The 115,343-nt window shown below is 35.2% G+C and carries 111 protein-coding genes, 1 other RNA gene and 2 other annotated features (1 of these 114 running past the window's edge); of the genes, 18 read left to right on the top strand and 94 right to left on the bottom strand.

The window, feature by feature from the left end:
* From pstC to ACFVR1_RS11245, 6 genes are all read right to left on the bottom strand, one after another.
* Positions 1 to 84, bottom strand: the beginning of a protein-coding gene (pstC, locus tag ACFVR1_RS11270) for a phosphate ABC transporter permease subunit PstC (RefSeq protein ID WP_387584077.1). It extends 864 nt beyond the left edge of the window; 84 of the gene's 948 nt are visible here — the first part of the coding sequence; its start codon is at positions 82 to 84; the stop codon falls past the left edge of the window.
* A gap of 79 nt (positions 85 to 163) precedes the next feature.
* Positions 164 to 1,126 (bottom strand): PstS family phosphate ABC transporter substrate-binding protein, encoded by a 963-nt coding sequence (locus tag ACFVR1_RS11265; protein WP_387584075.1) that lies wholly within the window; start codon positions 1,124 to 1,126, stop codon positions 164 to 166.
* A gap of 934 nt (positions 1,127 to 2,060) precedes the next feature.
* Positions 2,061 to 4,304 carry a peptidoglycan D,D-transpeptidase FtsI family protein gene (locus tag ACFVR1_RS11260; RefSeq protein ID WP_387584074.1) on the bottom strand — a complete coding sequence of 748 codons (2,244 nt, stop codon included), beginning with the start codon at positions 4,302 to 4,304 and terminating at the stop codon, positions 2,061 to 2,063.
* 260 nt (positions 4,305 to 4,564) lie between these two features.
* Entirely contained in the window at positions 4,565 to 5,173 is a 609-nt protein-coding gene (locus tag ACFVR1_RS11255) for a superoxide dismutase (RefSeq protein ID WP_387584072.1), read from the bottom strand.
* Between the two features lie 119 nt (positions 5,174 to 5,292).
* Positions 5,293 to 5,772 (bottom strand): DUF456 domain-containing protein, encoded by a 480-nt coding sequence (locus ACFVR1_RS11250; RefSeq protein ID WP_387584314.1) that lies wholly within the window; start codon positions 5,770 to 5,772, stop codon positions 5,293 to 5,295.
* Positions 5,772 to 7,403 carry a Na/Pi cotransporter family protein gene (locus ACFVR1_RS11245; protein WP_387584071.1) on the bottom strand — a complete coding sequence of 544 codons (1,632 nt, stop codon included), beginning with the start codon at positions 7,401 to 7,403 and terminating at the stop codon, positions 5,772 to 5,774. The genes ACFVR1_RS11250 and ACFVR1_RS11245 overlap by 1 nt, the downstream gene beginning before the upstream one ends.
* Before the next feature lie 172 nt (positions 7,404 to 7,575).
* On the opposite strand from ACFVR1_RS11245, the gene ACFVR1_RS11240 reads away from it, so the two are divergent.
* The 5 genes from ACFVR1_RS11240 to ACFVR1_RS11220 all read left to right on the top strand — a co-directional run bounded on the left by ACFVR1_RS11240 (position 7,576) and on the right by ACFVR1_RS11220 (position 10,791).
* Entirely contained in the window at positions 7,576 to 8,076 is a 501-nt protein-coding gene (locus ACFVR1_RS11240; protein WP_387584312.1) for a DUF1189 family protein, read from the top strand.
* Between the two features lie 47 nt (positions 8,077 to 8,123).
* Positions 8,124 to 8,450 carry a hypothetical protein gene (locus tag ACFVR1_RS11235; RefSeq protein ID WP_387584069.1) on the top strand — a complete coding sequence of 109 codons (327 nt, stop codon included), beginning with the start codon at positions 8,124 to 8,126 and terminating at the stop codon, positions 8,448 to 8,450.
* Positions 8,451 to 8,534: 84 nt separating this feature from the next.
* Positions 8,535 to 9,656, top strand: coding sequence for a flavodoxin-dependent (E)-4-hydroxy-3-methylbut-2-enyl-diphosphate synthase (ispG, locus tag ACFVR1_RS11230; RefSeq protein WP_387584068.1), 1,122 nt, complete (start codon positions 8,535 to 8,537; stop codon positions 9,654 to 9,656).
* A gap of 12 nt (positions 9,657 to 9,668) precedes the next feature.
* Positions 9,669 to 10,247: a hypothetical protein gene (locus ACFVR1_RS11225; RefSeq protein WP_387584066.1), complete on the top strand. Its 579-nt coding sequence runs from the start codon at positions 9,669 to 9,671 to the stop codon at positions 10,245 to 10,247.
* A gap of 280 nt (positions 10,248 to 10,527) precedes the next feature.
* On the top strand, positions 10,528 to 10,791 hold the full coding sequence (locus ACFVR1_RS11220) for an excalibur calcium-binding domain-containing protein (RefSeq protein WP_387584064.1): 264 nt from the start codon (positions 10,528 to 10,530) through the stop codon (positions 10,789 to 10,791).
* Between the two features lie 72 nt (positions 10,792 to 10,863).
* Here ACFVR1_RS11220 and ACFVR1_RS11215 read toward each other — a convergent pair whose 3' ends face one another.
* From ACFVR1_RS11215 to ACFVR1_RS11205, 3 genes are read right to left on the bottom strand one after another with little or no spacing between them, the layout of a single operon-like run.
* Positions 10,864 to 11,274 (bottom strand): Fur family transcriptional regulator, encoded by a 411-nt coding sequence (locus ACFVR1_RS11215; protein WP_387584062.1) that lies wholly within the window; start codon positions 11,272 to 11,274, stop codon positions 10,864 to 10,866.
* Positions 11,271 to 12,119: a metal ABC transporter permease gene (locus tag ACFVR1_RS11210; protein WP_387584061.1), complete on the bottom strand. Its 849-nt coding sequence runs from the start codon at positions 12,117 to 12,119 to the stop codon at positions 11,271 to 11,273. Before ACFVR1_RS11210 ends, ACFVR1_RS11215 begins: the two co-directional genes overlap by 4 nt.
* A complete protein-coding gene (locus ACFVR1_RS11205) occupies positions 12,116 to 12,883 on the bottom strand; it encodes a metal ABC transporter ATP-binding protein (protein WP_387584059.1) in 768 nt (255 codons plus the stop codon). The genes ACFVR1_RS11210 and ACFVR1_RS11205 overlap by 4 nt, the downstream gene beginning before the upstream one ends.
* 104 nt (positions 12,884 to 12,987) lie before the next feature.
* Here ACFVR1_RS11205 and ACFVR1_RS11200 point away from each other — a divergent pair, with 104 nt between their 5' ends.
* Complete coding sequence (locus ACFVR1_RS11200; protein ID WP_387584058.1) at positions 12,988 to 13,254, top strand: hypothetical protein; 267 nt, start codon at positions 12,988 to 12,990, stop codon at positions 13,252 to 13,254.
* Between the two features lie 11 nt (positions 13,255 to 13,265).
* Here ACFVR1_RS11200 and ACFVR1_RS11195 read toward each other — a convergent pair whose 3' ends face one another.
* Positions 13,266 to 14,153, bottom strand: a complete 888-nt coding sequence (locus ACFVR1_RS11195) for a deoxyribonuclease IV (RefSeq protein WP_387584057.1) — start codon at positions 14,151 to 14,153, stop codon at positions 13,266 to 13,268.
* Between the two features lie 11 nt (positions 14,154 to 14,164).
* Positions 14,165 to 15,463 (bottom strand): DEAD/DEAH box helicase, encoded by a 1,299-nt coding sequence (locus ACFVR1_RS11190; protein WP_387584055.1) that lies wholly within the window; start codon positions 15,461 to 15,463, stop codon positions 14,165 to 14,167.
* Between the two features lie 103 nt (positions 15,464 to 15,566).
* On the opposite strand from ACFVR1_RS11190, the gene vrrA reads away from it, so the two are divergent.
* Together vrrA and ACFVR1_RS11180 are read left to right on the top strand one after the other, a co-directional pair.
* Positions 15,567 to 16,217: a VrrA/YqfQ family protein gene (gene vrrA / locus ACFVR1_RS11185; RefSeq protein WP_387584054.1), complete on the top strand. Its 651-nt coding sequence runs from the start codon at positions 15,567 to 15,569 to the stop codon at positions 16,215 to 16,217.
* A gap of 66 nt (positions 16,218 to 16,283) precedes the next feature.
* Positions 16,284 to 17,264 carry a 4-hydroxy-3-methylbut-2-enyl diphosphate reductase gene (locus ACFVR1_RS11180; protein ID WP_387584052.1) on the top strand — a complete coding sequence of 327 codons (981 nt, stop codon included), beginning with the start codon at positions 16,284 to 16,286 and terminating at the stop codon, positions 17,262 to 17,264.
* A gap of 253 nt (positions 17,265 to 17,517) precedes the next feature.
* Here the strand turns inward: ACFVR1_RS11180 and ACFVR1_RS11175 are convergent, their stop codons facing one another.
* The 9 genes from ACFVR1_RS11175 to ccpN form a co-directional block, all read right to left on the bottom strand.
* A complete protein-coding gene (locus ACFVR1_RS11175) occupies positions 17,518 to 18,636 on the bottom strand; it encodes a Nif3-like dinuclear metal center hexameric protein (protein WP_387584050.1) in 1,119 nt (372 codons plus the stop codon).
* Between the two features lie 4 nt (positions 18,637 to 18,640).
* Positions 18,641 to 19,333, bottom strand: coding sequence for a tRNA (adenine(22)-N(1))-methyltransferase (locus ACFVR1_RS11170; RefSeq protein WP_387584048.1), 693 nt, complete (start codon positions 19,331 to 19,333; stop codon positions 18,641 to 18,643).
* An 82-nt stretch (positions 19,334 to 19,415) separates the two neighbouring features.
* Positions 19,416 to 19,790 (bottom strand): cytochrome c550, encoded by a 375-nt coding sequence (gene cccA / locus ACFVR1_RS11165; protein WP_387584047.1) that lies wholly within the window; start codon positions 19,788 to 19,790, stop codon positions 19,416 to 19,418.
* Positions 19,791 to 19,924: 134 nt separating this feature from the next.
* Positions 19,925 to 21,064 (bottom strand): acyl-CoA dehydrogenase family protein, encoded by a 1,140-nt coding sequence (locus ACFVR1_RS11160; RefSeq protein WP_387584046.1) that lies wholly within the window; start codon positions 21,062 to 21,064, stop codon positions 19,925 to 19,927.
* Between the two features lie 142 nt (positions 21,065 to 21,206).
* Positions 21,207 to 21,770, bottom strand: coding sequence for a hypothetical protein (locus ACFVR1_RS11155; protein ID WP_387584044.1), 564 nt, complete (start codon positions 21,768 to 21,770; stop codon positions 21,207 to 21,209).
* Between the two features lie 369 nt (positions 21,771 to 22,139).
* Positions 22,140 to 23,264, bottom strand: coding sequence for an RNA polymerase sigma factor RpoD (rpoD, locus tag ACFVR1_RS11150; RefSeq protein WP_387584043.1), 1,125 nt, complete (start codon positions 23,262 to 23,264; stop codon positions 22,140 to 22,142).
* 25 nt (positions 23,265 to 23,289) lie between these two features.
* Entirely contained in the window at positions 23,290 to 25,122 is a 1,833-nt protein-coding gene (gene dnaG, locus ACFVR1_RS11145) for a DNA primase (RefSeq protein WP_387584042.1), read from the bottom strand.
* 222 nt (positions 25,123 to 25,344) lie between these two features.
* Positions 25,345 to 26,154 (bottom strand): pyruvate, water dikinase regulatory protein, encoded by an 810-nt coding sequence (locus ACFVR1_RS11140; protein WP_387584041.1) that lies wholly within the window; start codon positions 26,152 to 26,154, stop codon positions 25,345 to 25,347.
* A gap of 11 nt (positions 26,155 to 26,165) precedes the next feature.
* On the bottom strand, positions 26,166 to 26,804 hold the full coding sequence (gene ccpN / locus ACFVR1_RS11135) for a transcriptional regulator CcpN (RefSeq protein WP_387584039.1): 639 nt from the start codon (positions 26,802 to 26,804) through the stop codon (positions 26,166 to 26,168).
* A 512-nt stretch (positions 26,805 to 27,316) separates the two neighbouring features.
* On the opposite strand from ccpN, the gene ACFVR1_RS11130 reads away from it, so the two are divergent.
* On the top strand, positions 27,317 to 28,699 hold the full coding sequence (locus ACFVR1_RS11130) for a glycine--tRNA ligase (protein WP_387584037.1): 1,383 nt from the start codon (positions 27,317 to 27,319) through the stop codon (positions 28,697 to 28,699).
* Between the two features lie 584 nt (positions 28,700 to 29,283).
* On the opposite strand, the gene recO is transcribed toward ACFVR1_RS11130, so the two are convergent.
* The 23 genes from recO to ACFVR1_RS11015 form a co-directional block, all read right to left on the bottom strand.
* The gene (gene recO / locus ACFVR1_RS11125) at positions 29,284 to 30,066 is read right to left on the bottom strand and encodes a DNA repair protein RecO (protein WP_387584035.1); all 783 of its coding nucleotides are present in this window, start codon (positions 30,064 to 30,066) and stop codon (positions 29,284 to 29,286) included.
* Positions 30,067 to 30,120: 54 nt separating this feature from the next.
* Complete coding sequence (gene era, locus ACFVR1_RS11120; RefSeq protein ID WP_387584033.1) at positions 30,121 to 31,041, bottom strand: GTPase Era; 921 nt, start codon at positions 31,039 to 31,041, stop codon at positions 30,121 to 30,123.
* Entirely contained in the window at positions 31,028 to 31,435 is a 408-nt protein-coding gene (locus ACFVR1_RS11115) for a cytidine deaminase (protein WP_387584031.1), read from the bottom strand. The genes era and ACFVR1_RS11115 overlap by 14 nt, the downstream gene beginning before the upstream one ends.
* An 11-nt stretch (positions 31,436 to 31,446) precedes the next feature.
* Positions 31,447 to 31,812, bottom strand: coding sequence for a diacylglycerol kinase family protein (locus tag ACFVR1_RS11110; protein WP_387584030.1), 366 nt, complete (start codon positions 31,810 to 31,812; stop codon positions 31,447 to 31,449).
* Positions 31,799 to 32,284 (bottom strand): rRNA maturation RNase YbeY, encoded by a 486-nt coding sequence (ybeY, locus tag ACFVR1_RS11105; RefSeq protein ID WP_387584029.1) that lies wholly within the window; start codon positions 32,282 to 32,284, stop codon positions 31,799 to 31,801. Before ybeY ends, ACFVR1_RS11110 begins: the two co-directional genes overlap by 14 nt.
* 19 nt (positions 32,285 to 32,303) lie before the next feature.
* Complete coding sequence (locus ACFVR1_RS11100; RefSeq protein WP_387584027.1) at positions 32,304 to 34,415, bottom strand: HD family phosphohydrolase; 2,112 nt, start codon at positions 34,413 to 34,415, stop codon at positions 32,304 to 32,306.
* A gap of 255 nt (positions 34,416 to 34,670) precedes the next feature.
* The gene (locus tag ACFVR1_RS11095) at positions 34,671 to 35,630 is read right to left on the bottom strand and encodes a PhoH family protein (protein WP_387584026.1); all 960 of its coding nucleotides are present in this window, start codon (positions 35,628 to 35,630) and stop codon (positions 34,671 to 34,673) included.
* Positions 35,627 to 36,733 carry a sporulation protein YqfD gene (locus tag ACFVR1_RS11090; RefSeq protein ID WP_387584025.1) on the bottom strand — a complete coding sequence of 369 codons (1,107 nt, stop codon included), beginning with the start codon at positions 36,731 to 36,733 and terminating at the stop codon, positions 35,627 to 35,629. The genes ACFVR1_RS11095 and ACFVR1_RS11090 overlap by 4 nt, the downstream gene beginning before the upstream one ends.
* Before the next feature lie 2 nt (positions 36,734 to 36,735).
* Positions 36,736 to 36,972: a hypothetical protein gene (locus ACFVR1_RS11085; protein ID WP_387584023.1), complete on the bottom strand. Its 237-nt coding sequence runs from the start codon at positions 36,970 to 36,972 to the stop codon at positions 36,736 to 36,738.
* A gap of 49 nt (positions 36,973 to 37,021) precedes the next feature.
* Positions 37,022 to 37,441, bottom strand: a complete 420-nt coding sequence (locus ACFVR1_RS11080; protein WP_387584022.1) for a hypothetical protein — start codon at positions 37,439 to 37,441, stop codon at positions 37,022 to 37,024.
* 25 nt (positions 37,442 to 37,466) lie between these two features.
* The gene (gene floA, locus ACFVR1_RS11075) at positions 37,467 to 38,471 is read right to left on the bottom strand and encodes a flotillin-like protein FloA (protein WP_387584020.1); all 1,005 of its coding nucleotides are present in this window, start codon (positions 38,469 to 38,471) and stop codon (positions 37,467 to 37,469) included.
* Positions 38,468 to 39,799, bottom strand: coding sequence for an NfeD family protein (locus ACFVR1_RS11070; RefSeq protein ID WP_387584019.1), 1,332 nt, complete (start codon positions 39,797 to 39,799; stop codon positions 38,468 to 38,470). Before ACFVR1_RS11070 ends, floA begins: the two co-directional genes overlap by 4 nt.
* A gap of 156 nt (positions 39,800 to 39,955) precedes the next feature.
* Positions 39,956 to 40,129 carry a 30S ribosomal protein S21 gene (gene rpsU / locus ACFVR1_RS11065; RefSeq protein ID WP_004227078.1) on the bottom strand — a complete coding sequence of 58 codons (174 nt, stop codon included), beginning with the start codon at positions 40,127 to 40,129 and terminating at the stop codon, positions 39,956 to 39,958.
* Between the two features lie 103 nt (positions 40,130 to 40,232).
* Positions 40,233 to 40,904, bottom strand: coding sequence for a deoxyribose-phosphate aldolase (deoC, locus tag ACFVR1_RS11060; protein ID WP_387584018.1), 672 nt, complete (start codon positions 40,902 to 40,904; stop codon positions 40,233 to 40,235).
* Between the two features lie 96 nt (positions 40,905 to 41,000).
* Positions 41,001 to 42,341, bottom strand: coding sequence for a tRNA (N(6)-L-threonylcarbamoyladenosine(37)-C(2))-methylthiotransferase MtaB (gene mtaB, locus ACFVR1_RS11055; protein WP_387584017.1), 1,341 nt, complete (start codon positions 42,339 to 42,341; stop codon positions 41,001 to 41,003).
* A 15-nt stretch (positions 42,342 to 42,356) separates the two neighbouring features.
* Entirely contained in the window at positions 42,357 to 43,097 is a 741-nt protein-coding gene (locus ACFVR1_RS11050; protein ID WP_387584016.1) for a 16S rRNA (uracil(1498)-N(3))-methyltransferase, read from the bottom strand.
* A 10-nt stretch (positions 43,098 to 43,107) separates the two neighbouring features.
* Complete coding sequence (gene prmA, locus ACFVR1_RS11045) at positions 43,108 to 44,052, bottom strand: 50S ribosomal protein L11 methyltransferase (protein WP_387584015.1); 945 nt, start codon at positions 44,050 to 44,052, stop codon at positions 43,108 to 43,110.
* Positions 44,053 to 44,067: 15 nt separating this feature from the next.
* Positions 44,068 to 45,186, bottom strand: coding sequence for a molecular chaperone DnaJ (gene dnaJ / locus ACFVR1_RS11040; protein ID WP_387584013.1), 1,119 nt, complete (start codon positions 45,184 to 45,186; stop codon positions 44,068 to 44,070).
* Between the two features lie 121 nt (positions 45,187 to 45,307).
* Entirely contained in the window at positions 45,308 to 47,134 is a 1,827-nt protein-coding gene (gene dnaK, locus ACFVR1_RS11035; protein ID WP_387584012.1) for a molecular chaperone DnaK, read from the bottom strand.
* A gap of 155 nt (positions 47,135 to 47,289) precedes the next feature.
* On the bottom strand, positions 47,290 to 47,856 hold the full coding sequence (grpE, locus tag ACFVR1_RS11030; RefSeq protein WP_387584011.1) for a nucleotide exchange factor GrpE: 567 nt from the start codon (positions 47,854 to 47,856) through the stop codon (positions 47,290 to 47,292).
* A 13-nt stretch (positions 47,857 to 47,869) separates the two neighbouring features.
* Positions 47,870 to 48,907, bottom strand: coding sequence for a heat-inducible transcriptional repressor HrcA (gene hrcA / locus ACFVR1_RS11025; protein WP_387584009.1), 1,038 nt, complete (start codon positions 48,905 to 48,907; stop codon positions 47,870 to 47,872).
* Positions 48,908 to 49,003: 96 nt separating this feature from the next.
* Complete coding sequence (gene hemW / locus ACFVR1_RS11020) at positions 49,004 to 50,137, bottom strand: radical SAM family heme chaperone HemW (RefSeq protein ID WP_387584007.1); 1,134 nt, start codon at positions 50,135 to 50,137, stop codon at positions 49,004 to 49,006.
* Between the two features lie 317 nt (positions 50,138 to 50,454).
* Positions 50,455 to 51,210, bottom strand: coding sequence for a polysaccharide deacetylase family protein (locus tag ACFVR1_RS11015; protein ID WP_387584005.1), 756 nt, complete (start codon positions 51,208 to 51,210; stop codon positions 50,455 to 50,457).
* 562 nt (positions 51,211 to 51,772) lie between these two features.
* On the opposite strand from ACFVR1_RS11015, the gene ACFVR1_RS11010 reads away from it, so the two are divergent.
* Positions 51,773 to 52,063 carry a hypothetical protein gene (locus tag ACFVR1_RS11010; RefSeq protein ID WP_387584003.1) on the top strand — a complete coding sequence of 97 codons (291 nt, stop codon included), beginning with the start codon at positions 51,773 to 51,775 and terminating at the stop codon, positions 52,061 to 52,063.
* A 704-nt stretch (positions 52,064 to 52,767) separates the two neighbouring features.
* Here ACFVR1_RS11010 and lepA read toward each other — a convergent pair.
* From lepA to gpr, 3 genes are all read right to left on the bottom strand, one after another.
* Positions 52,768 to 54,597: a translation elongation factor 4 gene (lepA, locus tag ACFVR1_RS11005; RefSeq protein ID WP_387584002.1), complete on the bottom strand. Its 1,830-nt coding sequence runs from the start codon at positions 54,595 to 54,597 to the stop codon at positions 52,768 to 52,770.
* Positions 54,598 to 55,109: 512 nt separating this feature from the next.
* Entirely contained in the window at positions 55,110 to 55,904 is a 795-nt protein-coding gene (gene spoIIP, locus ACFVR1_RS11000) for a stage II sporulation protein P (protein WP_387584001.1), read from the bottom strand.
* 158 nt (positions 55,905 to 56,062) lie between these two features.
* On the bottom strand, positions 56,063 to 57,079 hold the full coding sequence (gene gpr / locus ACFVR1_RS10995) for a GPR endopeptidase (RefSeq protein WP_387584000.1): 1,017 nt from the start codon (positions 57,077 to 57,079) through the stop codon (positions 56,063 to 56,065).
* A 160-nt stretch (positions 57,080 to 57,239) separates the two neighbouring features.
* Between gpr and rpsT the strand changes: the two genes are divergently transcribed.
* Entirely contained in the window at positions 57,240 to 57,488 is a 249-nt protein-coding gene (gene rpsT, locus ACFVR1_RS10990; protein ID WP_387583999.1) for a 30S ribosomal protein S20, read from the top strand.
* 152 nt (positions 57,489 to 57,640) lie between these two features.
* On the opposite strand, the gene holA is transcribed toward rpsT, so the two are convergent.
* Entirely contained in the window at positions 57,641 to 58,645 is a 1,005-nt protein-coding gene (holA, locus tag ACFVR1_RS10985) for a DNA polymerase III subunit delta (protein WP_387583997.1), read from the bottom strand.
* 156 nt (positions 58,646 to 58,801) lie between these two features.
* Between holA and ACFVR1_RS10980 the strand changes: the two genes are divergently transcribed.
* Complete coding sequence (locus ACFVR1_RS10980) at positions 58,802 to 58,936, top strand: YqzM family protein (protein ID WP_151700408.1); 135 nt, start codon at positions 58,802 to 58,804, stop codon at positions 58,934 to 58,936.
* Between the two features lie 47 nt (positions 58,937 to 58,983).
* Here the strand turns inward: ACFVR1_RS10980 and ACFVR1_RS10975 are convergent, their stop codons facing one another.
* The 12 genes from ACFVR1_RS10975 to ACFVR1_RS10920 all read right to left on the bottom strand — a co-directional run bounded on the left by ACFVR1_RS10975 (position 58,984) and on the right by ACFVR1_RS10920 (position 68,454).
* Positions 58,984 to 61,185: a DNA internalization-related competence protein ComEC/Rec2 gene (locus ACFVR1_RS10975; protein WP_387583995.1), complete on the bottom strand. Its 2,202-nt coding sequence runs from the start codon at positions 61,183 to 61,185 to the stop codon at positions 58,984 to 58,986.
* An 86-nt stretch (positions 61,186 to 61,271) separates the two neighbouring features.
* On the bottom strand, positions 61,272 to 61,835 hold the full coding sequence (locus ACFVR1_RS10970; protein ID WP_387583994.1) for a ComE operon protein 2: 564 nt from the start codon (positions 61,833 to 61,835) through the stop codon (positions 61,272 to 61,274).
* Between the two features lie 69 nt (positions 61,836 to 61,904).
* Positions 61,905 to 62,477, bottom strand: coding sequence for a helix-hairpin-helix domain-containing protein (locus ACFVR1_RS10965; protein ID WP_387583993.1), 573 nt, complete (start codon positions 62,475 to 62,477; stop codon positions 61,905 to 61,907).
* A gap of 119 nt (positions 62,478 to 62,596) precedes the next feature.
* Positions 62,597 to 63,334 (bottom strand): class I SAM-dependent DNA methyltransferase, encoded by a 738-nt coding sequence (locus ACFVR1_RS10960; RefSeq protein WP_387583992.1) that lies wholly within the window; start codon positions 63,332 to 63,334, stop codon positions 62,597 to 62,599.
* Positions 63,334 to 63,684 (bottom strand): ribosome silencing factor, encoded by a 351-nt coding sequence (gene rsfS / locus ACFVR1_RS10955; protein ID WP_387583991.1) that lies wholly within the window; start codon positions 63,682 to 63,684, stop codon positions 63,334 to 63,336. Before rsfS ends, ACFVR1_RS10960 begins: the two co-directional genes overlap by 1 nt.
* Complete coding sequence (gene yqeK, locus ACFVR1_RS10950; RefSeq protein ID WP_387583989.1) at positions 63,681 to 64,256, bottom strand: bis(5'-nucleosyl)-tetraphosphatase (symmetrical) YqeK; 576 nt, start codon at positions 64,254 to 64,256, stop codon at positions 63,681 to 63,683. The genes rsfS and yqeK overlap by 4 nt, the downstream gene beginning before the upstream one ends.
* Positions 64,243 to 64,818: a nicotinate-nucleotide adenylyltransferase gene (locus ACFVR1_RS10945; RefSeq protein WP_387583988.1), complete on the bottom strand. Its 576-nt coding sequence runs from the start codon at positions 64,816 to 64,818 to the stop codon at positions 64,243 to 64,245. Before ACFVR1_RS10945 ends, yqeK begins: the two co-directional genes overlap by 14 nt.
* The gene (yhbY, locus tag ACFVR1_RS10940) at positions 64,815 to 65,120 is read right to left on the bottom strand and encodes a ribosome assembly RNA-binding protein YhbY (RefSeq protein WP_387583986.1); all 306 of its coding nucleotides are present in this window, start codon (positions 65,118 to 65,120) and stop codon (positions 64,815 to 64,817) included. Before yhbY ends, ACFVR1_RS10945 begins: the two co-directional genes overlap by 4 nt.
* Positions 65,107 to 65,937 carry a shikimate dehydrogenase gene (gene aroE, locus ACFVR1_RS10935; protein ID WP_387583985.1) on the bottom strand — a complete coding sequence of 277 codons (831 nt, stop codon included), beginning with the start codon at positions 65,935 to 65,937 and terminating at the stop codon, positions 65,107 to 65,109. The genes yhbY and aroE overlap by 14 nt, the downstream gene beginning before the upstream one ends.
* Positions 65,938 to 65,949: 12 nt before the next feature.
* Complete coding sequence (yqeH, locus tag ACFVR1_RS10930; RefSeq protein WP_387583983.1) at positions 65,950 to 67,053, bottom strand: ribosome biogenesis GTPase YqeH; 1,104 nt, start codon at positions 67,051 to 67,053, stop codon at positions 65,950 to 65,952.
* Positions 67,050 to 67,571 carry a YqeG family HAD IIIA-type phosphatase gene (locus tag ACFVR1_RS10925; protein WP_387583982.1) on the bottom strand — a complete coding sequence of 174 codons (522 nt, stop codon included), beginning with the start codon at positions 67,569 to 67,571 and terminating at the stop codon, positions 67,050 to 67,052. The genes yqeH and ACFVR1_RS10925 overlap by 4 nt, the downstream gene beginning before the upstream one ends.
* Before the next feature lie 100 nt (positions 67,572 to 67,671).
* Positions 67,672 to 68,454, bottom strand: coding sequence for a phosphatidylserine decarboxylase (locus ACFVR1_RS10920; RefSeq protein ID WP_387583981.1), 783 nt, complete (start codon positions 68,452 to 68,454; stop codon positions 67,672 to 67,674).
* An 88-nt stretch (positions 68,455 to 68,542) separates the two neighbouring features.
* Here ACFVR1_RS10920 and pssA point away from each other — a divergent pair, with 88 nt between their 5' ends.
* Together pssA and sigK are read left to right on the top strand one after the other, a co-directional pair.
* The gene (pssA, locus tag ACFVR1_RS10915) at positions 68,543 to 69,082 is read left to right on the top strand and encodes a CDP-diacylglycerol--serine O-phosphatidyltransferase (protein ID WP_387583980.1); all 540 of its coding nucleotides are present in this window, start codon (positions 68,543 to 68,545) and stop codon (positions 69,080 to 69,082) included.
* A 168-nt stretch (positions 69,083 to 69,250) separates the two neighbouring features.
* Positions 69,251 to 69,976, top strand: a complete 726-nt coding sequence (gene sigK / locus ACFVR1_RS10910; protein ID WP_387584310.1) for an RNA polymerase sporulation sigma factor SigK — start codon at positions 69,251 to 69,253, stop codon at positions 69,974 to 69,976.
* A 207-nt stretch (positions 69,977 to 70,183) separates the two neighbouring features.
* Here the strand turns inward: sigK and mtnN are convergent, their stop codons facing one another.
* The 17 genes from mtnN to cymR all read right to left on the bottom strand — a co-directional run bounded on the left by mtnN (position 70,184) and on the right by cymR (position 87,829).
* Positions 70,184 to 70,876, bottom strand: coding sequence for a 5'-methylthioadenosine/S-adenosylhomocysteine nucleosidase (gene mtnN / locus ACFVR1_RS10905; RefSeq protein WP_387583978.1), 693 nt, complete (start codon positions 70,874 to 70,876; stop codon positions 70,184 to 70,186).
* Between the two features lie 252 nt (positions 70,877 to 71,128).
* Positions 71,129 to 71,812, bottom strand: coding sequence for a YrrS family protein (locus ACFVR1_RS10900; protein ID WP_387583977.1), 684 nt, complete (start codon positions 71,810 to 71,812; stop codon positions 71,129 to 71,131).
* Positions 71,813 to 72,224: 412 nt separating this feature from the next.
* Positions 72,225 to 72,698, bottom strand: a complete 474-nt coding sequence (gene greA / locus ACFVR1_RS10895) for a transcription elongation factor GreA (protein ID WP_387583976.1) — start codon at positions 72,696 to 72,698, stop codon at positions 72,225 to 72,227.
* 112 nt (positions 72,699 to 72,810) lie between these two features.
* On the bottom strand, positions 72,811 to 73,449 hold the full coding sequence (gene udk / locus ACFVR1_RS10890; protein WP_387583974.1) for a uridine kinase: 639 nt from the start codon (positions 73,447 to 73,449) through the stop codon (positions 72,811 to 72,813).
* Positions 73,449 to 74,720 (bottom strand): peptidase U32 family protein, encoded by a 1,272-nt coding sequence (locus tag ACFVR1_RS10885; protein ID WP_387583972.1) that lies wholly within the window; start codon positions 74,718 to 74,720, stop codon positions 73,449 to 73,451. The genes udk and ACFVR1_RS10885 overlap by 1 nt, the downstream gene beginning before the upstream one ends.
* 83 nt (positions 74,721 to 74,803) lie before the next feature.
* Positions 74,804 to 75,733 carry a peptidase U32 family protein gene (locus tag ACFVR1_RS10880; protein WP_387583970.1) on the bottom strand — a complete coding sequence of 310 codons (930 nt, stop codon included), beginning with the start codon at positions 75,731 to 75,733 and terminating at the stop codon, positions 74,804 to 74,806.
* A gap of 5 nt (positions 75,734 to 75,738) precedes the next feature.
* Positions 75,739 to 76,374, bottom strand: a complete 636-nt coding sequence (locus tag ACFVR1_RS10875) for an O-methyltransferase (protein WP_387583968.1) — start codon at positions 76,372 to 76,374, stop codon at positions 75,739 to 75,741.
* Between the two features lie 135 nt (positions 76,375 to 76,509).
* Positions 76,510 to 77,628 (bottom strand): endolytic transglycosylase MltG, encoded by a 1,119-nt coding sequence (gene mltG, locus ACFVR1_RS10870; protein ID WP_387583967.1) that lies wholly within the window; start codon positions 77,626 to 77,628, stop codon positions 76,510 to 76,512.
* 131 nt (positions 77,629 to 77,759) lie between these two features.
* Entirely contained in the window at positions 77,760 to 78,056 is a 297-nt protein-coding gene (locus ACFVR1_RS10865; protein WP_387583965.1) for a DUF1292 domain-containing protein, read from the bottom strand.
* A gap of 11 nt (positions 78,057 to 78,067) precedes the next feature.
* Positions 78,068 to 78,487 (bottom strand): Holliday junction resolvase RuvX, encoded by a 420-nt coding sequence (gene ruvX, locus ACFVR1_RS10860; RefSeq protein ID WP_387583963.1) that lies wholly within the window; start codon positions 78,485 to 78,487, stop codon positions 78,068 to 78,070.
* A gap of 2 nt (positions 78,488 to 78,489) precedes the next feature.
* Entirely contained in the window at positions 78,490 to 78,756 is a 267-nt protein-coding gene (locus ACFVR1_RS10855) for an IreB family regulatory phosphoprotein (protein ID WP_053588802.1), read from the bottom strand.
* A gap of 161 nt (positions 78,757 to 78,917) precedes the next feature.
* Entirely contained in the window at positions 78,918 to 81,551 is a 2,634-nt protein-coding gene (gene alaS, locus ACFVR1_RS10850; RefSeq protein WP_387583961.1) for an alanine--tRNA ligase, read from the bottom strand.
* Positions 81,552 to 81,601: 50 nt separating this feature from the next.
* Positions 81,602 to 81,812, bottom strand: a binding site (T-box leader).
* Between the two features lie 36 nt (positions 81,813 to 81,848).
* Positions 81,849 to 84,266: an SF1B family DNA helicase RecD2 gene (gene recD2, locus ACFVR1_RS10845; protein ID WP_387583959.1), complete on the bottom strand. Its 2,418-nt coding sequence runs from the start codon at positions 84,264 to 84,266 to the stop codon at positions 81,849 to 81,851.
* Positions 84,267 to 84,447: 181 nt separating this feature from the next.
* Positions 84,448 to 85,104 (bottom strand): tetratricopeptide repeat protein, encoded by a 657-nt coding sequence (locus ACFVR1_RS10840; RefSeq protein ID WP_387583958.1) that lies wholly within the window; start codon positions 85,102 to 85,104, stop codon positions 84,448 to 84,450.
* A 14-nt stretch (positions 85,105 to 85,118) separates the two neighbouring features.
* Positions 85,119 to 86,231, bottom strand: coding sequence for a tRNA 2-thiouridine(34) synthase MnmA (mnmA, locus tag ACFVR1_RS10835; protein ID WP_387583956.1), 1,113 nt, complete (start codon positions 86,229 to 86,231; stop codon positions 85,119 to 85,121).
* Positions 86,232 to 86,256: 25 nt separating this feature from the next.
* Positions 86,257 to 87,393, bottom strand: a complete 1,137-nt coding sequence (locus tag ACFVR1_RS10830) for a cysteine desulfurase family protein (protein WP_387583955.1) — start codon at positions 87,391 to 87,393, stop codon at positions 86,257 to 86,259.
* A gap of 13 nt (positions 87,394 to 87,406) precedes the next feature.
* Positions 87,407 to 87,829, bottom strand: a complete 423-nt coding sequence (gene cymR, locus ACFVR1_RS10825; RefSeq protein WP_387583953.1) for a cysteine metabolism transcriptional regulator CymR — start codon at positions 87,827 to 87,829, stop codon at positions 87,407 to 87,409.
* A 181-nt stretch (positions 87,830 to 88,010) separates the two neighbouring features.
* Here cymR and ACFVR1_RS10820 point away from each other — a divergent pair, with 181 nt between their 5' ends.
* Positions 88,011 to 89,297: a replication-associated recombination protein A gene (locus ACFVR1_RS10820; protein ID WP_387584308.1), complete on the top strand. Its 1,287-nt coding sequence runs from the start codon at positions 88,011 to 88,013 to the stop codon at positions 89,295 to 89,297.
* Positions 89,298 to 89,762: 465 nt separating this feature from the next.
* Here the strand turns inward: ACFVR1_RS10820 and ACFVR1_RS10815 are convergent, their stop codons facing one another.
* The 5 genes from ACFVR1_RS10815 to hisS all read right to left on the bottom strand — a co-directional run bounded on the left by ACFVR1_RS10815 (position 89,763) and on the right by hisS (position 94,301).
* The gene (locus ACFVR1_RS10815) at positions 89,763 to 89,957 is read right to left on the bottom strand and encodes a hypothetical protein (RefSeq protein ID WP_387583951.1); all 195 of its coding nucleotides are present in this window, start codon (positions 89,955 to 89,957) and stop codon (positions 89,763 to 89,765) included.
* 78 nt (positions 89,958 to 90,035) lie between these two features.
* Complete coding sequence (locus ACFVR1_RS10810; protein WP_387583950.1) at positions 90,036 to 90,797, bottom strand: tRNA threonylcarbamoyladenosine dehydratase; 762 nt, start codon at positions 90,795 to 90,797, stop codon at positions 90,036 to 90,038.
* 200 nt (positions 90,798 to 90,997) lie between these two features.
* Positions 90,998 to 91,183, bottom strand: a non-coding RNA gene (ssrS, locus tag ACFVR1_RS10805) — 6S RNA.
* A 59-nt stretch (positions 91,184 to 91,242) separates the two neighbouring features.
* Positions 91,243 to 93,012, bottom strand: coding sequence for an aspartate--tRNA ligase (gene aspS, locus ACFVR1_RS10800; protein ID WP_387583948.1), 1,770 nt, complete (start codon positions 93,010 to 93,012; stop codon positions 91,243 to 91,245).
* 14 nt (positions 93,013 to 93,026) lie between these two features.
* Positions 93,027 to 94,301 carry a histidine--tRNA ligase gene (gene hisS, locus ACFVR1_RS10795; protein WP_387583946.1) on the bottom strand — a complete coding sequence of 425 codons (1,275 nt, stop codon included), beginning with the start codon at positions 94,299 to 94,301 and terminating at the stop codon, positions 93,027 to 93,029.
* 51 nt (positions 94,302 to 94,352) lie between these two features.
* Positions 94,353 to 94,590: a binding site (T-box leader), on the bottom strand.
* 114 nt (positions 94,591 to 94,704) lie between these two features.
* Here hisS and ACFVR1_RS10790 point away from each other — a divergent pair.
* On the top strand, positions 94,705 to 96,237 hold the full coding sequence (locus tag ACFVR1_RS10790) for an N-acetylmuramoyl-L-alanine amidase family protein (protein WP_387583944.1): 1,533 nt from the start codon (positions 94,705 to 94,707) through the stop codon (positions 96,235 to 96,237).
* Between the two features lie 293 nt (positions 96,238 to 96,530).
* Here ACFVR1_RS10790 and ACFVR1_RS10785 read toward each other — a convergent pair whose 3' ends face one another.
* Positions 96,531 to 97,097 carry a hypothetical protein gene (locus tag ACFVR1_RS10785; RefSeq protein WP_387583943.1) on the bottom strand — a complete coding sequence of 189 codons (567 nt, stop codon included), beginning with the start codon at positions 97,095 to 97,097 and terminating at the stop codon, positions 96,531 to 96,533.
* A gap of 514 nt (positions 97,098 to 97,611) precedes the next feature.
* On the opposite strand from ACFVR1_RS10785, the gene ACFVR1_RS10780 reads away from it, so the two are divergent.
* Positions 97,612 to 99,042 carry a PQQ-dependent sugar dehydrogenase gene (locus ACFVR1_RS10780; RefSeq protein WP_387583941.1) on the top strand — a complete coding sequence of 477 codons (1,431 nt, stop codon included), beginning with the start codon at positions 97,612 to 97,614 and terminating at the stop codon, positions 99,040 to 99,042.
* Between the two features lie 237 nt (positions 99,043 to 99,279).
* Here the strand turns inward: ACFVR1_RS10780 and dtd are convergent, their stop codons facing one another.
* The 7 genes from dtd to ACFVR1_RS10745 all read right to left on the bottom strand — a co-directional run bounded on the left by dtd (position 99,280) and on the right by ACFVR1_RS10745 (position 109,120).
* A complete protein-coding gene (dtd, locus tag ACFVR1_RS10775) occupies positions 99,280 to 99,717 on the bottom strand; it encodes a D-aminoacyl-tRNA deacylase (protein WP_387583940.1) in 438 nt (145 codons plus the stop codon).
* A gap of 15 nt (positions 99,718 to 99,732) precedes the next feature.
* Positions 99,733 to 101,925: a RelA/SpoT family protein gene (locus ACFVR1_RS10770; RefSeq protein ID WP_387583938.1), complete on the bottom strand. Its 2,193-nt coding sequence runs from the start codon at positions 101,923 to 101,925 to the stop codon at positions 99,733 to 99,735.
* Between the two features lie 246 nt (positions 101,926 to 102,171).
* The gene (locus tag ACFVR1_RS10765; RefSeq protein WP_387583936.1) at positions 102,172 to 102,684 is read right to left on the bottom strand and encodes an adenine phosphoribosyltransferase; all 513 of its coding nucleotides are present in this window, start codon (positions 102,682 to 102,684) and stop codon (positions 102,172 to 102,174) included.
* Positions 102,685 to 102,696: 12 nt separating this feature from the next.
* Positions 102,697 to 105,027, bottom strand: a complete 2,331-nt coding sequence (recJ, locus tag ACFVR1_RS10760; RefSeq protein WP_387583934.1) for a single-stranded-DNA-specific exonuclease RecJ — start codon at positions 105,025 to 105,027, stop codon at positions 102,697 to 102,699.
* A gap of 841 nt (positions 105,028 to 105,868) precedes the next feature.
* Entirely contained in the window at positions 105,869 to 106,219 is a 351-nt protein-coding gene (locus ACFVR1_RS10755) for a LapA family protein (protein WP_387583932.1), read from the bottom strand.
* An 82-nt stretch (positions 106,220 to 106,301) separates the two neighbouring features.
* Positions 106,302 to 108,575, bottom strand: coding sequence for a protein translocase subunit SecDF (gene secDF, locus ACFVR1_RS10750; protein ID WP_387583931.1), 2,274 nt, complete (start codon positions 108,573 to 108,575; stop codon positions 106,302 to 106,304).
* Positions 108,576 to 108,805: 230 nt separating this feature from the next.
* Positions 108,806 to 109,120: a post-transcriptional regulator gene (locus ACFVR1_RS10745; protein WP_387583930.1), complete on the bottom strand. Its 315-nt coding sequence runs from the start codon at positions 109,118 to 109,120 to the stop codon at positions 108,806 to 108,808.
* 91 nt (positions 109,121 to 109,211) lie between these two features.
* Here ACFVR1_RS10745 and ACFVR1_RS10740 point away from each other — a divergent pair, with 91 nt between their 5' ends.
* Complete coding sequence (locus ACFVR1_RS10740) at positions 109,212 to 110,738, top strand: putative polysaccharide biosynthesis protein (RefSeq protein WP_387583928.1); 1,527 nt, start codon at positions 109,212 to 109,214, stop codon at positions 110,736 to 110,738.
* Here ACFVR1_RS10740 and ACFVR1_RS10735 read toward each other — a convergent pair.
* From ACFVR1_RS10735 to ruvB, 5 genes are all read right to left on the bottom strand, one after another.
* On the bottom strand, positions 110,722 to 111,360 hold the full coding sequence (locus ACFVR1_RS10735; protein ID WP_387583926.1) for a DUF421 domain-containing protein: 639 nt from the start codon (positions 111,358 to 111,360) through the stop codon (positions 110,722 to 110,724). The two genes, ACFVR1_RS10740 and ACFVR1_RS10735, sit on opposite strands and share 17 nt — an antisense overlap.
* Positions 111,361 to 111,431: 71 nt before the next feature.
* Positions 111,432 to 111,695: a preprotein translocase subunit YajC gene (gene yajC, locus ACFVR1_RS10730; protein WP_387583925.1), complete on the bottom strand. Its 264-nt coding sequence runs from the start codon at positions 111,693 to 111,695 to the stop codon at positions 111,432 to 111,434.
* A gap of 43 nt (positions 111,696 to 111,738) precedes the next feature.
* Entirely contained in the window at positions 111,739 to 112,878 is a 1,140-nt protein-coding gene (gene tgt, locus ACFVR1_RS10725) for a tRNA guanosine(34) transglycosylase Tgt (protein ID WP_387583924.1), read from the bottom strand.
* A complete protein-coding gene (queA, locus tag ACFVR1_RS10720) occupies positions 112,879 to 113,919 on the bottom strand; it encodes a tRNA preQ1(34) S-adenosylmethionine ribosyltransferase-isomerase QueA (RefSeq protein WP_387583922.1) in 1,041 nt (346 codons plus the stop codon).
* Positions 113,920 to 113,933: 14 nt separating this feature from the next.
* Complete coding sequence (gene ruvB / locus ACFVR1_RS10715) at positions 113,934 to 114,947, bottom strand: Holliday junction branch migration DNA helicase RuvB (protein WP_387583921.1); 1,014 nt, start codon at positions 114,945 to 114,947, stop codon at positions 113,934 to 113,936.
* Between the last annotated feature and the right edge of the window lie 396 nt (positions 114,948 to 115,343).

The following is a 115,343-nucleotide window of genomic DNA, read 5'->3' as shown; positions in this document are numbered from 1 at the left end:
AATTATTTTTTTTTGTTTCTTACCGCTTGATTTTGCAATTAGCTCTTGAACTGATGATTGACCAGTCAACTTCTTCTGAGCCATGGTGAATCCCCCTTTTACCAAACGAAAGAAAAGAGTAGCAAACTTGCTACTCATCTCTTTACTTTTTTAGATTTACCAATTATTTTAAAGCTTCTAAATCAGCTAATCCTTTTGTATAATCAGCTTCTGGAAGTTTTACGTATCCAACTGCTTCAGACATTTCACCGGCATTTTCAAGTGTGTACTTCATGAAATCATAAGCTGCTGCATTGTCTTTAATTGCGCTATTTTTTGCATAAACAAATAGTGGGCGAGATAGTGGTGCATATTCACCAGATTCAATTGTTGCGTTTGAAGGTTCAACCCCACCAACTTTTACTACTTTTAGATTGTCTTTGTTAGCTAAATAGTAAGCATATCCGAAGTAACCAATAGCATTTTTATCACCTTGAACACCTTGTACTAATACGTTATCGTCTTCAGAAAGTGTCGCTGCCTTTACCAAATCAGCTTTTTTAAGTACTACTTCATCGAAGTAATCATATGTTCCTGAATCTGTTCCTGGTGAGTAAAATACGATTTCTTCGTTTGGCCATTTTGGATTAATATCAGACCATTTTTTCTTTGTGCCGTCTTCAGTCCACATTTTTTGTAGGTCTTCCATTGTTAAAGAGTCAACCCAGTCATTATCTTTATTTACAACTAATGAAATACCATCATAAGCAATTTTAAATTCCGTGAAGTCGATACCTGCCGCTGCAAGTTTTTCTTTTTCTTCATCTTTAACCGGGCGTGATGCATTCGAGAAGTCTGTTGATCCAGCGATGAATTTTTCGAATCCTCCACCTGTACCTGATACTCCAACTGTAACTTGAACTTTATTTTGTACTCCTGCATATTCTTCAACAATTGCTTCCATAATAGGTGCTACTGTACTTGATCCATCTCCAGCAACTTTACCTTCTATAGGAACTACTTTATCTGTTGATTGTTCTTCCGTTAAAGGTTTTTCAGTAGTTGTGTTTGAATCATTTCCACATGCTCCAAGCGCCAACGCTGATCCTACCATTGTTGTCATTAATAAGTACTTCCAGTTCTTCATCAGGTAAATCCCCCTAAAGTTTGTTTTCTATTTGTCTTACATGCTTTACTATAAGGGGTATTTGTTGAGTCGATATGAACGTATTGTAAAGGTTTTGTAAATCGAATAGTTTGTTAATAGAAAAAAAGAAAAACACCCGGTCCTTTTAAGAAGACTAGCATATGAATGTCGGTGCTTTTCGCGGGCATCGCTACAATTTCCTAGGCCAACTGGATGTTGGTCATGAAGGCGTTTCCTACGCTCCTATCAACTAGTATGTATGGGATGATTTATAATTGATTAGTAAGATAGATTACATGATCACTATGTTTACTTAACTAATTCTATCCTCTTAGCGATAGTTGGGCTAAATCTTCTTGTTAGGTACTAATCACTTAATGGATTGTAGTGAAAGATGGCGGCTCCAGTCGGAGGCCAACAGGATGTTGGTCACGAAGGCGTTGCCACACGATGTGGCGCTCTTAGCCTTTGTTCCTCTGTGAGACAGACGAGCCATCACAACGAACGCGTAGCAGCGCCCCTGCGGAACGCGTCCACCTGAAATGGAAATCCTCGGTATTATTTAATTCTTTAAAGTACTATCAATATTAGTAACTACGTTTACTTTGACTAAATTCTATCCTCATAGCTATAGCAGGGCTAAATCTTCTTGCTAGGTATTAATCACTTAATGGATTGTAGTGAAAGGTGGCGACTCCAGTCGGAGTCCAACAGGATGTTGGTCACGAAGGCGTTGCCACACGATGTGGCGCTCTTAGACTTTGTTCCTCTGTGAGACAGATCAGCGATCACAACGAACGCGTCCACCTGAAACGGAAATCCGAACTGTGAAGTAAAAATGCCATGAATACTGGATTTCTAGCAGCCAATTTCAATTTAATTTCAAATCTTATACAAAAAAACTGACCACCCTAAAGGATGGTCAGTTAAATTATTATTTCGTTTGTGTGTCTTCTTCATCTATTTTATCGTTTGTAAAAGCAGGTTTAATAGTAGGAGTCGTTGTAGATTCATTTTCTTTTTTTACTTCATTTTTTTTCTGAATATCAAAATACTTATCTACTAGTTCACGTGCAATAGGTGTGGCAAAACTAGACTTGTAGTTAGATTCAAGCGAAGCCCAAGGAATAACTAGTGCATATGATATCTCAGGGTTATCAAATGGCGCAAAACCAATATGTGTTAAATTAACAGTTCTAAAACTTCTACCTTGCGCGGCATCAAAAAAGAAAGATTGTGCAGTTCCTGTTTTCCCAGCTCCATTAAATTGAGAGTTTCCAAACGCAGAGTGCGCAGAACCTTTACTTCCGTAATACACTAATTGCATAGCTGAACGAATATGATCAATTTCCGCCTTTGAATTATCAATAGTATTTAATATATTCGGAGTAAACTCTTTTAAAACACTACCAAGTTGTTCACCATCAGTTGATGGTTCTCGTATTTCCTTTACTACATGTGGCTGAATACGATTTCCACCATTTGCAAGAGTGGCAGCATATTGAGCAAGCTGTAATGGAGTGTACGTATCATATTGACCAATTGCAAGGTCAAGTAATTTCCCCATCTCGAGTCCACCCTCTACCCCAGCAACCTCGCCCGGTAAATCAATCCCTGTTCGAACGCCTAAGCCAAGTTGAGCATATCCATTTCTCATCTTTTGAAAGGCTTCTGGACCAAAACTTATTCCTTGATTTGGTTGATAAGTCCGACCAGCAATACTATATGCAGTTTTAAACATATATACATTGGAAGAACGTTCAATTGCTTCTGAATCACTAAGTTGAATTCGACCAGACCTATTAAATACCGAACTCTTCGGAGCTGAACCTTTTATACGGATAGGTTCATCTATCTTCTTTTCCCCAATAGTCAAAGCATTTTCTCGATATCCGGTTAATAATGTTCCTGGTTTAACAGTTGATCCCACTTCATAGGATGTTGTAAACGAACCGAATGCATAATCCCGAACCTTTAGCTTGCCTGTCTCAGGATCATTCACGACTTGCTTGCCAACTAATGATAGAACTTCACCAGTATGAGGATTCATCATAATAAAAAATGCTCTATCAAGATACTTTGTTCCTGGAATTTGTTTCAATCTCAAAAGTTCTTTTTCTAAAATTTCTTCTTGGGCAATCTGTACTTCACTATCCATTGTTAATACTAAGTCTTCTCCCGGTTTACCTTCATCAATTGTTTGAGTATCTATTACTCTCCCTTTTCCATCTGTAATATTCTTAACGATACTTTTTTGTCCTTGGAGCACGTCTTCGTACTGTTGTTCAATATAACTTTTTCCGACACGGTCATTTCTAGAATAACCTCTTGATAAGAAATAATCGAGCCGCTCTTTTGGTATACCTTCTTTTGGTAAAGTAGCAGTTCCTAATATCGCAAGCGGAGATGTGTATACTCTTCGCCAATCGGTAGTTGTATTAACACCTTTTAAATCTTCATCACCCAGTCTTTCAGAAACACGCGCAAATTCTTCCACTGAAACTTCTTCCGAAATCTCACCAGGTTTAAGTTTCTTATTAGAAACTTCTCCCCCTTTAATAATTTGAGGTGATAATGCATATCCCGCAACCATTTCACGGTAGATTGCAATAACTTCCATTTCTTCTGGTGTAAATGATTGTAATTGGGCTTCTGGAATTCTACTTCGTGTTAATCGGTTAATTTCGATATTTTTTTCTTTTGCCGATAAATTTTCATCTGATTCAATTTTTTTACGTTCCTCATCAGACACCAGCATTAATGCTTCTTCCTTGTTTTTCCTTAGCCAAAAATCTTGTAAGTCACTTTTAGTAATTGAAGATATATTTTTATCAATTAGTAAACTCAGTTTTTCAGCTGTTTTATACATCTCTTCTGATTTAGTTGTTTGCATTTTAGTATATGTAATAGCGCGTTGTGGCTCATTATCTACTAGAATTCGTCCTTCACTATCAAAAATACGCCCTCTCGGTACACTTGTATTAACAGAAACTTCCTCTGTCCGTTCTAGATTTCTTTTATAGTCTTCCCCTTTTACAATTTGTAAGTAACCTAAACGTAAGATTAATAATGTAAACAACAGGAATATAGAAAAGAAAAGTATATTCATGCGAAAGGTAATATTAGCTCTTTGTTTGGCTTTTACACTTTGTGCACGTTTATTTGGAGTTTTTCTCATGGGGATCACCTACTTCTATCAAATTCACCTTGGCATATTTTGGCCAAGACTTTGTAACCGCTTGGTGGATAAATTTCTAGATGACACCTGCAACATCCACCGGAGGCATTAACTTTAATTGAATAAAATTAATAGATCTCACTATATGTTAGTGTAACATAAAAAGCACACACTTTTAGACGAAAAAGTGTGTGCAAAGTTTCTTTTTTATAAAATTATTTTATTCCTGCGCGAAGCTCGTCGCAGAATTTAATATTATTTTATTTTGCAGCAGCGTATCTTTTTGAAACTTCATCCCAATTTACTACATTCCAGAAAGAAGAGATGTAGTCAGGACGACGGTTTTGGTAGTTTAAGTAGTATGCGTGTTCCCAAACATCTAATCCTAGAATAGGAGTTTTACCTTCCATAATTGGTGAATCTTGGTTAGCTGTAGATGAAAGTTCTAGGTCTCCATTAGCTACAGATAGCCATGCCCAGCCTGATCCAAAACGAGTAGTAGCTGCTTTAGCGAACTCTTCTTTAAAAGCATCAAAACTACCGAATTTAACATCGATTGCTTCTGCTAATTCTCCTGTTGGATTTCCACCACCGTTTGGTGATAGGATTTGCCAGAAAAATGAGTGGTTAGCATGCCCGCCACCATTGTTACGTACCACAGTTTTAATATCTTCAGGTACTGCATTTAAGTTAGCGATTAACTCTTCTACAGATTTGTTTTCTAAGTCTGCTTTCCCTGCAACCGCGTTGTTTAAATTAGTAACATAAGTATTATGATGTTTTGTGTGATGAATATTCATCGTTTCTTTGTCAATATGTGGTTCAAGTGCATCGTACGCATAAGGTAATTCTGGTAATTCATATGCCATTTTTGTTTCCTCCTAAAGAATATTTTAGAAAATTCTTTCCGTGTATTAGCGTATCAAATTAAAGGAAAACGTTCAATTAAAAAAGACTAAAATTATAATTCTCATACTTTTGACTGAAGTTATACGAAGATAATAAAGAGTACTAACATTACAGTCAATATAATTATTTTTGCTACGGAAGATGTAAGAAAACCTACTAAGGAGCCGATTCCCGATTTTATCGCTTGTTTCAGCCCTTTTCTTGTAATGACTAGCTCGGCTATTATAGCTCCTAGAAAAGGTCCAATTAAGATTCCTGCCACAGGAATAACAAAAGGACCTAATATTAAGCCGATTGAACTTCCCCACATACCAGCTTTTGTCCCACCAAATTTTTTCACACCGAATGCATTGGCTGCCATATCTGCACTAAATAAAAGAACAACAAATAATAACTGAATGATCCAAAATAGCCAATTCAATTCTGCAAAAGAGAAAAATAAGCCATAAATAATATAACCTAATATCATAAAGACTACTGAAGGTATAATTGGATAAAACGTTCCAATAAATGCAATAATGAAACAAGCAATTATAAGTATCCATCCAACGATTTCAATCATATGCGTTTACCTAAAATAGCATCTGCAATATTTACTGCATGATCACCTATTCTTTCTAAGTTACTCAACATATCTACAAAAATTACACCTGCATGACCAGAACATAACCCTTCATTCAATCGGAAAAAATGATTTTTTCTAAATTGACGCTCCATACGATCAATCACGTTCTCTTGTTCTGCAACCTCTCTTGCAAGTTGATCACTATTCAAATCCAAAGCTTCTATGCTTTTTTTTACAGTATTGATCGTTAAAGTAAACATTTCTGTAATGTCCTCCATTGCGTCCTCAGTAAGTTGAAAACGATGCTCGTCGTGATAATCAATTAGTTCAATAATATTTTCAAAATGATCGCCTATTCTTTCAATATCCCTTACTGTAGTCATTAACATAAAATGTCTACTGGAATCTTGCTTTGATAAAGGTTGGGAAGAAATCCTTACTAAATAGTTTATTATTTTTGTGTCCAAATGATTAATTGCTTCTTCTATTTGAAAAGCTTCTTGTGCTTCCTGTTTATTTCTAAATTTAAGGTAATCAAATGTCTTCTCTAATCCCTGAACACTAAAATTGCCCATACGTAGAATTTCTTCTTTAGCTTGCCCAATTGCAATAGTTGGAGATTCTTCTATGAAATCCTCTTCTAAATGTTTTGTTTTGTATTTGGTCGAGTAATCTTCCCCAGGTAAAAACTTCGTCAATAAAACTACCCATGCACCGATTAAAGGAAATTGAAGAATTACGTTCACCAGATTAAATGTTCCGTGGGCTAAAGCTATTTGCATCTTATTTTCCAGTGCAAATACCCCAGATATCCATTCCATAAACATTGAAAATGGTGTTAAAAAGATTAAAAATACAATCGTACCGACAATATTAAATAGTACATGGGAAGTAGCTGCTCTTTTAGCGCTAGCCGTTGCTCCCAATGAAGCTAAAATGGCAGTAATAGTCGTTCCGATATTATCTCCAAATAAAATTGGTAAAGCGCCTCTTAGAGAAATTAAGTGCTCCGCATAGAAACCTTGTAATATAGCTACCGAAGCACTAGAACTTTGTATGAACACTGTCATAATCACTCCAGCTACTACTCCTAGAATTGGATGATTACTTACACTTAAAGTCATCTCCGTAAACGATGATAAATGTTGTAAGGGACTCATGCCTTTCATCATTAATTCGAGTCCTAAAAACAAACCACCTAAGCCGAATAGTACCTCTCCGACATTATGCGCCATTTTTCTTTTGAAAAAAAAGATTAAAAACGCCCCAATTGCCATAATTGGAAGTGCGTAATCCCCAATTTCAAAACCAATAATAAAAGCCTTTATAGTTGTTCCTATATTTGCACCCATTATAACACCTATAGATTGGCGCAAAGTCATAAACCCAGCGCTTACTAAACCTATTACAATTACAATCGTTCCAGCACTAGATTGGATTAAAACCGTAAATAATATACCAGCTACAACTCCCATAAGAGGATTTGTTGTATAACGATCTAGTAAATCTCTTAATCTATCTCCAGCGGCTTTTTGTAAGCCGTCTCCCATATATTTAATGGCAAATAAAAATATACCTAATCCACCAAAAAATTCGAACAGCATTTCTTGCCAATTGAGATCCACTTTGAAGGTCAACTCCTATTTCGATGATATCTTTATATTCTATTATGGTTAAATTATAAAGGAATTGTAAAGTGAATCTAGATATTCTTAATATTTTCTTAACATAATCATCTAAATTACTTTGTTTTCTACTATTAACAGATGATAAAATGTAGGAGAAAGGGTGAATTTGATGAATTTATTTCAGTTATTTAAAGCAAGTTTACATAGTCCCAAAAAAATTGCGGCATTTCGCCTTGTACCAATCGGTAAGACTATGCAATATGTATTTACTTATGTATTAATCATCACTATCATTTCATTTGTTCAATTCATAAACGGTTTATCTATCCAACAAGCAAATATGGAAGACATAATAGAATACTTTAAGGACATTAAATGGTTGATATACCCATCTGCTTTCGTATTATTATTTGTGCTTAATACTTTATTTATTTTTATCCGAATTAGTATTTTTGCTTATATTGGGGTTATTCTTCTGTCTATTTTGAAACATAAAGGTGAATACCGGCATATGTGGAGAAGTGCTCTATTCGCAAGTACTCTTCCAATGCTAATCTCTATAGTTTTTTCAATTATTCATTGGACAAATGGATATATCGAACTTGCCATTTATATGATTACTCTTGTATATCTCTTTTTAACATGCAAATACTATCCAATTAAACGTTAGTCATAATCCCCCCTTTTCCACATATTGTAGGACAAGGGGGTTTTTATATGAAAATATTCGTAGCAACTATTATGATTCTCATCACACTTTATATTATCAAAGTAGATATGTTTGAAGGTACGATTCCTCTTGCGTTTTATCCAACTGAAGAATGTAACGAAACAATGGATTATATTTCCATAAAAGTGCATTCCGGCGATACATTTCTTTCTCTTTTTTCAATGTATCCCGTTAATGAATCAATTACCTATGAAAAAAGACTTTTAGACTTTTATCAATTGAACCCACATTTAATAAAACAAACGGCAAAAGATGGTGAATTAGTATTTTTACCTGTCTACACCACTAATGAAGCTTGCAAAAATGAAAGATAGAGCTTTCTTTCTTGTAATTTCATTCCTCAGACTGATAAAATGGAGGATAGTGATGGCATAAAGCCTCAAGAAGGAGAGAATTTCATGAGTGAAATAATTCATCGTTCCAAAACTCGCCCTGTTCGAGTTGGAGACTTAACAATAGGTGGAAGCAATGAGCTATTCATCCAAAGTATGACTACTACTAAAACGCATGATGTTGAAGCAACTGTTGCGGAGATATTACGACTTGAAGAAGCTGGTTGTCAGATTGTACGTGTAGCATGTCCTGATGAGAGAGCTGCCAATGCAATAGGAGAGATAAAAAAACGTATTAATATCCCACTTGTAGTAGATATCCATTTTGATTATAAGCTTGCTCTTATTGCTATTGAGCAAGGTGCAGATAAGATTCGTATTAATCCGGGGAATATCGGACGTAAAGAAAAAGTAGAAGCTGTTGTAAATGCTGCAAAAGCAAAAGGTATCCCTATACGTATTGGTGTGAACGCCGGTTCACTTGAAAAGAAAATATTAGAAAAATATGGTTACCCAACAGCAGACGGTATGGTAGAAAGCGCCCTGCACCATATTAAAATTCTAGAAGACTTAGATTTTCACAATATTATCGTTTCGATGAAAGCATCGGATGTAAATTTAGCAATTGAAGCTTACACAAAAGCTTCTCAAGCATTTGACTACCCACTTCATTTAGGTATCACAGAATCAGGTACGTTATTTGCTGGATCTATTAAAAGTGCAGCAGGACTAGGAACTTTACTAAGCATGGGAATTGGAAATACAATGCGTGTATCGCTAAGTGCAGATCCTGTTGAGGAAATTAAAGTTGCTCGCGAGTTGTTAAAAGTATTTGGTCTATCATCTAATGCTGCAACACTTATTTCATGTCCAACATGTGGACGTATTGAAATTGACCTAATTTCTATTGCAAATGAAGTAGAAGAATATATATCACATATTAAAGCCCCAATTAAAGTAGCAGTACTTGGATGCGCAGTAAACGGTCCAGGTGAAGCCCGCGAAGCAGATATCGGAATTGCTGGAGCACGAGGTGAAGGGCTATTATTTATGAAAGGTAAAATAGTACGTAAAGTACCTGAAGAAACAATGGTCGATGAACTTAAAATTGAAATTGATAAAATTGCAGCAGAATATTTTGCAAAACAAGAACAAGAAAAATTAGAAAAAGAAAAACTACAAGCGTAAGGAGTAAAGTATATGACGAGTGTTCGATTCGGAATAGATATTGACGGGACTGTAACATCTCCTACTTCTTTACTTCCACATATAAATAGTGCTTTTAACTGCAATCTTCAGTTAGAAGATATTAAAGAGTATGATTTAACAAAGGCATTTCCAGTTAACGAACTAGAATTTTATGAATGGTTCAGGAAAACAGAGGCGGTTATATATGCAACTTCCCCTATACAGCCAGATGCACATGCAGTTTTGTCTGCATGGAAAGAAAAATATGAACTGTTTTTCATTTCTGCTCGTGGTGAAAATGTTATGGATGTTACACTAAATTGGTTTAAAGAACAAGAATTACTTTATGATCATATCGAATTAATAGGATCACATAATAAAATTGAAACTGCTAGAAAATATGGTGTCCATGCTTTCTTTGAAGATAAGCATGATAATGCAGTAGAAATACACGAAGAACTAGATATTCCTGTTATATTGTTTAACACGCCATATAACCAACAACCTGCTCCGAAAGGCGTTATTCGTGTAAATAACTGGATAGAAGCAAATAAGTGGATTGAGAAAGAATTCGCATTACAAAACATCTAAGGAATAATCCTCATGATCAGTCTGTAAGTAAACTCATTAAAAACGAGTCTGCTTACAGACTTTTTTTGTAAAGTCTAAAAAAACTCGCTTTCCCACGAACAATCCATCCTCTCATAAAGGGTATTAACCTATTTTCAAAGAGGAAAAATATCATGTCTTTCCAATAGGAATTGCCGACTAATTTATATAAAAAAGTGGCACTTAAAGAACATTCATAGAAGTTACACCAAAAATCCTCTATAATTAATTTATTTACAGATCAACCAATAGGAGGAATAAAATGAAAAGAATTTTAACAATCATAATAACAACTTCATTAGTCTTGGGTATCTCAACCGTGTCTCCTACCACTACTGATGCTGCTGCCAAGGTATTTAAAAACTGTACAGAGTTAAATAAAGTATACCCAGGAGGAGTAGCAAAAGACGCAAAAGTCACTAACAAAGGAGGAAAAACAAAATATAAACCAACTGTATCATTAGAACTCTACAACGCTAACGCAAGCAAAGATCGGGATAAAGATGGAATTGCTTGTGAGAGATAACAGCTAAAATAATTTGATGAGAGCAAATATGAAAAGAAACACCACCAAACATTTAATTGGCGGTGTTTCTATTTAGTGACACTTTGGACATTTACCATATATTTCAAATTTATGATTATCTATTTGATATGCTGGGATAGCATCTTGCAAAACTTCCATAGGACAAAAATTAATTTCTTTAATATTTCCACAGGACATACAAATAAAGTGATGATGATGGTGATCCATTTCACATTGCATACGAAAGTGTTTTTCTCCGCTTAACTCCGTTTCTTCTAAAATACCAAGATCAACAAATGTACTTAAGTTACGATAGATTGTATCATAACTCATCCCTGGATGTTCTACCATCATAACATCTAAAATATCTCTTGCTGTTATATACTTCTCTGTTTTTGAAAAAATATCTAAAATTTGTTCCCGTTTGTCGGTCTTTTTAAAACCCTCTTTTTTTAGGATATCCCAAGCTTTTTCAATATTCATTGTGATACAACTCCCTTCATTGACATCTTTTTCAATGTAATTGTTAGAAGTAAGATAATAATCGACGTAACTACGATTGTACCACCTGGAGCTAAATTCATATAAAATGCGCTTACTACTCCAATAATAACTGCAAGTTCACCAAACAAAACAGAGAAAAAAATAGCTTGCTTAAAACCTTTTGCAATTCGCATTGCTGCGGCAACAGGCAATGTCATAAGTGATGAAACTAGTAGTATTCCGACAATTCTCATGGAACCTGCGATAACCAATGCGGTTACAATCATAAATAATATATGAATCCACTTTGCAGGTAATCCAGAGGCCTTTGCATATTCCTCATCAAAAGATAAAACAAACAATTCTTTATAAAAAAATGTTAGAAATGCAATTACTATTATGGCAATACAAATAATTATCCATAAATCTTGGCGACTCACTGCTGATACAGAACCGAATAAATAACTAAATAAATCAGAGCTAAAACCTTCAGCTAGCGATATAAAGATAGCACTAAAGCCCAATCCTGCGGACATGATAATCGGGATCGCTAATTCTTCATAATGCTTATACATTCGACGAAGTCGTTCAATAAATAGTGAACCCGTAACGGAAGCCACAATCCCCAAATATAATGGATTTAGTAACGCTAATGCCCCAACTGTTTGACTTAAGTATAGACTACCAGCTATCCCAGCTAATGTAACATGGCTTAATGCATCCGCAATTAAAGAAAGCCTACGAACAACTATGAATACGCCAAGTAATGGTGCTATAATTCCAATAATTAATCCCGAAATAAAGGCATTTTGTAAAAATTGATACTGAAGTAATGATTCAATCATGATTGTACCTCATTTCGATGTGTCACTTTCCGAACAGAATGTCCATACCATGCCTCTAATTGTTCATCACTCATCAAATCCATTTCCTTTTGAAAGCCATGAAAATGAATTGTTTGATTCAGACAAGCGACATGACTTATGCTTTTAGAGACGGCGTCAACATCATGAGTTACTAATACAATTGTAATTTGATGTTCCCGATTTAAATGAGATAACATATGATAAAATGAGCGAACATTTTTACTATCTACTCCAACAGTTGGTTCATCCAAAATTAAAACTTTTGGATTACTAATTAAAGCTCTAGCGATAAAAACTCGCTGTTGCTGACCGCCTGATAAATCTCCAATATTTTTTTTTGAAAACTTTTCCATACCCACAGAGGTCAGAGCTTCCCTCACTTTTGAATCTACATTTTTAGGATAAGAATGAAATAAGCCAACTTTTTTTACTAAACCACTTTTTACTACTTCCTCTACTGTTGCTGGGAATCCAGAATTAAAGGCATTTGATTTTTGAGAAACATATCCTATTAGCTCTTTTTCTCTAAATAAAGGAACAGGTTTTTCAAAAAGCAAAACCTTCCCTTTTGTCGGCTTTAATAAACCTAGTATTATTTTTAAAAGTGTCGACTTCCCAGATCCATTTGGACCTATAATTGCTAGAAAGTCACCTTCTTCAATTTTTAACGAAATATTTTTTAATGCCACTGTTTGTTCATATTGGTAATAAACATGTTCTAATTGAATTAAGGCTTTCCCCATTATTTTTTCCTCTATTCTAATCAATAATCATTACGATTTACAAAGTTAAAGTATAGAGGAAAATAACGAAGGTGTAAATAAATTTATCTTGAGAGGATGATAGTTTGGATATTTCGAGGTTTATTCATGAATTACAAACAAGTTCTATAAAAGATTTTAAAAAAATGATTAAAGCATTTGATATTAAGTTATCAGATAAAGAGATCAAAGAAGTATACCCACTTCTTCAAGAAATTTCTATAAGTTGGTTATTGTTAGGTGTTCCAATGAACATTCAACAAAAATTAATAAACATTTTAGGTGAACAACGAGCGGTTGACTTATTTCAACAATTCAAAGAAAAAGCACCCTCATTTTTACGTGAAAAATGAGAGTACTTTCATTAGTTTTTTAAAGAATCAATAGCTTCAGGTGAAAAAGTTTTCGATCGAAGCATTTCAATTTCCGCTTTATACGGTGCTTGCTTAGATTTCGCATCTACTCCAACAAATGGAGTTTCTAAAATTTTCGGGATGTGCTTTAATTGAGGGTGATGCACAATATACTGTAGTGCCTCAAACCCAATTTCACCAAATCCAATATTTTCGTGACGGTCTTTTGCCGCTCCACGGATATTTTTACTATCATTAATATGGAGTACTTTTAAACGATCAATTCCAATGATTTTATCGAATTCATTTAACACACCATCAAAATCATTCACAACATCATATCCAGCGTCATGAATATGGCAAGTATCTAAGCAAATTGATAATCGATCATTTTTAATAACACCATCTATAATTTGTCTTAATTCTTCAAAAGTGCGCCCGCATTCTGATCCTTTTCCAGCCATTGTCTCTAGAGCAATTTGTACAGGATAATCTTGCGTTAATACTTCATTTAAGCCTTCTACTATTTTCGAAATCCCTGCATCTGCTCCTGCACCGACATGTGCACCAGGATGTAATACAATTTGCGTTGCACCAATTGCGGCAGTTCGCTCCACTTCTTTTTGTAGAAAATCTACTCCTAGAGCAAAAGTTTCTGGTTTTGTTGTGTTTCCTAAATTAATAATATATGGAGCATGTACAACAATATTAGCTATTCCATTTTCTTTCATATGTTGCAAGCCAGCCTCAATATTTAATTCTTCTATCGGTTTTCTACGAGTGTTTTGAGGTGCACCTGTATAAATCATGAATGTGTTTGCACCATATGAAGCTGCTTCTTTGCTTGACGCAAGAAGCATTTCTTTTCCACTCATTGAAACATGTGATCCTAAAAGCAATGAAATCCCCCCTATTTCTTACGGTTTTTAATCCGACGTTCTCTTTTCTTAACTTTATCCATTTCCCATTTCATATTACGTTTATAGCCAGGTTTTACTTTTTTAGGCTTACGCACTAATGATTTCGCTTTTGCATCAATTTCATTTTCATTTTTTGTACGGTTTTTCCGAGCATGTCTTTCTTTTAAATCTGTCCATTCCCCTTTTACAACATCCTTATGTTCTAAAGGAATCCCCATTTTTTCAATACGCACCAATGCATCTTCATCTGATGGCTCGTACAATGTAATGGCCGTACCCGTTAATCCAGCACGTGCAGTCCTTCCAACACGGTGAACAAAAAATTCTAAATCATCCGGAATTTCATAGTTAATAACATGACTTACACCTGGAATATCAATTCCACGTGCTGCTAAATCAGTAGCTACAATATATTGGAACTCTAAGTCATGAATTTGCTTCATGACGCGTTTACGGTCTCTTGGTGAGATATCTCCGTGTACTACCCCTACTTTAATTCCATTTCCTTGTAGATAATTAGCCACTTCATCTGCATGTTGCTTCGTATTTGCAAAAATAATTGCTAAGTACGGATTAATACCTTCAATAACATCTAATAAACGTTTTTTTCTTGATTTACTACGTACTGGTGTAACAATGAAATCTATTCCATCTGCTACTGGGCGTTTACTTCCCATTTTTATATGGACAGGTGAATCCATGTATTTCTTCAAAAATGGTTGCAACTTTTCAGGAATAGTTGCAGAGAATACATACATCTCTAGTTGTTCAGGCATACGAGATGCAAATTGATCAATTTCAGTTATAAACCCTAAATCAAATGCTAAATCTGCTTCATCCACTACTAGAATGTTCGATGTATGCACAAGTAACGCTTGTTCAACTGTTAGATCACGAATTCGTCCTGGTGTACCGACTACAATTTGTGGTTGAGTTTTCAATTTCTCGATGGAACGAGCTTTGTCTGTACCGCCAATAAACAATTTAGTTTGTATTTCTGTGCCTTCTACTAGCTTATTCAACTCTTTAAAAATTTGAGTTGCAAGCTCTCTTGTTGGTGATGTAATAATTGCTTGTACTTCTTGTTTACTAGCATCTATTTTTTCAACAATTGGGATCAAAAAACTATGTGTTTTTCCTGTTCCAGTATGTGCCTGACCAATAGCACTTTTTCCCTTTAAAACTAGCGGGATTATTTCCTTTTGTATCGGCGTTGGTTCTTGAAAGCCTAATTTCTCGATTGCGTTTTGTAAAAAAGGCTGAAAGTTATAATCTGTATATTTGGACATTTGAGTCCCTCCCTCACATTTCTTTATTGTACCACGATTGTACATAAAACGTATAATTTGCATAGAATAGAAGGACTCACTTTGATGAAAGGAGATGATTAAAATGCGCTATGAGTCTTTTTATCCGTTTTCTCAAAACAGGATGAATGAGTTCTTTAATTTTAATAGACCTCCATCCGCAAACGCTCCTTCACCTTTTCAAAATATGTTTGGCCCCCCCCCTAATGCACAAGGTCCTCAACCGAACAATTTCTTAGGCCGTCTATTTGGAGGTTTTCAACAGGGAAATTCTGGGGGACCAGGAGGCGCCCAAGGGTTCGGCGGTGCTGGGGGGCATGGAGTACCAGGGCCAGGAGGACAGGGAGGTGCTGGAGGTGGTGGGCCAGGTGCTGCCGGGTTTTTCGGTGGTGCAGGAAGTCAAGGAGGCTTTCAGCAAGCCGCTACTACAAGTAAAGCAGCTTCCTATTTGCAAACAGCAGATAAGTTTTTAAATACTGCACAACAGATTACTCCGATGGTTAGACAATACGCACCTATGTTCCAAAATATGCCTGCACTATGGAAGCTCTACAAGGGCTTTCAATCGCTACCTAATGCTGCTACAACTGCAACAGCTGCCACTGGTGCAGCCACTGCTACGGCTGCTACGGCTGCTACGGCTGCAGTAGCACGTGCACCATCAGTCGCAAAAGCTGCTACAACCACAGTTTCAACCGGTGCATCCTTACCTCGAATATTCCAACCACCATTTTAATGTTTTGAATTCATTCTGGGGCTCAGCTATAATAGGAGTATGCTCGTATTGAAGGGAGTTCTCACAATGATTGTACAAAAAATTTCTCCAAGAGGATATTGTTATGGGGTTGTAGATGCTATGGTTATAGCACGTAACGCAGCTTTAGATACATCTCTTCCTAGACCAATTTATATATTAGGAATGATTGTTCATAATAAACATGTAACGGATGCATTTGAAAAGGATGGTATCATCACTTTAGATGGTGAAAATCGCTTAGATATCCTTTCAAAAGTAGATAAAGGCACTGTAATTTTTACTGCACATGGCGTTTCACCTGAAGTGAAAGAACTTGCACGTAAAAGAGGTCTAGTTTCGATAGATGCAACTTGCCCAGACGTTACCGTGACGCACGACTTAATAAGAGAAAAAACAGCTGAAGGTTATGACATTATTTACATTGGGAAAAAGGGACATCCAGAACCAGAAGGAGCTATTGGAGTAGCTCCTGATAAAGTTCATCTTGTTCAAACTATAGAGGATATTGATAGATTAAAATTAGACACGAATAAGCTTCTTGTTACAAATCAAACTACGATGTCTCAATGGGATGTCGTGCATATGATGAAAAAATTGGAAGATAAATTCCCTCACATCGAAGTTCATAAAGAAATCTGCCTTGCTACTCAAGTAAGACAAGAAGCAGTTGCAGAACAAGCTGGAGAAGCTGATCTTTTAATTGTAGTAGGGGATCCAATGAGTAATAACTCTAACAGATTAACACAAGTTTCCGAGGAAATTGCGGGTACTCCTTCTTATCGTGTTGGTGACATCTCCGAGATCAAGCTTGAGTGGTTAGAAAATGTAAAGCATGTAGCGGTTACTGCTGGAGCTTCAACTCCTACTCCAATCGTGAAAGAAGTCATTCAGTTTTTAGAACAATTCAATCCAGACGATCCATCTACACATGATAGAACGAAAAAAGTAAGTCCAGAAAAAATACTACCAAAAATTAAAATACCAAAACCTGTTATCCGTATCGAGCCTTACCCAATAAACGAATAAAAGCTGCTTCCTCGGAAGCAGCTTTTTTAATTTGTATGTTTTTAAATTTTACTACTAGGAATACAGAAAAGGTTGTCCAATAAGCTAAGAATTTGTAAGGACATGATGCGTTTGGATTAGATAATTAAAGAAAAAATACTTTTCCTACTCTTTTAAAAGTTACCGAAGACAACCTTTTGTAATCCTAAGAAAATGGTGTTGCCGATGTTTCGACATATTAAAGAGTATGATTCTCTTTTTTTAATCTCTTTTTTTAAATAAGTTGAAATGGTTCAGTTGAAAGTTTTGAAGGGATAAATTCTACTGACAGTTTGCTTTCTGTACATGCTGCAGTCATATAATCTGCAACCCCTACTTTCATAATTTGTTCTATATGGTGACCAGGATCAATGACAGCTAGATTAATTGCTTCTGCATCTTGAGCGGTATGGAAATATAAATCTCCAGTAATAAATACATCAGCACCAGCTCTTTTAGCACTCTGAATATACTTATTGCCATCTCCTCCTAATACCGCAACCTTTTGAACCTTTCTATCTAAATCCCCCACAACACGTACAAAGGGCACTTGTAATTGCTTCTTAACAATTTGAGCATACTCATGTAAAGTAATTGAATTCGCTAATGTTCCAACTCTTCCAAGCCCTTTTTCATTTACCTCTATATTCATCTTAAACAAATCATATGCTGGCTCTTCATATGGATGAGCGGAAAATAAAGCCTTCAATATACGATTTTTAAACGTCACCGGAAAAACAACTTCAACTTTTTCTTCATCTACAATAGTCAGTTTACTTGCTTCCCCAATATAAGGGGTGGCATTTTCAGAAGGTCTGAATCTACCCTCCCCTTCGGAAGTAAAACTACAGTTCGTATACTCCCCTATTTTTCCTGCTCCTGCATTTGCTAAAGAACTCCTAACTCGATTAGTGGAATCTTTTGGGGTGAAAACCGCTAATTTCATTAGATTCTCGGCTGTTGTTTTTTCTAAAATTTCCACATTTTCTAACTGAAGGCAATTTACAAGTAAATCGTTAACTCCACCTTCAGCTATGTCTAAATTTGTATGGGCCGCATACACAGCAATATCATGTTTGATTAATTTCTCGATTAAACTTCCATGCGGTAAATCTGTTCGCATATTTTTTAAATTCCGAAATATCGGAGGATGGTGGGCAATAATTAATTCACATTGTTGTTCAATTGCTTCATCTACTATTTTTTGATTTACATCCAATGTCACAAGTACTTTGGAAACCGGTTTGTTTAATGTCCCTATTTGAAGGCCAATTGGATCACCTTCTACGGCTAGTGCCTTAGGAGCCCATTGTTCAAATAAGGAAATAATTTGTTGACCGTTTGTTTTCTTCATGCTTTTATAACGTTCCCTCCACAATTGCAATTTTTTGTTCTAGTTCCGCTTTTTTTTGTTGCACTTCTGTTGTGAAAGCTATTTTGTTTAATTGCTCGATTATTCGTTGCCACTCTTTTATTTCATTAGTCCATTTTTTGATAAAAATTTCTGTTTTATACTTCATCAAATAAGGTCCTAATAATAATTCTTGGTTGGTAAGGTTCATATCCCCTTTTTTTAGAACAAGAATTTCATAAATTTTACTATGCTCTTCTAATATTGCTTCATCAATAATATTCCAGTTATTATTTATTGCCCACTCTCGAATTGCCTTAGCATGAATATTAGGTTGTAAAATTAACATCTCTACAGTCTTAAGCTTCTCTTTTCCTGCTTCTAGTATTGATGCAATTAAAGGACCACCCATACCTGCAATAGTTATCGTTTGGATATTATCTTCCGTACAAATTACTTCTAACCCATTACCAAAGCGTACATCTATTTGTTCTTCTAAGCCTTCACTTTTTACATGTTTGAGGGCAGACTCATATGGCCCTTTTACTACTTCCCCAGCTATTGATTTAGTTATTATTCCAGTATGGACTAAGTAACAAGGCAAATAGGCATGATCACTACCAATATCTGCGAGTATCGTATTTTCTTCTACAAATGACGCTACCTGTTTCAAACGTTCTGACAAATTTTTTGCATTCAATTTATACACCTCATCAAACATTATAGCAAAAATAAAAAAAGACCTCGATTCTTTTTATGAATCAGAGGTCTTTTTACAATTATTATTTTTCACCTAAAGATTTAACCCAAGCTGCCATAGCATCGATGTTTTCAGCAGGAACTAATCCAGCTGGCATTCCACCTCTACCATTAGTTAAAACACCTTTAATCTCATCCTCAGATAATTTAGTCGCTACTAGTGAAGGTGCTCCACCTTGTCCTTCAAAGTTTCCACCGTGACATGCGATACATTTTCCTTGTGCAAATGTAGCAGGATCAAATTCCTCAGTAGATGCAGCCTCTTCTCCACCGTTTTTAGCAGCTTCGTTAGCAGCGATTTCTTCTTTGTTATTCACACCTTCAATAGATAAGAAGAAAATTAGTCCGATACCAAATGCCATAATTAAGATAAATGGAATAATTGGATTCTTTTTCATAGTTAACCCTCCTTCTTGATACATTCATTCTAACATAGAATTAGTCAACACTAATATTGTACTGCATTCTTGTGAAAACGAAAAGTCCTAAAGACGGGTTTTCCTGTATTGTGACAATTTAGACATAAATTCGATTAACATCCAATATGTCTTGCAATAACCATTCGCTGTACTTCAGAAGTTCCTTCTCCTATTTCTAGAAGCTTAGCATCCCGCATAAAACGTTCTACTTCATATTCTTTCATATAACCATAACCACCATGTATTTGAACTGCCTGATCTGCAACTTCCATTGCAATTTCCGATGCGTATAATTTACACATGGAAGCCTCTTTACCGAACGCACGTCCTTGGTCCTTTAACCAAGCAGCTTTATACACCATGTTTCGAGCAAGTTCGATTTTCATCGCCATATCAGCCAATTTAAATTGAGTTATTTGAAATTCAGATAGTGTTTTACCAAACTGTTTTCTTTCTTTCGAATATTGAAGTGCACGATCAAAAGCTGCTTGAGCAATACCTACAGCCATAGCACCTATACCAATTCTGCCTCCATCAAGCGTTACTAAGAATTGTCTAAAACCATTTCCTCTTTTACCAAGTAAGTTTTCTTGTGGCACGCGAACATTTTCAAGTACCAACTCTGTTGTATTCGAAGCATTTAATCCCATTTTTTCATAATTATCTATAACTGTAAAACCTTCCGCATCAGTTGGTACAATAATTGCAGAGATCTCTTTCTGCCCATCTTTTACATCGGTGATCGCTGTTAACGCCAAATGTTTTGCATAGCTGGCATTTGTTATAAATGCTTTATTACCATTAATTACAAAGTCCTCTCCATCTGCTTTCGCAGTTGTTTGAGTACCACCTGCATCGGACCCTGCGTTAGGTTCTGTTAATCCAAAAGCACCGAAGGATTCCCCAGTACATATTGGAACTAAATATTTTTGTTTTTGCTCTTCTGTTCCAAATAAATTAAGTGGTGCTCCACCAAGTGAAATATGCGCAGAGTAAGTAATACCAGTCGAAGCACATGCTCGACTCAATTCCTCTGTCACAATGGCAAAACTGACAGTGTCAGCACCTGCTCCGCCATATTCTTCTGCAAACGGAAGGCCCATCATCCCCATGTCAGCTAACTGTTTGAAGATTTCTTTCGGAAACTCTTTTGTTTTGTCGCGCTCAATTGCACCTGGAGCTACAACCTCATCCGCAAATTCATGAATCATTTTACGGATCATTTGTTGTTCTTGTGTTAAATCAAAATTCAATTCTTCCATCCCCTTTGTAAATAAAAAAACGCTTACATTCTTATTATACTAAAAAGTTAGTAAAATCACAGTTATAAATATAACATAGCAACAGACATTTTATTGATCTGCGAACACTTATAAAAATAAAAGAATAATAATCTCAAAGGTAAAAACGAAAGAAATAAAATAATATAAACGCTGAACCGATAATACCAGAAATACTGAAATAAGCTAACTTTAAGAGTAGTCCCGAAAATAGCCAAATTAAACAGTTTCCAATGATTAAACAAATTAATACCAATGGATAACTTATAAAATAGGCTTCCCAAACTTTAAAAGAAATCGCTAATAATAATAATGCAGAACACACCATAATCAATGGGGACAAAATGGATTTATTTTTTGCCAATTTAATAGCTATGTATAAAAATGTGAATATTGCTATACCTGAAACTATAATTGGAAGGAACACGTATGAAGTAATAAATATAAGTAAGGATATTAGTATTGATGTAATTACACCAAGTATAGTGTATAGGATGATTTTGTTCTTCCTATCCTTCGCTAATATTGCTTTAGAAGAACTTTCTTTCTCTTCTAATTCTGTACTTTCGCCTTGAGCATATAGTGCTATTAAAAAATCACAATAATGTTCGGGTAAAAGCTTATTTTGCTTCCAAAAAGTTATTTCATTTACTATTATTTGCTTACGCTGAAGTGACATTACTCGTCCCCGTTTCATGTGGCAATTGTCAATATTATAACATTTTGGAGAATTAGAAAAAAGTCATCCTTCAATCTAGAGTGAATCTTATTGAATTCAAAGGATTTAAGAATATACAATTATAAGAAAAACCTGGCAAAAAGACACCCGGTCCTTTCAAGAAGAGTCGCATATAAATAATTTCCTTGTTTATTAGACAATGCCATCTACATTAGTGAATTAAGTGTACTTTTTCAGTGTCCCCAAGCTCAATTGAAAGAAGAGAATACTTGAAAAACGTTTTAATTTTCTCTTACTGTTACAAAAAAGACTGTAGGAAAACTCGATTTAGAGTTTCCCTACAGTCTGAGACATCTTGAAGCCTTATATTTATTCTAAGAAATCTTTTAGACGTTTACTTCTAGAAGGATGGCGAAGTTTACGAAGTGCTTTCGCTTCGATTTGACGAATACGTTCTCTCGTTACACCAAACACTTTCCCTACTTCTTCTAATGTTCTTGTACGACCATCATCTAAACCAAAACGTAAACGTAATACATTTTCTTCACGGTCCGTAAGTGTATCCAAAACGTCTTCTAACTGTTCTTTTAAAAGTTCATAAGCAGCATGGTCCGATGGAGATTGTGCATCTGCATCTTCTATAAAGTCACCTAAATGCGAATCGTCCTCTTCCCCGATTGGAGTTTCAAGAGAAACTGGTTCTTGAGCGATTTTTAAAATTTCTCTTACCTTTTCAGGAGGCAAATCCATTTCTTCCCCAATTTCTTCTGGAGAAGGCTCACGGCCCAAATCTTGAAGTAATTGACGTTGAACTCTTATTAACTTATTAATTGTTTCAACCATATGAACTGGAATACGAATTGTTCTCGCTTGGTCAGCAATAGCACGTGTGATTGCTTGTCTAATCCACCAAGTTGCATACGTACTAAATTTGAATCCCTTACGATGATCAAATTTTTCAACAGCTTTAATAAGCCCCATATTACCTTCTTGAATTAAATCTAAAAATAGCATACCACGTCCTACATACCGCTTCGCAATACTTACAACTAATCGAAGGTTTGCTTCCGCTAGACGTTTTCTAGCTTCCTCATCACCTTTTTCAATTCGTTCAGCTAATGCAATTTCTTCCGATGCTTTTAATAAATCAACGCGTCCAATTTCTTTTAAGTACATTCGTACAGGATCGTTTATTTTAACACCAGGTGGTACACTTAAATCATTTAAATCGAAAGTTTCTTCTTTCCCTTTCATCAAACGATCTAAATCCTCTTCATCCCCATCTTTTCGGCTAAGTTCGATTTCTTTTCCTTCTAAATGATCGATGAATTCTTCAATCTGATCAGACTCTAATTCAAAATGTGCAAGTTTTTCTGCAATATCATGGTAAGTCAACTCACCATTTTTTTTACCTAACTCGATTAATTGTTTTTTTGCTTCTTCTAATGTAATTTCTGCTTCAGTTTCTTTTGTACGTTCAGACTTGTCCGCCATAAGAATTCCTCCTTTTGCTACCGGATTATTTCTCAAAAGTTGCTAATGATTTTTTTAACTGTATTGCTTCTTGAGCAAGTTGTAGAGCTTTTAGCATATCGCTCATTTTCTCTGCTTCTTTTGCATCATTTAACTTTTGTTCAATTTGTTGCTCAACCCGGTATTTTCTAATATGGCGCAAACAGTCCATGACTTCCTCTGTTTCATGATCTGGATCACGTTCTGAGAGCGCTGCTTCCATAACTATTTTTTTTAGTTCTGCATCATTTATTACTTCTAAGAAGCGTTGAAAATCTCCTTCTGGATAATCTTCATAAAATCCTGATAATCGAACATAAGCTGCTTCATAAGCATCTCTTATAAAACATTGTTCCCCAGAATTATTTCGAGCTATATCAATTACTCGAGCATTGTGAAGCATATGGGAAAGTAGTATTCTTTCTGCTCTTTCATCAGCTGTTAATGTTCTCTTCTTTTTTCTCATCTCTGTATTTATTTGGAGAGAGGAAGTAGGTTGACTTTTAGATTGAGTTGCTTTTTTTCCTTGAAGTTTTCGTAAATGTTGATAGATTGCTTCTTCTGAAACATTTGTTTCCTGTGAAAGTTGACGAATATATAAATCGCGCTCTACCGAAGAATTCCTTTCACTCAGTATTTCCAAAATTTCTTGAATATACTGCAAAGTATCATTTTCATTATTAAAATTCTTGTCTCTTTTAGAAACAATCATCATAAAAGATAAATAGGAGTGCGGCTTTTCAATAATTTTTGTACGAAAAGCGTCTTCACCAAAGTTTTTAATATAATCATCTGGATCCATAGCATCGGGAATAATTGCTACTTCCGTTTGAATATTTTGAGCTTGAAGTGATGTAGCAGCCCTTTTAGCAGCTTCCATACCAGCCTTATCTCCGTCATAACAAAGCGTAACATTAGATGTTAGTCTGTTAAGTTTTAATATATGATGAGACGTCAATGCAGTACCCATTGTTGCAACTCCATTAATTATACCCGCTTTTGAGGCTGCTATTACATCTAAGAAACCTTCAAAAACGACTACGTTTCGTTGCTTTCGAATGTCTGATCGAGCTTTATCTAAATTATAAAGTACTTGGCTTTTTTGGAAAATTGGCGATTCTGGACTATTTAAATATTTTGCTTCATTTTCGGATTTAATAAGGATTCTCCCCGAAAATGCAATAACATGACCACTTTCATCAAAAACAGGAAACATTATTCTACCTCTAAAACGGTCGAAATACTTCAATTCATTTTCTTTTCGGATAATGAGCCCAGTTTTCTCAATTTCCTTTAAATCCATACCTTTACGCTCTAATAAGGTTGTTAGTGCATCCCAATTTGGAAGGGACCAGCCAATTTTGTACTTTTCAATAATTTCTTTTGAAAACCCTCTTTCCTCTAAGTAATTTAATGCATTTTCCCCTTCTTCTGTATGAAGAAGTAAATGATGAAAATATTCGCAAGCAAATTCATGTGCTTTTTTCATAATGGTTACTTCTTTTGAGATGGGTGTTTTTGCTTCTGAACTCATTGAGGAACTTTCTTCTATCGTTAATCCTATTCGACTTCCAAGCTTACTTACAGCATCATGAAACGAAAGATTTTCGATATCCATTAAAAAGGTAATAACATTACCACCAGCACCACAACCAAAACAATGGAAAATTTGTTTTTCTTGAGTAACTGAAAACGATGGTGTTTGTTCTCCATGAAAAGGGCATAAACCAAAATAGTTTCTCCCTCTTTTCGTAAGTTGAACATATTCACTAACTACATCAACAATATCGTTGTTATTTCTAACTTGTTCGATAAGTTCTTCTTCTATACGATTGGTCATTATTTCACCATCTTTACTTGCTATTTGATTAAATTCTAGAGACTTAATAAAATTCCTGCAAGAATCGACAAAATAATTCATAAAAAAAGTTTCATAGATAAAATATTCTTTTTTCCACAAATAATAATTATAAATCATTTCATTTTATTAATCTATTACTTTATTCGATACACAATACAAAAAAACCTTTTCACAAATGTGAATCGGCTCTTTTTCATGAAATTATTTTTGTAAGATGTGATTTATAACTACATTCGCAGTCTCTTCTACAGCTCTATTTGTCACGTCAATCACTCTGCAGCCTATTTTCTTAACAATTTTTTCAAAATGTTTTATCTCATCATTTATCCGTTCTATTTTAGCATAACTAGCATCATCGTTTAATCCAATTGCTATTAATCTCTCTTTTCTAATTGAATTAAGCTTTTCAGGTGTAATAACAAGTCCAAAGCATTTTGCAGGATCCACTTGAAATAGCTCTTCCGGTGGCTCAACTTCTGGAACAAGTGGTACATTTGCGACTTTATACCTTTTGTTCGCCAAATATTGTGATAATGGTGTTTTGGATGTTCTAGAGACACCAACCAGAACAATGTCTGCTTGGAGTAATCCCCTCGGATCTCTTCCATCATCATATTTCACTGCAAATTCTATTGCTTCAATTTTCTTGAAATAGTCCTCATCCAATTTACGGACTAATCCAGGTTCCTCAAATGGTCTTTCACCTAGATTATTCCCAAGTAAATTAATAACCGGGCCGATTAGATCAACAGATTCTAATTGATATTGTTTACAGTAATGTATTAATGCATCTCTCATATTAGTTTGAACTAGTGTATACAGTATAATAGCGTCTTGTTCTTTCGCTAGCTCTGTAATTTCTTTAATATGGTCGAGTGAATCAATATGTGTAAATCTTTTCAATTTTGTATGTTGTAGACCAGGTCTAAATTGACTTATTGCCGCTTTGGCCACTAGTTCACCAGTTTCTCCAATAGAATCTGAGATGATAAATATATTAAGCATTTTCATAGTTTTCCCCCTCACAGATCATGATCATCGGCTAATGATAGGAAAGCACGTGTGATATTCGTCTTTGTTATTCTTCCAACTACCTCTAAACCATCTTTTAGCATCTTTACTACAGGTAATGAGTCAATTTGTCGAGTCATCAATTTATTTGCAGCATCTATAAGTGTATCTTCTTTCGTACAGTACGTGATATTCGGCATTCTTGTCATAATCATATGAACCGGAATCTTATTTAGGTCCTGATTTCCAATGCTTGTTCGTAAGAAATCCTTCCTAGAGAGTACACCAGATAATAATGATTTTTTATCGACTACAAATAATGATCCTACATCTTCTAAAAACATATGGCATATTGCATCATAAACTGTCATACCTTCCTCTACAACAACAGGTATGGACTGAAAATCTTTTACAAGCATCTGTGCAATATTATCCGAAATAGTTTGACTGGTTTTTTTCCCAGAATAGAAATAACCAACCCGTGGACGAGCATCTAGAAAGCCTGCCATCGTTAAAATTGCAAGATCTGGTCTTAAAGTAGACCTTGTTAAATGAAGTCGTTCTGCAATTTGTTCACCTGTAATGGGGCCGTTTCCCTTTACAATGTCCAAAATCTCGTTTTGCCGTTTGTTGAGTTCGATCGGACTCACCGCCTCAAAGTGTTATACTTAATACCCAATTATTGTAGCACAAATTCGCCATTTCTGTGCAACTTGTTCTTCAATTCGACAACTCTACTTTGAAGAAAGGAATTTAGTGCATGGAGAAGTCGACTATTTAACTTCCTCGTTACTGTTTGTCGGGTAGGATAGTCTATCGTCTTCTTTTCAAAACACAAGAAATTTATGATAGAGATGCTTTTTAGTTATATTCAAGCCTTTTCAACCTATTATTGCTATGTACACAGGCTCATGTTACAATATCAACAAATAATAAAGCGATGAAGAGAATAATAAGTACTGTAAACAAAAGCGAGTGGTGTTGGTGAAAGACCACAATACAGGAAAAGGCATCTCAGAGCTTATGCTTTTAAAGTGGATTGTATTTATAATCAATCGGGGTGGAACCGCGGGTATAATACTCGTCCCCGGGCTAATTTAGCCCGGAGACGAGTTTTTTTATTGCCCATCTTTAAAAGCATTTAAAAAATGGAGGTCTTCATATGACAATTTCAATGGAAAATGTAGTTAGTTTAGCAAAACAAAGAGGATTTGTCTTCCCAGGTTCTGAAATTTACGGTGGTCTGGCAAACACATGGGATTACGGTCCACTTGGTGTAGAACTAAAAAACAATGTTAAAAAAGCTTGGTGGAAAAAATTTGTGCAAGAATCGCCTTACAACGTAGGGTTAGACGCTGCAATTTTAATGAACCCGAAAACATGGGTAGCTTCTGGTCATATTGGAAACTTTAACGATCCTATGATTGACTGCAAAAAATGTAAATCTCGTCATCGTGTCGATAAAATTATCGAAGATGTACTTGATAAAAAAGGAATAGAAATGGTTATTGATGGTCTTTCATTCGAAAAAATGGAAGAAATCATGAAAGAACATGATGTTGTTTGTCCATCATGTGGCGCTTTTGATTACACAGAAATCCGCCAATTCAACTTAATGTTTAAAACATTCCAAGGTGTAACTGAAGCATCGACAAACGAAATCTTTTTACGTCCTGAAACGGCACAAGGAATATTTGTAAACTACAAAAATGTGCAACGTTCGATGCGTAAAAAAATGCCTTTCGGAATTGCTCAAGTAGGAAAAAGTTTCCGTAACGAAATTACTCCAGGTAACTTCACTTTCCGTACAAGAGAATTCGAACAAATGGAATTAGAGTTCTTCTGTAAACCTGGTGAGGATATGGAATGGTTTGAATTCTGGCGTAACTATTGTAAAGAGTGGTTATTAAACTTAGGTGTTTCAGAAAACAGCATTCGCTTACGTGACCATTCGGAAGATGAGCTTTCTCATTACTCTAATGCAACTACAGATATCGAATATAAATTCCCATTCGGGTGGGGAGAGCTTTGGGGTATTGCAGATAGAACAGACTTTGACTTAAAACAACATATGGAGCATTCTGGTGAAGACTTTAACTACATTGATCCAATCACGAATGAACGTTATGTACCTTATTGTATCGAACCTTCTTTAGGTGCTGACCGTGTTACGCTTGCATTCCTTTGTGAAGCGTTTGAAGAAGAACAATTAGAAGGAGATGATACCCGAACTGTGTTACGCTTCCACCCTGCGTTGGCACCAGTAAAGGCAGCAATTTTACCTTTGTCTAAAAAGTTATCAGAAGGTGCTACCGCTTTGTTCTCAGACTTAAGCAAACACTTTATGGTTGACTACGATGAATCTCAATCCATTGGCAAGCGTTACCGTCGTCAAGATGAGATTGGTACTCCATTCTGTATCACATATGATTTCGATTCAGAAACAGATAATCAAGTAACAGTTCGTCACCGCGATTCTATGGAACAAACAAGAATGCCAATTTCCGAAGTAAAATCATATATCGAAGGTCATTTGCAATTTTAAGTAATTAATCCTGAGCAGACAAAAGTCTGCTCAGGATTTTTTCGAATTTGGATACCCTAAGACACATAACAAGCTCTTGCTTACGGTGATTCAGTAAGCTTTATGTAACTTCAAGGAGGTTATTGCTTCTCGGTAGAGGCTTATAGAGTTGAATTAGGGGCATATAGACCTTCTTTTGAGGCGGATGATATTTCTTGGGGCATATGGCTTCTCTATAGGGCTAATGGGGGCGGTTTAGGGACACATAGACATTCTTTAGGGGCAGTTGATATATCTTGGGGCATATAGCTTCTCTGTAGGGGCTTATGGAGATAGTTTAGGGGCACATAGCTCCTCTTTAGAAGCAGATGATCTTTCATAGGGTATGTAGCTTCTCTATAGGGCTTATAAGGTTAGTTTAGGAGCACATAAACACTCTTTAGGGGCTTATGGGGTTCGTTTAGGCGCACATGATACTCCTTTGGGCATCTAGCCTCTCTATAGCGGCGGATCCAATTTCCATGGGACTCCGCTTCTCTATAGGGGCTTATGATATTTCTAGGGTTTCCGTTTCACTCAATGAAAAAAGATCCAAGCAAGAAGAGTTATTCTTCTATACTTGGATCTTTTTTTGGTGTATAAAATTCGGGGGTTTTATCCATCTGGTCAAGAAATCCTTGTGATTTTAAGCGGATACCAACTTGTTCGCTATAGATGGTGCGGATAATTTTTTTTATAAAACCTTTTGTTTCTTTTTTTAATGTCAGCTTTCCAACTTGATCAATTGGTACTGTATAAAAAGTACGAATAAGTTTTACTTGTGAAGGAGTCAGCCTAATCAAATATGGATCTATTGAAAAGCATCGATGACATAAAAATCCGATTTGTGAAAAAGAAAATGCGAACTCTCCATCTGTTGCCCCACAATTCGAACACTGATGTAATACTGGATAAATCCCCGCTGTAGGCAATAGCTTCCATTCTACAAATAGGCTAATCGCTTCTGGATCATAGTCTTCTGAAATGGCTTGGAGGGCCTGTTGTAATATTGTAAATAGATGAGGCTTAGGAGACTCATCATCGATTAATTTGTCTACTAGTTCCATTATAAAACTAGCATATGCAGTAGTAAATATATCTTCACGAATTGAACGCATGGAATCGATGATCTCACCTTGTTGAAGAGTCCCCATTCCTCTTCCTTGTTGGACTAAAAAGTAGGCATACGTAAACGGCTGTGAAATGGAGGACAAACGACTCGTAGGTTTTTTTGCTCCACGAGCCATCGCTGCTCTTTTTCCAAGTTCTCTGGAAAAAATCGTAACAATCTTATCCGTTTCTCCATAAGAAGAAGCTCGTAAGACTATCCCTTCTATTTTTTGGAGCAATTGCCTTCCCTGCCTTCTATATCGTCTGTGTTGCCATCAAGTTTGCTTTATTTCTTAATATTCGTCTTCTCGGAAACCGTAATCTCTTAAGTGCGCAGACTTATTACGCCAGTCTTTTTGAACTTTTACCCATAACTCTAAGTAAACTTTAGAACCAAGTAACATTTCGATATCTTGGCGCGCTCTTGTTCCAACTTCTTTCAACAAAGCACCTTTTTTACCAATTACAATCCCTTTTTGGGAATCTCTTTCCACAACAATGGTTGCCATCACACGGATCATGTCTTTTTCTGTATCTTCTTCTTTTTTTATTTTATCAATGATAACAGCTATTGAATGTGGAATTTCCTCACGTGTTAAATGGAGTACTTTTTCTCTTATTAATTCAGAAATTATAAAACGTTCTGGATGGTCCGTTACCTGATCTGCCGGATAGTATTGAGGGCCTTCTGGCAAATATGTTTGAATCGTTTCAAGTAATCTGTCTACATTATTTCCTTGTAATGCGGAGATAGGAATTATTTCTGCAAAATCATACTTCGATTTATACGAGTTAATTATATTTACCAATTCATCTGGGTGAATTTGATCTATTTTATTGATGACAAGAAATACAGGTGTCTCATTATTTTCAAGCATATCCATAATTAATTCATCAATTTTTCCTTTTGGTTCTGTCGCGTTGACCATAAATATTATTACATCCACTTCACGTAATGTATTTTTGGCAACTTTTAACATGAAATCCCCAAGCTTATGTTTTGGTACATGAATACCTGGCGTGTCGATAAAAATCATTTGACTTTTTTCTAACGTTAAAACACCTTGTACTTTATTACGGGTCGTTTGTGGTTTGTCACTCATAATAGCAATTTTTTGTCCAATTACTCGATTTAAAAATGTAGACTTCCCAACATTGGGTCTACCTATAATTGAGATAAAACCCGACTTAAAGCCCTCATTATTTTGCAGCATAGTCTAAATCCTCCGTTGTAAAGGCGCCAGGTAGAAGTTCAGAAACAGTTGTTTCTAATACATTTCCTTTTAAATTGGTTAAGTAAACAGGCATATTACCATCGCAAAACTCGGCTAATACTTGTCTGCATGCACCACACGGTGATACCGGACCTTCTGTATCGGCAACTACTGCAATTGCGGCAAATTTATTCTTTCCTTCTGAAACAGCTTTGAAAATGGCTGTTCTTTCTGCACAATTAGTCAAACCAAAAGATGCATTTTCAATATTACAGCCATGGATGACTTCCCCATCTGTTGTTAATAAAGCCGCTCCCACTGGGAACTTAGAATAAGGTACATATGCTTTCTCTCTTGCTGTTTTGGAAGATTCCATTAAATTATCTTTATTCAACCTTTTCACCTCTAAAATAAGATTCCCCACCATTTGGGGATAAATATGATTAAACCTACAATAGCACTACATATTGCATAAACTAGGCATGCACCTGCAGCCAAATCTTTTGCTTGTAGAGCAAGCTGGTGATAGTCAGGTGATGCTAGATCTACAACTCGTTCTATAGACGCATTTACTAATTCTATCATGAACATGCCACTTATTAACATAATAATTATTATCCACTCAAATCTAGATAATTCAGTTATTATACTTACTATAAATACAATGACTGCTGCCAATAAATGAAAGCGAAAATTTTGTTCGCTTTTTATGACGTGTAATATGCCATGGGATGCATATTTAAAAGACTTTATAAACTTAGGAATGTCCATGGCCTTCACGTTTCAAACCAAATGCTTGTAATATTGTTTCTTGTAGGCCGAACATTACTTGTTCTTCTTCTTTCGTTCCATGATCATATCCAAGTAGATGTAGGAATCCGTGGACAGCTAAAAAACAAAGCTCTCTCTCAAATGTGTGAGCATACGAATCAGCTTGTTCTTTTGCACGTTCTACAGAAATAACTATATCTCCCAAAAGCATTGGCATATCAGCATTTTTTATCTCTATTTCTCCTTCACCCATTTCCTCCATGGCAAAAGAGATCACATCTGTAGGAACATCTTTACTGCGGTACGTACGATTAATATCCTGTATAGCATCGTTTGTAACAAATGTTACACTAACTTCACTTCCATCTTTTATTGCTTGTTGTTGAGCAGCAAATTGCAATACCTTTTCAACAAGTTCCGTCGTTTGTTCAGTTAATGTGTTCGTCTCATCCATTAAATCCAGTTCTAGCATCTTCGTTCCACCTTTATTGTTATTTAGGATACTCTATTCGTGAATGAAAAATCCCATTCATTGTTGTATAGAAACTCTCTTTCATTTTCTTAATTTCACGTAAAGATAAGTCGCATTCATCAAACTGACCGTCTTGAAGCTTATCTTTAACTATTGATTCTATTATTGCATGGACTTTTTCTGCATTTGGTTCTTTCATTGAACGAACAGCAGCTTCTATACTATCCGCTACTGAAATAATAGCAATTTCTTTCGTTTGTGGTTTTGGACCCATATACCTAAAATCTTTTTCTTTCACATCTTCTTTTTGTTCTTTTGCTTTGTAATAAAAGAACTTCAATAAACTTGTCCCATGATGTTGTTCTGCCACATCCACGATTTCTTTCGGCATTTTATACTTGCGTAAAATATTTGCTCCATCTACAGCATGAGCAATAATAATATCACGACTTGCTTCAGGAGGTAAATTATCATGTGGATTATACTCATTCATTTGGTTTTCGATAAAAAAGCTCGGCCTTTTCGTTTTCCCAATATCATGATAATAGCAACTAACTCTGGCCAGCAAACCATTAGCTCCTATTGCCTCGCATGCCGCTTCCGCTAAATTTGCAACCATTACACTATGATGATACGTTCCAGGTGTTTCGGTTAATATTTTTTTCAGTAACGGATGATTTGGATTTGATAATTCTATTAGTTTCATTGTGGAGAGAATCCCAAATGCAGATTCAAAAAACGGTAATATCCCAATTGTTAAGGCTCCAGATAATACACCAGATAATATTGCTGCTCCAAAATAAAATAATAAGTCAGTTATTCCATAAGTCGTTTTTGTCATTAATAAATAAAATACAATAAATGCTAGATTAACGGATGAAACGATTAAACTTGAACGAAAAATTTGAGAATTATGCTGCATTCTTTGTAATGCAAAAATCCCTGCGATTCCACCAAATAATATATATAGAGAAATTTCCATTTGAAATACATTTGTATAACCTTCTTGAAATATAAAACCAGCATACGCTGCAATAATTATGGTTGTTATAAAAGCAATTCTTTCATTAACTAAAATGTAAACGAGCATCGACACTATTGCTGTTGGAAAAATAAAAGCTATGACTACATCAAAATTATTGGCAATATACTGTAAAACATTCATCATTAATACGGATATGAACAAACTAAACAGGACAACAAGTAAGGATTTCGAACTTTCAATTGCTTTATTTTTACCATTTATTGTTTGACTATACAAAATCCACATAGTTAACAATACAAATAAGGCAACTCCAATTAAAGGCTTATAGGAAGATTTATTCGTAAGCATTCCTAATAGCTTCAATTGTCTAAAAACTTCCCTATCAATTATTTCGCCTTTTTGCACTAGGATTTGTCCTTGTAAAATTCTTGTAGGGTCTACACTTGCTCTTGCTTGTTCTATTCGTTGCTCCGTTAATTCTTTATTTTCGATTTCTGTTTCAACAATACTAAAACGAGCTATTGATACGAGAGCATTCATATATGGAGGAGGATACTTGAAATATTTTCTAACTTTGTCCTCTAATTCCTTTTTCTTTTCGGGAATATTTTCTAAGCGAATCCTTTCATTTAACACTTCTTTTACAAAGGAAATAAGGGTTTCACTAGATTGAGTTAGAGTTGATGTGTTTTGGTTTAGTAAAGCCGTTAATGCATCATCACTTAAATACACATAGCTCGCATTATCAGCAATCTTTTCCATTTCTTTTTTTAATAAATTGAGTTGACTTGTTTTACTATCAGCTTCCTCAGGAGGAATTATTTCTCTCTTAATTTCTATCACACTATCGAAAATAGAGCGAATAATCGCTGCTTGGTTATCAGCAGTTTCTTCCTGGAATTGATAATATGGTTGAATCTCAGAAGCTACTTTCTCGCGTTCTTGTTCTGTTTTGATACTATCTTCCATCGTTTTGACTGATCTAATTGTATCAGGTGATAACTGATATTCTTTAATATCATATGTACTCTCTTTTACATTTCCTATTAATAAGAAAAACATAATAATAGCTGTAAAAAAAATAATAACTAATGGGAGATGCTTATAATTGCTCCATTCTTTCAATTTCAATAAGATAGAATTCATTTTTCTCTCATCTCCCTCATAACTGGTAAATTCATTATACCTTACTTTTAGAATGATATAAAAATAATTCCAAATTTGCATAAAACTCAAGTGTGTATTAAGTGTATCTTGTCTTCAATTTCCAGTGTGCTTTGAAAAAACATTGTATACATCAGTAGCGGTGAAACAGACTCGATTTATTTACTTTTATAAAAAAATGACTGTAGGAATACTCGACTTTTATCGAGAAATCCTACAGTCTGAAAAGAGTCTATTTTAAGACTGCTGTTCTTCGTAAGCTTGTATAATTTTTGCGACAAGCGGATGACGAACGACATCTCCTTGTTCTAAATATTGAAAATGAATACCAGATACATTTTTTAATATTTTTTCAGCAATGATTAAACCAGATTCAGCACCTTTTGGTAAATCAATTTGCGTTTTATCTCCTGTGATTACCATTTTTGAACCGAATCCCATACGGGTTAAAAACATTTTCATTTGTGCTTTTGTTGTATTTTGTGCTTCATCTAAAATAACAAAAGCATCATCTAATGTTCTACCTCTCATATATGCAAGTGGGGCAATTTCAATTGTACCACGTTCAATAAGTCTCTCTGTTTGCTCCATACCTAGTACATCATGCAATGCATCGTATAACGGCCTTAAATAAGGGTCTACCTTCTCTTTTAGATCACCAGGTAGAAAACCTAAGCTTTCGCCTGCTTCCACTGCTGGACGTGTTAAAATGATTTTTTTGACATGCGCATTTTTTAGTGCTTGCGTTGCCATTACTACTGCCAAATATGTCTTTCCAGTTCCTGCAGGTCCAATTCCAAACGCTAAATCAAAACGTCTTATTCCTTGTATATATTCTCTTTGTCCAATTGTTTTAGCGCGAATGGCTTTTCCTTTTGTGTTTCTTGCAACTTCTTCATCATAGAGTCCAGAAAAATACTCAATTGTACCATTCATACTCATTTCAATTGCGGATGAAACATCCCTTGAGTTTATATTGATCCCTTTGTGTATAACGGAAAGAAGTTGTTCCATTAACTTCCTGACTTCTTCCACATTTTTTTCTTCTCCAACAATTCGAATGGTTTCGCCTCTAGTAATCAGTTGTACTTTCAGTTCCTCTTCAATAAGCTTTAGATTTTTATCTGATATGCCGAGAAGCATTACCGCTTCGGCAGCGTCTTTCAAATTCATATCTATTTGTGTTTGTTCGCTCATGCTTCGTCTCCTTGGGGTATAACTTGTGGAATCGCAATATTCTCATTAATTAAAAACAATACTTTCCCCTTTACTTTATCATTTTGAATAGTCACCTGTAAAATTTTATCCTCCAATATTTGTGTCCCAGTTGGAAGCTCATTGAAAATTTTTTGATAAAGTAATGGACGGATTAATTTTTCCATCGATTGCTCATTTAATAAAAATCTCTCTTCCTCCAAATTTCTAACATACCCTACCTCCAAATACTTTTGAAGAGGACTTGGCAGAGAAATCTCCTTCCAATAATCGTGTTTTTTATTCCCTTTTTTCTGAATAACCAGTTTACGCTCATTCGGTTTCATAAAACTGACCTTTTGAGGAATTTCAAACTCAAGCTCAAGCCAATAATTAGCAAACACTTTTCCTTCTGCACTCGTTATAATTCTTTTGTCTCCTTGCGTAACAAATCCATTTACTAATATATCCCCTTTGTTAACTGAGACATTTTTTTCAACTGCCCTTACTCCTTTTACAAGTTCAAAGTCAGTAATAACCCCACTTCTCTTTGCTATTAGATGTGTTGGAGGTGAATTTTTTATCTCCCGCTCTGATTGAATCGGAGCTAACATGGGACTAACAATAAATTTAGATCCTGATTTCGTAAAATGTACCCAAGAGTATTCTTTGTGTTTAAGCAATATTTTTTGTCGTATTTCTTGTTCAGATGGTAAAGTAGACGTGCGCATTTTTTCTTTAATGTTCATAACCTTTAGTTCCTCAGCGATAAGAATATCGCTTTCAGGTGAATCTGTCTCTATTTGAATACTCCATATAAATTGGGCCAAAATTACAGGAATTATAAGAAATAATGCTATACCAAAAATTGAAAACGAGTGAGTAGCAATAATTCCTTTCTTCTTCTTTTCATCTAATCGAACAGTTAGCCGTAATGATCTTCTCACTTTTCGAAAAATTGCTAAATCTTTTTTGCGAATAGAGAAAAAAAGGTAATGCTGCGTACTGTAAACTTGGTAAATTTCAATATTGGCTGAAAATAGTCGTTGAAATAATAGGTGTTGATCTGTTTTTATGGGAACTTTGACTTGTATAAGTTGTTGCATTACTATTTTTCCTTCCTTGTAATATTAAAGTACATAAGTTCATCTACTTGTATTCGTAGTTGTTCCATAGAAAATGATTTTATCTCTAAAGTTACCGCTTGAATTTCTAAAAGGAAGTCATCGTAAGAACAAACTAAATTATTTTCTTCCAAACGATGAATAGTAACTTTGTAATCTAATATAATCTCGCTAAAATTTTCAATCATAATACTCGCATGGAGTGGAAATAGTTTATTCAAAAAAACACCCCTTTACATGACTTTATGCATGTAAAGGGGTGTTCATGAGTTATCTTTTCGATTTTGGTGGTGCAAGTATCTCAGAAAATACAATAGCTCTTACTAGTTCTTCTTGAGAGCTAGGTAAAATATGATTAGTAGTCGCATTAGATACTTTCTTTTCCAATTTGTTTACTTGATGAGTTGACAGTCGACCAGAAGATCTCGGAATGCCTTGATTCCTACTTACTTCTCTCTCCACTTTTTCAACTACAACAGGCATTTTTTTTACCACTGGGGTCTTTCTATCCAATTGCTGTTTATGCTCTTCCATAAAGTCTTTCGCAAAATCTCCAAGATCTTTAAATGGATTTTCTGTAAAAGGCTTCACTTGCTGCGCTCTTCTAACTGGACCTTGCTCCGGTTGTTTTTTCTTTTTTAATAACATACTGACGATTAACGAAATAACAATTAATATTATACTTTCCAAGGAGAAAACTCCTTTCCACTATATACTAGTCTTTTAGTTCATCAGTAGAAGGTTTGTCTCCACCAACTTTGCTAATTGAATCCCTCATACTAGTGTCAGCTTGAATATTTTTATAGTTCATGTAATCCATTACACCAATATTTCCTTCACGTAGAGCTTCTGCCATAGCTAAAGGAACTTCAGCCTCTGCTTCTACTACTTTCGAGCGCATTTCAACTACTTTTGCTTTCATCTCTTGCTCGGAAGCAACAGCCATTGCGCGACGCTCTTCAGCTTTAGCTTGTGCTATTTTCTTATCTGCTTCTGCTTGTTCCGTTTGAAGTTCCGCACCAATATTTTTACCTATATCAACATCCGCAATATCAATCGATAGAATTTCAAATGCAGTACCAGAGTCTAAACCTTTAGCTAATACAGTTTGAGATATTAAATCTGGATTTTCAAGTACTCGTTCATGACTTGAACTAGAACCGATTGTACTAATTATCCCTTCACCAACTCGGGCAACAATTGTCTCTTCACCTGCACCACCGACTAAACGGTCGATATTGGCACGAACGGTAATACGAGCTTTCGCTTTTACTTCAATCCCGTTCATTGCAACACCTGCGATAAATGGTGTCTCAATAACTTTAGGGTTTACAGACATTTGTACTGCTTCTAATACGTCACGACCAGCAAGATCAATTGCTGCACCACGTTCAAATGTTAGTGCAATATTTGCTCTGTGCGCTGCAATTAAAGCATTTACAACACGGTCTACATTACCACCAGCTAAATAATGACTTTCTAATTGATTGATCGCAACACTTAATCCAGCTTTATGCGCTTTAATTAGTGGATTGACGATACGAGATGGGACTACTCGACGTAATCTCATTCCTACTAAAGTAAAGATACTAATTTTTACACCGGCTGCAAGTGCTGAAATCCATAATGCGATTGGAAAAAATGTAAAAAACACGGATAGCAAAATAAATGCTAAAACAATTATTACAATTAAACCAATCGTAGCTCCACTAATAATCATCCTATTTCCTCCCCTTCAGAAACTTCTCGAACAACGATACGAGAACCTTCTACTTTTATAATGATAACATGTTTATCTCTTTCTACAAAACTTCCATCTGAAACTGCGTCTATACGTTCGTCATTTATACGTATTGTTCCCGCAGGTCTGAGAGGGGTCATCGTCACGGCAATTTTTCCGATTAACTCTAGTCTATTTTCGTTAGACACATACCCTTGTTCTGTAGTTGTTGCATCTGACAAAATTACTTTGTTTAACACTTTCAATTGTTTTCCGAAGAACTTCATAATAATCACCATTCCCACTATAGCTACTGTTAAAGCAATTAATACAGAAATACACATTAGCAAAATATTACCACCAGCTAATATTATACTAAAAATAATAGCCGCTGCTCCTAATATACCACTTATTCCTCCCGGTAAGTAGAATTCAGCTATTATTAATATAACTCCTAAAACAAAAATAATAATCGCTTCATAACCAGCAAGGCCTGCCACTAGGTGGCCAAAAAAGAATAGTACCAAAGATATTAGTCCCATCGTGCCTGCAACACCAAAGCCTGGAGAATACAATTCTACAATCAATCCTAAACTAGCAATAGATAGTAAAATTGGTACAACAATTGGGTTAGTAATAAATCTTGCAAGTAGTTCCGTGAAAGTTTCTTTGGTTTCAACAATTTTTGCATCCGCTAGATTTGTTATTTCTAGAAGCTCCTTAAGTGATCTTACTGTTCCATTTGAATAGCCAACTTCTAATGCTTCTGAAGATGATAGAGTTAACAATTCACCGCTTGGTGCCCTATACTTTGGAAGATCAACAGTCTCATCTGCCATTGCCTGTGCATATATAGGATCTTTTCCAGTTAATTCTGCCGCATTAATCATTTTCGCTTTCCATGCGCTATTGGCTTTTTTATCAGCAGTATTTCCGTTGCTATCTATTACAGCAGCAGCACCTATTGTTCCACCAGGAGACATATAAATTTCATCAGTATGAAGAGCTAAATATGCACCTGCGGACAACGCTTCCGAGTTTATATAAGCAATCTTTCTAATCGAAGTAGAATCGAGTAAATTAACAATTTTTTCAGCAGAATCTACAAATCCTCCTGGCGTATTTATCTCTAAAATAATTGCTTCAGCGTCCGCTTCTTCTGCTTCATGAATGGATCTTTTTAAAAAAGCATATAATCCTTTTTCAACTTCTTTATAAATTGGAATTTTATAAACTACAGGAGCATCTGCGGCGACCAATGCCGGTACCATCATGATAAACGATAAAAATAATAGAAAAAAAGAAATAATGTACCGAGAAAATTTCATCACTAAACCTCCCTTCTATATGTATATATACTTTACGGTGAAAAATAAAAAAAGTTTCAAAAAAATAAGCCGAGAAAATAAATTTTCTCGGCTTACATAATTGTAAATGTTAATCATAATGTACGTGTTTTGAACGTAGGGATGGTTGGGATTAATTTACCACTTACGTTTACGTGCAGCTTCTGATTTCTTTTTACGTTTCACGCTTGGTTTTTCATAAAACTCGCGCTTTCTTACCTCTTGAATTGTACCACTTTTAGATACAGTACGTTTGAAGCGGCGAAGAGCATCTTCAAGCGATTCGTTTTTGCGAACGACAGTTTTTGACATCTCTCTTTCCCTCCCTCCGAACACACGTCAAGCACATAACCATGTGTTATGTACTAAAAAATTATATCGTATAGTTTCGACTTGGTCAATACTTACAACTAAATTAATATTCAGATTTACTCGTTAGTCCTTGCATAATTTCCACACCAGAGCTTGCACCAATTCTTGAAGCCCCAGCATCGACCATTGATTGAAGATCTTCCAAGTTACGGACTCCACCAGAAGCCTTCACTCCAAGATCAGCTCCAACTGTCTCACGCATAATTTTAACAGCTTCCACAGTAGCACCGCTAGTAGAGAAACCAGTAGAAGTTTTAACAAAATCAGCTCCAGCTGTTTTAGATAATTCACTTGCTTTTTTAATTTCTTCATTTGTTAACAAACAAGTTTCTAAAATTACCTTTACAATAGCCTTTCCTTTTGCAGCTTCTACTACTGCTTCAATGTCCTTTTGGACAAAATCAAAGTCGGAATCTTTTAATGCCCCAACATTTAATACCATATCAATTTCTTCAGCACCATTTTCAATTGCATTTTTTGTTTCAAATGCTTTTACTTCACTAGTGCTTGCACCTAGCGGAAAACCAATTACGGTACATACTTTTACTGGACTTTCTTTCAGTAACTGTGCACTAAGCTTTACCCATGTTGGATTCACACAAACAGAAGCAAATGTATAGACTTTCGCTTCTTCACATAGTTTTTCAATTTGTTCTTTCGTTGCATTTTGTTTTAATAGAGTATGATCGATTAATGAAGCAATATTTTGTGTCATTCATATTCCCCTCTCGGAAGTTGTCCGTACCTCTTCATCATAATTGAAAAAATAAAAAAAAGCCAGTGAGATTCATTTCACTGACTTTCTTTATTATTAGACTAATTCTTCGACTTGGTCTAATACTCGAACAAATTGACCTTCGTTATATGGATAGCCGGATTTCGTTATTTTTACTCGTACCAGTTTTCCGATTAATTCGTCTGTACCAGGAATAACTACTTTTAAATAGTTATCGGTATAACCTTCAACTAAATTCGTATTAGAATCCAATTTATATTTTTCCTCGGGAATGATTTCTAAAATATCTCCCTCAAAACGGGATGCATATTCTACTGCCAATTGATCATTTAAAGTGATTAAGCGGTGTACACGCTCGTTTTTCACTTCTTCATCAACTTGGTCTTCCATTCTGGCAGCAGGTGTACCTGTACGCTTAGAGTACGGGAAAACGTGAAGCTCAGAAAAGCGCTGATCACGTATAAAATTATATGTCTCCATAAATTCTTCCTCTGTTTCTCCAGGGAAACCAACAATAACATCTGAAGTTATCGCCAAATCAGGTAATGCTTCTCTAAGTCGATCTAAACGATTTGCAAAAAACTCCATTGTATATTTTCTTCGCATTCTTTTTAACACAGTGTCTGAACCTGATTGAATAGGAATATGTAGATGTCTCACTACTATTTTAGAATCTCTTAATACATCGATTACTTCATCTGATAATTGACTCGCTTCTATAGAGCTAATACGGAGTCGTTTTAACCCCTTAACATTGGATTCAATATCTCTTAAAAGCTGCGCTAAATTATAGTCTTTTAAATCTTCACCATACCCACCAGTATGAATTCCCGTTAGAACGATTTCTAAATAACCAGCATCAACTAATTGTTGTGCTTGGTGTACAACCTCTTCGGGATCTCTAGAACGCATTAGACCACGAGCCCAAGGGATAATACAAAAAGTACAAAAGTTATTACAGCCCTCTTGGATTTTTAAAGATGCACGAGTGCGATCCGTGAAGGAAGGAACATCTAACTCTTCATATACACGATTTTTCATAATATTCCCTACAGCATTTATCGGTTTACGCTCTGTTTTATATTGTTCAATATAATCAAGCATTTTTGTGCGTTCTTGTGTTCCAACTACGATATCTACACCAGGAATTGCCATAATTTCAGCAGGTGAGGTCTGAGCGTAACAGCCTGTTACACAAATAACCGCGTCTGGATTTTGGCGAATTGCACGGCGAATGACTTGACGACTTTTTTTATCGCCAGTATTTGTTACAGTACATGTATTTATCACATATACATCTGATTGTTTTTCAAAATCAGTTCGGACATATCCATTTTCTTTAAATAATTGCCAAATTGCTTCAGTTTCGTAATGATTCACTTTACAGCCTAATGTATGGAATGCAACGGATGACATCACCTTACACCTCTTTCATTCATATTCATAAGAAATTGCAGCAAGCGCATATAACGGTGCTGTTTCAGTTCGTAGAATTCTTGGTCCTAGAGAAATCGGTTGAAAATCATTGTTTAATAAGGTTTTTATTTCTGAACGATCTAATCCACCTTCTGGTCCAAATACGATAAGTATCGATTTTTTATCATACACCTTTTTTAGTTGCTCGGCAAATTTCTGGCGTTGTTCAAGTTTTGCATCCTCTTCATCTGCAACAAATTTTACATCGTATGTTCTACTAATTTCTAGAAGTTCATTTAAGTCAATTGGATTATGTATGTGTGGAACAAAAGATCGATGCGATTGCTCCGCCGCTTCTTTTGCAATTTTTTGTAAACGAACAATCTTTTTTTCGTTTTTTTGCTTGTCCCATTTTACAATAGATCTTTTTGCTTCAAATGGGTATAGTGTGTGCATGCCAAGTTCAGTAGCTTTTTGGGTAATCAACTCTAGTTTATCACCCTTTGGAAGCCCACAAATTATGGATACTTTTACAGGCATTTCATTTGATTGTTCAAGCTTATTACCCACCTTCAATAATACAGATTTGGAGGAACCCTCTATAATTGTCGACGTGTATGTTATGTTTTCAACAACTAAATATACTTGATCTCCAGGAGACATACGCATCACTTGAATTATGTGATGCGCGTCCTCTCCTGAAATAATTATTTTGTTATTCTCATCGATTAGTTTATCTGTAAAATAACGTTGCATAATAATCTCCTTATAGAAGCGGTTTTCTAGAAATAATTGTAACCCAATCTTCCATCATCATCACTTCTTCAATTTCAAAGCCTGATTTTTGCAATGCTTTTTTAACATCTTCTTTTTTAGCGGATATTATTCCAGAAGTTATAAATAAACCTTTTTCCTTCACAATTGAGAATGACTCATCCGTAAATGTCATAATAATTTCAGCAAGAATATTCGCGATGACGATATCTGCCTGTTCATTTACATTGTCAAGTAAATTACCACGTGTCACTTCAATCAAATGTTCAACATGATTTAATGCTATATTTTCTTTAGCAGAAGCTACTGCTACTTCATCTAAATCGAGTGCATGAATAGATGTTGCTCCAAGTTTTGCTGCACCAATAGAAAGTACCCCTGAACCGGTTCCTACATCTATTACTTTTGAATTTGGTTGCACTGTTTTTTCTAGTGCTTGAAGACACATAACTGTTGTTGGATGTGTACCTGTACCAAATGCCATACCAGGGTCAAGCTCTATTATTAATTCATCTGTACTAACTCTTTCATAGTCTTCCCATGTAGGAACAATAGTAAAACGATTAGAAATTTTAACTGGATGGTAGTATTTTTTCCAAGCTGTTGCCCAATCTTCTTCGTCTACTTCTTGAACTGTTACAATATTATGACCAATGTCAATATTAAAGTTTTGTAAGTTGTTAACCGCAAGTTTGATCTCTTCAACTGTTTCTAATAGAAAGCTAGTTTCTGCTAAATATGCTTTTACACGAACTCCATCTACTGGAAAATCATCTGGGTTTAAGCTATAAATTTCACCAAATCTATCTTCTCTTTCTCTTACTAACTCTTCCGAATCTTCAATGACGACCCCACTCGCACCAGCTTCATGCAAAATATTACTTATCGCGTCAACTGCTTCATTTGTTGTATGAATAGATAACTCAGACCATTTCACTTGCACACAACTCCTTTACTCACCTTTTAATGTCTTTTTAATCTTATCGAACAATGAACTTCCCTGCTCTTCAGGAATATCTCCACTTATTTGTGCAAATTCACGAAGTAATTGCTTTTGTTTTTCAGTTAGTTTTTTCGGAGTAATCACTTTTACAATCACGTGCTGATCTCCAACACCATATCCATGAACGTTCTTAACACCTTTTCCTTTTAATCGGAATTTCGTTTGGGATTGAGTTCCGGCAGGTATTTTTAATTTTACTTTACCTTGCACGGTAGGTACTTCAATTTCGTCCCCTAGCGCTGCCTGAGCATACGTTAATGGTAACTCATAATAAATATCGTCACCATCGCGTTCAAAACGTGGATCTGCTTTTACACGGAATACAATGTATAAATCACCGGCTGGACCACCATTTACCCCCGGTTCCCCTTGACCACTTACGCGAAGTTGTTGGCCATCGTCTACACCAGCTGGAATGGTAACTTTAATTTTTTTACGTTTATTAACAGTACCTTTTCCATGACAAGTAGAACATTTGTCTTTAATGATTTTACCAGTTCCATGACAGTGGTTACATGAACGTTTTGTCTGAATGCGGCCGAATGGAGTGTCTTGGGTAACATTTACTTGGCCAGCTCCATTACAATGTGTACATGTTTCAGGATGTGTTCCAGGTTTTGCACCTGTTCCACTACATGTATCACAATTTTCTTCTTTTGCAATCTCAATTTCTTTTTCTTTACCAAATACCGCTTCCTCAAATTCAATTGTCATCGAATACTGAAGGTCATCACCTTTTCTTGGTGCATTTGGATCTCTTCTGCGTGATCCACCTCCACCGAAGAATGAACTGAAAATGTCTTCAAAGCCGAAGCCATCTCCACCACCGAAACCACCAAATCCTTGGTTCGGTCCTGCGTGGCCAAATTGATCATATTGCGCTCGTTTTTGGTCATCACTTAACACTTCGTATGCTTCTGATATTTCTTTGAACTTTTCTTCTGCATCTGCTGCTTTGTTAATATCTGGGTGATATTGTTTCGAAAGCTTTCGGTATGCTTTTTTAATTTCATCCTGTGAAGCACCTTTAGACAATCCAAGTACTTCATAGTAATCACGTTTATTCATAGTTCACTCTCCCGATCTTATAGCCTACACATAAAGTTTATTGTAACATGGACAAAATATTAATAGCAAAACATTGAAAAAGCCAAAGCCGAAAACGGTCTTTGACTTTTTCTACCAAATCTTACTTGTCTTTATCGTCGTTTACTTCTTCAAATTCTGCGTCTACAACACCGTCATCGTTTGAGCCTGCATCACCGCTATTAGCAGCAGCTTCTGCTTGCGCTTGTTCATACAATTTCATCGTTAACTGTTGAACAATTTCATTTAATTTATCTTTTTTAGTTTTAATTTCTTCTAAGTTTCCAACTTCTAATGCCGCTTTTAACTCTTCTTTTGCATCTTCAGCTGATTTTTTCTCATCTTCTGATACTTTATCTTCAAGGTCTTTTAATGTTTTTTCTGTCATAAATACTAATTGATCAGCTTCATTTTTCACTTCAGCTTCTTCTTTACGAACTTTATCAGCTTCAGCGTTAGCTTCTGCTTCTTTTACCATACGTTCGATTTCTTCATCAGAAAGGGATGAATTCGATTGAATTGTAATATTTTGTTCTTTCCCTGTTCCCATATCTTTCGCTTTAACATTTACAATACCATTTTTGTCAATATCGAATGTAACCTCGATTTGTGGAATACCACGTGGTGCTGGTGGAATATCCGAAAGTTGGAAACGACCAAGTGTTTTATTATCCGTTGCCATTGGACGTTCACCTTGTAATACGTGAATGTCAACTGCTGGTTGGTTATCAGCTGCAGTAGAGAATGTTTGAGATTTTGAAGTTGGAATTGTTGTATTTCGATCGATTAATTTCGTAAATACTCCACCCATTGTTTCGATTCCCAATGAAAGAGGTGTTACGTCAAGTAATACAACGTCTTTTACATCTCCAGTTAATACTCCACCTTGAACTGCTGCACCCATAGCTACTACTTCATCTGGGTTAACACCTTTATGTGGTTCTTTTCCAGTTTCTTTTTTAATCGCATCTTGTACGGCTGGAATACGAGTAGACCCACCTACAAGGATAACTTTGTCGATTTGAGAAGCTGATAATCCTGCATCTTTCATTGCTTGACGAGTTGGTACCATTGTACGCTCTACTAGGCTTGATGTTAAATCATCAAATTTCGCACGAGTCATTGTAACTTCTAAGTGAAGAGGTCCAGCTTCTCCAGCAGTAATGAATGGAAGTGAAATTTGTGTTGAAGTTACACCTGATAAATCTTTTTTCGCTTTTTCAGCTGCATCTTTTAGACGTTGAACAGCCATTTTATCTTGTGATAAATCAATACCATTATCTTTTTTGAATTCTTGTACTAAGTAATCCATTAATACTTGGTCAAAGTCATCCCCACCAAGACGATTATCTCCAGCTGTTGCAAGAACTTCAAATACGCCATCACCAAGTTCTAATATTGATACGTCAAATGTACCGCCGCCTAAGTCATATACTAGAATTTTTTCGTCATGATCCATTTTATCTAAACCATATGCAAGTGCAGCAGCAGTTGGTTCATTGATAATACGTTCTACTTCTAGACCTGCAATACGTCCAGCGTCTTTTGTTGCTTGACGCTCTGCGTCGTTAAAATAAGCAGGAACTGTAATAACAGCTTTCGTTACTTTTTCTCCTAAGTATTCTTCAGCATATCCTTTTAAGTATTGAAGAATCATTGCAGATACTTCTTGTGGTGTATAATCTTTATCTTCTGCTTTAACTTTTTCATTTGTACCCATTAAACGTTTAACAGAAGAAATTGTATTTGGGTTTGTTATGGATTGGCGTTTTGCAACTTCCCCAACTTGTTTTTCTCCGTTTTTAAAAGCAACTACAGATGGTGTTGTTCGGTTACCTTCTGGATTTGGAATTACCTTTGGTTCTCCACCTTCTAATACAGATACACATGAGTTTGTTGTTCCTAAGTCAATACCAATAATTTTAGACATATAATTTTCCTCCTAATTTATCACTAAGTATAGTGTTACTCTGTAGAATGCTTCTTCTCATACTGATTGAAAACGCTTATGAGTCGCTAAACTGAGTTCGGGACGGTTCCATTCCCACATCTGGGGAGCATGAACTCATTTTTCAACAGCCTGAACTATTCGTTTACTTTAACCATTGAAGGTCGAAGTATTCTATCTTTTAACTTATACCCTTTTTGTAATTCTTGAAGCACAATTCCTGGTTCCTTTGAATCGTCCTTATCCTGCATTACTGCTTGATGGAAATTTGGGTCAAAAGGGACACCTTCCGATTCAATTTGCTCAAGACCCTCTTTGGATACAGCATCAAGTAAAGTGCGATAAACCATGTCTACACCTTTTACTAAAGAAGCTGCTTCTTCTGAAGTCGTTTGAATAGCTAGTGCTCTTTCAAAGTTGTCTAGTACTGGCAAGATATCAGTTAAGACTGATTGAGCACGGTACTTGTAATCTGCTTCCTTATCTAGTTGAACTCGACGCTTATAATTTTCAAAATCCGCTCTTAACCGAATGGACTTATTTTTTTCATCTTCCAATTCTTGTTTTACAAGTGCAAGTTCATCTACTTCTAAAGCCTCTTCGATAGATTCTTCAGGTGTTTCTTCTACAGAAGTTGTTTCTGCTTGTTCATCCAACTTTTCAGTTTCTAATTCTTCCACTATTTCATCTTTTTGTTTTGGCATGCTTGCATCTCCCTTATCCATGATGGCCATTTAATATTCTAGATAATTCTCTTGATAAATCGGTACTCATAACATCAAGCAAAGAAACAACACGTTTATAGTCCATTCGTGTGGGACCTATAATCGCAATTGAACCCATCTGTTCTTCTCCTATAGCATAAGATGCAGTAATAACACTGCAGTCTTCCATGGCAAGATGATTGTTTTCTGAACCGATGCGTATTCTTATCCCTTTTTTATCAACGGGGAAAATACTAGGAATTTGACTTACATGATCCATCAGGTACATAATACTACGAGCTTTTTCAAGATCATTAAATTCTGGTTGATTTAACAGATGCATTTTACCGCCGTAGTATACTTTTTCCTCTTGCTCTATCATCATCGATTTATTAAATGAACTTAACAAGTTATTAAAATGTCCAACTTTCTGTTTCAACAATAAACGAGTTACTGCCTCCAACTTTACGGGTAATTCATGCAATGGTACCCCTATTAAGCTGTCATTTAACAAATTAACCATTCGTTCAATATCCGATGAAGTATAGGACTCTGGGATTGAAAATACTCGATTTTCAACATGTCCACTATCTGTAACGATAATCGCAACTGCAGTATCATCTGTAAGAGGAACTATAGAAAATCGTTTAACCCGATGTTTTTTAACATCCATTCCTAGTAATATGGAGGTGTAATTCGTTAGTTCAGACAAGATTTTTGCTGATTTACGAATAACTTGCTCCGTCTCCACCATTCGTTCTTCAAAAACAGATCGAATTTGCTTGATCTCGTCTTTTGATATTCGTTGCGGAGTTAACATATTGTCTACATAATAACGGTATCCTTTTTCCGAAGGGACACGCCCAGACGAAGTATGTGTTTTTTCTAAGTATCCCATATCTTCTAAATCTGCCATATCATTTCGAATAGTAGCAGGACTATATGGTACTTCCTCCTTTTTCGAAATTTGACGAGATCCAACTGGCTGAGCGGTTTCAATAAAATCATCTACCGTTACTTGCAATATTAATAATTGCCGATTAGTTAGCATGATTATCACCTCTGTTAGCACTCGTTCGTTGAGAGTGCTAATACTCATATAAAAGGTATCAAATCTAAAGAAAACTGTCAATGAATATGATCTTAATTATCTAAGAAAATATTGAAATACTTCATTTCCAACAAATCGCCCTCGACGTGTAAGTTTTACAAAATCATCTTCCAATATAATTAATTCATTTTGAATAAGTTCATCTAATTCTTTACCATACACATTTTGTAGAGTCTTTCCATAACGAATTTCAAATTTCTTTAAAGAAATCCCTGCGTTTTTACGTAATCCCAAAAACATTTCTTCTTCCATTTTTTCAATATCTGTTACTTCTTTTTTTTGCATAATTGGTTTTTCATTTGATTCCAAAGATTCCATATACTTTTTTAATGGTCCGTGATTTGAATATCGAATATTATTTACATACCCATGAGCTCCTGCTCCTAGCCCTAAATATTCATCATTATCCCAGTAAAGTAAGTTATGTCTGGATTCTTTCTCTTTAAAAGAAAAGTTACTTATTTCATATTGATTGTATCCCTGCTTTTGCATCTCATCCAATAAATAACTATACATCTCAGCTTCTAAATCTTCTCCAGGTAAGGAAAGCTTGCCTTTTGACATTAAGTTATAAAACACCGTTTTTGGCTCAACTAATAATGAATATGCTGATATATGCGGTATTTTTAATCGATACGCTTCTTTTAATGAATGCTCCCACTGTTCCATCGTTTGGTTGGGTAAACCATACATTAAATCCATGCTTATAGATGGAAAACCTATCTGTTTAGCATTTTCAATTACTGAATACACATGCTCATTCGAATGCGTTCTACCAAGTACTTTTAGAAGATCTTGATCGAACGTTTGAACTCCCATACTTAATCTATTTACACCAAAAGAGCGCATAAGTTTCATTTTTTCAAATGTTAGCTCATCAGGATTAGCTTCTGATGTAAATTCAATTATTTTATTCATTGGAATATGTGAATGAATAAGAGTAAATAATCGCTCTAATTGCTTTTCGGTTAACGAGGTAGGTGTACCTCCACCTATAAAAATAGTTTCGATTGAGGAATTTTTCAATTGCTCTTTATACATTGTCATTTCTTTACCTAATGACTCAATATACTCGTCCACTGGTTGATTATGAAAGAAAAATTTATTGAAGTCACAATAATTGCAAATTTGATGACAAAAAGGAATATGGATATATATACCACGTACCATATGATTCCCTACTTTCTATAAAGTAAAAAGGAGGCTAAAAATGCCTCCTTCTCCTTTTTTATTTATTCTGACTCGTCCCTCTACAGGACAGCATAGCTATTTGAAGTGGCGAGCCTTTTCCTCATTGTAGTTTAACGTTTTTTTGTTTTACTTGCAAATCATTGTCACATAGGGTTTTTATAAGTGTTTTGTATTTGAAGTTGCTTCTCTGATAATTACAATTCTCCAGACATCATGGTAACAATCATAATTACAGGAAAAATAAATTAAAATACAAATAATCAATTCATATTTGATGCTTTGTTGCTCATTCAAAATTAGTCGTATTTTTTCTCTTTTTTATTTCTTAATTCTTCCTTTTTTTGTAGATCAATAAGCTCTGAGATAGTAACAAATTTATATCCTTGTTTTTGAAGTTCCGGCAATATCTTTTCTAACGCTTTAACTGTCTGACTCCGATTTCCTCCTCCATCATGAAATAAAATTATATTGCCTGGTTTTGTTCCATTTAACACTGTTTTTATTATTCGATGTACACCTGGATTTCTCCAATCCTCTGTATCCATATGCCAAGACCACATAACAACCTTGTATCCGTTTTTCACCAAACTTTGTATCATATTATCTGTATATTGTCCCTCAACCGGTCGGAAGAGCTCCGGATGGTAGCCTGTGATACTATAAATTAAATCATTTGTTTTTTTTATCTCTATCTCTAATTTAGGGATAGTCGTTTTTATCGGATGGGTATAGGTATGATTAGCAATTTCATGGCCATCGTTGTATTGTCGTAATAAAAGCTCAGGGTTTTTTTCTGCATTTTCACCAACAACAAAAAAGGTGGCTTTGGCATTGTACTTCTCTAAAAGGTCTAATATGTCTGCTGTATATTTAGCATGTGGACCATCGTCAAATGTAATTGCCACTACTTTTTCTTCCGTTTTGATTTCCCAGACAACCTCACCTGTTTGTTCGTAGTAACGTCTACCCTTGTCTGCAGATGTTGTATTAACCATCACGAACGTAATTCCCATAAAAAATAGTACTAATAAAAACAGATATTTATTTTTCATAAATCACATTCCAATCTTTTAATGACTAATCTTTGCTTACTTTTTGTCTACTTGCACCTATTTATACCTTTTCTTTGTGTTATTTTTATCTAAAACCATTACGTCGTTTTAAATTCGGCTTCGAGTTGAAAAGATCTGATTTTCTCCCAAATTTCATCCATATTTCCCACAAATTCTAGTTCACTTTCAGAATGAAGTTCTCTCTCTCTCGCTGGTCTAAACTTTGATATTCATAAGATTGTCATGGTCACATTAAGACTTTTGTAATAATTAATTTCTTAATATAGTATATTTTAGTGAGGAGTGTGATTATATTTTTCTAGTAAGAATTAAAAAACAAAATTTTGATTTGATAACAAGTTCTGAACTTAGTCAAAAATGCTTTGAACCACTTATTAATATTTATAAAACAGAAGTAACAAAAAATACAAATTTCACTAAATTTAAAGAACAATTCTACGAACAACTCACTGAAGGTCAAAGGGCATTATTTATGTTTTATGCTTATTACAATCATGCTAGTAAATCACTTAACGAATTCTATTGGTGGAGTGCATATTATATGGCTCAGCCTAAAAGTTGGTTAGCAATAAAAGCTGGTATTAAATATTTTAATGATGAACCCATGCTTTCACTTCTTGAAGAAATTGAAATAGTACTTAAACAACATAATCACCCAGATACATTAGAGAATTTTGCAGTGACACACGAAGAACTAGACCAAAACAAAGAACTTCAAGATTCTGTCAGCTCTCTTCATGCAAGATTGAATAGTACTTCTCCGCTTTCTATTGGAAAAATAAATAATTACATTGAAAAAAACATACATGAATTTGTTGAAATAGTTGCCTAGCTTTTAATAATTCGTGACAATAAAGATAAATAAATACTCAACAGATCCCCTAACGAAACTTAACGCTTTCATCTTCTTGAAACTATTATGGTTCTCCGATATATATTTTATTAAACGAACTATTGGAGCTGATAAAAATGGATTTGATTTTATGAATCACTATTTTCTCAGGTGTTTTTATCGCAATATTCTCCACTAATCGCAAAAGTAAAAAGAAAAAATGAAACTTCTTAATGTTGAATTCGGAATGTGTAAATTTCAGATAGCCCCTTAATTGGTGGATAGATTCCTAAACTAAGAGTAGCTTTTTTGCTGCTCTTTTCTTCTAACTACTAATTGAGATTTTATTCGTAGCAATATCCAAAAGAGTGATAGCAAATAAGAAGTGGTTCCATGTATTACTATTTTGATTTCAGTTTTCGGAATGATAAAAGGGATAAGAACGAAGATTGAACAGAATGCATCTGGAGTAATTAATTTAACTGGAGGCTTAACAGAATAAGAGCAACTATTGAGTATGAAAATACTGTTTCTATATCTTTAATTGTTCTTCTTAAATTGCAGTAAAGTAATTTAAGAGGTTTTGGTTAGATTGAATTATGGTTGATATAAAATAGCTTGCCACCAAAAGTAAATTGTGGTGGCAAGCCGGTGGCAAACAACATATTGTTTTATTATTCGTTAATATAAAACCTTGATAAAACTTACTTATTCGGCTCGTCCATTTTAAGAACAGCCATAAATGCTTCTTGTGGTACCTCGACAGAACCAACTTGCTTCATACGTTTTTTACCTTCTTTTTGCTTTTCAAGAAGCTTACGTTTACGTGAAATATCTCCACCGTAACATTTAGCTAAAACGTTTTTACCTATTGATTTAATGGTAGATCGAGCCACAATTTTTTGACCAATCGCTGCTTGAACTGGAACTTCAAACTGCTGCCTTGGAATAAGGGCTTTTAATTTTTCAACAATTACTTTTCCACGGTCATAGGCAAAATCTTTGTGGACGATAAAGCTTAATGCATCTACTTTTTCACTATTTAGAAGGATATCCATTTTCACTAGTTTAGATTCTTTATACCCAATCAATTCATAATCAAAAGATGCATAACCTTTTGTACTTGATTTTAAAGAGTCAAAGAAATCATAAACAATTTCAGAAAGTGGAATTTCATATATAATGTTTACACGAGCAGAAGATAAGTAATCCATCGTTATAAAGTTACCTCGTTTACGTTGACATAATTCCATAACAGATCCTACATAATCTTCCGGAACCATTATAGAAGCTTTCACAAACGGTTCTTCAATAGTATCTACTTTTTGTACATCTGGCATCATTGATGGGTTGTCTACTTTGATGGTTTCTCCATTTGTTAACTTTACATCGTAGATAACACTTGGTGCCGTAGTAATTAAGTCGATTTTAAATTCGCGCTCAATACGTTCTTGGATAATTTCCATGTGAAGTAATCCTAAGAAGCCACAACGGTAACCAAATCCAAGTGCTTGAGAAGTTTCAGGTTCAAACTCTAAAGCAGAATCATTAAGTTGCAATTTTTCTAATGCATCACGTAAGTCTACGTATTTAGAATTATCAATTGGATATAATCCACAGAACACCATAGGATTCATCTTTCGATAACCCTCAAGTGGTTCAGATGCTGGATTAGAAGCCAAAGTGATAGTATCCCCAACGCTCGAATCACCTACATTTTTCATAGATGCCGTTAAAAATCCAACGTCCCCAACAGTCAGTTCTGAACGCATAGTCGCTTTCGGGGTAAACACACCAGTTTCAACAACTTCAAATTCCTTACCAGAAGACATCATTTTGATCGTATCACCAGGTTTAACTGTACCTTCCATAATTCGAATGTACACAATTACTCCTCTGTATGGATCGAATAATGAGTCGAATATAAGCGCTTTTAACGGGGCTGAAGGATCTCCAGACGGTGCAGGTACTTTTTCAACAATCTGTTCTAAAATCTCTTCTATACCTATACCTGCTTTTGCAGAAGCATGTACTGCTTCTGATGCGTCTAGTCCTATGACTTCTTCTACCTCTTTTTTAACACGTTCTGGATCTGCAGCAGGCAAATCTATTTTATTTATAACAGGTAATATTTCTAAATTATTATCTAAAGCTAAATACACATTTGCAAGCGTCTGAGCTTCTATACCTTGCGCTGCGTCGACAACTAGGATCGCACCTTCACATGCAGCTAAGCTTCTGGAAACCTCATACGTAAAATCGACATGTCCTGGAGTGTCAATTAGGTGAAAAATATACTCTTCTCCATCCTTAGCTGTATAGGTTAATTGTACAGCATTTAATTTGATGGTAATTCCTCTTTCGCGTTCCAAATCCATTGAATCGAGTAATTGGTCTTTCATTTCACGTGAAGTTAATGTTTGTGTTTTTTCTAAAATACGATCCGCTAATGTTGATTTTCCATGGTCAATATGTGCGATGATAGAAAAATTACGAATTTTTTTCTGTCGGTCCATTCTTTGTTCATGATTCATACTTGTTCACTCCTAAATCAAATACGCCTTGGCATTTTTGCTTTCAGATTTTTATCGAGCTTGCACGAAAATCTGCGGCATCCACCGGAGGCATTTACTTTATTCAACAGGGATCTGTGTTATCCCTCTAAATTGTTACGCTATTTTACATTCTTCTTGCTATTCATTAGAAGTGATAGACTTCAGCTGAATGAAGTTAAACTACTAAGAATTATAACAGACATAGTGCCTTTAAGTAACGCTTAATAGTCCCTTATATTTATTTTTCCCCAGAATTTAATCTTAACAAAAACCTGATACTAAGACAATCTAGTGAAAAAGAAAAACTCAATAGCATTTATGCAGTTAATAAAATCAATAAAGATTGATTTCCTAGTAATACATTGCCCACTACCTTATAGATACTTGCTATCTACACCAATATTGAGCATTCTGCTGCTATAAAATGTCTGATGAAATTGTCCAATGAATTTAAAAAGAGATTAAGCGACAATCGCTTAATCTCTTTTAATTTAAGATGGTATTTTCTGATTGAACATATTAGAGACAGCTTTTGCTAAAATTGCAATGGAGCGATCTACCTCTTGTTCGGTATTATCAACACCACCTAGTTCAACTACTAATAAATTTTTAGCGAGATCTTGGTTGTATACTCCATCTACACCTTTACCTGTTTTAACAATAACTCCTCTTGATATTCCAGGAACTAATTTATTTAATTGGTCAGAAAGGTTTTGAGCTAGTTGTTCATTCCATCTGTAGTTGGCATGCTCTCCACCAATAACAAATATAAATTTTGCATAGGTTTCTTCACCACTTTGAAGAGTTGTGACTGCTGCTTTCAGTGCGTCTCTATGAATATCCAATACAATATCATAATCACTATGTGCAATTGCATTCTGAACAAATGGGCGAATTGTATTATAATTATCCATTACTTCTGGGTTATGGTCCTCTAAAAACTGAGTATCTACTTGATGAAATGCGAATTGGGCCGCTATTTGATCTTGAAAAGAAGAAATATTGGTTAAAGAGTCATAGACGGCAATTTTTTCACCTTTTTCAGCTAGTATCGGCCGATATGCTTCATGAGCATGCGTGAAATAAACAAACGCTTTTTTAGGTTCTATTATTTCTGTAATGTCCGGTTTTGATTCTAATTGGGCCGCATAAACTACAGGCGTGTCCTCTTTTTTATTTTCTGCTTTTTGTTGCATTGAAAGAGGTGTTTGGATAGTAGCGATAATAATAGGAGCTAAAAATAATAGTAATAAAATGCTCGTTAAATTCTTTAGGGAATTAGCCATAATTTCCACTCTCCTCAAATAATCGTATGATGAGAAGAGCTTTTTTAGAACAATTAGGCATTCGTCTAGACTATCTTTCCTCAGCGACGAGCTTGCACTAAGGAATCAAATGACTCACTTTTTAATCAATCGGTATGCTAGTGTACAAAAAACATCAATTATCGATTAGAAATCCAAGTTTCAATTCCATCTGATAATAAATATGCATATTGTTCCACCCAAGCATCTGTCTCTTTTGGTGTCACAAATAAGCTTGGGGTTTTTCCAACAAAAACTTCTTCAAACAACTTTCTTTTTTCATCTGTCGGCCAAGTTACCCACTCTCCAAAAATTGGTTGTAAAACTTTTTTATCAATCGTAGTTTTCTTGCTAGATACCATAGGAGTTACAGCTAAAGCAGAGGATGGACTTCCTTTTTCTTCTATTTTAGATGCAATATAATGTATGACATGTTCCATTGCATCCGCGTATAGAACAGGACCGTCTACTACCATTGGAATCCCAATAGCAGTTACTGGTACTCCGTAAACTTCCTCAGATACTTCTTTTCTTTGATTTCCAACCCCAGACCCAGGATGGATTCCTGTATTTGTAAGTTGAATAGTTTTACATAGTCTTTCACTGTTTCTTGCCGCTAGTGCATCTAAAACAATAATTAAGTCAGGTTCAAAAGCATTGCTTATCGCCTCAATAAAATGACTTGTTTCAAATCCTGTTTGTCCCGTCACCCCAGGTGCATACATAACTACTTTTACATTTTCTTCATTTTGTGATAAAGAAGATCCTTGTAAATACTCTATCGCTTTCGGACCAATTGCATCCGGAGTAATAGTAGAATTTCCTAGTCCAATTATTAATACTTTAGAAGACTTTGTTAAAGTTAAGTGTTGATGCATCTCTTCTAACTTTTGAATAAAGATTTTCTTCAATGCTTCAAAGCTTTCATTATCATCAGGATGTACCGTCAAATCAGTTAATGTTATATATTTTCCTTTTTTCTTTCCTATTTGTTTTTCCCCATTTTCATCTACTTCAATGGAGGTTATTAAAACTGCACCATTTCTACTTTCTTCAAACTTTATACCTTCTGAATCCTTTAAAACATCTTTTTCTCCTTTAGTTCTATGCTTTACCATTTCTTCCGTTTCATCTAATAAATCCGTTCGTCCCCACATAAAATCACCTCCAAAATAGTTTGTACTAAGTGTCAAGTAAATATTCTTTGCATTTATATATTGCAATTTGTTTTTTCGTTTGTTAAAATAATGCTTGTTGTATTAGACAGTTTTCAACACATTAAAGTATCATCTCAGACCTTACTAGGAGGTGAAAGGTATGCCAAATATTAAATCCGCTATTAAACGTGTTAAGAAAAATGAGACTTTAAATGCTCAAAATGCACAAGCAAAATCAGCTATGCGTACTGCTGTAAAAAAAGCTGATACTGCTGCACTTAATAACGAAGAAAACGCAAAAGATCTTATTAAATCTGCTATCAAACAATTAGAGAAAGCAGCTTCAAAAGGTTTAATTCATAAAAACGCAGCTACTCGTAAGAAAGCTCAATTAATGAAAAAAGCGTAATAAAAAAGACTGATCCGATATCTATCGGTCAGTCTTTCTTTTTTAAAACTAATAGGAACATTCCAGACCTTCAGAAATTTGATTTGCTCCCCTTTTTTTACCAACTTCGTTTGATATTAGTGAAGAAAGACTTGCTAATAAGCTCTCTTTTCTCATTTCATCAAAAACATTTCTAATATTCTCTCTCGATTAATATTCAATGTTTTTAATTGTAAATCTACTGTTGCAAGATCATTTAAAGTTGTAAGTAATTTTTTATCATTTTGTAGACTTGGATTATCAAATAAAAGTTTAACTCGGTATGGATGCACCTTTAACTGATTAGCTATTTGTTGAGCATGGTAGCCTTTTTTCTTTAAGTGACTAACCTGAATCATTAATCGTACTTGTGTAGCAATTAATGCATTCAACTTCAAAGGATCTTCTTTCCGTTTCAATAAATCGTGATAAATTTCAATTGCTTCGCTTCTATTTCCCGATAGATAGGCATTCCCTAGAGTAAATACATCTTGTTCTAATGTTCGTACAAGAAGCAACCTGACTGTTTCAGCATCGATTTCATCTAACTCACCTAAATAAGTGGCTATTTTCATTAATTCTGTTTGTAAATGGACTAAATTAGATCCACCAACTTCAATCAATGTATTTAATGCTTCTTCTGAAATTGTTTTTCCAAAACTAGAAACTTCGTGCAATATCCAACCTTTCAAATCATGTGGCTGTAAACTAGAAGCTTCAATAACTTCGGCATGTTGTTTTATCGCTTTCGTTATTTTTTTTCGTTCATCTAGTTTCTCATAAGGTGCAATAAAGACAGTAATAGCAGTTGGGGAAGGGCTGTGTAACCATTGTTCAAGAATATTCAAATCATGTACGACTTTTTCTTTCCCTTTTTCTGTCGCCTTTAAAAAAAATGCATTTCTTGCAACTACTAGTTTTCTATCCGAGAAAAAAGGAATTGTATCTGCTTCATAAATAACTTCTTCTATATTTTTTTCTTCTAAATCAAAATTAATTACTTCTACTTCACCATTTTCATTTAGATTCCTCTTTAGTCTTTTTAATGTCTCCTCTATAAAATAGGCTTCAGTTCCATATAATAAATACACGGGTGATATTTTATTATTCGCTATTTGCATCCATTTTTCTGATATCATAAGGTAAAACTCCTCGTTTAACATAATTAATACTATTATACAGTAGAATTAGTGAATAATTTGTGACATTCTAGAACACAACCGAAAATTGACTGTTTGTGTGTAGATTTTTTTTAGGCAATCCTTTATAATTAGGTGGAAATAGGAGGGGTAACAATGAATGAGTTTGAACAAAATGTACAGTCGAAACGTAACGACGCAATCGACTCAGGCGTAGGTTTCGGTGTCTCCTTTGGATTTTTCACAATAATGTTCGCTATTGCAGTAATTATTGAGTTCGTTTCTCGATAAAAAAGGGGAAAAATGGTTTTGTCTATACAGACAAAACCATTTTTTTATTAAGGAGTTGTTACAAATATATCTCCTTTTTTGGTAATTTCCACTTCAATCGTTCCATCTATACCTGTTTGTAAAAAAGGGAGTTTTAATGCATTTAAACGTGCTATAACTTCTGGATGTGGATGACCATAACGATTATTAAATCCAGCAGAAATAACCGAAATTTTAGGGCGAGTAAGTTCTAAAAAAGATTGTAAACTCGAGGTTTTACTACCATGATGACCTATTTTTAATAATGTAATTAGTTGAAGTTCATTTGAATACTTTCGAACCAGTTCCTCTTCCCCTTCTTTCTCCAAGTCTCCTGTAAATAGTCCATGGAAAAAAGCATTCCGCATAGATAAGACAAGTGAATCATTATTACCTTCGTATTCCAAGTCTACTGGATTAATGTAATTTAAATGAAAGTAGTTTGAAGCTATTTGATCCCCTTCTTTTTTTTCGAATAATAGAATTTTTTGTCTCTCTATTTCTTTCATTAAATCTCTCATTACTTCTTTTTTATGAGAATTCGGGGAAATATGAACCTCTCGTACTCTTATTTGTTCTAGCACTTCTTCGGCACCTTCCATATGGTCTGCATCCGCATGAGTGATAACTAATGTGTCAATTTTTGATATTCCTTTTCCTTTTAAAAACGGAACAACAACTTGTCTACCTACTTCATATAATTCTCTTGTTTCTTTCCACTTTTCTTGTTCAAATCTTAATAATCCTCCTGTATCAATCATGAGAACTTCTTTTCGATATGGCATTTCAATAATCGTACAGTCTCCTTGGCCAACATTTAGAAAAGTAATTCTAGTTGATCCATCTAGATAAGGTGAAATCTGCATCATTACCACGGGGAAAATAAATAATATAGAACTAAACAAGACGTTTTTTCTTCTCTCCAAAGATATAAAAAATATTATCACGCCAAAATAGGCAAGAAGAATGACTGAAAAAGAAGGCTTCATAGGATTCCATAATTGAAAAGGCAGATTACCTAAATATGTTATTATCTCTCCAAGCAAATTTCGAAGAGGCTCATACAGAGAAAATAATAAATCACTTACTGGAGTTGATATAAAAGTAAATAGAAGAAGTAGAATATTAATAGGTAGTACAATGAATGAGAATATTGGTACAAAAATTAAATTAGCGAGGAAAGAAGAAATGGAAACTTCATAAAACTGAAAGATTAAAATAGGATAGACTATGAGTTGACACACTGAAGTAATAATAAGTGATTGTTTTAAATAAGAGGTATTACTATTATTAATTAAAAATACAGACGAATAAATTAATGAAAATGCAGCTAAATACGATAATTGAAAACCAATCTGATAGATAACCCAGGGACTTAAACAAACAAAACCAATAACACTTAAAGAAAAAGCATCATCTATAGCGATTCTATTTTTTATTAGCATACTCACTAAAACTAATTCTGTTACTGACACAGATCTCCAAACTGAAGGTGCACCCCCTGCTAATAATGCATAAAGAGGAAGTGCAATAATTAACAACCAATTTGCTGTTTCCCTTCTTATTCCAATACGAATAAGTATTTCATATAGTAGAAATGCTACTAAGCCCACATGAAGCCCTGAAATTGCAAAAAGATGAGTTATTCCTAATGTTTGATATGCTTTTTGCAGATCTGAAGGCATTTGTTCACGACTGCCTATTAATAATGCTTCAGCTTCAGATTGTAAGGACAATGGGAAACTTGTTTGAATATGTCTCTTTAACTCAAATCTTTTCTCTGCCATATAACTTTTAAAACTTCGGCCTTCTCCTGTATATTGGTAGCTTTCAACCTCTACTTGTCCAACTGCTCCATTACTTTTTATATAATCCTCCATATTAAAAGCGAATTTATGGGACAATGGCCCTTTAATGACTTCATAAGCAGTTACTTGAAAATTCTTTCCAGCCAGGGATACGTTAATGAAATCATTTTTGTCTTTTTCTGTTTGTATTTTTAGTTGTACGTACCATTTATTATGATCATTACCAATTGCGAACCCTCGAACAAAACTCCCATTTATTCTGTAATCGTCAGTCCATGTAATTTCAGATACACTAATTGCTTGAGATGGACGAGGAATTGTTTTATTGAAATATAAATAGGAAAAAAAAGCAATCAAAATGGTAATTAAGATAAATATATTATGCTTTCTCTTATAGATTAACCAAGTACAGACTAATACCATTAATAGCAATACTCTTACAGACTCATAAGCTGCGATTGCAGCAATGACTATTGTTATGGCTAGATATATTAAGTTTCCTTTTAAAACTATAGACCGAATAATTCTGTCACCTTCGTTTCATATGGCGCCAACTCTTCTTTACTTGCTCCTTTCTCTCGAAGTTTTGAAATTAACTCCGTGTAAAGGGCAACTTTTTCGTCACTTAAAAAGTCAATTTTACGTTCGTCAAAAGGCACTTGTATAATCTCAACATTTGCTTGACTTAATAACTTCATGGCATATTCGTTATTTTTATAATTTTGTGCATAGTAAAGTCGAGATATTCCTGCTTGAATAATCGATTTTGTACAAGGTAAACATGGAAAATGTGTGACATATAAATCCGCGCCACTAACTGTAATACCATACTTTGCACATTGTAAAAGAGCGTTCATCTCCGCATGAATCGTACGTACACAATGATTATCAACTACATAACAACCATGATCGATACAATGGTCTCCTCCTGAAATAGATCCGTTGTACCCCCCAGCCATGATTCGACGATCACGAACTATTGTTGCACCAACAGCTAATCGAGTACAAGTGCTTCTTAACGCAAGTAAATGGCTTTGTGCCATGAAAAATTGGTCCCATGTAATACGCTCCATATAACTACCTCCATAACTAATACTCCTCTTAGTTTAGTAGCTTGACCAATCAAACGCAATAACACATTATTATTTCACAGTAATTAGAGATTCTAGTTTGTCGTAAGTTTTTTTACCTATTCCAGTAACCTTCATAAGATCGTGGGTTTCTTTAAATAAACCCTCATCATTTCGATAAGCAATAATCGCCTCTGCTTTTGCGGGTCCAATACCTGGTAAAGTTGTGAGTAGGCCTGCATCTGCTATATTTATATTCACTAGGCTGGAATTCTCTGTTAGAGAACCTTGAAGCTGTTCTACTTCCTCCCCTTCTATAGGTACGTAAATAACCATCTCATCCTCAACTTTTTGAGCATGATTAATAGTTTTACTGTCGCTTATTGGCAAATAGCCTCCTGCAAGTTCAATAGCTTTTAGGACACGGTCTCCTAAAGAAAGTTCATATACTCCTGGTTTCATTACTGCACCTTTGACTTCGACAAATAGGATATGGTCCTCTTCATATTCAGTTGAGATAACTTGTTCTTGAATTGTTTCTTGGAATGGGATTGGTTGTATTGCATCAGCCGTGGGATTGGCTGAATTGAATTGGGATTGATAAATGAAGATAATAACACCCAAAGTAACTGTCGTTGGGAGCAACAGTTTTTTCTTGTATTTCTGAAAAAATGAATAAACCAGAAATATCACCCTCTCTAGAGAAGAGGTAAATCATATGGAGTTAAAGCAACTATACTAAATTTACCTCTTAAATGAAAGGACTATTTTCTTGCGTGGACAAATATTCTCTCCACTTCTTTTTCTGACTGTTCCTCAAAAATAGAAGTAGAAACCGATACGGAAGTGAAACCTATCTTTTTTAAAAGATTTTCATACGATTCTAATGGAAATGATCTCTGATAGTGAGACTCTTCAAAACGTTCATAATAACCACTCTCATCCTTTACAAAAAAAGAAATGTCATGATAAATTGAATGTCTTTCTTCCCCTATCTCAGTATTCCAAATATATGCAACCTGATCATCTTCATATGTAAATGGACCATTCGGAAATATTTCATCCATTTTATAAAGTGAGTGTACGTCAAAAAATAAATGACCACCTTCAACTAGAGAATGAAAAACATGTTGAAAGGTTTGTTCTACCTCTTGAATTGTTTCAAGGTAATTTAATGAATCAATAGCAATAACTGCTATATCCATTCCCTGAATTCCATCCATTTCCGCCATTGATTGGCAAATATACGAAATGGATAAATGGTTTTCCGTGCTGCGATTTTGGGCAACTGTTAGCATAGCTTCGGATAAATCAACACCAATAACTTCATAACCAGCCTTTGCAAATTGCACGCTTAATACGCCCGTACCGCATCCAATATCAACTAATTTATTTCCCGCAGAAGTGGGTGCTTTTTTTTGCACCCATTCTGCGTATTTTGTATAGGGTATATCCGACATCAATCGATCATATATAAACGCAAACTGGTCGTACATAGCCATTATGCATCTAGTCCGACTTCGATCATTGGTGCATCTCCCCAAAGGCGTTCTAAGTTATAATAAGAACGCTCGTCTTTATGGAAGATATGTGCAACAACGTCTCCCATATCAACTAAAATCCATCTTGCCTCATCAAAACCTTCTAATCGTTTCACATTATACCCAGCAATACTTGCTTGTTCTGAAAGTTCTTTAGCAATGGCTTGCACTTGTCGATCTGAACTTGCATGACAGATTAAAAAATAATCCGCAAGTAGCGATACACCTTGCATATTTAGTACGACAATATCGTCTGCACGTTTATCGTCAGCTGCTTTATAAGCTATTTCTAATAATGTTGAAGAATTCATTCCTTCACTTTTCCTCTCTTTTGTATCAAATCATTATAACAATGAAATGAGTCCGGAAATACCGGTTGTTTTTTTTCAATCAAAAATGTAATGCTATGTGTTACGCAACTAATCATTGCTTCATCTAAGTCTAATTCCGCTTTCTCTCTTAACACATCTATCCCTGGAAAGCTACGACTCGGTTCTATCATATCTGAAATATAAATAATCTTCTCTAAATTGGACATCCCCGCTCTTCCAGTTGTATGAAATCGAATGGCTTGAAGGATGTCCTCGTCATCGAAATGAAACTCGTTTTTGGCAACTACACTTCCAACGGGACCATGCCACAACTCATGATGGAATGATAAAAGGAGTGGGTCTAATTGTTCGGAAATAATCATTTGCTTAAGCCATTCATAATCTGCAAATTTCACAACATCATGTAGGATTCCAGCAATTTCTGCCTTATCTTGGTCTTCTCCATATTTCTCTGCTAAATGAATAGCTGTTGTTGCTACACCTTTTGTATGCTCGAATCGTTTAAGTGGCATACGGTCTTTTATTTGTTCTAGAAGATTATCGTATTTCATATAACTTCTCCTTATGAATGAAATCTCTAACTAACTCAGGAATAAGAAACTTCGTTGTTATTCCATTCTCTAGTCGATTTCGCACAAGCGTTGAAGATAATTCGATTTGAGGGATCTCCAATTTAATAATAGGATATGCAGTTTCAAGCGAAGTATTTGGTCTAGGAATTCCAATAATTTGTACTTTTTTAATAAGCTCATCTATTCGATACCAATTGGGCAAATATTCGACCTGATCTCCACCAATTATAAAATAAAATGTTGAATTCGGCTCTCTCGCTTGTAACAATTCCATCGTGTCAAATGTATAGGATGTACCTCCACGATCCAATTCAATCGTTTCAACAACCATCTTTTCTACATCTTTTATTGCTAGTTCGACCATTTTTAGCCTTTGGGTCTTTGTAACGTGCTCGTCCTTTTTTTTGTGAGGCGGAGTAGCATTTGGCATAAATCTCAATTCATCCAAATCTAGTGCATATAACACTTCGTTCGCAATAATTAAATGACCAATATGTGGTGGATTAAAGGTTCCACCTAAAATCCCTACTTTTTTACTCATGCACGACTCGCTTTAGGAAGCTCGATTCTTTTATTATTTTTCGATGGTTTATATAATACTACCGTTAAGCCGATTAATTGCACTAGTTCTGCTTTAGTACCTTTTGCAAGCGCTTCTGCTACATCATGCTTTTCGTCTTCACAGTTTTGTAAAATACTAATTTTAATCAGTTCACGAACTTCAAGTGCTTCGCCGATTTGTTTAATCATTGCATCATTTACTCCACCTTTACCAACTTGAAAAATTGGTGATAAATGATGCGCTTCACTGCGCAAAAATCTTTTTTGTTTACCTGTTAACATAACTTCCTCCTAATTGCTCCGTTAATTGTGCCATCATTTTATCTGTATTTGGGGTTATTCCGTTCCAATAAGAAAAAGCGATCGCTCCTTGATGAACAAGCATTCCTAATCCATTTACTGTTCGAACATTATATTTACCTGCTTCCTCTAAAAAAGGGGTAACTAAAGGATTATATACAATATCTGCAACAATTGCATGCTCTTTTATATTATTTAGTTTAATTGGTAAGGTGTTTTCTTGATTTTTCATCCCTTGAGGGGTCGTTTGAATAATAATATCAAAAGCATTCAATCGATTTTCAGCATCTTCCAAGGAAATAGCATGTCCAATCTGTATATCATTCACTAATCTTTCCGCATTTGCATGTGTGCGATTAGCAAAAGATATATTCGTAAATCCAGATTGCTTTAATGCATGTGCAATTCCTCTTGCGGCTCCTCCAGCTCCAACGAAAAGAATTTGATGGTCAGTATAAATTGGTCCTAGGGATTGAATAAAACCCAATCCATCCGTATTATACCCAATAAATCGATTATCTTCCGTTTTCACAACAGTATTTACTGCGCCAATGCCTTGTGCAGAAATGTCTATCTCGTCTAAGAAAGGAATTATTTCATTTTTATAAGGAACCGTAACATTCCAACCACTGCACCCCAAAAGCTTGAGAGCTTCTACTGCTTCTTTTAAATTATCTTTCTCTACATGGACTGGAATATAGCTAGCATCAATATTATTTTCTTGAAGCCAAGTTTCATGCATGTAGGGAGATAAGGAATGAGTGATGGGATTACCAATAACCGCAAACCATTTTTTCATAAATAACCCCTCCTAAATTAGCGACGGACGAATAGAAACTTCCACTCCGGCTGGCGCATGCGCAGCAATTATTACATCTCCATGCTGAACAGTAATCCAACCAAGACCAGAAAATACAATGTCTGTTTTCGGATTCTTTATCTTAAATTCATGTCGTACTAAAGGAGGCAGTAAATCCACAAATTGTTCTGAAGGTGGAGATAATAACTTTCCTTTATGCTCTTTATATAAGTTATCCGCGTTTTCTAGTTTCGTTCGATGTATTGGAATATCATTTGCAATATGACAAGTAAATGCAGATCTCTTCCCTTTAATGAAATCGAAACGAGATAAACCACCTAAGAATAGCGTTTGTTCACTATTTAATTGGAACACTTTTGGCTTTATTTCTTTTTTTGGTGTTATGAATTTGAGTTCAGACGGATCTAAGAAATGAGCCATTTGATGGTGATTAATAATGCCAGGTGTATCAAATAACGCTTTCGTATCATCTAAAGGAATTTCAATCATATCAAGGGTTGTACCTGGGAAATGAGAAGTTGTAATAACTGCGTCCTCGCCAGTAGCATGTTTAATAATTCGATTGATAAACGTTGACTTTCCAACATTTGTACAACCAACAACATAAACATTTTCTCCTTTTCGATAATGTTCGATTGCTTCTATAGCTTCCGGCATTCCTGTTCCTTTATGAGCACTTACAAAAAGTACGTCAATTGGAGAAAGACCTAATTTTTTCGCTTCCTGCTTCATCCAGTTAATCACTTTATTCTTTTTCACTGATTTTGGAAGTAAATCTGCTTTATTTGCGATTAAAAGAATTGGATTGTTACCAACAAAACGGTGTAATCCTGGTAGCCAACTTCCATTAAAATCGAAAATATCTACAATTTTAACGATTAATCCTTTTTGCTTTCCTAACCCATTTAATATACGTAAAAAGTCATCATCCGTTAAAGAAACCGGCTGTAATTCATTATAATTTTTTAGTCTAAAACAACGTTGGCAAATGATAAAATCTTTTTCTAGGGACGATACTGGTGCATAACCAGGATCTCCTATATTTTCTGTTTGAATTGTTGTACCGCAACCGATACACTTTGGTGCTTCTGTCACTCTTCTTCCTCCCATGTAACTTGCCCTTTTTTATCCAAATAACGAAAAATTCTCCGTTCAACTAGACGGTTAAATTTCGTAATAAATCCATCCGATTTTGCAACTGGAATTACCAGAATTGTATGTAGTTTTTGTCTGTTTCCACCAAATACATCGGTTAAAAGTTGATCACCGATAACTACTACTTCATCCTTTTTTACGGACATAAGTTTCAATGCATGTCTAAATGCTTTTCCCAAAGGTTTTCTCGCTTTATAAATAAAAGGAATTCCAAGGGGATCTGCAAACGACTGGACTCGCATTTCCTTATTATTAGAAACAATAATTATTTGAATGCCTGCAGCTTTCATGCTTGCAAACCATTCAATTAGTTTAGGGGTCGCATCAGGACGATCCCATTCAACTAATGTATTATCTAAGTCCGTAATAATTCCTTTTATGCCTTTTTCTTTTAAAAGTTCAGGTGTAATGTGAAAGACACTCCTCACAAATTCACTAGGTATAAAAAATTGATACAACGACTAACACTCCAATTCGGCACTTTTATTTAAGAGTAAAAAAGTATATTATTTTACGACGTTCTGTCAAATCTCGATACACTTGCACTTTTCCTAACGATTATAGCATATTTGCTACTAACTCACCCATTCGGATAAACTGTCCTTCTTTAATAGAGGAACTAAATTCTATGCTTTCCTCTGAAAAAAGCATAACTACTGTTGAACCAAACGAAAAGTAACCCACTTCCTCGCCTTTTGACCATTCTTTTGATGTATTTGTAAGCTCAATGGAATTAACAAACATAGCTCCTACTTTTATGAAAAAACAATTCTTCATATTAGGCATTTCTATTTCGGTAAGTAAACGATAATTACCACTAATAGTGTTTTTTCCATATTGAAGACCCCATTTATTTACTGGATATGATTTACTTCCAAGTATGTATTGTCGAAGGACCTTGCCGTCTGAAGGTGCATGGATACGATGATATTCGGCGGGACTAAGATATAAAACAATATACTTACCATTTACATACTCATTTGCTAGTTTTTCAGATCCTAGCATATCACGTAAAGTATAAGATTTTCCTTTTACTAGAAAGACTCCGTCAACTGATATATCACCAAACTTTTCTACTTTTGCATCTACTGGACTTACAATAGCACTCTCTAATTTCTCAATAGGTCTAGATTCTGGATTTACATTTCGAACAAAGAATTCATGCAATGTAGAAAATTCCTTAATATCCTTCGATAGTTCTTGAATCGTTATATTAAAATATTTTATATATGATGGTATAATCTTTTTACTCCATTTGGATTGTGCAAATCCTTTGATGACATATGAAGACCACTTTCCGTTCGTTAATTCAATCATTGATTGGTATAATTTTTCTCTCATTTTAATCTCCCTATGAAAAATGACTTACAATTTTTTCTTAACCGAAGTATAATGAACAAAGATAATATTTGTAAAGGAGTGATTTGCAATGTATTTACAAAACGTTATGACAAATACCGTAAAAAAATTGAAATCACAAGCAGCTAACATGATTACAATTGCTAATCTCGCTTTTGGTGGAGCAGCAATTATGGCAACAATGAATGGTCATTACACATATAGTGTATTATTTATATTTGTAGCTGGTTTACTAGATCGATTTGATGGTATGGTTGCTAGGAAATTTCAATTGGAATCTGAATTGGGTAAACAACTCGATTCCATGAGCGACATTATCTCATTTGGAGTTGCTCCTGCATTACTTTTATATGCGTTAGTATTAAAAGACTTTAGTGTCGCTGGAATGATTATCACTGTTATTTATATTGCTTGTGGCGGTTTTAGACTTGCTCGATTTAATATCTCAGAACCTAATGGGTATTTCACAGGACTTCCAATTACTGTATCTGGCGTTATATTAACACTTTCTTATTTTGCTATCAATTACGTCCCATCAGTATCTTATATGTTCTTGTTTATTTTACTGGCATTCTTAATGATAAGCACGTTTACACTCCGAAAAGTCTAAAATATTTTTTCTATCTAAACGACTGTACCTTCAGTCGTTTTTTTCATTTTCTTTTTTCCAACAAACTTTGATTTTTCCTACTTCTTATATGCTCTCGGACGTGCTCATACGTTCTATTCCCTCAATATTCGACATACAATAAAGTATAAATAGATGGAGGTGGACACAATCTCTGGTATCTTTACTGCTTTTATGAGCATGATCTCAGAACTTCCGCTTGTTCTCGGATATTTGAAAGGTCAGGCATTCCATCAGCCTTTAACACCTGAAGAAGAGAAAGTGATGATCGATCGGTTTCTGGCAGGTGATTTGACAGCAAGAGATGAACTTATAGAAAGAAATATGAGATTAGTAGCACATGTAGTTAAAAAATTTCATCCTAAACATGAGCTTCTTGATGATTATATATCAATAGGAACTATTGGGTTGATGAAAGCTGTAAATAGTTATACACCAACAAAAAAAACAAAACTAGCTACATATGCAGCTAGATGCATTGAAAATGAAATACTTATGTATTTAAGATCATTAAAAAAAGTTCAAAAAGACGTCTCTTTACATGAACCGATTGGAACTGATAAAGATGGACATTCTTTAGAAATTACCGACTTACTACAAGGAATTGAAAAAAGTACTGATGAACAATTAGTTGATCAAGAAGATATGAATAGATTATATAAGCATTTATCCAGTTTAGAAAAGCGTGAACTAGAAATAATTGTACGTCGTTACGGTCTCTTAGGATATCAACCAATGACTCAAAAAGAGATATCGAAACAATTAAAAATTTCAAGAAGTTATGTCTCTAGAATAGAGAAGCGTGCTCTCGTAAAACTATATCAATCCTATATACATGAAAAAAACTCTTTTGATGTTAACACCAAAAGAGCTTAGAGAATTAATCTTCGCTAGTTTCTGCTATCATAATAAAAGCTAATACTGCAGTAATCAAAATAGACATTGCCATGATAAAAATCACAATATCCCTCCTATAAATTATAATGAAAGCGATAATATAATTCCATCATAACATAAGTATGAACATACATGACAAAAACTTTAATAAGTTAATCTTCTTTTCGACTAAACTTTTCTTTGTGATTAAATTTTTTCTAAAACGTTCAAAACGATTTCAGTTGAATGTTTTGCAGCAACAGGTAAAAACTCATCAAAACTAATAGAAGACTCTTTTCCCGCAATATCAGATAAAGCTCGGATTACTACAAAAGGCACATCAAATTGATGACAAACTTGTGCTACTGCTGCTGCTTCCATTTCACATGCTTTCATTTGAGGAAAATTATTACGAACTTCTTCCACCTTCTCGGGGTTATGCATAAAAATATCTCCAGTAGCAATTAAACCCGTTGCTGATTGATGTCCCCCTATTTCTAACACTGCCTCTTCAGCAAGTTTCATTAATTTGTTATTCGCTTTAAAAGCTGCCGGGAGCAATGGTACTTGACCTATTTCGTACCCAAAAGCGGTAACATCCACATCATGATGACGAACTTCATCAGAGATAACAATAGCTCCAACTTCTAAAGTTGGATCATACCCACCTGCAGAACCAGTATTGATCACAAAATCCGGTTTAAATTCATTTAATAATATTGTTGTTGTCATCGCAGCGTTTACTTTTCCAATACCACTTTTCAATAAGATGACTTCATGTTTTTTATATGTACCAACTGTAAATTCACTATTTGCAATAATAGTTGTTTCAGCATTTTCGATTTCTTCTCTTAACAATTCTACTTCCTGTTCCATAGCTCCAATAACTGCAATTTTCATATTGCTTCCACCTTTCATCACACTTACGCTCCTGTGTAACTACGTCCAGATTTTAAAATATACACTTTCAAAGTCTGCGACAATCAAATTATACTATAAACTAATTCAGAAGGTATTACCCCAAAATGACATACCTGAATGCATTCATCCAGTCTTAGTGCTTTTAATATTTGCGGCATAGCGCATCACTTAAATAGTGCTGAATCATGAAAAAAGCACTCCTTCTAAAATAAATCAAAGACGCCTCTTTCGTCAAGAGGCGCCATCTAGTGATTTTAGTTTTTCTTTTTTCGTAGGTTTCCATCCTTGTCCTTCTATCCACTCTAATTGAACTCGGTAAATTTCTTTACCATCTTTAGATGTAACTGTACCAACTGATTTCTGTGGGCTTCCTCCATTACCTAAAAACTTGACATACATATTTTCAGAATCCAGTCCAGTTCCATAAGATAGTGCTTGAATTTTTTCAGCCCAGTCAACAGATTGACTATCATAGTTAGAAACATGCTCACCTGTCTGGGTTGTACCTATTGGCTTCCAATTAGGATCGATTGTAGTTTCTTCCACATTGGGGTTATCAGATTGTTCATTAATAACTTGTGAGTTTTCTTGATTTGTAGTAGTTTCTGAGTCAGAAGTTATTTGATCTTCCTTGGCCACTTCCTTTTCTTCAGCACTCTCTTCAACTGTATTAGTGACTTTTTCTTCGTTTGATGAAGTATTAGAATCAACTTCTTCTGACTTTACTTCTTCATTATTTGTTGTTTTGTTTTCTACATTGGCTGTTTCCGGACCTTTATCCGTTACTATATTTACAACTACTATAATAATTAAAAGTAAAACTACTCCTATTAGAATATTTATGATAGTATTCCCTTTTTTCTTACGATTTTTTTTGTTTAATCTAGAATTTGGTCTTTGATTATAATTTGCCATAGTTTTCCCCCTTAAAGAATCTGTATATTTTATTAGACGAAAAGTAGGTTTAAATTGTTTCATAAGAAAAACATAAGCGTCCTTTAAGTGCATCTTGTCTCTAGTATTTCCAGAGTGCTTTGGACAAAACATCAACTACACTTGTGGATTAGAAAAAGAAAGTGCCAGTTCATTTTTTCGACGACAAAGCATATTCGCAGGAGCAAAATCTTTTCTGCGACGAGCTTTCATAATCTTCAAAAAAATGACTGTAGACAAACTCAATTTTTATTGAGTTTGTCTACAGTCTGAGATAAACTTTAAATTTAACTTTTAGATAGTAAATAATATCTAAATATGAAAGCGAAAAGCAACTAATGAAAACGCTCTCATCAGTATGTTTCCTAACAAGTACATTTACTACTTCTCAAATTTAAGATATTGAAATAATTTGAACATCCATTTCTCCACCAGGAGTTGTTATCTTTACTTTATCTCCCGTAGATTTTCCAAGTAAACCTTTTGCAATAGGTGAATCATTTGATATAAGTCCCTCTAGAGGGTCTGCTTCAGCTGAACCAACAATTGTATAAGATTCTTCGTCTCCATCAGGAATTTCAATAAATGTTACCGTTTTTCCTAATGAAACTACATCATTATTTTCTTCTTCTTCAATAATTACAGCATTTCTAATCATTGATTCGATTGTAGAAATTCTACCTTCTACAAAAGCTTGATCTTCTTTAGCAGAATCGTACTCAGAGTTCTCCGATAGATCGCCAAAGCTTCTTGCAATTTTAATACGTTCCACTACTTCTTTACGTTTAACCGTTTTTAAAAGTTCTAATTCATCTTCTAACTTCTTTTTACCAGCAACGGTCATTGGATATTGTTTCTCTGTTGACACTCCCATACACTCCTTTAAATACACACTTAAAACCTTTTCATGTAACATTCATATGCTAAGATTTATAATGATATGAATTTCATGAAATAATTGTCAATCCACAATCATCATATTATACAATAACATCAGTTTCAAGAATAGTTTTTATTTTTGTAACCATTAAATCTATTGCAACCTCATTTTGCCCACCTTCAGGGATTATAACATCTGCATATCGCTTGGTAGGTTCAATAAATTGATTATGCATCGGACGAACGACATTAATATACTGTTCAACAACTGAGTCCACCGTGCGTCCTCGTTCATTGATATCACGCAAAATACGGCGAATAATACGTAAATCAGAATCAGTATCTACAAATAATTTTATATCCATTAGATTTCGAAGTCGCTCATCTTCTAAAACTAAAATTCCTTCTAAAATTATTACATCTTGCGGCTCAATTCTAATTGTTTCCGTCGAACGAGTATGTTGTGCGTAATCATATACGGGCTTATCGACTGCTTTATTATTTAACAAATTATGAATGTGCTCTATAAGTAAGTCATTATCAAAAGCAAGAGGATGATCATAGTTTGTGTTTAATCGCTCTTCAAATTTTAAATGACTTTGATCTTTATAATAATAATCTTGCTCAATTACAACTACAGAATGGTTTTTAAATACTTCACTTATTGCGTTAGTTACACTCGTTTTACCAGAACCTGAACCACCAGTAATCCCAATAATAAGAGGGGTTCTATTAGACATTATTTCATCCCTTTTCTCATCATATTATTTGGATACAATTTCACCGGACATTTGAATTGTATTATTTCTAAAGGATGTCTTGCTGCATCCAGCACTTGTCCTTTTTTGTTCATTATTTCTCCCATTATTAAACGCACATTTTCTATTTCTGGTCCAAAAAATTCTACTTCATCGCCAGGTTTAAAGAAATTACGTTGCTGTAAAGTAACTATTTGGGTTTCATCATTATAATCCAGGACAAGACCTACAAAATCAAATCCTAGTTTTTTATCATGTACCCCATACATTTGTTGTTCGACACCTGGTTCTCCTTCAAAAAATGCCGTATCCGTTTCACGATTAGCGCATTTTTCAAGCTCTTCTAACCATTCTTTTCGCATTTGAAAGTTTTCAGGATCTGCACAGTATACATCTATTACTTTACGATAAACACTTACGACTGTCGCAATATAGTGAATAGATTTCATGCGGCCCTCGATTTTGAGTGAATCAATACCAAGTTCAATCATTCTCGGTATGGATTCAACTAGCTTTAAATCTTTTGGACTCATTGCAAATGGAACGTCATTCTCTTCAAATAATGCTTGTTCCTCTCCGTTTTGCTCCTCATACAAATCATAATCCCAACGACATGATTGACAGCAACCACCTCGATTAGAATCACGAGCAGTCATATGATTAGAAAGTGTACATCTACCACTGTAAGCAATGCACATTGCCCCGTGTATAAATGTTTCAATTTCAATATCCACTTTCTCTTTCATTAATTGTATTTCATCGCCACTTGTCTCCCGTGCTAACACAACACGATGTAAACCCTCTTCTTTCCAATATTGAACAGCTTTCCAATTAGATAAGGATTGTTGTGTACTCAAATGAATTTCCAATTTTGGAGCAGAGTTTCGACAAGTTTCAATTATTAAAGGATCCGCAACAATGATGCCAGTAACTCCTGCTGACTCAATAGCTTGTAAATATTCCTCCAAGCCATCCATATTTTCATTATGGGCAAATATATTAGTCGTCACATAAATTTTTGCTCCATACCGATTAGCAAATTCCACTCCCAATCGCATTTCATCAATTGAAAAATTTCCTGCATTCGATCGAAGACCAAATTCTTGCCCACCAATAAAAACAGCATCTGCACCATAATGGACAGCAATTTTCAACTTTTCTAAATTCCCAGCTGGAGCTAATAGTTCTGGCTTTTTGGTAATCACTCGTTTGCCACCAATTAGCTCACTTATTTTATCTATTTTTGTTGTCACACGGTACCTTCCCTTTCTTAACTGACAAGAAAGTTAATCTTTTATTCAGTTATTGTCGAGTTTCCTAGCATTTCCCACCCATCTTAATACACTGTTTCTTTAAAGAAAAAGCCAGTATCAAGTGGTCTTAATGGGGGTTGCATTTGTTCAATTTTCTTGTAGAGTTCTTTTTTTATTTCTTTGTAAGCTGAATGGGAAACATAATAAGCATCGATTGCTTGACGATAATAACTCGTAATTGTAGTAACATATGCCGGGTTATGTAAAATTCCATCAATTTTTAAACTATCAATTTCAGCATCTAAAAGCTCATCTAATTCATCAATCATGCACATATCGTTTGGACTGAAGATATGAGTGCCATTTTGATCTTCATAAATGGGATACTTGTTCGAGCGCTCTTTATCATGCAAAAACATATTTTTATTGTTGGATCGATTTTCTATTTCCATCGCTTTATCTTGAAATAAGAAATAATTTCCGAGTAAAGCACGCTTCGATTGAAAAATACATGTCATTCCATGGACCTGAACTTCGATTTGTACTTCTGCATTTTCCTTAATTTCAATTATTTCTTCTAAACTTAATTCTCTAGCAAGAACCGCTCTTGTTGCACCACGTTGTCCCCAGTAGTTTGCGGTAAAATAATTGGTCGCAGTTTGTTCTGTATTCCAGTGAAGAGGAATTGTCACTTCCGCTTCCCTTCTCGCAATAATAACGGAAGGATCCCCAAAAACAATTGCATCAACACCAAATTCTTGCATTTTTTTCATATAGGGAGCCAGTTGATCTACTTTGTCATTATGAAAAAGTGCATTCATAGCTACATATATTTTTTTATTATGCGCTTTAGTTAATTTTGTTGCAACTTCAATATCTTCTATAGAAAATTCTCCTGCTAGACGCAATCCAAAAAACTGCTCACCTACTAAAAATGCATCTGCTCCTGCATCAATTAATTCTTTCATATGATTGATACTAGAAGGTGTAACTAAAAGTTCCGTCTTTTTCATTTTTTTCACCTCTTAATACTGATTAACATGCCATCTCCAACTGGTAGAAATGCTGTGTCATAGTCAGGATGATTTAACAACCATTCTGTAAATTGATGTTGGTTTCGTACCATAGTTCTTTTCCTTCGAGGTACCTCAGTCATGGGAAGTTCAGATAACCCATTTAACAATAAATTATCACAATAAATAACGCCTCCATCATTTAATAATGGTGCGTACTTTTCGAAAAACTTTTTATACTGTCCCTTTGCTGCGTCAATAAAGATAGCATCAAAGTGCATATTCTGAAACAAGTCATCGGAAACTTCTAGAGCATCTCCCTCAATCACTTGAATACGTTTTTGCAAATTCGCTCGTTCAATAAATTTGTTAGCAACTTCTACTTTTTCTTTATCTCTTTCAATTGTAACAATACTAGTATTTTCTAGTTTAGATGCAATCCGCATAGAAGAATATCCGATGGCAGTGCCTAGTTCTAATATCGATCTTGGCTTTTGCAATGAAAGTAAATGAATTAATGATTCCATACCTGATAATTGCATAATAGGAACATGGTGATTCTTTGCGTACTGTTCCATTTCAATAAATAGATCCGAACGAGGTTTTATAAGTTTCTTTAAATAATCTTCCTTTACTTCCATAACTGTTACCCCTTTTTTAATAGATCAATGACGTCCCTACGTAATCTTAGACGCAAGATATTTAAAGTTAAAACCATAATAAGTCATAACATAGCAGGAGATGGAATTTAAAATTATTCCTTCTCCTGCTACTAATTATTTTAGATATTTGTCTACGTTTTTAAGATGTTCTTCATACGTCTTTGAAAAGTGATTTTCTCCTTCTTTATCAGCAAGGAAATACAAATAATTTGTCTTAGAAGGATCTAACACCGCTTCGATTGACGATTTCCCAGCATTAGCAATTGGGCCAGGAGGCAAACCTTGGTTTTTATAAGTATTATATGGATTGTCCACTTCTAAGTCTTCAAAGAGAACTCGTTCTTTATGACTTCCAAGTGCATACAAAACGGTTGGATCTGTCTGTAAAGGCATTTTAGCTTGCAAACGATTGTAGAACACACTTGCAATCAAAGCCCTATCCGTCCGAGCAGTTGCTTCTTCCTCTAATAAAGATGCAAACGTTAGTAACCAATGTACAGATTTATCTTCTGTCTGAAGAATTTCAGAATATGTAGACATTGTTTTATCTGTATTCGATAACATTGTTTCTACAATTTCTTCTAAAGAAGGTTTTTCTTCATAAAATGGATATGTTGCCGGAAATAAGTAACCTTCTAATGCATACCGAACATTTGGCCCTTTAATTTCTTCTGTTAACAAATTTGGATATTTGATCATCATTTGATCAACAAAATCGTTATTTGTAACAAGGGCAAAAAATTCATCTGCAGTGTAGCTCGTTTTCTTTTCGACTACTGCTCCAATTTGTTCTAAAGTTAATCCCTCTGGAACAGTCATAGTGAATACTGGTTTACGGTATACTTTACCAGTTTTCAAACTCTTAATAATTTCATCTAAAGTCATAGATTTTGTTAAATTGTAATCTCCGGCTTGGAAGTCCGATTCATTTTTAAATTTAGCATAGTATTTAAAGATCTTTGCGTTCTTAATAATTCCGTATTTTTCAAGGGTTGTGGATATTGAGTCAAGACCTGAACCAATTGGAATTTGAACGCTAATGATATCTTCAGATTTTGGATCTAAAGGCTCTAAAGAACTTTTCACATACTTATACCCAAAAAAACCACTAGTTCCTACAACAATCAGCAGGAATAAAAAGATAGTTAATACGATTCGTCTAACAAGTTTTACTTCTTTTTTCTTTTTTATCATTCGATCAAACATAATTTCTTTTTTTGATTCATTTCCCACGGGTTCCCCCCCTTTAATTCCATTTTATTATACAAGATATCAAGAAAAGCGCAAGGCACTCATATATTTGAGGGGCATACAAAAGAAAAAGGAGGAATGAGGTGACCTCTTTCCATCCTTTTTTTTATTAATTATTCTTCTTCCTCTTCTTCTTCCGCATCTAAAAATGTATTCAACATTTCTTCGATCATTTCCCACTCAGCGTCGGTTTCGATTGGTAGTAATTCACCATCTTCTCCATTTTCGTTAGGGCTGAAAGAAGAAGCATGAATTTCTATCTCTTCATTTTCATCTTCTTCAGCACCGATTGGATAATAAAGAACATATGACTTTTCAAATTCTTCTGATTCAAAAGTGAATAGTACGTTACAAAGTTGTTCATTTCCATTTTCGTCTACAACTGTAATATTTTCTTGTCCGTGGTCCATTTGACGTCACCTCATCTATTTTTTCTATCTAGATAGCCTTGTAAAATCATTACTGCAGCCATCTTGTCAATCACTTGCTTCCGTTTTTTACGACTAACATCTGCATCTATTAACATACGTTCTGCAGCCATAGTTGTCAATCTTTCATCCCACATTGAAACAGGGAAATGAAATTTTTCGGTTAACATTTTAGCATATTTTTCCGATGCTTCAGCACGTGGACCTATACTATTGTTCATATTTTTTGGTAAACCAACAACAAATTCTGTCACATTATGCTCTTTGACTAGTTGATCAATACGATCTAAACCAAATTCCAGATTTGCTTCGTCAATTTTTATTGTTTCAATACCCTGCGCTGTCCAACCTAGGGCATCACTAATAGCTACTCCCACTGTTTTGGAACCGACATCTAAACCCATTATTCGCATGCTTAAGCCTCATTATTTTTTTTAATATAGAACTTCACTAATTCTTCCAAAATTTCGTCACGTTCTAATTTACGAATCATATTACGTGCGTCTTGATGGCGAGGAATATAAGCTGGATCACCAGATAGTAGATAGCCTACAATTTGATTAATTGAATTATATCCTTTTTCTTCCAGTGCAGAGTGAACTTGTAGCATCACATGTTTTACTTCCTGTTCCATAGACTCTTCTGGGAAGTTAAATTTCATCGTTTTATCGAATGAACTCATGATCAGCACCTCGCTTTCAGTTTTAGTAGGCAGTTTTACATATCTAATCTACAGTATAACCGAAATTGGAAATAGTATCAAATTTACCCTTAGTTTAAAATTCTACTATAACTCATCTTAGCTTAAATTTTCCGTTAGAGGAAAAACAGCAATGTTTCGAATTACACAGATTTAATATAATCATATACCGAATTTAAAGCAGCTTCCAACTTACTTCCGTCTTTTGCCCCTGCCATTGCGAAATCAGGTCTTCCTCCGCCTTTTCCTCCACATTGCTCAGCTACAAGTTTGACGATATTTCCAGCGTGATAGTTTCCACCAACTATATCTTTTGTAACTCCAGTAGAAATCATAACTTTTTCACCGTCAATTGCACCTAAAACAATAACAGCCTTATCTAATTTTTCTTTTAGATCATCCATCATCTGACGTAGTTGATTATTATCTTTTGCATCAACTTTCACTGATAGTACGGTTACTCCATTAATTATTTGAGCAGAAGACAGAACAGACGCAGCCTGATTGTTTGCAATTTTAGCTGAAAGTGATTCATTCTCTCTTTGTGCATTCTTTAGTTCGTTCAACGTCTGGGCTACTTTTGTTACTAAATCCTTCGGTTGAGATTTCAAAAGGTTAGAAGCTTCTATTAATGTATGCTCTTCTTCTTTTACGACTTCAAATGCTCCTTTACCTGTTACAGCTTCTATTCTTCTTGTTCCAGCTCCAATACCACTTTCTGAGAGAATTTTGAAGAAACCAATTTCAGATGTATTTTTTACATGTACACCACCGCACAATTCAAGTGAAAATTGCCCCATTTGTACAACTCGCACGATATCTCCATATTTCTCACCGAATAATGCCATTGCTCCCATACTTTTAGCTTCATCAATATTATGATAACCAGTAACTACAGGAGTATTTTCCCAAACTTTTTCGTTTACTATTCGTTCAACTTGCTCCAGCTCTTCTTTTGTTACTTGTCCAAAATGCGAAAAGTCAAAACGTAAGCGGTCTGGTCCTACATAAGAACCAGCCTGGTTTACATGTACCCCTAAAATATCTTTTAATGCTTGGTGTAACAAATGTGTTGCAGAGTGATTTTTCACCGTCTGATCACGTAATACACGATCAACTGTTGCTATAACTTCTGATCCAGTTGTTACTTCGCCAGATTCAACAATAACAGTGTGTAAATTTTGCCCATTTGGAGCCTTTTTAACGTCTTTTACAAATCCTCTAAAGGTATCATTTTCTATTGTTCCATGGTCAGCTATTTGACCGCCACTTTCTGCATAGAATGGAGTTTTCGAAAGTATTAGTTGAATTTCTTCCCCTTCATTTGCAGATTTAGCAATTGCTTCACCTTTAATAATAGTTGATATTGTCGTTGTAACTGTTAATGTATCATATCCAACAAATTCACTCTCATCTTGAATATTACTATAAACCTCAGACTGTACTTGCATGGAGTCCACATTTTGGCGAGCAGCACGAGCACGATTACGCTGAGCTTCCATTTCTTTCTTAAATCCTTCTTGGTCCACAGTCATGTTTGCTTCTTCCGCATACTCTTCTGTAAGTTCAATTGGGAATCCGTATGTGTCGTATAGTGTAAATGTTGTTGTACCCGGAATAAAGGATTCTCCTTTTTCACGTTGTTCCTCTATTACTTTTTCTAAAATTGTTAGACCGTCATGAAGTGTTTCATGAAAACGTTCCTCTTCCGTTTTAATCACTCGCATTATAAAGTCTTGTTTTTCTTTTACTTCCGGGTAGAAATCCTTCATGATGTCACCAACAACTGGAACTAATTCATATAAGAACGGCTTGTCTACTCCTAATTGTTTTGCAAAACGAACAGCACGACGAAGCAATCTTCTTAGTACGTATCCTCTACCTTCATTTGATGGAAGTGCACCATCTCCAATAGCAAATGCAACAGTACGGATATGGTCCGCAATTACTTTAAATGCAACGTCATATGCAACATCCGTATTATATGATTTACCTGAAACTTCTTCTGTTTGACGAATAATTGGGATAAAAAAATCTGTATCAAAATTCGTTGGTACATCTTGAACAACACAAGCCATTCGTTCTAATCCCATTCCCGTATCAATATTCTGCTTTGGAAGTGGGGTGTACGTGTGATCTGGGTTATGGTTGAATTGCGAAAATACCAAATTCCAAATTTCTAAATATCTTTCATTTTCTCCTCCTGGATATAGTTCAGGATCATTTAAATCATTTCCGTATGATTCTCCTCGATCATAAAATATTTCAGAGTTCGGCCCACTAGGACCTTCTCCTATATCCCAAAAATTCCCTTCCAATCGAATAATACGTTCTTCCGGAATTCCAATTTCATTCTTCCAAATAGTATATGCTTCTTCATCTTCTGGATGAATCGTTATAGATAGTTTTTCTTCTTCGAACGCCATCCACTTTTCATCTGTTAGGAATTCCCAAGCAAAATGAATAGCTTCTTTTTTGAAGTAATCTCCAATCGAAAAGTTTCCAAGCATTTCAAAAAACGTGTGATGTCTAGCGGTTTTCCCTACATTTTCAATGTCATTAGTACGAATAGACTTTTGTGCATTTGTAATACGTGGATTTTCAGGAATTACTCTGCCATCAAAATATTTCTTTAAGGTAGCAACTCCACTATTAATCCATAATAGTGAGGGATCGTTAATTGGTACAAGTGGAGCTGATGGTTCTTGTGCATGTCCTTTTTCAATAAAAAAATCTAAATACATTTGTCTAATTTGTGCACCTGTCAATTGTTTCATTCAATTTTCCTCCTAGTAAAATAAAAATAAAAAAAAGCCTTCATCCCTAAAAAAGGGACGAAAGCTATAATTTCGCGGTACCACCCTAGTTACACAACAAGAATCATTGTGTCTCTCAAGTAACCTTAACGCGGCTAAACGGCAGTTATTAGCTGCACTCAAGAGTAGCTTTCCAACTTGTTAGATTCTGAAGATTCTTTCAGCCAAGGAATCCTTCTCTTTTTCAGGTAACAAGTGTACTTTCTCTGTCATCATTTTGCTCTATGCATTTGATTATAAAAAACAATCGACCTGTTGTCAATTATCCATCTCCAAGAAGTCGTATGGAGAAATTCCATTCATCCCGATTAAAGGATCAATTTTATGGTAGTTATCTGCAGATAAGAATGTTGGTTCATTGATAATCTCTTCTTCCACTTTTCCGTTCGTTTCAACTACCTCTTCTTTAACTTCTTCACATACAGCTAATCGATTTTTTAACGTTGTAAGTCTTTGCAAATCATCTGTGCGCTCTACTCCGAACTTAAATACTTCTGGGTCCCCGCATAGTATTAAAAAGTTTTTTGCTCTTGTGATGCCCGTATACAATAAGTTTCTTCGAAGCATTTTCATATAGCCTCTTGTAACAGGCATAATGACAGTTTGGAATTCGCTACCTTGCGATTTATGTACAGAGCAACAATACGCTAGAGTGATCTGATTCAAATCATTCTTTTCATAGGTCACTTCATTGCCATCAAATGAAATAACAAGCATTTCTTTTTTCTCCACCGTTTCGGCAGCTTTGAAAATACTAACCACTTCACCCATATCTCCATTGAAAACATTGCTTTCTGGCTGATTTACAAGTTGCAAAACTTTGTCACCGATTCGATAGATCGTTTCTCCAAATACCATTTCTTTTCTTTTTCCATCTGTATTTGGATTCACCATTTCTTGTATCATATTATTTAATGCATCTATTCCAGCTGGACCTCTATACATAGGTGCGAGTACTTGAATATCTCTTATCGAATGCCCTTTTGTTAAAGCACTTTTCAACACTTGTTCTACTACTTTAGGAATTTGTTCTGTAGTAGCTTTAATAAATGAACGATCCTTTGTCTTATCTAACAGGGTTTGTGGAACGGTCCCTTTTTTCATTTGATGAGCTAGTTCAATAATAGAAGAACCTTCTGTTTGACGATAAATATCAATTAATTCAACAGTTGGAATTCTTTTAGAAGTTAATAAGTCTTTTAATACTTGCCCCGGGCCGACAGGAGGTAATTGATCCTGATCGCCGACAAATATTACTTGAGCATCTTTAGGAATGGCTTTTAATAATTGATGTCCTAGCCAAGTATCAAGCATAGAAGTTTCGTCAATAATTATTAGTTTTCCTTCAATTTCTTTTCCTTCTGATTCAGCATCTTCCTGTCCGTTAAATCCTAATAATCGGTGGATCGTCATTGCCGGTAATCCGGTAGATTCGCTTAAACGTTTCGCTGCTCTACCTGTTGGAGCAGACAAAACAACTGGAAACGGCTTTTTATCTTTTGCCCAATCTTTTGGCTCCAATGAAAGACCATGAAGTTCCGCATATAATTCAACGATCCCTCTAACGACAGTGGTCTTCCCAGTTCCTGGTCCACCTGTTAATAGGGTCATGCTAGCATTTATTGCCGTTTCTATCGCTTTAATTTGTGTTGTAGCATATTGTACGCCCAATCGTTCTTCTATTGCACCAAGATGTTTTTTCATCTCTGCAAGAGGAAATTTATGATGTATATTGTCTTCATTTAGTAACGTTTCAATTTTTGAACTTATCCCCACTTCTGAAAAATAAAGAGAAGGGATATAAAATCGATTTACTTCTCCAACGATTCGGTTTGCTTCAGCTAGCTCAATGCAACATTTCGTAATTGCTTCATAAGTAATTTCTTCTCTTTGAGCACTTTCTAATAATCTTTTGACAGATTCGAGTAATTGCTCTGCATATAAAAATACATGACCTTCACTTAATGAAGCAGATTGTAATAAGTGAAAAATGGCAGCTTTTATACGATCTGGGTGATTTCCTTGTATGCCAAGTTTATAACCCAGTTCATCTGCCCGAATAAATCCCACACCTTCCACTTCCTCGATAAGTCGATATGGGTTCTTTGTCAATATATCAATCGTTTCCTCTCGATAAGATTGATAAATTTTCATCGCGATTTGTGGGCCGAACCCCCATTCATTTAACTGAATCATCACTTTTTCGAGCCCTAGGTTTTGCTCTAAGACAGCTCTCAATGTTTGTTTTTTATCTTCTGCCAATTTTGGAATGATGTCCAATGCAGAAGGGTCATCTAAAATTCTATTGATTGCATTTTGACCAAGTTTTTTCACAATTTGCTCTGCAGTTTTTCTACCTATTCCAGGGAACATATCACTTGATAAATAAAGGACTATTCCTTGTTCGGTAGCTGGAACTTCCTTTTGAAAGGTCTCCACTTGAAATTGCACACCATACTTAGGATGATTTTTGACAACGCCCGTAAATTTATAAGATTCCTCTAGTACGAGGGGGGGAAAATAACCTGTTACAATTATTTCTTTTTCTATATAAGTTGTATTGGTGGATTTAATTTTTAGTTTAATAATGGAAAATAAATTTTGGGGGTTATGAAAAATTGAGACGATAGGACGACCCGTAATAAATTGTTTTTCATTATTCATCTCGTTGCTCATGCTACCGCCTCCAAATTGTAAATCAAATTCGCCTTAGCATATTTGCTCCTGCGCAAAGCTCATCGCAGAAAACAGTGCGTCCAGATTTTGAATCGAGTTGGCTCCATTCACTCCTTACTAAATCTGTGACATCCGCCGGAGGCTTTAACTTAATTCAGCAAATGTTTTCTGCTGAATTAAGTTAACTTCTTAGCGAAATCATATCGTGCACATAGCGTGCTTGATCGTAGGTTGGTTGAATCGTAAACGCTTGTTTCAAATGATAAAGAGCTGCTTCCGTATTAGGAGTGGAAACTGCATATAACACGCCTAAATTATAGTGTGCATCCGCGTTTTCGGCTTCTTCCTCTAAAATTTCTTTTAAAATTGGTTCTGCTTCTTTAAACATTTCAAAACTAGCTAGTGCTATTGCGTAGGTTAGCTTAATTTGAATATCATTGGAATCTAGTTCGTAAGCCCTTTGTAGATACGGAAGTGATAGCTTTATTTGACCCGTTTTTTCAAAGCTTTTTCCTAACATAAAATAAGCATCTGGGCCTTCAATTCCATTAGAGATCGCTTTTTCATAAAGTTTTGCTGCTTCATCAAAACGTTCTGCATCATAATACAAATTAGCTAAGCTATAGTATGCAGTAGCCGCATTCTCGTCTAGCGTAATCGCTTTTTGAAAGAATCGTTCTGCCCGATCATTTTCATTCATAGACGCGAGTAAATTACCGAAATTGATATATCCAATAGCCTCTTCCGGGTTTTCCTCTATAGCTTTTGTAAATAGTTCAACGGCTTTTTCATAGTTTTCTTCTTGAATAGCTTCTATTCCTAATTCATTGTAATTCATATAAATCCCTCCAGTTAGCCAACGTAATCCAGTTGTACTCCGTCCTTGAATACTTTGTCAATCGTCGCCCCGCCTAAACACTCGTCCCCTTGATAGAAAACTACTGCCTGTCCAGGAGTGATTGCTCGTACCGGTTTTTCAAATGTAACGGATACTTCATTATCTCCTATCATTTCCACGTGAACTCCGACATCTTCTTGTCGATATCTGAATTTCGCTGTGCAATTAAAGCTTTTTGGCTTCTCAAAAGTAGTTGTAAAAGATAAATTAGTTGCAGTTAAACTGGTGGAGAAAAGGGCATCATTATTAATATTTTGACCAACTAATAAAACATTTCGATCTAAATCTTTACCAATGACAAACCATGGATCACCTGATCCACCAATTCCTAACCCATGACGTTGGCCTATTGTATAGTACATCAGTCCGTCATGTTTACCCATTGGTTTCCCATCCATTGTTTCCATCACACCTTGTTGCGCAGGTAAATATTGCCCTAAAAACTCCTTGAAGTTTCTTTCACCGATAAAACAAATTCCTGTGGAATCTTTTTTGGTGGCTGTAGCAAGCCCCTGTTCTAAAGCTATTTCACGGACTTTTTTCTTTTCTAAATGACCTATTGGAAACATAACTTTTTCCAATTGTTCTTGGTTTAATTGGTTTAAAAAATAGGTTTGATCTTTATTTTCGTCTTTACCGCGTAGCATTCTAGTTTGACCTTCTCTTACTTCCACTTGTGCATAGTGGCCAGTTGCCAAAAAGTCCGCCCCAAGCGCTAGTGCATGTTCTAAAAATGCTTTAAATTTTATTTCTTTATTACACATTACATCTGGATTTGGTGTTCTTCCAGCTTTATACTCTTCAAGGAAATAGGTAAAAACTTTATCCCAATATTGTTTTTCAAAATTTACTGCATAATAAGGTATACCAATTTGATTACATACTTTAATAACATCTTCGTAATCCTCTGTAGCTGTACATACACCAAACTCATCTGTATCATCCCAATTTTTCATAAAGATGCCGATGACATCATACCCTTGTTCTTTTAATAGGTAAGCTGCGACGGAGGAATCCACCCCACCGGACATACCAACTACTACTCTTGTATCTTCTATTTTTTTCACTGTACTCACTCATTTCAATTATTCGTTATGAACCTAGAATAATTTTGCTTATTTTATTTGCGGCTTCTGTTACTTGCTCTATTGTATTATTTATACCAAAACTAAAACGAATGGAATTGCGTAACTCTGGTGTATTTTCACCATACATAGCAACTAAAACATGGGAAGGATCAATAGACCCAGCCGAACAAGCAGAACCACTGGATGCATCAATTCCTGCCATGTCTAGTTGAATTAAAAATGTTTCCACATCTGTTTTTGGGATACTAAGGTTGATCACATGTGGAAGAACTTTCTCTTGTGAACCATTAATTGTGTATTCTATCCCTTTACTTTCCAGCTGAACGAGAAAAGCATTTCTCAATTCATTGTAGAAATTAATGGTTGTTTCTAAATTTTGTTGTTTCAACTCAACTGCTTTTGCAAAGCCAACTACTGCAGGTACATTTTCAGTTCCAGCACGTCTTTTTCTTTCTTGTTGCCCACCATAAAACAATGGTTTCAGATGAAGTCCTTTTCGTTGAAACAAAAACCCAATTCCTTTTGGACCATTAATTTTATGGCTAGACACGCTTAATAAATCGACTTGTAAATCGTTTACATTTAAGTTAGCCCCACCATATGCTTGTACCGCATCTGTATGAAAATAGGCAGGGTGTTCTTTTAGTAACTCTCCTATTTCACTTATCGGTTGAATTGTACCGACCTCATTGTTTCCATACATGATAGAAACTAAAATGGTATCTTCCCTAAGCGCATTTTTCAAATCGTTTACATCTACTATGCCTTCTCTATTCACAGGTAAATAGGTGATATCGAATCCTTCACGTTCTAATTGTTCACAAGCATGAAGTACTGCATGATGTTCAATTTGAGTTGTAATAATATGTTTACCTTCATTTTTTCGAGCATAAGCAGTGCCAAAGATAGCAAAATTATCTGCTTCTGTACCACCACTTGTAATAGTAATCTCTGTTTCATGGGCACCAATACTTGCAGCAAGTATGTTTCTTGCCTCATCTAATTTTTTTCGTGCTTTTCTTCCGGTTTGGTGGATGCTTGAAGCATTTCCATATTCATTGTTCATTTCTTCTGTCAATGTTTTAATGACTTCGTCTGCCATTGGGGTTGTAGCTGCATGATCTAAGTATATTCTAGTCATATCTAACTGCTCCTTAAATATAAAACATATATCCAACATTATCTGGATCTTCTTCTGTATGTTGTGCTAAATCCTCAATAGTTGTGGTATCTAACACATTTTTAACTGCATCTCGAATACGCATCCATAATTCACGTTGTGGAAGTTCTTCTTCTTCAATTCCTTCTACAATTTGAATTGGTCCTTCAAGGACGCGAATAACATCTCCTGCAGTGATTTCATTTGGCTCCCTTGAAAGCATGTATCCACCGTATGCACCTCTAACGCTTTTAACAAGTCCCGCGTTACGTAACGGTGAAACAATTTGTTCCAAGTATGCTTCCGATAAATTATGATCTGCTGCAATTTGACGAAGTGCAAGTGGTCCTTCTCCACACTGTTTGCCTAATGCTATCATAATCGTTAAACCGTAACGTCCTTTTGTTGAAAACTTCAATTATTCCACCTCATTAGATATCTAAATCGCCTTGGCGTATTCGGGTTCGGATATTTCACCGAACATAAAAAAATTCTTTCCCTAGTATAGCATATTTAAGTGGTAGGACGACTCCAAAATGACTTTTCCACTAATCTTCGATATAATTAAAGAACAGATGTTTGAACAAGGAGAGATCATTTTGAGCAATGAACCATTAGCATATCGAATGAGACCCGAAACAATAGATGAATTAGCAGGACAACAGCATGTTATTGGTAAAAACACTGCTTTATATAAAATGATAAAAAATGGGCACGTCCCTTCAATGCTTTTATATGGTGATCCCGGAGTCGGTAAAACTTCTCTTGCGTTTGCAATTGCAGGCACTACTAAACTTCCCTTTGTTGCATTAAATGCTACGAAAGCCGGCAAAAAAGATGTAGAAGATGTAGTTGCTGATGCAAGATTAACTGGAAAAGTCATTTTATTTTTAGATGAAATTCACCGATTTAACAAATTGCAACAAGATACACTATTACCCCATGTAGAAAACGGTTCTATTATATTAATCGGTGCAACAACTGAAAATCCTTTTCATGATGTAAACCCAGCTATTCGATCACGGTGCGGAGAAATAAAACAACTAAAACGCTTAACAACTGATGATGTAGATGTGCTTTTGAAGAGAGCTTTGGAGGATAAAACTAAAGGGCTTGGAAAAATGTCAATTGACATTACAAATGAACAAAGGATGAAAATAGCAGATGCTGCAAATGGTGATGCAAGAAAAGCTTTGACATTATTAGAATCCACTATATTCGCAAGCTTTGAAGAAAATGGCGTGACGAAAGTGGAAGATTCTATATTAAATAGTCTTGTAGATAGAGTCGGTGTGTTTGGGGATAAAAAAGGATCTCATTTTTATAACCTACTATCTGCACTGCAAAAATCTGTACGCGGAAGTGATACAGATGCAGCTCTTTACTATTTAGCACATTTATTGGAGAACGGGGATTTAGTTGCTGTTTCAAGAAGATTGCTTGTCATGAGTTATGAAGATATCGGTCTCGCAAATCCCTCAGTTGGACCTCAAGTACTCGCTGCAATCCAAGCTGCTGAAAGATTAGGACTCCCCGAAGCACGCATACCACTCGCGAATGCTGTGGTATTAATGTGTTTATCGGAGAAATCTAATTCGGCATATGCTGCTTTAGATACAGCTATTTCAAGTATTCACCAAGGAAAAACTGGTGATATTCCTAGCCATCTAAAAGATACACATTATACCGGAGCAAAAGAACTTGGACATGGTGGATATATTTATCCGCATGATCATAAAATTGGCACGTTTGGTGGTTGGGTCAATCAAACTTATCTTCCAGATAACCTAGTTGGAACAAAGTTTTATGAACCAATTGAAGCAGGAGAAGAAAAACGTCTCGCTGCTATTTATAATCGTTTAGAAAAGTTTAAAACAGAGAAATAACAAAGAAAAGCGCAAGTGTCCTTTAAGTGCATCTTGTCATCATCAATTCCAGAGTGCTTTGCTTTGTAAGATTTACGTCATTTATATCCTATGAACAATAGCAGAGAACTATATTCTAATGTACACTCACTTTGCTCAATTCCGGGGATTTCCGTTTCAAGTGGACGCGTTCCGCGGGGTGAGGGATGAACCATCACCGCCGATTACGGGTTCGTTGTGATGTTTCATCTGTCTCACAGAGGAACAAAGGCTACGAGCGCCACATCGTGTGGCAACGCCTTCGTGACCAACATCTTGTTGGCCTCCGTCTGGAGTCGCCACCTTTCACTCCAATCCATTAAGTAAGAGATGTTATTGCATTTTATTATTTTAGTGAAATTTAGAGTATCCTTCCTAAATAAAAAAATCCAGCTAAAATAAATCTCTAGCTGAATTTTTTAATGGAAATCTATATGCTTTGATAGGTTAAACACCCATTTTCCGACGAGTGTTACTTACTTTTTTGGTCATTTGACTTTTGGCTTTTTGGTTTGTTGCAGGACCATTAGCTTGAGATTTTCCACCGGAAGCTTGATTTTTCTTTTCTTCCAATTTTTGTTTCACTGCCTCTTGCAATGTCATTTTCTTTTTCGGAGCATCTTGGTTGTTCACTTCAGTCATTTTACGTCCCTCCTCAATTGTTCACTATTGTTCTTACATTAATTATAGTATAGGGTATAAGGAAAATATTTCAACTAATTATTGCACTCGATTTATTAAAATTTCACGTGTAATATCATTAATTACCCAACTTGCACATATTAAACCTACAGATGAAGGTACAAATGCATTGGAGGATGGCGGCATTTTTGCTTTACGTATAGCAGCATCCGGTTTTCCTACTTTTCCAACTACATCCTCACGAACTATTATTGGGCTTTCATCTGAAAAGACTACAGGAATTCCTTTTGTAATTCGATCTTCTTTGCGTAGTTTTGTTCGGATTATTTTTGCAATAGGATCAGTATGCGTTTTAGATATATCTACAATTTTGAAACGAGTTGGGTCAGTTTTGTTTGCAGCACCCATACTTGAAATTATTTTTATTCCACGCTTTAAACATTCCTTCATCAAATGAATCTTATAAATAATTGTATCTGAAGCATCAATTACATAGTCAATATTCATCGCAAAAAACTGTTCATACGTTTCTTCAGTATAGAACATATGCATATCGATAACTTCACAATCTGGATTAATATCTGCAATACGTTCTTTCATAACTGCCGATTTCGAACGACCAATAGTGGAAATATAAGCAACTAATTGACGATTAATATTTGTAATATCTACATTATCCTTATCGACTAAAATTATTCGACCTACTCCACTTCTAGCACATGCTTCTGCTGCAAAAGATCCTACTCCACCAACACCTAATATAGCTACCGTAGTATTTTTTAATAAATCTATTCCTTCGGTACCAATAGCAAGTTCATTTCTTGAGAATTGATGTAACATTATTAAAACACTCCATTTATATCAAATTAGTCGGATTAATTCTAAAAAAAAGAAAGACTGCATTTATGCCACGACTATTACGCATTTTTTCGCTTAAACTTCAACAGTTAACCTGGAACCATTATGTAGAAAAGACGTTTTCTTATTGCCATGAAAAACCCCCCAGCAAAACTTGCTAGAGGGATTATTAATCACTTAGGACGAATCCCAATCGTGCCGACAAAATAAAGCGTATCGTTTTGAACCCGCAAGTAGCAGGTGGGTGTCCTCTTTATTACTCCTGGCGTCCCACTGAAGGGCATGTCATTTATAATAAAAGTTAGACTCCCGACGATAAAATTGTTCGGTCAAAACTGATTGGCATGTTGCGAACACATCAGGATTCGTATTACTTGTATAATAGCACATGAATTTACAAACTTCAATAATTTCAGCGCAGTATTTTCTAACTATTCTGAACTATCACATTTAGGCTTAATTCCTCAAGTTGTGCTGTTTCTACAGAACTAGGAGCTTGTGTTAATAAGCAACTCGCACTTGCAGTTTTTGGGAAAGCAATTGTATCACGTAAGTTTGTTCTCCCTGAAAGTAACATCACTAAGCGATCTAAACCAAAAGCAACTCCACCATGAGGCGGTGTCCCATATTCAAATGCTTCCATTAAGAAACCAAATTGTGCTTTTGCTTCCTCGTCAGAGAAACCAAGAACTTCAAACATTTTTTCTTGTACTTCTCTAGAATAGATACGTAATGACCCTCCGCCAAGCTCATATCCATTTAACACCAAATCATACGCTTGTGCACGAACTTTTCTTGGATCTGTTTCCATTAATGGAAGATCTTCATCAAATGGTCGAGTGAATGGATGATGTGCTGCATAGTAACGTCCTTCTTTTTCATCATATTCAAATAATGGCCAGTTCACAACCCATAAGAATTCAAATCGACTTTCGTCAATCAATTCTAGTTCTTTGCCAAGCTTAAGTCTAAGTGCACCAAGGGCATCTGCAACAACTGATTTTTTATCAGCTACAAATAATAATAAGTCACCTGCAGTTGCTTCTAACTTTTCGATTAAGCTAGTAGCTGCTTCTCCTTCGAAAAATTTTGCAATAGGTCCTTTTAGTCCTTCTGCATCTACTTTTAACCACGCGAGGCCTTTCGCTCCATAAACTCCTGCAAATTCACCAAGAGCATCGATATCTTTTCTTGAATAGTTATCTGCAGCTCCTTTTACGTTGATTGCTTTTACTTGTCCGCCGTTTTCAACTGCAGAAACAAATACTTTAAATGCACTTTCTTTAACGATTTCAGATAGGTCAACTAATTCTAATCCAAAGCGAACATCTGGTTTATCAGAACCGAATCGATCCATTGCTTCGTCATAATTCATGCGATTAAAAGGAATTGTTACATCAATACCTTTCACATCTTTCATAATTTTTTTCATCATACGTTCGTTCATTTCCAAAATATCATCCATTGATAGAAAACTCATTTCCATATCAATCTGAGTAAATTCTGGCTGACGGTCAGCGCGTAAATCCTCATCTCGGAAACAACGTGCTATTTGGTAGTATTTTTCAAATCCAGATACCATAAGCATTTGTTTAAATAATTGTGGCGACTGTGGTAATGCATAAAATTCTCCTCCGTGGACACGGCTAGGAACTAAATAGTCACGTGCTCCTTCTGGAGTAGATTTTGTTAGAATCGGTGTCTCTACTTCTAAAAAGCCTTCATCATCCAAGAATCGTCTAACTGTTTTTGTAATATCTGATCTCATTTTAAATGTGTCATACATAACTGGTCTTCTTAAATCCAAATAGCGGTATTTTAAACGAATATCTTCCCCTGCATCTGTATTGTTCTCAATCGTAAAAGGAGGAGTTTTTGCTTCGTTAATAATATTAACTTCTATTGCATGGACTTCTATTGCACCAGATGCAATATTTGAGTTAACTTGATTTTCAGCACGAGCTACTACTTTTCCGTGCACTTCGATAATAAATTCATTACGTAGATTTTCTGCTACTTGAATAGCTGCTTCTGATAATTCAGGATTAAAAACTACTTGTACAAGTCCAGACCGATCTCTTAAATCTACAAATATTAATCCACCTAAGTCTCTTCTTTTCTGCACCCATCCAATTAATTGCACTACTTCGCCAATATGTTGTTCGTTCAATTCACCACTAGTATGTGTTCTTTTCATTTTTCTTCCTCCGCTCAAGCTTTCATGCTATTTTTCAATTGCTCAATTAATTTATTCCATGGAATAAGTTGCTGCTCTCCAGTTGATAAGTTTTTAAGCATCACACATTCTTTTTCTAACTCATCATCGCCAATAACAAGCACATATTTAGCGTTTAAACGATCTGCTGACTTCATTTGAGTCTTTACTTTTCTATCTAAATAGTCCATTTCTGTTGAAATGTTATTTAGGCGAAGTTCATTTGTAAGCTCCACGGCTTTTTTCTTCGCAGCTTCACCCATACCAATTATATATGCATCTAATGTCGAAAGATCTGACCATTCATTCTTTTCAGCTTCTATAGCTAATAACAAACGTTCAATACTCATCGCAAATCCAATACCTGGTGAATCTGGTCCACCAAGTTCTTGCACTAGACCATTGTATCTTCCACCACCAGCAAGTGTTGTTATCGCACCAAATCCTTCTGCAGCACTCATAATTTCAAAAGCAGTATGATTATAATAATCGAGTCCGCGAACTAAATTAGGATCTACTTCAAATGGTATATTTAGAAGGGTTAAATACTCTTTTACTTTTTCAAAATACGCAGAAGATTCCTCGTTTAAGAAATCTGCTAAAGATGGTGCTGAAGCCAGTAATGGATTGTTACGATCTACTTTACAATCTAAAATTCGAAGCGGATTTTTTTTGAGTCGATTTTGACAATCTGAGCAAAACGCATCAATATGTGGTTCAAAGTGATTAACTAACGCTTCTCTATGAGCTACTCTACTCTCAGTATCTCCAAGTGAATTGATAACTAGCTTTAATTTTTTTAGCCCTGCTTTTTGGTAAACAGACATAGCTAAAGATATTACCTCAGCATCAATTGCTGGATCTGCACTCCCAATAGCTTCAATACCAAATTGTACGAACTGACGATATCTTCCAGCTTGTTGTCTTTCATAGCGGAACATTGGTCCCATATAAAATAATTTTACTGGCTGATCTGCATAACCGAACATTTTATGTTCTACAAAAGAACGAACTACTGAAGCTGTTCCCTCAGGTCTTAGTGTTAAGGAACGGTCCCCACGATCTTGGAATGTATACATCTCTTTCTGAACGATGTCAGTAGTATCTCCTACACTTCTTGTAAATAATTCGGTATGCTCAAAAATTGGTGTCCGTATTTCCTTATATTGATACATACGACATGTTTCTCGAATTAATTCTTCAACTCTTTGCCACTTCTCTGTTTCGCTTGGCAAAATGTCTTGTGTTCCTCTTGGTACTTTAATATCCATGGCAATTGCCCCTTTCTTTTGCAAATAAAAAAGCTCTCATCCCTTGCATATGCAAGGGACGAGAGCTTATATTAGCTTCCGCGGTTCCACCCTAGTTGGCCAAAAGTAATTGACCCTCTCTTAGCTGGATAACGGCCAGTTCCGTTTTTGCCTACTAAAGGAAATCTCTTTCGACAAAAAACCTCTCGAATGTTGTTCACTGAGTTCGTATGTAGGAAAGATTTCAGCCACGTCTTTCCCTCTCTTTTCATCCGGTTAAAACAGCTACTTTTTCTGTCATCGGTTTGATTTTAGTTTTTAATTATACTTTATCTTAATGACATGACAGAAATAAGTCAACCCTTTTAAACAAAAGGTAGAAATTTTATGACAGAATATTTACAATAGGGATAGGAGGGATTCAATGATCGACAAACTAATGCAGAAAATGACTCTTTTCATCATATCTATTGTACTTATTATTCCTGTCATTCATGTATATGCACAAGAAAATGAAGTGTCAATAAATGTACCTTCTCTAAAAGTTCGTTCTGGTCCTGGACTTACTTTTGATATTATTGGTGTTGTTGGGCAAAATGACAAGCCTACAGTTATCGGTAAAGAAAAAGACTGGCTTCAAATTAAATTTGGAAATACTAATGGATGGATTGCTAGTTGGTATACAACAAGTAAAACAATTGAACTGACAAATAAACAAGTGATTTCGAAAGTAAATAAATTAAATGTCCGTTCGGAACCTTCCTTATCTTCTGCAGTTATTGGTCAATTACAAGAAGGAAATCAATTTACTGCCTATAAAACAGAAGGTGATTGGATTGAAATAGCCTTTAATAATCAAAAAGGCTGGGTACATAGCGAATATGTCACAATCGTTGACCAAGTGGTAAAGGATGAGCCAAAAACAGATACTTCTTCTAGTGGGGAACACTTTGTAGTTTCAGTAGATGTGTTAAATGTCCGATCAAAAGCAGATCTTTCTTCGAAAAATATTGGACAAGTATTAAGGAATCAGTCATTTCTAATCCTTGAAAAAGACCACAATTGGGTAAAAATTAAATTAGAAAATGGTAAAAAAGGTTGGGTGTTTAGCTTTTATGGCAACTATACAGAACAGCCATCTACATCTACAACAAAGAAAGACCATTCAAATGAGACAATTAAAATTCTATATAACGGAACTAATTTAAGATCTCAAAACAATACAAGTAGTGATGTAGTGGAACGTGTAGATGCGGGTGAAACATTTACCGTATTAGAAAAAGTAGATGATTGGTATAAAATTGATCTAAAAAATAATACGATTGGTTATGTAGCTAGTTGGGTTGTTGCTTCAAACAATTCGTTAACAACAAATATTGAAGAATCAGTAGCAAAGCGAGAAAAAGGTACATTAAAAGGACTTACTATCGTTATTGACGCTGGCCATGGCGGGAACGACCGAGGAACAACTGGAGCACTTGGCACGGATGAGAAAGATATTACCCTTTTAACCGCGGAATTATTATCTTCTAAATTACAGGCAGCTGGTGCAAATGTCATTATGACAAGAGAGTCCGATGTTTACGTCGATCTTCGAAAACGCGTGTCTATTAGTCACCAGGTTGCAGCTGATGCTTTTATTAGTCTTCATTATGATGCAATTGAGAATAGTTCTGTTCGAGGTTTTACTACTTATTACATGTATAATTATCAAAAAGAACTTGCCTCATATGTTCATAAAGGGCTAAGGGATATGATTTCACTAAACGATCGTGGAATACAAGCAGGAAATTATTTAGTTCTTCGAGAAAATAAACAAAAGGCCATATTAATAGAATTAGGTTATTTGAGTAATGCAACAGAGGAACGTCAATTAACAACTGAGCAATTTAGAGAACAGGCAACTCATGGAATTTACAACGGAATTATTAATTATTTTGATGCACAAATAAATTAATCTGTAGGCAAACTTGATAATAATCAAGTTTGCCTACGTTTTTTTTGCTAAAAGTTTATAATTTTTAGGTCATGATCAGGTTGATTTCCGTTGCAGGCATACGCTTTCTTACCTCTAGTTAGGAGTAATTTCAATAAAAAGCAAATTATAGATAGTGACCATTCAACGAGTTGTTGCTTTCCGCGGGCATGGCTTAAGCCTCCTCATTCGCTTAGCTACCTGCGGGGTCTCAATGCTCTACAAGCAAAAATGAACACTAAACATGGGAACTTATCAACCCTAAACTTGTTTACCTATTTCTCCCCCATCAATTTATACCATTTCTTAAATATAAACATGCTTAATTCAACCCATACCCAGCTATATACAAAAGAAAAAATGCAAATAAATCCTATAACCTTCAATGAAAAAGATGTACTGGCGATTGGTCCTAAAACAGGAAAATGGAAAACATATAGAAGAAAACAAATTCCACCAGTTAATAATATAGAAGTAAAAACTATGATGCCAATTCGTCTTTTTATAATAAGGAGAGCTATTCCAATTCCTAAACCTACTATCCCTGTTGTAAACGGGAAAACAAAGGATTCGCCAGGTTGGATCAGAATCAGTAAAAGAAACGTCAAAACGTAACTTTGAATCCCAATAGGAATAGATATAATGGTACAAATCAAGATAGGGAGAGTAGCAAAAGGACTGATTAGATAACCGACCCCTGGGAGAAAGTTTCCAGTTGATTGAAGGATAGCTGCAAGTGCAGAAAAAATGGCGGTTAATACGAGCTTTTTAGAATAAGAAAACGTTTTAAAATAATTATGGAGCTTGTATGATTCATGTGACAGAATGCTAAACCAATTCATGAGTTCCCCCTTCTTTTCTTACAGATTAGCTTTCTTACTCCATCCTTTTTACGAACATAAGAAACTTCACATAAAATTCATTTATCAAAGCAATCGCCATCATTACATCACTTATACCTACTAACACCATTAAAAAAAGAAAAGAAAATCAATCATATTTCGAGTGGTAATTCAGAGAAGCAGCAGTCATTTCAATTAAAACCCAAGTCCTCTATCCTAATACAAAGAAGTAATACAAATGACTACGATGAGGCATCATATGCGGCAAGAATGAATTTTGGTCTTGAAGAAGGAAAACTTTTTTATACTTTATCATTCTCAATATGGAAATCAGGTTTTAGGTCATACTAATTCATTCTTAAGTTCATATTGAGATGTTGACAAAGAGAATGTTATATATATGTATTTATTATTAAGCCATTTCCCGAAGTTCCTCTCCATTTATTTGATACTAATAGAACATTTCTAATCATATTCTTATAAAAGAAATTAATGAAAAGGAGTGTAAAGTTAGGTGATAAAATTAAAGGTTAGTTTACGGCCCATTGTAAGTAAAATAAATTTACCCACTGTTTTGAAAACAGCAATACTACCGGGTGACTCAGTTGAAAGATTATTTATTGCAACTCAGATAGGAGAGATCTTTTACATAGGAAACGGGGTTATAAGGACTTTTTTAGATATTCGCCAGCGAATCATAAAACTTGGTGATTCTGAACTAGGTGTTTCTAGAGGGGGATATGATGAACGAGGATTGCTAGGGCTAGCATTTCATCCAGAATTTTATTATAACGGTCTGTTTTATCTTCATTATTCAGTAGCTGGTACACAAGGTCCAGGTGCTCTTTCTGAACCTTTTAAGCCAAACCCGTGTGATCCCAGAACATTAAATCTAAGATGGATAGATAGAGAAAATCAATATGATCATATTGATACAGTTGAAGAATGGATTTTACAATCGAATGGTCAACCTCAAAAGCGACGAACAATACTTAACTTACGAAGACCATTTTTTAATCATAATGGTGTCAATAGCTTAAACTTTTCACCTGAAACTGGAAACCTTGTTTTAACAACCGGAGATGGTGGTTCGGCCTATGACCCATTTAATTTAAGTCAGGACTATATGGAAATTGCCGGTAAAATAATTGAAATTGATGTAGATATGAATATATTTATCAATAATCCCCCGATAGTCACACGTTTTAATGAACTTCCCGCACCTATACAGGAAACGCTTACGGTAATTGCCAAAGGGGTTCGCAATATACCAGGCATTTCATATCAAATGTTTTTTAATCAGTGTATCAAATATGTGGGAAATGTCGGTCAGGATTTGGTTGAGTCGATTTTTTCATTCGTTCATTATAAACCAATACCCGTTACTCAGCTAATTCAAGCTTCTTTAATGAAATCTAAACCTGACCTAGAAGGCTTTATTAACTTTGGCTGGCGAGGGTGGGAAGGGGCTTTTCCTACTTCATTTATTAGGAGCTGCTCTGCAAATCAAACTTTGGAGGAGAAAACAATTGCTAATTTCAATGAAGCAATAATTTCTTCAGTGGAACGAATTCAGCCTATAACTAGTTATTTTCATAAAGATCCCCGACCAGATAAGTTTGGAGGAACTGCACTTACAGGAGTTCAGCCATATATGGGGAATGGAATTCCCAATTTAACTGGTAGCGTTGTGTTTACCGATCTTGCCAAAAATAAAGAATCTCAGCTTCCGGTAAGAGGGGCTTTAGCTTATACCAGGGTAAGTACAGATTGTAAACTAAATAATTTTAGTGTTATTGAAACGGATTATAATTTTGGGTCTCAATCAGCTTATTATGTTACTTTGGGAACGAATTTAGATCAAACAAGACTATATTTAGGGGTTTATGGCTCTATGAGAGTGACTGATTTTAACCAAGGTACTGTATTTGAAATTGTTCCATGATTTATTAGTATAAAATTCTACTTAATACCAGATAGATCTTTTTCTTGGATTTAATTGAATCGACATATAAAAAACAAGAGAGCAATCCTGTTTTTTCGTTTTTTTATTTTTCAGGAAATGGCCAGTTTGTGGAACAAGAGAAAATTCTACAAAGAAGAAGACCCCGCAGCTAAGCGAGGTCCAAAGTATTCTTGAAAGATTGAAGATCAGTTGGACATGAGGATACTTGAGCTTTTCTTAAGACTCTAACATGATTGTTACTGGACCATCATTTGTAAAAGTAACATCCATCATTGCACCAAAGATGCCTGTTTCGACAACAAATCCTTTATCTGTCAACTTTTGATTAAATAGTTCCCATAATGGTTTTGCTATTTCAGGACGCGCAGCTTCGACGAAACTTGGACGTCTACCTTTTCGTGTGTCTGCGTATAACGTGAATTGAGAAACCGAAAGAATGGAACCACTAGCTTCAATAATTGAGTGATTCATCTTACCATCCGAATCTTCAAATAAACGTAATCCAGAAATTTTATCCGCCAAATAATTTATCTCTTTCTCACTATCAGTTGCAGTAATGCCAACTAATAGTAAATACCCATGGTTGATAGAACCTGTTACCTTACCATCAACTGTCACTGTTGCATTTTTGCATCGTTGAAGTAATACCTTCATTTGATGTTAACTCCTTTAATTGATAATTCGTTGGACCGAAAACACATCTGGTAAATGCTTAATCCGTTCTGCAACTTTATGCAAATGGGCAATATTCGTAATCTTAATCGTCATATGGATAGTGGCGATATCGTTTTCCGATTTCCCACTCACAGCTGCGATATGTGTCTTCGATTCATTTACCACTTGCAGTACTTCATTTAACAATCCAGCTCGGTCAAATGCAGATATCTCAATATCAACTTGATAATCTTTTTTCGTTGATACGTCTGTCTGCTCCCATTCCACTTCGATAATGCGTGAATTAGACTCATCATTTTGTACATTAGGACAATCTGAACGATGCACAGATACACCTCTACCTTTAGTAATGAAACCAACTATTTCATCTCCTGGTACAGGACTGCAACATCTAGAAAGACGGATAAGCAAATTATCAATGCCCTTTACTATAACTCCAGATTCGGTTGATTTTCTTACAACTGGAGCCTTCATTTCCGTTGTAATTTTTTCTAGCGCTTCTTCTTGATCACGTTTTTTCCGCATTTTCTCTGCTAAGCGATTTACTACTTGTTGGGCCGTAATTCCGTTAAAACCAACCGCAGCATATAAATCCTCTTCGCCTGCAAATGCATATTTTTCACAAACTCTTTTAATGTTTTCAGCAGTTAGTACTTCTTTTAACTCAAATTCTTGTGCTCTTATCTCTTTTTCAACTTGTTCCTTACCTTTTATCACATTCTCATCACGAAGCTGTTTTTTAAAAAATTGTTTTATTTTATTTTTCGCTTGAGAAGATTGAGCAATTTTTACCCAGTCACGACTTGGACCAAATGATTGTTTAGAAGTTAATACTTCTATGATGTCTCCAGTTTTTAACTTTGTATCAAGAGGTACCATTTTACCGTTAACTTTTGCTCCGATTGTTTTATTTCCTACCTCTGAGTGAACTCGATAAGCAAAATCAATGGGAACAGATCCTGCTGGAAGTTCAATGACATCACCTTTAGGAGTAAAAACATATACCATATCGGAAAATAAATCGAACTTCAACGACTCCATAAACTCCTCAGCATTCGACGATTCTTGTTGAAATTCAAGAATCTCTCTAAACCAAGTTAATTTTGAGTCGATGGTTTGTTTGCTCACTTCAACTTTTTTACCTTCTTTATATGCCCAATGCGCTGCAACCCCGTATTCTGCAATATTATGCATTTCTTCCGTACGAATTTGCACCTCTAAAGGGTCACCGTTTGGACCAATTACAGTTGTATGAAGTGATTGATATAAATTTTGTTTTGGCATAGCGATATAGTCTTTAAATCTACCTGGCATCGGTTTCCATAACGTATGAATAACACCTAATACCGCATAACAATCTTTTATACTTTTCACAATTATCCGCATGGCAAGTAGGTCATATATTTCATTAAATTGTTTATTTTGAACAACCATCTTTCGATAGATGCTATAAATATGCTTTGGTCTTCCTGATATATCTGCATCAACTTCCATCTCATCTAGTTGTTTACGAATATCATTCATGACATTTGTTAAGTACGACTCACGTTCAGTACGTTTTTTCTTCATAAAATTTACAATGCGATAATATTGTTGTGGATTTAAATAACGAAGGGCAGTATCTTCTAACTCCCATTTAACTGCAGATATCCCTAAACGATGGGCTAGAGGGGCAAATATTTCTAATGTTTCATTTGAAATACGACGCTGTTTTTCTTCAGGCAAATGTTTTAGGGTACGCATATTATGTAAACGATCGGCAAGCTTGATTAATATTATGCGAATATCTTGTGCCATCGCGATAAACATTTTACGATGATTTTCTGCTTGCTGTTCTTCTTTTGACATATATTTAATTTTACCGAGTTTAGTTACTCCTTCTACTAAAAGGGCTACCTCTTCATTAAACTCCTGAACAATATCTTCACGTGTATATTCTGTATCTTCCACAACATCATGCAAAAAACCAGCAGCAACTGTTTCTGGATCCATTTGAAGATCAGCAAGAATTCCGGCTACCTGAATCGGATGTAAAATATATGGTTCCCCAGAATTACGAAATTGTTCTCGATGAGCATGCTCTGCTAAATTATATGCTTTTTTGACAAATTCAACATGCTCTCCATTCATATATGTGGAGATAGTATAGAAAACATCTTCTGCTGTCTTCACTTGATCTTTTGCCATGCTAATTCACCTGATTTCGTTATATTTCTAGAATAGTATATAAGCTATATTGTATAAAAAAAAAGATGGACTTGTAAAGTCCACCCTTTGACTGTTGAAAAACGCTCGCATTCTTCGTTGTTAGCATTTTAGAGTAAGCTCATGAACCAAAGTTCTACTCGCTTCTACTTCGTACTACAAACATAGTATGTCAAGCGTTTTTAAGGCAGTCAAAGTTTACCGCCATTTTTGTATTAAGGTAAACCTTTAGTATTGCATCAAAGTGCAAATATCGTAGTTGTTTAGCTTTTTTCTACCCTCAAGGTATGTTAACTCGATTAAGAAAGCACAACCAACTACAATTCCTCCTAGTTCTTCTACTAGTTTAATTGTTGCTTCAATTGTACCACCTGTTGCAAGTAAATCATCAACGATTAATACTTTTTGACCAGGTTTAACCGCGTCCTTATGCATTGTTAAAACATCTTTTCCATATTCCAAACCATATTCTGCACGAATGACTTCACGTGGAAGTTTGCCTTCTTTTCGTACTGGAGCAAAACCTACTCCAAGTGCATACGAAACTGGACAACCTATTATGAATCCTCGCGCTTCTGGTCCAACAATAATATCAGCATGTACTTTTTTCGCATATTCTACAATCTGGTCTGTTGCATATTTATATGCTTCACCATTATCCATAATTGTTGTAATATCCTTAAAACTAATACCTGGTTTTGGCCAATCTTCCACAGTTGTTACATATTGCTTTAAATCCATTCTTGCTCCTCCTCAGGAACGGTTTGCTGCTTTTCGCTCTTCAAACCATTGTTTCAGCTCCATATACGGGGCGTATAATAGCTTTTGTTCAAGTTCTATCTTTTTCGATCGTTGTTTATAAGCTGGTGCTTCAGATAAATCTGTTTTATCCAGATGATCATTTATAACCAACATCCCATTGTCTATTCTAACAAAATTTAGTTCAAAAAACACCTTTGACATAAAATTAATTGTGTTTTGACTCCAACCAGTATGTTTAGATAGCTCTTGGATATGTTGTTTTAACGCAAATGATTTTCGTTTTGATAAAAAGGAGAAATACCACTTGAATTGGTCTCTTGAAGGAAGTCCTTCAAAATAGGTAGAATCGGATGAGTAGAAATGTGCATAGATTCTAGACCAATCATGGTATTCTAAAACTTTATTCAACAATGACTCATCTGAAGGCAAATCTAAAAGAGTTATATATTCCGATTTTATTTGTTGTTCGAACATATCGGAAAATAGCCAAACCTTTTCTTGAATCAATGTTTCAAAATGTGAAATAGTTTCTTTATTAAAAGCTACAAAGACACATTTTTCATTAGAGATCATTGGGAGCCAGCGGTTTACTTGACGAATACCTCTAATATCAAACAGTTGCCAATCATTAGTTTTAGTATCTTGAATCATTAATTGAGGTTTTTTACGACCATTCCATTCATTTACTTGTAAATCTCCAATGAATGAAATTTTTGCTGATGGCGAGATCTCATCTGCTAATTCGCCTTGACCAAAACCAATTGCATCTAAACTACTAGAACCTTGTTTAAGTTCCATTTTCACATGATTTTGCGCTGATCCAATTTTTCGAACAGAAGCAACTTCTACCTCTTCAATACAGTAGATCGGTTTTGCAAAATCCATTCCAAATGGAGCAAGTTTTTGTAATGATTCAATTGCATCTGTTGTAATTTCATGCATTTCAAGCGGTACATCAATTAAAACAATTGGAGTTAACTGATCCTCATTCAAACATTCTTTCGCTTGAGCTTGTAATCTATCTTTTAATTCCTCTAAATTTTCAAGAGGAAATGTCATACCTGCAGCCATAGGATGTCCACCAAAATGAGGAACGATATCACTATTTTTCGAAAGTTCCTTATACATATGAAAGCCATCTATACTTCTAGCTGATCCCTTTGCAATTTGTTTTTCTTCATCGATACCTAAAACAATTGCCGGGCGATAATATTTTTCTACTAGCTTTGAAGCAACTATCCCTAGAACTCCTGGATTCCAATCTTTTTTACCAACAATAATCACACTTGGCCCGTCCAGATTAATTTCATTCTCAATTATTTCTACAGCCTCATCTGTAATTTGTTTAACTATTAATTGACGTTCTTTATTTTTCTCATTCAACAAGTTAGCAATCGATAAAGCATTAGTGAGATCTTCCGTTAAAAATAATTCTACTCCTGGTGAAGCATCACCTAACCTACCTATCGCATTTATACGTGGTCCGAACATAAATCCGATTGTCTCTTCACTTATCGATGCAACTTCTATTCCACTAACATTAGCTAGTGCTTCTATAGCTACAGAACCTGATCTTTTCATTTGTTTTATGCCTTGCTGTACATAATAACGATTTTCATCGGTTAATGAAACTAAGTCTGCTATCGTACCTATGGCAACTAAATAATATAGCTCAGTCGGGATTTCTCCAGTCAAAGCATGCGCTACTTTAAATGCCACTCCAACTCCAGCTAAATGTGAAAATGGATAAGTTGTTCCCGTAAGACTAGGATGAATAATAACATCTGCTACCGGGAGTTCTTCCCCTGGTTCATGGTGGTCTGTAACAATAACGTCCATCCCAAGATCTTTTGCAAACTTGATTTGTTTGATCCCAGAAATCCCATTATCGACTGTAATTATTAGTTTAACTCCCTCATCAAATGCTTCTTGAAATAATCGCTCACTCGGTCCATAGCCATCTATAAATCTATTAGGAATTTTAAAAATAACGTCTGCTCCCATAGATAATAACGTAATCATCATAACCGTCGTACTTGTAATTCCATCGGCGTCATAGTCACCATAAACCATAATTTTTTCTTGTTGTTCGACTGCTCTATGGACTCGCTCTACTAATTGATCCATTCCGTTTAGTAAAAATGGATTATGTATATTTTCTTCCGTTAAATGTAGAAAATCAGATGCTTCTGGTACTGATTGAAAACCTCTAGATACTAAAACTTTTGCACACACTCTAGGTATAGAAAGCTCATTTTCTAAATTGGAAACGAGTTGTTCATCTGGTCTTGAAATACTCCATCTTTTCTTTGATTGAATCATTTTTTCACTTCCTTAATACTTATTATACTACAAGAAGTATATAGCTTGATAAGAAAAACCAGGCAAAAAGACGCCCGGTCCTTTCAAGAAGAGTTGCATATGAATGGCGTTTCTTTCCGTTACGGTGGATGCTTATCGTGAGCATGGCTTCAGTCTCCTTGGCCAACAGGATATTGGTCAAGAAAGGCGTTGCCTCTGGGAAGAGACGCCTATAACCTTCCTTCCCTCTCTTGCACTCCAATCAACTAGTATGTATGTGACGATTTATTATTGCATAGTAATATAGATGACAATTAAATCCTATGGACGTTGGTTATGGCCCTACATTTGGTACTACTCACTTAATGGATTGTAGTGAAAGGTGGCGACTCCAGCGGGATGAGTGAGACAGATGATCCATCACAACGAACGCGTAGCGGCGGGGATGAGTGAGACAGATGATCCATCACAACGAACGCGTAGCGACGGTGATGGATCATCGCTCACCCCGCGGAACGCGTCCACCTGAAACAGAAATCCACGGTATTATTTATTTCTTAAAGTAATATGAACACTGGAACACTGGTTTCGCAGGACGATAATCCATATATATTTTCTTATCTTTTAAGAAAAGCGCAAGCGTCCTTTAAGAGCATCTTATCTCGGGGTGCTATAGACGAAGCATTGGCAACGTTATTACCGTTAAAGTAATGAATCGTGAAGTGACTGGGTCACTTCACGATTCATTTTTTTCGGTCATCTTGTGGCGAATATATGTCCATCGCCCTCTTGGAATTTGTGAGGACATAATCCTGGAAAGCGTCCAAAGCGATAAATTCGAAGAGCAACTTTTTATTAGCCTTTAGATCGTTGTATTTTCATCTTTAACACTCACTGAATCCTCAAACTCACTTAATCGATTTCCTTGCTGTGCAACAACTTCATTTTGAAGTACACCAATAGAAGCGTCTTTCTTTCTCAACTCTTTCTCTAAATGTTTAACTTTACGTGACAGCACAAATGAGCGGTATATTGCAACAGAACCACTCAGTAGAGCTCCTAAAAGTGCAGAACCTAAAATGACCAAGATAAGCGGCCACTCTGACGTTCCAAATACATAATTGACAGGAACAGCACCTACGTTATAGACAGCAAATATAGAAATAATAATAGCAAATAATAAACCAAATAATAACGACCATTGAAACTTCATTTTAACACCCCTCTAAATTCTCATAAAAAATGGAACAGAATATATACATGATATACCCTGTTCCATCCACCTTACAAATAAATTATACTACCGGCTCATCAGAACCCCATTTTTTCTCTTCTTTTTTCACTTCAATTCCACCAGTTTTACGTAATTCTTTCACTTTTAAATCAAACCAGATTTGGGCTGCGATAAATATAGAAGAATACGTACCAGCGATTAAACCAATTAGCAAAGCAATTGAGAAGTTTCGAATGCCTTCTGCTCCAAATATTAGAAGTGCAACGGTTACTAAAATAACGGTTAACACTGTATTCACAGAACGGCCGAGTGTTTGTCTTAACGACTTATTCACAATTGTTGCAAGTTCTTCTTCTGATGTAATCTTTTTACTGCGATGTAAGTTTTCTCGAATACGGTCAAATGTAACGATTGTATCATTTATCGAATACCCGACTATCGTTAAGACTGCTGCAATGAATGTAATGTCTACTTCTATACGTAAAATACTAAAAATAGATACCATTAAGAATGCATCATGTAATAATGAAACAATGGAAGCAAACCCCATTCTCCATTCAAAACGGAACGCTACGTAAATTACAATACCTAAAGCTGCAATAAGGAGCGCGTATATTGCATTTTTTGCAAGCTCTTTACCTACCGTCGGAGATACACTACTTACATTTGGTTCTATACCAAACTGTTTAGTCATTTCCGTTTTTAAAGTTTTTATTTCTGCTTGTGTAAAGTCTTGTTTGTAACGAATGACTGCTATATTACTGTTATCACCAGAAAGAACAATATCTTCAGAAGACAAGCCAATTTTATCAATTTTATCGGCTACAAACTCTTTCGTTAATGGTTCTGTCGATTGAAGTTCCACTCGAGTCCCTTTCGAGAAATCAATTCCTAAGTTTAAATTAAATGTACTTAAGAAAATAATACCTGCGACTGTTAAGGCAATCGATAATGTATAGAAAATTTTGCGATTGTGAACAAAGTCAAAACGATCAAATTTAGTAGTTAAGTCAAGTGTATCCACTTCCTCTTCTGGAGAATGAATACGTTTCTTCGGAATACCAAACCAACCTGGTTTATTATCAAAATATCCACTGTGTACAAGTAATCCTAATAATATTCTCGAAGCCCATACTGCTGTTATGAAAACGACTAAAATACTTATAATTAACAATGTTGCAAACCCTTTTACAGAACTTGTCCCAAAGTAGAATAACACTGCAGCAGCTAAAAGTGTTGTAATATTCGCATCAAAAATAGCTGTGAATGCCTCTTTTGCTCCGGTTTCAAATGCTGTTTTAACGGATTTACCAACTCGTAACTCTTCCCTTATTCGCTCATAGGTCAGAATGTTGGCATCAACCGCCATCCCAACACCTAGGACAATTGCTGCGATACCTGGAAGAGTCAATACTCCATTAATCCAATCAAATACTACAAGAATTAAGAAAATGTAAACAACTAATGAAATAACAGCGACTAAACCTGGTAAACGGTAGTAGAAAAGCATAAAAATAAAGATCGCCGCAATCCCAATAATACCTGCTAATATAGTACTACTTAATGCTTGTGAACCGAATTGTGCACCTACAGATGTAGAGTATATTTCATCCAAATGAACAGGTAATGCACCTGCATTTAATATACCTGCTAGGCTTTTTGTTTCTTCAACAGTGAATGCACCTGAAATTTCAACACTGTCTGAACTAATTCGTTGTGATACCCTAGGTGCAGATGTAAATTTAGGCTTTTGTTTTAATATCTCTTTAGCGTATGAATCTCCATCTTGATAATCTAACCAAATAACTAAAACATTATTTGGCGCCGGTCTTGCTGCAATATCAGAAGTAACTTCCGCAAATTTGTTTGCATCTTTTAGTTTAAGTGTAACAATAGGTTGCCCTTGTTGATTAAAAGCAGCTTTTGCCCCACCTTGTTTTAAATCATTCCCATCGAGCATTATCTTATCATCAGAATCGCGGAAAGTAAGATTTGCTTCGGTAGATAGAAGTTCTCGTGCTGTGTTTTGATCTTCTACCCCAGCAAGTTGAACTCGAATACGATTTCCACCTTCAACTTGAATGCTAGGTTCATTTACACCTAATGCATCAATACGGTTACTAAGAGCTGCTGCCGTATCTTTTACTACGTCTTCCGTAATTTTTTGGTCTTCTTTACCTTTTAAAGGCTCCACTTGATAAAGAACTTCAAATCCACCTTGTAAATCTAAACCAAGTTTGATGTTATTTAAGACACCTGCAACAGTTGGACTAATTGTCCCTGCAAAAATAACGATGAGTAACAAAAATGCTACTATGCGTCCTCTAGTTTTCATATGTATATTTCCTCCTAAGAAGCTGCAGATTACTACCCAATGCAAGTAAATGATAGTTTATGAGGAGGTAGTTCCTCAACCACCTCATGAAACAGGAATTTTACTTCGATTGGATAACTTCTGGAGCTAAACAATAACTAAATAGATAAGTGTATATTTTCTGTAACTACAAAAAACGCAACATATTTATTATGAAACACGATGCGCTCAGTGTCAATTAGCGAATCAATTCATTGCTCTTCATTTTTATAATTTAATAATAATTGCAACTCTTCTTGATTGATTTCTGAGAACCAGTTAGATGTTTTTGAGTTTTCGATTTGTTCAAACGTCATAAACTCTGCTGGTGATATAGAAAGTATATCATTCACAATATTATATAGAGGTATTTCTGGTACAACCTTCTTTCTCCATTTTTTTGTGATACAAAAATTCCAAATATCCATTTCAGAAACAGTTTTATATTGATAGACTTCAAACTCACTTTTCTTACTTTCTAAAGCAGGTAGTACATGTAAATAAATTTCTTCGTAAGTGATTTTCAAAATACCACACTCCATTTAAAGAATAATGTACCAAGTAGTAAGCATATTGTAATTGTAAACGAAGTTCCTGTATTTGAGAAGGAAGTGTTATATGTCTACTTTTTTAAGAGGATCTATTTTATTAATGTTAGCCATTTTTTTATCCAAATTTTTAGGTTTTATTTATCGCATGCAATTTGTCCGTTTAACCGGAGAAGAAGCATATGGCATTTATATGACTGCATATCCTGCTTTCATTTTCTTTTTATCTCTAATTCAGCTCGGAATCCCTATAGCAATGTCCAAAATTATTGCTGAATTAAGAACAAGAAATGCTGTTTCGAGTTATTTCTCAGTCATGCGAACATCTGTCATTGTTACTATAATATCTATTCTAGCTTTTACTCCTTTTTTCCTTTATGTCACACCATTTATCTCCGAAAATTTATTAAAAAATGATGCCATTACAATGACACTCTATGTATGTATTGCAATTGTACCAATTGCTGCGGCAGGTGGAATCTTAAGAGGTTTCTTTCAAGGGATAGCAAGAATTGAAGAGACGGCAGTTTCTCAGTTACTGGAACAAATAATACGAATTCTGCTGATTAGTTTTTTACTACCCCTTCTTCTTACTTCAGCTACCCCTAAGGAAGCAGCTGCTTATGCAATGGGAATGTCTTTACTAGGAGAAGTTGCGTCTTTACTTTACTTGAGATGGAAATATGTAAAATGGAAAGCGAAGCAAACTATAAAAAAAGCTTCAAGTGCATATCCACTTTCTCCACTTTTTTCTATCGCTCTGCCATCTTCAGGTAGTAAATTATTTGGATCCTTTACATGGTTTTTAGAGCCCATTATTTTCATCAAAGCTCTAGCAATAACCGGTATAGCAAGTGTGGCAGCAACTACCCTTTATGGAGTTATCTCGGGGGTTTTAGTACCATTATTACTATTTCCTTCTTTTATTCCTTATGCTCTATCTGTCGTTCTAATCCCAGCAGTTAGTGATGCTTTTGCAAGGAGAAACTATTCTTTATTAAAAGAAAGAATTCATCTATCTTTAAAATTCTCTACCTTAACAGGTTGTTACGCTGCGACATTGTTTTATTTACACGGTGGAGAACTTGTTTCTGTCTTGTTTCACGTTGAAAATGCTACTACGTATATGAAAATTTTGTCACCTATTTTTTTCTTTTATTATATTCAAAGTCCATTGTTCTCAATTTTACAAGCACTAAACAATTCCAAAGCTGCATTTTTAAATTCCCTTTATGGTGGAGTTGGTAAATTACTTTTACTATTTTTCCTTGCTTCACAAGCTTCTATTCAAGAAAAGGGAGCAATCGTTGCAATCGGTTTTGGAGTATTAATCACTTCATTTTTACATATTGCTTCGTTAAAACTGAAAAAAGAAGCACAAATCGGCTTCTCCTTTTTCGCTCTTCCTTATGTGATTTTCTTAATTACAATTATTTCACGGCCATTATTCTTCTCTATTGGAGAACGCTCATTAATAGTGGATTGTTTCATTACATTGCTTTACTTAACCATTGGATTAGTCTTGTTTAAACAAATAAAAAGAAAAGAAGTCAACGTTATATTACAAATACTTCGTACCTCTAAAAAGAAGTTTTAAGTTGAATATATAATTCGTCATTTTCATAACTACAATAAAAAATCTTTTTTTCATCGTCAATTAACCGTTTTTTTAGTTCTTCTCTCAACCATTTTTCGTCTTTACCAAATCTTTGAAGATGATCTTGTTGAATATCTCCATCTATAATAAGTGGAAAGACAAATTGTTCACTATCTTTTTTAAAGATAGACAAATGTCCAGAAGTCTCTAAAAAAGCATAAGAAACAGATTGTACTGATCCAATTTGCTGTTCTCTTAACTGTTGTAGTAAATCATCTAAATTATATCGTTGTTTTCTCATCTCCTTTTCGTTGATGATTCCATCTTTCATGATTATTGATGGTCTTCCTTCTATTGAATCTCGAAATTTTTTATTTTTTAAAGAAATATAAGATACACCCATTTGAATGACCAATAATATTAACATTGGTAAAATCGCATGTAAAAACTTGCTTTTAGGATCATCCAAAGCAAAAGCACCGACTTCTGCCATCAATAAAAAAACGACTAAGTCAAAAATGCTCAGTTCTCCCACTTCTCTTTTACCCATTAATCGAAGGATAACTAAGATTAACCAGTATAATATAAAAGTACGAATAATAATGATGAGAATATCGTTCATCCTATCACCTCATAATTACTGTTCCCAATAAAAAAGAACTTACTCATAAATTCTGAGTAAGTTCTTTTTTATTATTGCTCCGAGATAACTCGTCCAACTGCTACGCGTTCAAACTGCAAACGAGTACCATCTGCTACTACTACAAAAATAGTTGTATCATCTACTGCATCTATCTTTCCGTGTAAACCACCAACAGTAATAATTTGGTCTCCACGTTTTAGATTATTTTGCATTTGTGACGTATTTTTTTGACGCCTTTGTGCTGGTCGTATGATGAAAAACCACATCACTGCGAACATTGCAACAATCGGCAATAAGCCTGTTAAATTTGCCATGTATTTTATCCCCTCCTTTTTATCTATTTATAGTATACAAGAATCAGAAATTTTTTGCATTTGGTTTATTATATCCATACTCTTCAAAAAACTCTTCTTTAAAATCAAGTAATCGATCTTCACGAATTGCTTGTCGTACATCTTTCATTAAATTCATTAAGAAATGAAGATTATGGAAAGAGGCCAAACGTAAACCAAATGTTTCATCTGCTTTGAACAAATGACGAAGATACGCTCTAGAATAATTTTGACACGTATAACAATCACACTTTTCATCGATTGGTCCAAAATCACGAGCAAACGCAGCTCCTTTTATAACTAGTCTACCTTTTGACGTAAAAAATGTTCCATTACGAGCAATTCGTGTAGGAAGCACGCAGTCAAACATGTCCACTCCACGAATAGAACCATCTATTAAAGAGTCAGGTGAACCAACACCCATTAAATAACGTGGTTTATTTTCGGGCATCATAGGTGTCGTGAAATCGAGTACGCGATTCATCACATCTTTTGGTTCTCCTACAGAAAGACCACCAATTGCATAACCCGGAAAATCCAATGATACTAAATCTTTTGCGGATTGTCTACGCAATTCTTCATATTCTCCCCCTTGGATAATACCAAATAAGCCTTGATTGCTTGTATTTGTGTGTGCTGTTAAACAACGTTCTGCCCAGCGTGATGTTCGCTCCACAGACGCTTTCATATATTCAAATGAAGCTGGGTACGGAGGACATTCGTCAAATGCCATCATAATATCCGAACCTAATGCATTTTGAATTTCCATTGATTTTTCAGGACTTAAAAATAATTTATCCCCATTTAAATGATTGCGGAAATGAACACCTTCTTCTTCAATTTTACGCATGTCACTTAAACTAAATACTTGAAATCCACCGGAATCTGTTAAAATGGCACGATCCCAGTTCATAAATTTATGCAGTCCACCTGCTTCGCGAATAATATCATGTCCTGGACGTAGCCATAAATGATAGGTATTGCTTAAAATAATCCCAGCATCCATTCCTTTAATCTCTTCTGGAGACATTGTTTTCACTGTAGCTTGTGTTCCAACTGGCATAAATGTAGGCGTCTCAAAAGAACCATGTGGAGTGTGTACTATGCCTAGGCGAGCTCCTGTTTGTTTATCTTTTTTAATTAGTTCATATGTTATTGCAGTCATTTAATAATTCCTTCCTTTTATAAACATTGCATCACCAAAACTGAAAAAGCGATAACGCATTTCAATTGCCTCTTTGTATGCGGCTAATATAAAATCTCTAGAGGTAAGAGCACTTACTAACATAACAAGAGTAGATTTCGGCAGATGAAAGTTAGTAATCATCCCATCAATACATTTAAATTCATACCCTGGATGAATAAATATCGATGTCCAACCGCTATCCTCTTCTATCTTCCCATCAAACTTGGTAGCGACAGTTTCCAAAGTTCTTGTCGAGGTTGTTCCCACTGCAACAATTTTTCCACCAGCTTCTTTCACTTCATTAATCGTTTGTGCAGTTTCTTTTGAAACGCGATAAAACTCCGAGTGCATTTCGTGATCATCAATCGAATCAACACTAACAGGTCGGAATGTACCAAGTCCTACATGAAGAGTTACAAATGCAATCTTAACACCTTTTGCATGTATTTCATCTAAAAGTGGCTTTGTAAAATGTAGACCAGCAGTTGGTGCAGCTGCAGATCCCTGTTCTTTTGCATATACCGTTTGATATCGGTCTCTATCTTCCAATTTTTCGTGAATATATGGAGGCAATGGCATTTCACCTAACTGATCTAACACTTCAAAAAACAAGCCATTGTATTCAAACTTAAATATTCTTCCGCCGTGATCTTTCAGTTCTGTACATACTGCTGTTAATAAACCACTACCAAAAGTAATTTTTGTTCCTACTTTTACCCGCTTAGCAGGTTTCACTAGCGTTTCCCAATGATCCCCTTCAATCTGAGTTAGCAGTAAAACCTCTACATGTGCACCTGTTTCTTCTTTTATTCCCATTAAACGAGCTGGCATTACTTTTGTGTCATTTAAAACTAAACAATCGCCTTCGTTTAATTCACCTAGAATAGCGGAGAATGTTTCATGTTTATATAAATTTTTTGGATAATCCGCAATTAACAATTTACTGCTTGTCCGGTCCAGAAGTGGGGTTTGTGCGATTAACTCTTCTGGTAAATCAAAATCAAAATCTTCTACTCTCATATAACTTACTTCCTTTACAAGTTGTCTTTTTCATTTGGCAATGGAAATCCTAGATGCTCATAAGCGAGCGAGGATACTATTCTGCCCCTAGGAGATCGTTGGATAAAGCCAATTTGCATTAAATAAGGTTCATACACATCTTCAATCGTTGTCGATTCTTCTCCAATGCTCGCCGCAATTGTGTCTAGACCAACAGGACCACCTCTAAAACGTTCAATCATTGCTGTTATTAATTTGTGATCAATATGATCCAAACCTCTTGGGTCAACTTGCAAAAGTTCTAATGCTTCTCTAGCTAAATCGATTGAAATATGTCCATTTCCTCGAACTTGTGCATAATCCCTCACCCGTTTTAGTAAACGGTTTGCAATTCGAGGAGTTCCTCTTGCACGCCTTGCAATTTCCCCAGCAGATTCATAATCAATCGAAGCATTAAATAACTCTGCACTTCTAACCACAATGGATGTTAAAGCCTCTTCATCATAAAAATCTAGCCTTAATAATACACCAAAACGATCTCGAAGTGGTGCTGATAATGATCCTGCTCTTGTCGTCGCACCTATTAAGGTAAATGGTGGCAAGTCTAGTCGAACACTGCGAGCAGATGGACCCTTTCCAACAACAATATCTAAACAAAAGTCTTCCATCGCAGGATAGAGCACTTCTTCAATGGATCTATTTAAGCGATGAATTTCATCTATAAACAAAACATCACCTGGTTCAAGGGAACTAACTATAGCTGCCAAATCTCCTGGTCGTTCAATAGCTGGTCCACTCGTCATTCGTATTTGAACATCCATTTCATTTGCAATTACAGCTGCGAGTGTAGTTTTACCAAGTCCAGGAGGTCCATACAATAAACAGTGATCTAAACTTTCACTTCTCATTTTGGCTGCTTGGATGAAAATCTCTAAATTGTGTTTGATCTTATCTTGTCCAATGTATTGCGATAATAATTGTGGTCGTAGTGATTGCTCAAACGGCTCATCAAAATCAGAAACTTCACTCGATATTACACGCTCCGTCATTTCTATAACCTCCTTTGTAATAGTATATTTTCTTCTAGGCTTGCGCTTTTCTTAACGGAATAAGAAAGTAATAATTTTTTTAAGCCATGAACAAGTTGATTTCCGCTACATGCGACCGCTTCCCTTGCTCCTGCGCAAAGCTCGTCGCAGAAAAGATCTTGCTCCTGCGCAAAGCTCGTCGCAGAAAAGATCTTGCTCCTGCAGTAATTGCTTGAGAGGATGACCACACAGGATCGCAGTATAGGGCACTGAAAAAGTGTCATTCTAATAATTTGCAAATAAATTATAAAAGCTACTTCCCGGATTTAGCGCTCTAGCATTCGCTTTCCGCGGGGCGAGCGACGAGCCTCCTCCTTCGCTTCGCTTCGTGCGGGGTCTCGTCTGTCTCGCTATTCC

This window comes from Psychrobacillus sp. NPDC058041 (genome assembly GCF_042885655.1).
GTDB lineage: Bacteria > Bacillota > Bacilli > Bacillales_A > Planococcaceae > Psychrobacillus.
Note: the sequence above shows the minus strand (reverse complement) of the source record. Positions and strands in the feature narration are given on the sequence as shown.

Coding starts and splice junctions, on each gene's coding strand:
- ACFVR1_RS11265 (WP_387584075.1), bottom strand. CDS start 1,126: ATGAAGAACTGGAAGTACTTATTAATGACAACAATGGTAGGATCAGCG.
- ACFVR1_RS11260 (WP_387584074.1), bottom strand. CDS start 4,304: ATGAGAAAAACTCCAAATAAACGTGCACAAAGTGTAAAAGCCAAACAA.
- ACFVR1_RS11255 (WP_387584072.1), bottom strand. CDS start 5,173: ATGGCATATGAATTACCAGAATTACCTTATGCGTACGATGCACTTGAA.
- ACFVR1_RS11240 (WP_387584312.1), top strand. CDS start 7,576: ATGAATTTATTTCAGTTATTTAAAGCAAGTTTACATAGTCCCAAAAAA.
- ACFVR1_RS11235 (WP_387584069.1), top strand. CDS start 8,124: ATGAAAATATTCGTAGCAACTATTATGATTCTCATCACACTTTATATT.
- ispG (WP_387584068.1), top strand. CDS start 8,535: ATGAGTGAAATAATTCATCGTTCCAAAACTCGCCCTGTTCGAGTTGGA.
- ACFVR1_RS11225 (WP_387584066.1), top strand. CDS start 9,669: ATGACGAGTGTTCGATTCGGAATAGATATTGACGGGACTGTAACATCT.
- ACFVR1_RS11220 (WP_387584064.1), top strand. CDS start 10,528: ATGAAAAGAATTTTAACAATCATAATAACAACTTCATTAGTCTTGGGT.
- ACFVR1_RS11215 (WP_387584062.1), bottom strand. CDS start 11,274: ATGAATATTGAAAAAGCTTGGGATATCCTAAAAAAAGAGGGTTTTAAA.
- ACFVR1_RS11210 (WP_387584061.1), bottom strand. CDS start 12,119: ATGATTGAATCATTACTTCAGTATCAATTTTTACAAAATGCCTTTATT.
- ACFVR1_RS11205 (WP_387584059.1), bottom strand. CDS start 12,883: ATGGGGAAAGCCTTAATTCAATTAGAACATGTTTATTACCAATATGAA.
- ACFVR1_RS11190 (WP_387584055.1), bottom strand. CDS start 15,463: ATGTCCAAATATACAGATTATAACTTTCAGCCTTTTTTACAAAACGCA.
- vrrA (WP_387584054.1), top strand. CDS start 15,567: ATGCGCTATGAGTCTTTTTATCCGTTTTCTCAAAACAGGATGAATGAG.
- ACFVR1_RS11180 (WP_387584052.1), top strand. CDS start 16,284: ATGATTGTACAAAAAATTTCTCCAAGAGGATATTGTTATGGGGTTGTA.
- ACFVR1_RS11175 (WP_387584050.1), bottom strand. CDS start 18,636: ATGAAGAAAACAAACGGTCAACAAATTATTTCCTTATTTGAACAATGG.
- cccA (WP_387584047.1), bottom strand. CDS start 19,790: ATGAAAAAGAATCCAATTATTCCATTTATCTTAATTATGGCATTTGGT.
- ACFVR1_RS11155 (WP_387584044.1), bottom strand. CDS start 21,770: ATGTCACTTCAGCGTAAGCAAATAATAGTAAATGAAATAACTTTTTGG.
- rpoD (WP_387584043.1), bottom strand. CDS start 23,264: ATGGCGGACAAGTCTGAACGTACAAAAGAAACTGAAGCAGAAATTACA.
- dnaG (WP_387584042.1), bottom strand. CDS start 25,122: ATGACCAATCGTATAGAAGAAGAACTTATCGAACAAGTTAGAAATAAC.
- ACFVR1_RS11140 (WP_387584041.1), bottom strand. CDS start 26,154: ATGAAAATGCTTAATATATTTATCATCTCAGATTCTATTGGAGAAACT.
- ACFVR1_RS11130 (WP_387584037.1), top strand. CDS start 27,317: ATGACAATTTCAATGGAAAATGTAGTTAGTTTAGCAAAACAAAGAGGA.
- era (WP_387584033.1), bottom strand. CDS start 31,041: ATGCTGCAAAATAATGAGGGCTTTAAGTCGGGTTTTATCTCAATTATA.
- ACFVR1_RS11110 (WP_387584030.1), bottom strand. CDS start 31,812: ATGGACATTCCTAAGTTTATAAAGTCTTTTAAATATGCATCCCATGGC.
- ybeY (WP_387584029.1), bottom strand. CDS start 32,284: ATGCTAGAACTGGATTTAATGGATGAGACGAACACATTAACTGAACAA.
- ACFVR1_RS11100 (WP_387584027.1), bottom strand. CDS start 34,415: ATGAATTCTATCTTATTGAAATTGAAAGAATGGAGCAATTATAAGCAT.
- ACFVR1_RS11095 (WP_387584026.1), bottom strand. CDS start 35,630: ATGAGCGAACAAACACAAATAGATATGAATTTGAAAGACGCTGCCGAA.
- ACFVR1_RS11090 (WP_387584025.1), bottom strand. CDS start 36,733: ATGCAACAACTTATACAAGTCAAAGTTCCCATAAAAACAGATCAACAC.
- floA (WP_387584020.1), bottom strand. CDS start 38,471: ATGATTATTAGTGGAGCTACGATTGGTTTAATTGTAATAATTGTTTTA.
- ACFVR1_RS11070 (WP_387584019.1), bottom strand. CDS start 39,799: ATGAAATTTTCTCGGTACATTATTTCTTTTTTTCTATTATTTTTATCG.
- rpsU (WP_004227078.1), bottom strand. CDS start 40,129: ATGTCAAAAACTGTCGTTCGCAAAAACGAATCGCTTGAAGATGCTCTT.
- deoC (WP_387584018.1), bottom strand. CDS start 40,904: ATGACACAAAATATTGCTTCATTAATCGATCATACTCTATTAAAACAA.
- mtaB (WP_387584017.1), bottom strand. CDS start 42,341: ATGTCATCCGTTGCATTCCATACATTAGGCTGTAAAGTGAATCATTAC.
- ACFVR1_RS11050 (WP_387584016.1), bottom strand. CDS start 43,097: ATGCAACGTTATTTTACAGATAAACTAATCGATGAGAATAACAAAATA.
- dnaJ (WP_387584013.1), bottom strand. CDS start 45,186: ATGAATAAACGTGATTACTATGAAGTACTTGGATTGTCTAAAGGTGCT.
- dnaK (WP_387584012.1), bottom strand. CDS start 47,134: ATGTCTAAAATTATTGGTATTGACTTAGGAACAACAAACTCATGTGTA.
- grpE (WP_387584011.1), bottom strand. CDS start 47,856: ATGCCAAAACAAAAAGATGAAATAGTGGAAGAATTAGAAACTGAAAAG.
- hrcA (WP_387584009.1), bottom strand. CDS start 48,907: ATGCTAACTAATCGGCAATTATTAATATTGCAAGTAACGGTAGATGAT.
- hemW (WP_387584007.1), bottom strand. CDS start 50,137: ATGGTACGTGGTATATATATCCATATTCCTTTTTGTCATCAAATTTGC.
- ACFVR1_RS11015 (WP_387584005.1), bottom strand. CDS start 51,210: ATGAAAAATAAATATCTGTTTTTATTAGTACTATTTTTTATGGGAATT.
- ACFVR1_RS11010 (WP_387584003.1), top strand. CDS start 51,773: ATGGCTCAGCCTAAAAGTTGGTTAGCAATAAAAGCTGGTATTAAATAT.
- lepA (WP_387584002.1), bottom strand. CDS start 54,597: ATGAATCATGAACAAAGAATGGACCGACAGAAAAAAATTCGTAATTTT.
- spoIIP (WP_387584001.1), bottom strand. CDS start 55,904: ATGGCTAATTCCCTAAAGAATTTAACGAGCATTTTATTACTATTATTT.
- gpr (WP_387584000.1), bottom strand. CDS start 57,079: ATGTGGGGACGAACGGATTTATTAGATGAAACGGAAGAAATGGTAAAG.
- rpsT (WP_387583999.1), top strand. CDS start 57,240: ATGCCAAATATTAAATCCGCTATTAAACGTGTTAAGAAAAATGAGACT.
- holA (WP_387583997.1), bottom strand. CDS start 58,645: ATGATATCAGAAAAATGGATGCAAATAGCGAATAATAAAATATCACCC.
- ACFVR1_RS10980 (WP_151700408.1), top strand. CDS start 58,802: ATGAATGAGTTTGAACAAAATGTACAGTCGAAACGTAACGACGCAATC.
- ACFVR1_RS10975 (WP_387583995.1), bottom strand. CDS start 61,185: ATGGTATTAGTCTGTACTTGGTTAATCTATAAGAGAAAGCATAATATA.
- ACFVR1_RS10970 (WP_387583994.1), bottom strand. CDS start 61,835: ATGGAGCGTATTACATGGGACCAATTTTTCATGGCACAAAGCCATTTA.
- ACFVR1_RS10960 (WP_387583992.1), bottom strand. CDS start 63,334: ATGGCTATGTACGACCAGTTTGCGTTTATATATGATCGATTGATGTCG.
- rsfS (WP_387583991.1), bottom strand. CDS start 63,684: ATGAATTCTTCAACATTATTAGAAATAGCTTATAAAGCAGCTGACGAT.
- yqeK (WP_387583989.1), bottom strand. CDS start 64,256: ATGAAATACGATAATCTTCTAGAACAAATAAAAGACCGTATGCCACTT.
- ACFVR1_RS10945 (WP_387583988.1), bottom strand. CDS start 64,818: ATGAGTAAAAAAGTAGGGATTTTAGGTGGAACCTTTAATCCACCACAT.
- yhbY (WP_387583986.1), bottom strand. CDS start 65,120: ATGTTAACAGGTAAACAAAAAAGATTTTTGCGCAGTGAAGCGCATCAT.
- aroE (WP_387583985.1), bottom strand. CDS start 65,937: ATGAAAAAATGGTTTGCGGTTATTGGTAATCCCATCACTCATTCCTTA.
- ACFVR1_RS10920 (WP_387583981.1), bottom strand. CDS start 68,454: ATGAGAGAAAAATTATACCAATCAATGATTGAATTAACGAACGGAAAG.
- pssA (WP_387583980.1), top strand. CDS start 68,543: ATGTATTTACAAAACGTTATGACAAATACCGTAAAAAAATTGAAATCA.
- mtnN (WP_387583978.1), bottom strand. CDS start 70,876: ATGAAAATTGCAGTTATTGGAGCTATGGAACAGGAAGTAGAATTGTTA.
- ACFVR1_RS10900 (WP_387583977.1), bottom strand. CDS start 71,812: ATGGCAAATTATAATCAAAGACCAAATTCTAGATTAAACAAAAAAAAT.
- udk (WP_387583974.1), bottom strand. CDS start 73,449: ATGTCTAATAGAACCCCTCTTATTATTGGGATTACTGGTGGTTCAGGT.
- ACFVR1_RS10880 (WP_387583970.1), bottom strand. CDS start 75,733: ATGAAAAAGACGGAACTTTTAGTTACACCTTCTAGTATCAATCATATG.
- ACFVR1_RS10875 (WP_387583968.1), bottom strand. CDS start 76,374: ATGGAAGTAAAGGAAGATTATTTAAAGAAACTTATAAAACCTCGTTCG.
- ACFVR1_RS10865 (WP_387583965.1), bottom strand. CDS start 78,056: ATGGACCACGGACAAGAAAATATTACAGTTGTAGACGAAAATGGAAAT.
- ruvX (WP_387583963.1), bottom strand. CDS start 78,487: ATGCGAATAATGGGTTTAGATGTCGGTTCCAAAACAGTGGGAGTAGCT.
- ACFVR1_RS10855 (WP_053588802.1), bottom strand. CDS start 78,756: ATGAGTTCATTCGATAAAACGATGAAATTTAACTTCCCAGAAGAGTCT.
- alaS (WP_387583961.1), bottom strand. CDS start 81,551: ATGAAACAATTGACAGGTGCACAAATTAGACAAATGTATTTAGATTTT.
- recD2 (WP_387583959.1), bottom strand. CDS start 84,266: ATGAGCAACGAGATGAATAATGAAAAACAATTTATTACGGGTCGTCCT.
- ACFVR1_RS10840 (WP_387583958.1), bottom strand. CDS start 85,104: ATGAATTACAATGAATTAGGAATAGAAGCTATTCAAGAAGAAAACTAT.
- ACFVR1_RS10830 (WP_387583955.1), bottom strand. CDS start 87,393: ATGACTAGAATATACTTAGATCATGCAGCTACAACCCCAATGGCAGAC.
- ACFVR1_RS10815 (WP_387583951.1), bottom strand. CDS start 89,957: ATGACTGAAGTGAACAACCAAGATGCTCCGAAAAAGAAAATGACATTG.
- ACFVR1_RS10810 (WP_387583950.1), bottom strand. CDS start 90,797: ATGTTACATCAATTCTCAAGAAATGAACTTGCTATTGGTACCGAAGGA.
- aspS (WP_387583948.1), bottom strand. CDS start 93,012: ATGAAAAGAACACATACTAGTGGTGAATTGAACGAACAACATATTGGC.
- hisS (WP_387583946.1), bottom strand. CDS start 94,301: ATGGATATTAAAGTACCAAGAGGAACACAAGACATTTTGCCAAGCGAA.
- ACFVR1_RS10790 (WP_387583944.1), top strand. CDS start 94,705: ATGATCGACAAACTAATGCAGAAAATGACTCTTTTCATCATATCTATT.
- ACFVR1_RS10785 (WP_387583943.1), bottom strand. CDS start 97,097: ATGAATTGGTTTAGCATTCTGTCACATGAATCATACAAGCTCCATAAT.
- dtd (WP_387583940.1), bottom strand. CDS start 99,717: ATGAAGGTATTACTTCAACGATGCAAAAATGCAACAGTGACAGTTGAT.
- ACFVR1_RS10770 (WP_387583938.1), bottom strand. CDS start 101,925: ATGGCAAAAGATCAAGTGAAGACAGCAGAAGATGTTTTCTATACTATC.
- ACFVR1_RS10765 (WP_387583936.1), bottom strand. CDS start 102,684: ATGGATTTAAAGCAATATGTAACAACTGTGGAAGATTGGCCAAAACCA.
- recJ (WP_387583934.1), bottom strand. CDS start 105,027: ATGATTCAATCAAAGAAAAGATGGAGTATTTCAAGACCAGATGAACAA.
- ACFVR1_RS10755 (WP_387583932.1), bottom strand. CDS start 106,219: ATGAAGTTTCAATGGTCGTTATTATTTGGTTTATTATTTGCTATTATT.
- secDF (WP_387583931.1), bottom strand. CDS start 108,575: ATGAAAACTAGAGGACGCATAGTAGCATTTTTGTTACTCATCGTTATT.
- ACFVR1_RS10740 (WP_387583928.1), top strand. CDS start 109,212: ATGTCTACTTTTTTAAGAGGATCTATTTTATTAATGTTAGCCATTTTT.
- ACFVR1_RS10735 (WP_387583926.1), bottom strand. CDS start 111,360: ATGAACGATATTCTCATCATTATTATTCGTACTTTTATATTATACTGG.
- yajC (WP_387583925.1), bottom strand. CDS start 111,695: ATGGCAAATTTAACAGGCTTATTGCCGATTGTTGCAATGTTCGCAGTG.
- tgt (WP_387583924.1), bottom strand. CDS start 112,878: ATGACTGCAATAACATATGAACTAATTAAAAAAGATAAACAAACAGGA.
- queA (WP_387583922.1), bottom strand. CDS start 113,919: ATGAGAGTAGAAGATTTTGATTTTGATTTACCAGAAGAGTTAATCGCA.
- ruvB (WP_387583921.1), bottom strand. CDS start 114,947: ATGACGGAGCGTGTAATATCGAGTGAAGTTTCTGATTTTGATGAGCCG.